This is a genomic window from Blastopirellula marina (genome assembly GCF_002967715.1).
Classification (GTDB): Bacteria; Planctomycetota; Planctomycetia; order Pirellulales; family Pirellulaceae; genus Bremerella; species Bremerella marina_B.
Genome location: NZ_PUIA01000016.1, coordinates 865,071 through 967,684, shown reverse-complemented (window position 1 = coordinate 967,684; position 102,614 = coordinate 865,071). Strand labels below are relative to the sequence as shown.

At 57.0% G+C, this 102,614-nt stretch carries 114 protein-coding genes, 2 tRNA genes and 1 pseudogene; 76 read left to right on the top strand and 41 right to left on the bottom strand.

All coding sequences use genetic code 11. From position 1 onward, the window contains the following. The coding region (locus C5Y96_RS27735; RefSeq protein ID WP_214609072.1) for a hypothetical protein at positions 1-311 on the top strand (311 nt) is incomplete at its 5' end. Between the two features lie 723 nt (positions 312-1,034). Here C5Y96_RS27735 and C5Y96_RS05970 read toward each other — a convergent pair. The 12 genes from C5Y96_RS05970 to C5Y96_RS05915 form a co-directional block, all read right to left on the bottom strand. Beyond that, positions 1,035-3,782, bottom strand: coding sequence for a BatD family protein (locus C5Y96_RS05970; protein WP_158261112.1), 2,748 nt, complete (start codon positions 3,780-3,782; stop codon positions 1,035-1,037). 62 nt (positions 3,783-3,844) lie between these two features. Continuing rightward, a complete protein-coding gene (locus C5Y96_RS05965) occupies positions 3,845-5,770 on the bottom strand; it encodes a VWA domain-containing protein (RefSeq protein WP_105350862.1) in 1,926 nt (641 codons plus the stop codon). 8 nt (positions 5,771-5,778) lie between these two features. After that, entirely contained in the window at positions 5,779-6,858 is a 1,080-nt protein-coding gene (locus C5Y96_RS05960) for a vWA domain-containing protein (protein ID WP_105350859.1), read from the bottom strand. Further along, positions 6,858-7,910, bottom strand: coding sequence for a hypothetical protein (locus C5Y96_RS05955; protein ID WP_146115533.1), 1,053 nt, complete (start codon positions 7,908-7,910; stop codon positions 6,858-6,860). Before C5Y96_RS05955 ends, C5Y96_RS05960 begins: the two co-directional genes overlap by 1 nt. Then, positions 7,907-8,782, bottom strand: a complete 876-nt coding sequence (locus C5Y96_RS05950; protein ID WP_105350853.1) for a DUF58 domain-containing protein — start codon at positions 8,780-8,782, stop codon at positions 7,907-7,909. Before C5Y96_RS05950 ends, C5Y96_RS05955 begins: the two co-directional genes overlap by 4 nt. 125 nt (positions 8,783-8,907) lie before the next feature. Then, a complete protein-coding gene (locus tag C5Y96_RS05945; protein WP_105350955.1) occupies positions 8,908-9,924 on the bottom strand; it encodes an AAA family ATPase in 1,017 nt (338 codons plus the stop codon). 302 nt (positions 9,925-10,226) lie between these two features. Next, positions 10,227-11,600: a sigma-54-dependent transcriptional regulator gene (locus C5Y96_RS05940; protein WP_105350851.1), complete on the bottom strand. Its 1,374-nt coding sequence runs from the start codon at positions 11,598-11,600 to the stop codon at positions 10,227-10,229. Further along, the gene (locus tag C5Y96_RS05935; RefSeq protein ID WP_105350849.1) at positions 11,601-13,055 is read right to left on the bottom strand and encodes a sensor histidine kinase; all 1,455 of its coding nucleotides are present in this window, start codon (positions 13,053-13,055) and stop codon (positions 11,601-11,603) included. Between the two features lie 331 nt (positions 13,056-13,386). Then, complete coding sequence (locus tag C5Y96_RS28110; RefSeq protein ID WP_409994411.1) at positions 13,387-13,590, bottom strand: chloride channel protein; 204 nt, start codon at positions 13,588-13,590, stop codon at positions 13,387-13,389. 333 nt (positions 13,591-13,923) lie between these two features. After that, a complete protein-coding gene (locus C5Y96_RS05925; protein ID WP_105350845.1) occupies positions 13,924-14,682 on the bottom strand; it encodes an AAA family ATPase in 759 nt (252 codons plus the stop codon). A gap of 363 nt (positions 14,683-15,045) precedes the next feature. Then, positions 15,046-15,120: transfer RNA gene (locus C5Y96_RS05920), tRNA-Pro, on the bottom strand. Between the two features lie 186 nt (positions 15,121-15,306). Further along, entirely contained in the window at positions 15,307-16,065 is a 759-nt protein-coding gene (locus C5Y96_RS05915; RefSeq protein WP_233198798.1) for a 2-phosphosulfolactate phosphatase, read from the bottom strand. Positions 16,066-16,172: 107 nt separating this feature from the next. Here C5Y96_RS05915 and C5Y96_RS05910 point away from each other — a divergent pair, with 107 nt between their 5' ends. Beyond that, on the top strand, positions 16,173-16,580 hold the full coding sequence (locus C5Y96_RS05910) for an NINE protein (protein WP_105350842.1): 408 nt from the start codon (positions 16,173-16,175) through the stop codon (positions 16,578-16,580). A 45-nt stretch (positions 16,581-16,625) separates the two neighbouring features. Here C5Y96_RS05910 and C5Y96_RS05905 read toward each other — a convergent pair whose 3' ends face one another. Beyond that, a complete protein-coding gene (locus tag C5Y96_RS05905) occupies positions 16,626-17,558 on the bottom strand; it encodes a cupin-like domain-containing protein (protein WP_105350840.1) in 933 nt (310 codons plus the stop codon). Between the two features lie 315 nt (positions 17,559-17,873). Between C5Y96_RS05905 and C5Y96_RS05900 the strand changes: the two genes are divergently transcribed. The 3 genes from C5Y96_RS05900 (at position 17,874) to C5Y96_RS05885 (ending at position 21,308) form a co-directional block, all read left to right on the top strand. Next, the gene (locus C5Y96_RS05900; RefSeq protein WP_105350837.1) at positions 17,874-18,479 is read left to right on the top strand and encodes a superoxide dismutase; all 606 of its coding nucleotides are present in this window, start codon (positions 17,874-17,876) and stop codon (positions 18,477-18,479) included. A gap of 477 nt (positions 18,480-18,956) precedes the next feature. Beyond that, positions 18,957-19,961, top strand: coding sequence for a hypothetical protein (locus C5Y96_RS05890; protein ID WP_146115532.1), 1,005 nt, complete (start codon positions 18,957-18,959; stop codon positions 19,959-19,961). Positions 19,962-20,336: 375 nt separating this feature from the next. Beyond that, positions 20,337-21,308: a hypothetical protein gene (locus C5Y96_RS05885; RefSeq protein ID WP_105350830.1), complete on the top strand. Its 972-nt coding sequence runs from the start codon at positions 20,337-20,339 to the stop codon at positions 21,306-21,308. A 479-nt stretch (positions 21,309-21,787) separates the two neighbouring features. On the opposite strand, the gene C5Y96_RS27020 is transcribed toward C5Y96_RS05885, so the two are convergent. Both C5Y96_RS27020 and C5Y96_RS05880 read right to left on the bottom strand, forming a co-directional pair. Next, the gene (locus C5Y96_RS27020) at positions 21,788-22,015 is read right to left on the bottom strand and encodes a hypothetical protein (RefSeq protein ID WP_146115531.1); all 228 of its coding nucleotides are present in this window, start codon (positions 22,013-22,015) and stop codon (positions 21,788-21,790) included. Between the two features lie 272 nt (positions 22,016-22,287). Then, complete coding sequence (locus C5Y96_RS05880; RefSeq protein ID WP_105350828.1) at positions 22,288-22,614, bottom strand: DUF6793 family protein; 327 nt, start codon at positions 22,612-22,614, stop codon at positions 22,288-22,290. A gap of 407 nt (positions 22,615-23,021) precedes the next feature. On the opposite strand from C5Y96_RS05880, the gene C5Y96_RS05875 reads away from it, so the two are divergent. Then, positions 23,022-23,948, top strand: coding sequence for a tetratricopeptide repeat protein (locus C5Y96_RS05875; protein ID WP_158261111.1), 927 nt, complete (start codon positions 23,022-23,024; stop codon positions 23,946-23,948). A 16-nt stretch (positions 23,949-23,964) separates the two neighbouring features. Here the strand turns inward: C5Y96_RS05875 and C5Y96_RS05870 are convergent, their stop codons facing one another. Next, positions 23,965-24,990: a GGDEF domain-containing protein gene (locus C5Y96_RS05870; RefSeq protein WP_105350824.1), complete on the bottom strand. Its 1,026-nt coding sequence runs from the start codon at positions 24,988-24,990 to the stop codon at positions 23,965-23,967. Positions 24,991-25,064: 74 nt separating this feature from the next. After that, a complete protein-coding gene (locus C5Y96_RS27255) occupies positions 25,065-25,211 on the bottom strand; it encodes a hypothetical protein (protein WP_158261110.1) in 147 nt (48 codons plus the stop codon). Between the two features lie 262 nt (positions 25,212-25,473). Here C5Y96_RS27255 and C5Y96_RS05865 point away from each other — a divergent pair. From C5Y96_RS05865 to C5Y96_RS05620, 52 genes are all read left to right on the top strand, one after another. After that, positions 25,474-25,547: transfer RNA gene (locus C5Y96_RS05865), tRNA-Asp, on the top strand. 99 nt (positions 25,548-25,646) lie between these two features. After that, entirely contained in the window at positions 25,647-26,339 is a 693-nt protein-coding gene (locus tag C5Y96_RS05860; protein ID WP_146115530.1) for a hypothetical protein, read from the top strand. Positions 26,340-26,376: 37 nt separating this feature from the next. Beyond that, on the top strand, positions 26,377-26,595 hold the full coding sequence (locus tag C5Y96_RS05855; protein WP_158261109.1) for a helix-turn-helix domain-containing protein: 219 nt from the start codon (positions 26,377-26,379) through the stop codon (positions 26,593-26,595). Between the two features lie 349 nt (positions 26,596-26,944). Next, positions 26,945-28,075: a site-specific integrase gene (locus tag C5Y96_RS05850; RefSeq protein WP_158261108.1), complete on the top strand. Its 1,131-nt coding sequence runs from the start codon at positions 26,945-26,947 to the stop codon at positions 28,073-28,075. Between the two features lie 95 nt (positions 28,076-28,170). Then, positions 28,171-28,488, top strand: coding sequence for a hypothetical protein (locus tag C5Y96_RS05845; protein ID WP_105350820.1), 318 nt, complete (start codon positions 28,171-28,173; stop codon positions 28,486-28,488). Next, complete coding sequence (locus C5Y96_RS05840; protein WP_105350817.1) at positions 28,485-29,018, top strand: hypothetical protein; 534 nt, start codon at positions 28,485-28,487, stop codon at positions 29,016-29,018. Before C5Y96_RS05845 ends, C5Y96_RS05840 begins: the two co-directional genes overlap by 4 nt. Continuing rightward, positions 29,015-29,446: a hypothetical protein gene (locus C5Y96_RS05835; protein ID WP_105350815.1), complete on the top strand. Its 432-nt coding sequence runs from the start codon at positions 29,015-29,017 to the stop codon at positions 29,444-29,446. The genes C5Y96_RS05840 and C5Y96_RS05835 overlap by 4 nt, the downstream gene beginning before the upstream one ends. Next, entirely contained in the window at positions 29,443-29,757 is a 315-nt protein-coding gene (locus C5Y96_RS05830; protein WP_105350812.1) for a hypothetical protein, read from the top strand. Before C5Y96_RS05835 ends, C5Y96_RS05830 begins: the two co-directional genes overlap by 4 nt. 33 nt (positions 29,758-29,790) lie before the next feature. Next, positions 29,791-30,570, top strand: coding sequence for a hypothetical protein (locus C5Y96_RS05825; protein ID WP_105350809.1), 780 nt, complete (start codon positions 29,791-29,793; stop codon positions 30,568-30,570). After that, the gene (locus C5Y96_RS05820) at positions 30,570-30,833 is read left to right on the top strand and encodes a hypothetical protein (protein ID WP_105350806.1); all 264 of its coding nucleotides are present in this window, start codon (positions 30,570-30,572) and stop codon (positions 30,831-30,833) included. The genes C5Y96_RS05825 and C5Y96_RS05820 overlap by 1 nt, the downstream gene beginning before the upstream one ends. Then, positions 30,808-31,107, top strand: a complete 300-nt coding sequence (locus C5Y96_RS05815) for a hypothetical protein (RefSeq protein WP_105350804.1) — start codon at positions 30,808-30,810, stop codon at positions 31,105-31,107. The genes C5Y96_RS05820 and C5Y96_RS05815 overlap by 26 nt, the downstream gene beginning before the upstream one ends. A 138-nt stretch (positions 31,108-31,245) precedes the next feature. Next, on the top strand, positions 31,246-31,449 hold the full coding sequence (locus C5Y96_RS05810; RefSeq protein ID WP_105350801.1) for a carbon storage regulator: 204 nt from the start codon (positions 31,246-31,248) through the stop codon (positions 31,447-31,449). Then, positions 31,446-32,420, top strand: coding sequence for a hypothetical protein (locus C5Y96_RS05805; RefSeq protein ID WP_105350799.1), 975 nt, complete (start codon positions 31,446-31,448; stop codon positions 32,418-32,420). The genes C5Y96_RS05810 and C5Y96_RS05805 overlap by 4 nt, the downstream gene beginning before the upstream one ends. 11 nt (positions 32,421-32,431) lie before the next feature. Further along, positions 32,432-32,746: a hypothetical protein gene (locus C5Y96_RS05800; RefSeq protein WP_105350796.1), complete on the top strand. Its 315-nt coding sequence runs from the start codon at positions 32,432-32,434 to the stop codon at positions 32,744-32,746. Continuing rightward, positions 32,743-33,111, top strand: a complete 369-nt coding sequence (locus C5Y96_RS05795) for a hypothetical protein (RefSeq protein WP_105350794.1) — start codon at positions 32,743-32,745, stop codon at positions 33,109-33,111. Before C5Y96_RS05800 ends, C5Y96_RS05795 begins: the two co-directional genes overlap by 4 nt. Next, positions 33,099-33,335 carry a hypothetical protein gene (locus C5Y96_RS05790; protein WP_105350792.1) on the top strand — a complete coding sequence of 79 codons (237 nt, stop codon included), beginning with the start codon at positions 33,099-33,101 and terminating at the stop codon, positions 33,333-33,335. The genes C5Y96_RS05795 and C5Y96_RS05790 overlap by 13 nt, the downstream gene beginning before the upstream one ends. Continuing rightward, positions 33,335-33,625: a hypothetical protein gene (locus tag C5Y96_RS05785; protein ID WP_105350791.1), complete on the top strand. Its 291-nt coding sequence runs from the start codon at positions 33,335-33,337 to the stop codon at positions 33,623-33,625. Before C5Y96_RS05790 ends, C5Y96_RS05785 begins: the two co-directional genes overlap by 1 nt. Beyond that, positions 33,622-34,419 carry a DNA adenine methylase gene (locus C5Y96_RS05780; RefSeq protein WP_105350790.1) on the top strand — a complete coding sequence of 266 codons (798 nt, stop codon included), beginning with the start codon at positions 33,622-33,624 and terminating at the stop codon, positions 34,417-34,419. The genes C5Y96_RS05785 and C5Y96_RS05780 overlap by 4 nt, the downstream gene beginning before the upstream one ends. After that, a complete protein-coding gene (locus C5Y96_RS05775) occupies positions 34,416-34,715 on the top strand; it encodes a hypothetical protein (protein ID WP_105350789.1) in 300 nt (99 codons plus the stop codon). Before C5Y96_RS05780 ends, C5Y96_RS05775 begins: the two co-directional genes overlap by 4 nt. Before the next feature lie 24 nt (positions 34,716-34,739). Further along, positions 34,740-35,213, top strand: coding sequence for a hypothetical protein (locus C5Y96_RS05770; protein WP_199188632.1), 474 nt, complete (start codon positions 34,740-34,742; stop codon positions 35,211-35,213). Between the two features lie 34 nt (positions 35,214-35,247). Next, positions 35,248-35,850 carry a hypothetical protein gene (locus tag C5Y96_RS05765; RefSeq protein ID WP_105350788.1) on the top strand — a complete coding sequence of 201 codons (603 nt, stop codon included), beginning with the start codon at positions 35,248-35,250 and terminating at the stop codon, positions 35,848-35,850. Then, the gene (locus tag C5Y96_RS05760) at positions 35,847-36,224 is read left to right on the top strand and encodes a hypothetical protein (protein WP_105350786.1); all 378 of its coding nucleotides are present in this window, start codon (positions 35,847-35,849) and stop codon (positions 36,222-36,224) included. Before C5Y96_RS05765 ends, C5Y96_RS05760 begins: the two co-directional genes overlap by 4 nt. 221 nt (positions 36,225-36,445) lie before the next feature. Beyond that, positions 36,446-36,748, top strand: coding sequence for a hypothetical protein (locus C5Y96_RS05755; protein WP_105350784.1), 303 nt, complete (start codon positions 36,446-36,448; stop codon positions 36,746-36,748). A 133-nt stretch (positions 36,749-36,881) separates the two neighbouring features. After that, entirely contained in the window at positions 36,882-37,337 is a 456-nt protein-coding gene (locus C5Y96_RS05750; RefSeq protein ID WP_105350782.1) for a hypothetical protein, read from the top strand. Between the two features lie 75 nt (positions 37,338-37,412). Beyond that, positions 37,413-38,636, top strand: a complete 1,224-nt coding sequence (locus tag C5Y96_RS05745; protein ID WP_105350779.1) for a hypothetical protein — start codon at positions 37,413-37,415, stop codon at positions 38,634-38,636. 11 nt (positions 38,637-38,647) lie between these two features. Continuing rightward, entirely contained in the window at positions 38,648-40,252 is a 1,605-nt protein-coding gene (locus C5Y96_RS05740; protein ID WP_105350777.1) for a serine protease, read from the top strand. Further along, positions 40,252-41,130 carry a hypothetical protein gene (locus C5Y96_RS05735; protein WP_105350775.1) on the top strand — a complete coding sequence of 293 codons (879 nt, stop codon included), beginning with the start codon at positions 40,252-40,254 and terminating at the stop codon, positions 41,128-41,130. The genes C5Y96_RS05740 and C5Y96_RS05735 overlap by 1 nt, the downstream gene beginning before the upstream one ends. A gap of 228 nt (positions 41,131-41,358) precedes the next feature. Next, positions 41,359-43,770: a terminase gpA endonuclease subunit gene (locus C5Y96_RS05730; protein WP_105350773.1), complete on the top strand. Its 2,412-nt coding sequence runs from the start codon at positions 41,359-41,361 to the stop codon at positions 43,768-43,770. A 20-nt stretch (positions 43,771-43,790) separates the two neighbouring features. Next, positions 43,791-44,207, top strand: a complete 417-nt coding sequence (locus C5Y96_RS05725; protein ID WP_105350771.1) for a hypothetical protein — start codon at positions 43,791-43,793, stop codon at positions 44,205-44,207. 206 nt (positions 44,208-44,413) lie between these two features. Continuing rightward, complete coding sequence (locus tag C5Y96_RS05720; RefSeq protein ID WP_105350769.1) at positions 44,414-44,611, top strand: hypothetical protein; 198 nt, start codon at positions 44,414-44,416, stop codon at positions 44,609-44,611. Beyond that, entirely contained in the window at positions 44,612-46,135 is a 1,524-nt protein-coding gene (locus tag C5Y96_RS05715; RefSeq protein WP_105350766.1) for a phage portal protein, read from the top strand. A 3-nt stretch (positions 46,136-46,138) separates the two neighbouring features. Continuing rightward, a complete protein-coding gene (locus C5Y96_RS05710) occupies positions 46,139-47,440 on the top strand; it encodes a hypothetical protein (protein WP_105350764.1) in 1,302 nt (433 codons plus the stop codon). A 101-nt stretch (positions 47,441-47,541) separates the two neighbouring features. Further along, positions 47,542-48,507 carry a major capsid protein gene (locus C5Y96_RS05705; protein WP_105350762.1) on the top strand — a complete coding sequence of 322 codons (966 nt, stop codon included), beginning with the start codon at positions 47,542-47,544 and terminating at the stop codon, positions 48,505-48,507. A 109-nt stretch (positions 48,508-48,616) separates the two neighbouring features. Further along, a complete protein-coding gene (locus tag C5Y96_RS05700) occupies positions 48,617-49,216 on the top strand; it encodes a hypothetical protein (RefSeq protein ID WP_105350760.1) in 600 nt (199 codons plus the stop codon). Between the two features lie 82 nt (positions 49,217-49,298). Beyond that, entirely contained in the window at positions 49,299-49,691 is a 393-nt protein-coding gene (locus C5Y96_RS05695; RefSeq protein ID WP_105350758.1) for a hypothetical protein, read from the top strand. 3 nt (positions 49,692-49,694) lie between these two features. Next, positions 49,695-50,363, top strand: a complete 669-nt coding sequence (locus C5Y96_RS05690; RefSeq protein ID WP_105350756.1) for a hypothetical protein — start codon at positions 49,695-49,697, stop codon at positions 50,361-50,363. Next, a complete protein-coding gene (locus C5Y96_RS05685) occupies positions 50,363-51,610 on the top strand; it encodes a hypothetical protein (RefSeq protein WP_105350754.1) in 1,248 nt (415 codons plus the stop codon). The genes C5Y96_RS05690 and C5Y96_RS05685 overlap by 1 nt, the downstream gene beginning before the upstream one ends. Next, a complete protein-coding gene (locus C5Y96_RS05680; protein ID WP_105350753.1) occupies positions 51,611-52,639 on the top strand; it encodes a hypothetical protein in 1,029 nt (342 codons plus the stop codon). Between the two features lie 75 nt (positions 52,640-52,714). After that, complete coding sequence (locus C5Y96_RS05675; protein ID WP_105350751.1) at positions 52,715-53,182, top strand: hypothetical protein; 468 nt, start codon at positions 52,715-52,717, stop codon at positions 53,180-53,182. A 50-nt stretch (positions 53,183-53,232) separates the two neighbouring features. Continuing rightward, on the top strand, positions 53,233-53,622 hold the full coding sequence (locus C5Y96_RS05670) for a hypothetical protein (RefSeq protein WP_105350749.1): 390 nt from the start codon (positions 53,233-53,235) through the stop codon (positions 53,620-53,622). Positions 53,623-53,786: 164 nt separating this feature from the next. Beyond that, entirely contained in the window at positions 53,787-54,392 is a 606-nt protein-coding gene (locus tag C5Y96_RS05665) for a hypothetical protein (RefSeq protein WP_105350747.1), read from the top strand. A 352-nt stretch (positions 54,393-54,744) separates the two neighbouring features. Then, positions 54,745-55,188 (top strand): hypothetical protein, encoded by a 444-nt coding sequence (locus tag C5Y96_RS05660; RefSeq protein WP_105350745.1) that lies wholly within the window; start codon positions 54,745-54,747, stop codon positions 55,186-55,188. Then, positions 55,188-56,948, top strand: a complete 1,761-nt coding sequence (locus C5Y96_RS05655; RefSeq protein WP_105350742.1) for a hypothetical protein — start codon at positions 55,188-55,190, stop codon at positions 56,946-56,948. The genes C5Y96_RS05660 and C5Y96_RS05655 overlap by 1 nt, the downstream gene beginning before the upstream one ends. A gap of 74 nt (positions 56,949-57,022) precedes the next feature. Continuing rightward, entirely contained in the window at positions 57,023-57,853 is an 831-nt protein-coding gene (locus tag C5Y96_RS05650) for a hypothetical protein (RefSeq protein ID WP_105350739.1), read from the top strand. Between the two features lie 3 nt (positions 57,854-57,856). Then, positions 57,857-58,609: a hypothetical protein gene (locus C5Y96_RS05645; protein WP_105350736.1), complete on the top strand. Its 753-nt coding sequence runs from the start codon at positions 57,857-57,859 to the stop codon at positions 58,607-58,609. 8 nt (positions 58,610-58,617) lie between these two features. After that, entirely contained in the window at positions 58,618-59,778 is a 1,161-nt protein-coding gene (locus tag C5Y96_RS05640) for a hypothetical protein (RefSeq protein WP_146115529.1), read from the top strand. After that, the gene (locus C5Y96_RS27015) at positions 59,775-60,194 is read left to right on the top strand and encodes a hypothetical protein (protein WP_146115528.1); all 420 of its coding nucleotides are present in this window, start codon (positions 59,775-59,777) and stop codon (positions 60,192-60,194) included. The genes C5Y96_RS05640 and C5Y96_RS27015 overlap by 4 nt, the downstream gene beginning before the upstream one ends. Next, positions 60,191-60,634, top strand: a complete 444-nt coding sequence (locus C5Y96_RS05635) for a response regulator (protein ID WP_158261107.1) — start codon at positions 60,191-60,193, stop codon at positions 60,632-60,634. Before C5Y96_RS27015 ends, C5Y96_RS05635 begins: the two co-directional genes overlap by 4 nt. Then, a complete protein-coding gene (locus C5Y96_RS05630) occupies positions 60,631-61,236 on the top strand; it encodes a hypothetical protein (protein ID WP_105350728.1) in 606 nt (201 codons plus the stop codon). The genes C5Y96_RS05635 and C5Y96_RS05630 overlap by 4 nt, the downstream gene beginning before the upstream one ends. 169 nt (positions 61,237-61,405) lie before the next feature. After that, complete coding sequence (locus tag C5Y96_RS05625; protein ID WP_105350726.1) at positions 61,406-62,014, top strand: hypothetical protein; 609 nt, start codon at positions 61,406-61,408, stop codon at positions 62,012-62,014. 2 nt (positions 62,015-62,016) lie between these two features. Beyond that, a complete protein-coding gene (locus C5Y96_RS27250) occupies positions 62,017-62,229 on the top strand; it encodes a hypothetical protein (protein WP_158261106.1) in 213 nt (70 codons plus the stop codon). Beyond that, positions 62,226-63,002 carry a DNA-methyltransferase gene (locus tag C5Y96_RS05620; RefSeq protein WP_158261105.1) on the top strand — a complete coding sequence of 259 codons (777 nt, stop codon included), beginning with the start codon at positions 62,226-62,228 and terminating at the stop codon, positions 63,000-63,002. Before C5Y96_RS27250 ends, C5Y96_RS05620 begins: the two co-directional genes overlap by 4 nt. Positions 63,003-63,072: 70 nt before the next feature. Here C5Y96_RS05620 and C5Y96_RS05615 read toward each other — a convergent pair whose 3' ends face one another. Continuing rightward, on the bottom strand, positions 63,073-63,447 hold the full coding sequence (locus tag C5Y96_RS05615) for a hypothetical protein (protein WP_105350721.1): 375 nt from the start codon (positions 63,445-63,447) through the stop codon (positions 63,073-63,075). A 1,176-nt stretch (positions 63,448-64,623) separates the two neighbouring features. Between C5Y96_RS05615 and C5Y96_RS05605 the strand changes: the two genes are divergently transcribed. The 6 genes from C5Y96_RS05605 to C5Y96_RS05580 all read left to right on the top strand — a co-directional run bounded on the left by C5Y96_RS05605 (position 64,624) and on the right by C5Y96_RS05580 (position 69,189). Next, on the top strand, positions 64,624-64,920 hold the full coding sequence (locus C5Y96_RS05605; RefSeq protein ID WP_105350717.1) for a hypothetical protein: 297 nt from the start codon (positions 64,624-64,626) through the stop codon (positions 64,918-64,920). 161 nt (positions 64,921-65,081) lie between these two features. Then, a complete protein-coding gene (locus C5Y96_RS05600) occupies positions 65,082-65,657 on the top strand; it encodes a tRNA-(ms[2]io[6]A)-hydroxylase (protein WP_105350715.1) in 576 nt (191 codons plus the stop codon). A 136-nt stretch (positions 65,658-65,793) separates the two neighbouring features. Continuing rightward, positions 65,794-66,504, top strand: coding sequence for a methylthioribulose 1-phosphate dehydratase (mtnB, locus tag C5Y96_RS05595; protein WP_105350713.1), 711 nt, complete (start codon positions 65,794-65,796; stop codon positions 66,502-66,504). Positions 66,505-66,585: 81 nt separating this feature from the next. Then, a complete protein-coding gene (locus C5Y96_RS05590) occupies positions 66,586-67,167 on the top strand; it encodes a 1,2-dihydroxy-3-keto-5-methylthiopentene dioxygenase (protein ID WP_105350711.1) in 582 nt (193 codons plus the stop codon). Then, positions 67,167-67,898, top strand: coding sequence for an acireductone synthase (gene mtnC, locus C5Y96_RS05585; protein ID WP_105350708.1), 732 nt, complete (start codon positions 67,167-67,169; stop codon positions 67,896-67,898). Before C5Y96_RS05590 ends, mtnC begins: the two co-directional genes overlap by 1 nt. Before the next feature lie 217 nt (positions 67,899-68,115). Beyond that, positions 68,116-69,189 (top strand): hypothetical protein, encoded by a 1,074-nt coding sequence (locus C5Y96_RS05580; protein WP_105350705.1) that lies wholly within the window; start codon positions 68,116-68,118, stop codon positions 69,187-69,189. A 68-nt stretch (positions 69,190-69,257) separates the two neighbouring features. Here the strand turns inward: C5Y96_RS05580 and C5Y96_RS05575 are convergent, their stop codons facing one another. The 5 genes from C5Y96_RS05575 to C5Y96_RS05555 form a co-directional block, all read right to left on the bottom strand. Continuing rightward, positions 69,258-70,502 (bottom strand): GspE/PulE family protein, encoded by a 1,245-nt coding sequence (locus tag C5Y96_RS05575; RefSeq protein ID WP_233198797.1) that lies wholly within the window; start codon positions 70,500-70,502, stop codon positions 69,258-69,260. Next, a complete protein-coding gene (locus tag C5Y96_RS05570) occupies positions 70,483-70,842 on the bottom strand; it encodes an STAS domain-containing protein (RefSeq protein WP_105350704.1) in 360 nt (119 codons plus the stop codon). Before C5Y96_RS05570 ends, C5Y96_RS05575 begins: the two co-directional genes overlap by 20 nt. A 141-nt stretch (positions 70,843-70,983) precedes the next feature. Continuing rightward, positions 70,984-71,760, bottom strand: a complete 777-nt coding sequence (locus tag C5Y96_RS05565) for an SDR family NAD(P)-dependent oxidoreductase (protein ID WP_105350703.1) — start codon at positions 71,758-71,760, stop codon at positions 70,984-70,986. A 122-nt stretch (positions 71,761-71,882) separates the two neighbouring features. Further along, positions 71,883-72,947, bottom strand: coding sequence for a 3-isopropylmalate dehydrogenase (locus C5Y96_RS05560; RefSeq protein WP_233198795.1), 1,065 nt, complete (start codon positions 72,945-72,947; stop codon positions 71,883-71,885). Positions 72,948-73,184: 237 nt separating this feature from the next. Next, complete coding sequence (locus tag C5Y96_RS05555) at positions 73,185-74,042, bottom strand: peptidoglycan-binding domain-containing protein (protein WP_105350701.1); 858 nt, start codon at positions 74,040-74,042, stop codon at positions 73,185-73,187. Between the two features lie 372 nt (positions 74,043-74,414). Between C5Y96_RS05555 and C5Y96_RS05550 the strand changes: the two genes are divergently transcribed. Beyond that, on the top strand, positions 74,415-75,410 hold the full coding sequence (locus tag C5Y96_RS05550; RefSeq protein WP_105350700.1) for a DUF1559 domain-containing protein: 996 nt from the start codon (positions 74,415-74,417) through the stop codon (positions 75,408-75,410). 103 nt (positions 75,411-75,513) lie between these two features. After that, on the top strand, positions 75,514-75,951 hold the full coding sequence (locus tag C5Y96_RS05545; RefSeq protein ID WP_146115527.1) for a hypothetical protein: 438 nt from the start codon (positions 75,514-75,516) through the stop codon (positions 75,949-75,951). A gap of 104 nt (positions 75,952-76,055) precedes the next feature. Here C5Y96_RS05545 and C5Y96_RS05540 read toward each other — a convergent pair whose 3' ends face one another. Together C5Y96_RS05540 and C5Y96_RS05535 are read right to left on the bottom strand one after the other, a co-directional pair. Next, on the bottom strand, positions 76,056-76,370 hold the full coding sequence (locus C5Y96_RS05540; protein WP_105350695.1) for a hypothetical protein: 315 nt from the start codon (positions 76,368-76,370) through the stop codon (positions 76,056-76,058). Between the two features lie 305 nt (positions 76,371-76,675). Then, positions 76,676-76,954 carry a ferredoxin family protein gene (locus C5Y96_RS05535; RefSeq protein ID WP_105350693.1) on the bottom strand — a complete coding sequence of 93 codons (279 nt, stop codon included), beginning with the start codon at positions 76,952-76,954 and terminating at the stop codon, positions 76,676-76,678. 278 nt (positions 76,955-77,232) lie between these two features. Between C5Y96_RS05535 and C5Y96_RS05530 the strand changes: the two genes are divergently transcribed. Beyond that, positions 77,233-77,610, top strand: coding sequence for a hypothetical protein (locus tag C5Y96_RS05530; protein WP_105350691.1), 378 nt, complete (start codon positions 77,233-77,235; stop codon positions 77,608-77,610). A gap of 166 nt (positions 77,611-77,776) precedes the next feature. Here the strand turns inward: C5Y96_RS05530 and C5Y96_RS05525 are convergent, their stop codons facing one another. The 3 genes from C5Y96_RS05525 to C5Y96_RS05515 all read right to left on the bottom strand — a co-directional run bounded on the left by C5Y96_RS05525 (position 77,777) and on the right by C5Y96_RS05515 (position 79,841). Beyond that, on the bottom strand, positions 77,777-78,940 hold the full coding sequence (locus C5Y96_RS05525; protein ID WP_105350689.1) for a hypothetical protein: 1,164 nt from the start codon (positions 78,938-78,940) through the stop codon (positions 77,777-77,779). Between the two features lie 23 nt (positions 78,941-78,963). Then, positions 78,964-79,464 carry a hypothetical protein gene (locus tag C5Y96_RS05520; protein ID WP_146115526.1) on the bottom strand — a complete coding sequence of 167 codons (501 nt, stop codon included), beginning with the start codon at positions 79,462-79,464 and terminating at the stop codon, positions 78,964-78,966. A gap of 134 nt (positions 79,465-79,598) precedes the next feature. Then, positions 79,599-79,841 (bottom strand): hypothetical protein, encoded by a 243-nt coding sequence (locus tag C5Y96_RS05515; protein ID WP_105350684.1) that lies wholly within the window; start codon positions 79,839-79,841, stop codon positions 79,599-79,601. 500 nt (positions 79,842-80,341) lie between these two features. Here C5Y96_RS05515 and C5Y96_RS05510 point away from each other — a divergent pair, with 500 nt between their 5' ends. Further along, positions 80,342-81,853: a 2-isopropylmalate synthase gene (locus tag C5Y96_RS05510; protein ID WP_105350682.1), complete on the top strand. Its 1,512-nt coding sequence runs from the start codon at positions 80,342-80,344 to the stop codon at positions 81,851-81,853. 95 nt (positions 81,854-81,948) lie between these two features. Here C5Y96_RS05510 and C5Y96_RS05505 read toward each other — a convergent pair whose 3' ends face one another. From C5Y96_RS05505 to C5Y96_RS05470, 8 genes and pseudogenes are all read right to left on the bottom strand, one after another. Next, entirely contained in the window at positions 81,949-82,743 is a 795-nt protein-coding gene (locus tag C5Y96_RS05505; RefSeq protein ID WP_105350680.1) for a hypothetical protein, read from the bottom strand. Next, positions 82,721-83,059: a hypothetical protein gene (locus C5Y96_RS05500; protein WP_146115525.1), complete on the bottom strand. Its 339-nt coding sequence runs from the start codon at positions 83,057-83,059 to the stop codon at positions 82,721-82,723. Before C5Y96_RS05500 ends, C5Y96_RS05505 begins: the two co-directional genes overlap by 23 nt. A 142-nt stretch (positions 83,060-83,201) precedes the next feature. Next, entirely contained in the window at positions 83,202-84,155 is a 954-nt protein-coding gene (locus C5Y96_RS05495; protein WP_158261104.1) for a PolC-type DNA polymerase III, read from the bottom strand. Between the two features lie 166 nt (positions 84,156-84,321). Then, entirely contained in the window at positions 84,322-84,759 is a 438-nt protein-coding gene (locus tag C5Y96_RS05490) for a hypothetical protein (RefSeq protein ID WP_105350677.1), read from the bottom strand. A 173-nt stretch (positions 84,760-84,932) separates the two neighbouring features. Beyond that, positions 84,933-85,519 (bottom strand): annotated as a pseudogene (locus C5Y96_RS05485) (transposase). Between the two features lie 488 nt (positions 85,520-86,007). Then, positions 86,008-86,814: a class I SAM-dependent methyltransferase gene (locus tag C5Y96_RS05480; protein ID WP_233198792.1), complete on the bottom strand. Its 807-nt coding sequence runs from the start codon at positions 86,812-86,814 to the stop codon at positions 86,008-86,010. A 285-nt stretch (positions 86,815-87,099) separates the two neighbouring features. Continuing rightward, on the bottom strand, positions 87,100-88,452 hold the full coding sequence (locus tag C5Y96_RS05475) for a glucoamylase family protein (RefSeq protein ID WP_233198791.1): 1,353 nt from the start codon (positions 88,450-88,452) through the stop codon (positions 87,100-87,102). A 321-nt stretch (positions 88,453-88,773) separates the two neighbouring features. Then, positions 88,774-89,322 (bottom strand): imm11 family protein, encoded by a 549-nt coding sequence (locus C5Y96_RS05470; RefSeq protein WP_105350673.1) that lies wholly within the window; start codon positions 89,320-89,322, stop codon positions 88,774-88,776. A 186-nt stretch (positions 89,323-89,508) separates the two neighbouring features. Between C5Y96_RS05470 and C5Y96_RS05465 the strand changes: the two genes are divergently transcribed. Together C5Y96_RS05465 and C5Y96_RS05460 are read left to right on the top strand one after the other, a co-directional pair. Further along, complete coding sequence (locus C5Y96_RS05465) at positions 89,509-89,946, top strand: hypothetical protein (RefSeq protein ID WP_105350671.1); 438 nt, start codon at positions 89,509-89,511, stop codon at positions 89,944-89,946. Positions 89,947-89,953: 7 nt separating this feature from the next. Further along, complete coding sequence (locus C5Y96_RS05460; protein WP_105350669.1) at positions 89,954-90,892, top strand: hypothetical protein; 939 nt, start codon at positions 89,954-89,956, stop codon at positions 90,890-90,892. On the opposite strand, the gene C5Y96_RS05455 is transcribed toward C5Y96_RS05460, so the two are convergent. Then, on the bottom strand, positions 90,866-91,813 hold the full coding sequence (locus C5Y96_RS05455) for a PIG-L deacetylase family protein (RefSeq protein ID WP_105350667.1): 948 nt from the start codon (positions 91,811-91,813) through the stop codon (positions 90,866-90,868). The two genes, C5Y96_RS05460 and C5Y96_RS05455, sit on opposite strands and share 27 nt — an antisense overlap. A 280-nt stretch (positions 91,814-92,093) precedes the next feature. Between C5Y96_RS05455 and C5Y96_RS05450 the strand changes: the two genes are divergently transcribed. The 3 genes from C5Y96_RS05450 to C5Y96_RS05440 all read left to right on the top strand — a co-directional run bounded on the left by C5Y96_RS05450 (position 92,094) and on the right by C5Y96_RS05440 (position 94,991). Further along, positions 92,094-92,555 carry a cupin domain-containing protein gene (locus tag C5Y96_RS05450; protein WP_105350665.1) on the top strand — a complete coding sequence of 154 codons (462 nt, stop codon included), beginning with the start codon at positions 92,094-92,096 and terminating at the stop codon, positions 92,553-92,555. 231 nt (positions 92,556-92,786) lie between these two features. Further along, positions 92,787-93,242, top strand: a complete 456-nt coding sequence (locus C5Y96_RS05445) for a hypothetical protein (RefSeq protein WP_146115524.1) — start codon at positions 92,787-92,789, stop codon at positions 93,240-93,242. 258 nt (positions 93,243-93,500) lie between these two features. After that, entirely contained in the window at positions 93,501-94,991 is a 1,491-nt protein-coding gene (locus C5Y96_RS05440) for a DcaP family trimeric outer membrane transporter (protein ID WP_105350661.1), read from the top strand. Here C5Y96_RS05440 and C5Y96_RS05435 read toward each other — a convergent pair. The 3 genes from C5Y96_RS05435 to C5Y96_RS05425 form a co-directional block, all read right to left on the bottom strand. After that, on the bottom strand, positions 94,972-95,898 hold the full coding sequence (locus C5Y96_RS05435) for a lactate/malate dehydrogenase family protein (protein ID WP_105350659.1): 927 nt from the start codon (positions 95,896-95,898) through the stop codon (positions 94,972-94,974). The two genes, C5Y96_RS05440 and C5Y96_RS05435, sit on opposite strands and share 20 nt — an antisense overlap. A gap of 9 nt (positions 95,899-95,907) precedes the next feature. Continuing rightward, positions 95,908-97,362, bottom strand: coding sequence for a sulfatase (locus C5Y96_RS05430; RefSeq protein WP_105350657.1), 1,455 nt, complete (start codon positions 97,360-97,362; stop codon positions 95,908-95,910). Between the two features lie 119 nt (positions 97,363-97,481). Next, complete coding sequence (locus tag C5Y96_RS05425; protein ID WP_105350655.1) at positions 97,482-97,976, bottom strand: DUF420 domain-containing protein; 495 nt, start codon at positions 97,974-97,976, stop codon at positions 97,482-97,484. 265 nt (positions 97,977-98,241) lie between these two features. Here C5Y96_RS05425 and C5Y96_RS05420 point away from each other — a divergent pair, with 265 nt between their 5' ends. Both C5Y96_RS05420 and lpxB read left to right on the top strand, forming a co-directional pair. Continuing rightward, on the top strand, positions 98,242-98,991 hold the full coding sequence (locus tag C5Y96_RS05420) for a hypothetical protein (protein WP_105350653.1): 750 nt from the start codon (positions 98,242-98,244) through the stop codon (positions 98,989-98,991). Positions 98,992-99,008: 17 nt separating this feature from the next. Further along, a complete protein-coding gene (gene lpxB, locus C5Y96_RS05415; RefSeq protein WP_158261103.1) occupies positions 99,009-100,229 on the top strand; it encodes a lipid-A-disaccharide synthase in 1,221 nt (406 codons plus the stop codon). 185 nt (positions 100,230-100,414) lie between these two features. Here the strand turns inward: lpxB and C5Y96_RS05410 are convergent, their stop codons facing one another. Then, positions 100,415-101,122, bottom strand: coding sequence for a metal-dependent hydrolase (locus C5Y96_RS05410; RefSeq protein WP_105350651.1), 708 nt, complete (start codon positions 101,120-101,122; stop codon positions 100,415-100,417). A 253-nt stretch (positions 101,123-101,375) separates the two neighbouring features. Between C5Y96_RS05410 and C5Y96_RS05405 the strand changes: the two genes are divergently transcribed. After that, complete coding sequence (locus C5Y96_RS05405; RefSeq protein ID WP_105350650.1) at positions 101,376-102,584, top strand: 2,3-bisphosphoglycerate-independent phosphoglycerate mutase; 1,209 nt, start codon at positions 101,376-101,378, stop codon at positions 102,582-102,584. Positions 102,585-102,614 lie beyond the last annotated feature (30 nt).

Genomic DNA, 102,614 nt, shown 5'->3' with positions numbered 1-102,614 from the left:
GGACGCTGCTGGCCATTTGGGCTTCGCTGTTTGTAGCCAAGCGAAGCCTGCACGAAGCGAAAGTCCCGCTCAACAAGCTCAGCCCAACTCGCGTGATCGACCTGCTGCAGGCAGCAATGCGTGACCTACTGTCCGGCAACACCAGAACCAGACTCGACTTTACAATCTGCCTGAAGGTTGATGAATCCCATCGAATCACAAGTAAACAAAGCCGAAACTATCCAAGAAAGAAACAACCCCCTAGCTGCGGCCCACCCAACGTGAAGACTGCCACTGCAAAGCAAATCGCCCGAGCTAGAGAGTTCTTGTAGAATCGTTACCAGCGTTGAGTGGCACTGCCAGGATACCAATCCGTTCATTATCCTGAAACAGCGGGCTTGCTACGAATACAGCATCCTTGGAATGCAGCGGATCAAGTCGATCTGCGTTTGATCCGAGGTGGTCAGCAGCGAGGGCGGCGTCAGTACCGATACCATCCTCGTTGTGCGAATTTGCAACGCTCGGGCGGGTAGTCTTTATTACTTCGAGAAGTGGGAGGATCTATGGAGACTATTGTGCAGGCTGTATTCTGGGCCGTCGTTGCCTGGGCTTGCTACAGGACCGATAAGCAATTAGGAAGTCGAAAGGGATTTCACGCCGGTCGCCGCTGCGGTCATTCGTCGTGACGGTAGAATTTTGATCCGCAGTTAAGTCTCGCAGGTTGAAGGGGGCAGGTCAGGTTTTCAGTTCAACTTGGTTTGCTCCGACATCTCTAGCAGTCGGTTCGTCATCTTGCTCGTCTGCTTCTGAACTCCAGGCCATTGGCTTCCCACACGATCACAACAACCAGAGTTCATAACACGCGTTGCAACAAGATAACAGGAAATTGCCTCCGCTACAGCAACATCCCCTGGAAGAATCCTGGAAGAATCCTGGAAGGCTATCACTTTAAGACTGGTTTCATTCGTGGAGTTAGGTCTCTCTCGGAAAGTTTTTGCTTGGATATCAATACTTTATGGCAGATTACACGTGCCAGGAGGAAGAAGTGGCGATGCTCAGAGGATTTCGAGGTTTGTACCTGCGATCCATCCTGATGTCCCATCATTCTTCTCAATCCTGATCCACGGTCCGTCGGCCCTTAGCACTCGAAGTGATTCGCCTTCTACAACCGTCGTACTGGCGATTTCGGGAAACTCATTCCCAGGGGCTTCGCGTAGGATGACTTTGTCCGTGGCGACGATGGCACGAGGGACGCTGGAGCGTTCAAAACCGCTAAAGTAAATAACAACGAGACCTGCGAGTAACAAGCAACACAACGAAAACGACGCTAATCCACTATGAAGCCGATTGAGAAGCAATGAGCTGAGGACAGCCATCCATGCAATCGCCCATGCTGCCACGAGCAAAATGGCAATGGTATATGTCGAGACAAAACGTTCGACACTCCCAAGACCAAACAGGCTTCCCAACGATGTCGTCGCATCATGAGTGTCCGTTGAGAGGGACTTGCGTGCAACTACTAAGTTGTTGCGTGCTTGTGCATGGAATGCGTCGACCGCAAGGGAACGCTCGTAGTTGGCGATTGCCTTTCCACGCGATCCTAACTGAAGTTGGACATTGCCAAGATTGGTATAGAGGTTAGCATTGCAAATGCCTGCCTGGATCAGTTGGTCATACTTGGTTGCGGCTCGGGAGAAACATTCCTTCGCAACGGCCGTATCCGTTGCGGAGACCTTCTTTCCATCCAGGTAGGCTCGGTTCGCCTCGTCGAAAATGATTTCCATCTGCGATTTAGAAAGTGAGTTCAAAGGCGATGATTTCGAGTTGGATAATTCGATCTGCCGCGAAGCTGACTCTTGTTTCCCCGTTTTGTCGACTTTCCCCATGGAGTACATCGCAACCGGGACCATGAGGGCGATTCCGGCGAACGTCCAGCATGCCATCGCTGTCATCCGACGGCGTCCGATCTTTGGTATTTGTGTACCGTTGTTATGCTTTGGAGCCATTTTCGATCGTTGATCAATTATCGCGATCGCTTGACTTTTCAGCGTGGAAAGTTGCTGGTCAGGTGAGCCTCCGTAGGAGGCGTGATCGCAGTCGTTCAGCAATTGGCGCAGTTCCAGGTCTTCCGATTGCGTAATGTTGTCCGATTCTGACGAAGCAAAGCGGTTCAATACCGCTGCAATCGCCGACGGAGAGCTTGCCGTTTCGATCGACCGACGAGCCGCTCGAAAGCTTTCCCTGTCTTCGCCGAAAAACCACTGGGAAATTGATTTTCGATTCCTTGCGGCCCATGAGATGCAAACGATTGTCGGCGGGAGTACCACGGCAACAATCCAGGGCAAGTTGGAGTTGTGGCCGGCCGAGACAATTGCATCGTTGCCCGTGTAGTTCGTCAAATCAAAGACAGGTTGCGAACCGCCCTTTGCTGACAGCGAATTGTCGCCATCGACACTGCTGACAATGGCATCGAGTTGCAGGCGTTCCGCCTCCGTTACTTCAATGGCAATGGGCTTGCTTTCTACAGTGACGAAGGTTTCGGCTTTCGGATCGAAATAGGAGAGCGGAATAGCGGGGATATGGGTAATTCCAGCACGTCTGGGACGGATGGTTGTCGTAAATAACTTAGTGTCGTCTTGAACGATGCCGGCCAGTGGCTCTTTGGTCACCTTGAAGTCGGCCGTCAGTTGCGGAAGCGTCTCGAGCGGTGGAGCTTGAACCAATTCCATCGGGCCATCACCGCGAATTCCTATGTGCAAAGTGATCGGATCACCCGCTTTCACGGTTGTTGGTGAGGCTTGAGTGACAATCTGATACTGGCCAACGGTGCCACGGTAGTCGGCTGGTCGGCCTGCGGTAGGAACAGGCTTTACGTCGATCGAGTCAATCGTGACCTCTGCCACAATGGGGCGACTATCGGTAATGGCCAAAGAACTGCGGCGAAACGGGGAGTGCCCCATGGTACCAAATGGGGACCGACCTCCAAAGTAGTCATTGTCAAACATCGAAGCGAATGGATCTCGCGACTTACCAAGCTGCGTGGGATAGTCGACGACGATGTTCAGGTCGTCGACCGTGATCTTACCGGGACGCGTGGGATAGATTAAGGTCTCGACCTGGTAATGGTAATAGGCGTGTTCTTCCCCCAGAGAATCTTCGCGTAACACCTCGTCGCCGCCAGGGCGTTGCCGGTTTTCCGCGAGTTCGTTCATACGCTCGGTGAACGCACCCCAGTTGGTTGCCTCCGATATTAACTGCCACATATTCTCTTCACTTAATGTGATGTCGTACTGAGCATCATGGTATGGTTTGACCCACAAGTTAAGGGTGAGCGAGAGAGGCTGGCCAACGTAGATTTCTTTCTGCTGTCCCGTGACTTCTGCAAAAAGTAAATCACCTGTTTCGTTTTTGGTCGCGACGAATCGAATGGGACGCGTCGATTGCCATTGACCGTCGACATCTACCTGGATCGGTGGGATTACGAAGGTGCCTTCCCGCCGTGGAGTAATTTGCCAAGAGTATGTTGTTGAAACATGGTCGGAACGTCGACCATTGACGATCGTCGTCTGCGTGCTGCGGCTCGGTGTACCAGAAGAACGGATGGCAAGGCCGTCAACTTCAGGAAGACTGGGTTCCCCGTGCGACGGTGCGTCGGAGATCTTCAGGTACAACGAAATCGGTGCGCCGACGTAGGCTTCCCGGGCCGAAAGCTCTGCACGGACATCCGCCGCCTGTGCAGCCGCCGAGCAAACGGCGATTGTGGCAGCGGCTAACAATGCTTGGGAGATGGTTCGAAGATTCATCTTTTGACTCATGCTCGGGCAAATAGTGATGTTGTGGTCCTGTGGAATAATCTTGTGACGAATTACCAGTCGCGATCGACCGGAACGTAGCTGCGAGTCGCCTTCTGTTGGTTCTCAAGTCGACGCAGCAGTTCGCGATCTCGGACAGCTTGCAGCAGCTTTTGGGCTTCCTCCTTCGTAATCGACTGTGCCTCGTCCTCAGAGGCAGGGGAGGTGTTGCCGAACTCTGGTACGCCTGAAGGTTGATCTTCCTGAGATTGCTCTTGCGACATCTCTCCAGGTTTGCCTGACGCGGGTTGCTTTTGATCCTGTTGCTGGTCCTGTTGCTGGTCCTGCTGCTGGTCCTGCTGTTGATCCTGCTGTTGATCCTGCTGTTGGTCCTGTTGTTGGTCCTGTTGTTGGTCCTGCTGTTGGTCCTGCTGTTGGTCCTGCTGTTGGTCCTGCTGTTGGTCCTGCTGTTGGTCCTGCTGTTGGTCCTGCTGCAATTGGTCAATCAACATCTGGGCCAATTGTGCGTTGGCGCGGGCATCGGTGTCGTTGTTATTTTCGGTAAGGCTGCCGCGATAGTGGTTGATCGCGGACTGGAGCCGCTCGATGGCTGCCTGCTTATCTTGTTGGGCAATCTGAACGGCCTCGGCATAGTCGCAATTGCCCAGGTTGTAGCGGGCCTTGGCACTCAATGCCTTGTCCCCGGTGGCGATGGTCTGCGTGAAGAGGTTCCTCGCTGCTTCGTTCTGTCCCATCCGGTACTGGGCGACAGCCTGGTTGTAAAGGAGTTCTGGTGAATCGGGACTAACCTCTGCTGCTGCCTGATAAGCATCGAGGGCATTCTGGACGTTCCCTGAACGCATCGCCTCATTTCCCTTCCGAACGAGAGTCTCCGGTGCTTCGGCCCAGGCTATTTGCGGTCCCAGGACCAGAATTGCCACGCACGCTGAAGCGACTGTCTTACTCAGGAAACGCGAAGCCCCTCGTGAGGAGACCGGCGATCCGATCTTGGTAGGAAGCAACGTATCGATCAGCAGGACAAGCAGCCCCAAAGCCACGAACCACTGGAAACGGGGGACATAGCTGTTGATCCGAGCGGTTTCAAACTCCTCGGCCTGAACCTGTTCCATATAGCGGTGATAGACCTGATCCATCGCAACTTGCTTGGTACCTGCCGGAATATACGCACCACCCCCTTTCAAAGCGACTTGTTCTAACGTGGTGCCGTTTAGCTTTGACCAGACCTGCTCACCGTGGTATTCGACAAACGAGCGGGCCGAATGCTGGTCAGGGATACGGGCCCCTTGATCCATGTCGCCAAGACCAATAGTGAACACGCGAATATCACGTTGGTCATGCAACAGTTTGGCGATCTTGACCGGTTCGCTCTCTTGATCCTCGCCGTCAGTGAAGACGACGATTGCCTGGTGCTCCCCCGTCTGATCAAGAAACGCGTTGCCGGCGACTTCCAGGGCATCTCCTAAGCGAGAACCTCCCACCGTGATGTTGTGCGGGCCAACCTCGGCAAGGGTTTTCTTGAAATCATGATGATGACTGGTTAACGGAACCATTTGCCGAGCGTCCCCCGCGAACGCTACCAGGCCCACGCGATCGCCGGCCATGGCGTCAACCATGTCGGTAATCTGCTGCTTCGCTCGGGACAGACGATTAGGCGTAGCATCCTCAGCCAGCATCGACCGAGAAACATCCAGCACAAACACCACTTCGATTCCCCGCTGGGGAACCTCTCGCCAAACTTTGCCCCATCGCAAGTCGACCAGCGCGAGCACCAAAGCGACTAGTGCTATGCTGGCCAGAACGCTTTTGATGAGATGTCTTCGCGAGCCGTTCTTGGCCACGATCCGATGAATCAGGTTTCCGGTCGCAAAACGGGTCAAAGCTCGCTTTCGCGCGACCACCGAGATGGCGAGCACACCGATTGTCGCAACGACAATCCAAAGCCAGTTCAAGCTTGCCACGTTGCCGATTTGAATATCCATTGATTCGCTTACTCCGTAATCTTGCGGTAGACGGTGTTGCTGAGCACGACCTGGGTAACCAAGAGCCAGAATGCGATTAAGACCAGGGGCGGAATGCTCCAAACACCAGCGTGAATGGGTTCGATCGCCAATTCACGGTAGTCGACGAAGTGCTGGGCCTCGACGCGGCTCTTCTCCAGTTGGTCAATCTCGTTGTAAATCTTTTCGAGCGACTCGGTATCCGTCGCCCGGTAGTACTGACCACCCGTTGCATCGGCGATGGTCTTCAAGGTTTGTTCATCAATATTGACCTGAGCCATCTGGAAAGTCCGACGGCCAGTGAACGGGTCGACGACGGGTACCGGGGCACGCCCTTTCGTTCCGACGCCAATCGTGTAGACCTTGACGCCCATCGCCGCTGCGAGTTCCGCCGCGACGACCGGATCGAGATCCCCCGAGTTGTTCTCGCCATCGGTGAGCAAGATGACGACTTTGCTCTTAAGCTTGCGTTGATCCTCTTCGCCAAGAGCCGAGAGTTTTTCAACCGCCAGCCCGAGGGCATCTCCAATCGCGGTACCATCCTCGTTTCGATTCAACGCGATTTGTGTGTTGTCCAACTGCTTGATCATGAAGGGATGGTCGAGCGTGGGGGGAGCAATGCCATCGGCATGACGGGCAAACGTGACCAAGCCAACCAGGTCGCTCGTTCTTCCAGAAAGAGTGTCGTCGCCGGAAATGAATTTGCCGACAACATCTTTGACGGCGGTCAAGCGATCGACCGGTTGTCCGTCGAGCTCGAAGTCCATTGCCTGCATACTGCCGGAACGGTCGACCACCATTTCGATCGCGATCCCCTCGCTGTCGACGACGGTGTGCTTGCGGCCTTCTTGCGGACGCGCCAACGCAACGATCAATAGGATGATCGCGGCAACACGCAGCGCCGACGGCAACCATTGCAAACGCTGCTTCCAAGTGGGCGTCAGCCCTGAAAGCCAGCTGGTTGAACTAAACGAAATGGCCGTTTCCCGTTTTCTCCTGACCATCCACCACACCAGGGGAGGAATGATAAGCAGCAGCAACAGAAACCAGGCTGAAGGTCCATGAAACATCAATCGTTCTCCTTGGTAGCTGCCGGCAAAGTGTCACTTATTGGGAGCTTGGCAGACTGCCGAACAAACTGTTCTGCTCGCTCGAGTGCTCGATCGGCGTCCTCGCATCCAGGCTCGAACTGCGCGAACTTCACGAGATCCGCCAGGGTTAGAAATGCCCGCAATTGCCCGCGTTGCTGGTCGTTAACCTGGCTGCTTGTGACAGCTTTGGCCAGGAATTCATCCGTTGTCAGTTTGGGGGCGGCGATCTCGTATTGATCTTCAATGAAATGCCGCACGATGTTTGTCAGGCGGAGATAATAAAGCTGGATGTAGCCTGCCTCCAAAAGACCACTGTGTTTGAGATCGGCCAATTGCGTCAGCGCCCGCTCCTTAGGAGTCGCCAGCGAATTGCGATTGGGCCACGCCCAAACGGCAAGGCCTACCAGCGCGAAGCAAGCGGCCGTTCCCACTGAGCAATAAAACTGCCAATGGTTGGGAGCTTGCACAGCCGGAAGATCGACAACATCCTTGATGTCGCGAAACTTCAGCGGGTCAGGAGTTCCCTCCAAGACGCTTGAAATCGTCACACTCATTGCGGGTGAACGCACAATATCGCTCGTCGAAGGGGCAGTTCGTCGGTCAGCGTAAGCGATGTCGATTGCCGGGATGGAATGCTCGCCGGGAATCAGGCTTTCCAGGCGGTAACGCCGCACCCACTGTCTTCCATTGGGCGTGGGAATATCCGTGGCATCGGTAACCTCCAGGACATTGAACGTTCCAAGCGTTGTTTGGTTCTGAGGCAATGTAACCAGTATGTCCTTTGGCACATCGATGGTTAGTTGAAGGGAAAACGGCTCGGCGATCTGAGCCGTTGACGTATCGATGGTCGCGGTCACTTTGGCTGGCCCCTGGGACTCGCTTTTAGTGATCGACGGCGGAGAGGGCGTTGGCTGGTCGGCTGCAGATGCTGGCATGGTTAACGCAGTAACCAAGAGAGCTGTAGACGCTATCCAACGTATCGCCGGCGCTACCGTGGATTGAATCAAGAGAACCGTGGAACTCAATTTCATCGTCGGCACTCCCTTTGGCTAAAGAACTTTCGCAGGGGATCCACAAAATCTTCTCCTGTGCGAACATGGATGGGATCCATACGCAAACGCTTGAATAGCTGGTCTCGTTGATTTGCCAACGCCTCGGCTCGTTGTGCGTATCGCTGGCGTTGATGACGACTCGAGGTGTCGACCACCACCACTTGTCCTGTCTCTGAGTCGACCAGGTCGAGCAAACCTACATTCGGTAGTTCGTATTCGCGTCGATCGGACACCACGATCGGAATGATGTCATGCTTTCGCCGGGCAACTTTCAACGCTTGCTCGTAGTTGGCATCTTGGAAATCGCTGATGACGAACGCGATCGATCGCCGTTTGGCCGTGCGATTCAGGTGCTCGAGGGCACGCGACAAATTCGTGCCGTGACCGATCGGCTCGCAATACAACAATTCGCGAATGACACGCAAGACGTGACGCGAGCCACTGCGCGGAGGAATCGCCTTCTCGATGTCGTCCGTGAACAAGGTCAGTGCGACTTTGTCGTTGTTGCTAATGGCCGAGAAAGCCAGCGTAGCTCCGATTTCCGCTACCAACTCTCGTTTCGACTGCCAGTGGGTACCCAAGCTTTGTGACGCACTCAAGTCGACCAAGAACGTTGCGGTAAGCTGACGCTCTTCCCGAAACAGCTTGACGAACGGTTCACCGGTTCGGGCCGTTACGTTCCAGTCGATTGCTCGAACGTCGTCGCCGATGCGGTAGGGTCGCACCTCTTCAAACTCGACGCCGCGTCCCTTGAAGGCCGAGTGGTATTGGCCGGCCAACATGTTGTCGGCCAGGTGAGAGGTCCGAATCTGTATGCGGCGAATTTTCTGTAGTACTTCGCGGGGGATCATGAAACATTTCTCGTAATACAGCATGCGGCTGAAAGATGTGAGAACTTACTGAGAGCCAACGAAAGAGTCGTCGAGGAGTGGCCTGGGGGAATGTTTGCGGCCACCCCTCGAACGACGTCTTCGTGTTAGGGAACCGGAACGTGATCGAGAATCGCTCGGATCACGTCGTCGGAAGTCTTCTCTTCCGCCTCGGCTTCGTAAGTGACGATCAAGCGATGCCGTAACACGTCTGGAGCAACTTCCTTGACATCGCCCGGCACCACGTAGCCTCGTCCACCGAGGAATGCGTTTGCCTTCGCGGCCAATGTCAGGCTAATCGTTGCTCGCGGCGAAACTCCATACTGGATCAGGTCTTCGATCGGCAGGTTGAAGGAACCAGGATCGCGTGTGGCGATCACCAGGTCGACGATGTAGTCCCTTACCTTGGTGTCGATGTAGATCTCATCCACCAGGCTGCGTGCCTGAATGATTTCCGCAGGCGACAACGTGGGATTCACTTCGAGCGAAGTCTTGGTGCGTGACATCCGTTCCAATATCTCGATTTCCTCGTCGCGTGTGGGATGACCAACGAGAACCTTGAGCATGAACCGGTCCATCTGAGCTTCCGGAAGTGGATAGGTGCCTTCCTGCTCGATGGGGTTTTGCGTTGCCATCACCAGGAATGGATCGTCCAGCGGATAGGTATGATGGCCGATGGTGACCTGGCGTTCCTGCATTGCTTCCAAGAGAGCACTCTGCACCTTGGCGGGTGCTCGGTTGATTTCGTCGGCCAGAATCAGATTCGAGAAAATGGGGCCCTTCTGAATCGCGAACTTCTGTTCGTGCGGACGATAAATCTGCGTGCCGATCAGGTCGGCAGGCAGCAGGTCGGGAGTGAACTGGATTCGCTGGAAGCCGGTACTGATACCTTTGGCCAGGCAAGACACGGCGGTCGTCTTCGCCAGCCCAGGAACGCCTTCGATGAGCAGATGGCCATTGGTGAGTAGGCCCACTTGCATCCGGTGTATCAACTGCCGCTGTCCGACGATGACCCGGCCGATCTCATCTAACAGACGCCGGAAGGGAGTGCTGCGAATCTTGATTTCTTCAGTGAGCTCGTTAATCTGGCGATGATCTGTCTGTTGGGTATTTGTGGTCACCATCAGTTGTCCTTGAAAACAATGCGCAGTTTGGAAGTGCCGCTGGTTCTGTTGCTCAGAGTGTCGTTTGAAGTCGACAGGCATGAGTTGCACCATGTCGTTGCCCAGAAAGGCAACTCGTGTGCCAATGCGATTTGAAGCCTAAAAACAGGGTGTTTTTGCTTGGGGAGCCCAATGCCGTGGGGCATTTTGCCCCGCGAGCCCAGAATGCCCCACGGATCTGTCCAGAAGTGGACGCGAAAGAGAAGATCACGCGATGGCCAAGAGAGAGCAACCCCACGGCCAAAGAAGGAGTGCCCCAGAGGCTAGTCGCTCACACCATATTGCTTCAGCTTGCGATAAAGCGTCTTGCGGTCGAGTCCCAGGATTTGGGCGGCGAGTGTTTTGTTGTTTTCAACGGTGCCCAGAACATGGAGGATATATCGCCGTTCGACTTCTTGCAACGGAACCAACTCACTTGGGTCGTCACCGCCAATAAAGACTTGGGAGCTTCGATAGTCGCGAATCTTTTCCGGCAGGTCATCCACAGCCACCTTGTCAAAGGGAGTCAAGGCGACGGCTCTTTCCATGATGTTTCTCAGTTCACGGACATTGCCAGGCCAAGAGTAATTCAGCAATCGTTCCGCGGCAGGATCGGAAATGCCGACCACTTCTCTGTGCGAACGCTTGGCAGCTTGATCGACAAATCGCTGAGCGAGCAACAGCGTATCGGTTCCCCGGGCGCGCAGCGGTGGAATGTCCAACTGAATGACATTGATCCGATAGAAGAGGTCTTCGCGAAATCGTCCTTCCTCCACTTCCGTCAAAAGATCTCGATTGGTCGCCGTGACTAAGCGGACATCGAACGGAACTTCCTGATCGCCACCAACCGGTCGAACTCGGCTTTCCTCGAGTGCCCGGAGGAGTTTCGGTTGCATGGCAAGTGGCAGTTCACCAATCTCATCCAGGAAAAGAGTACCTGACTCGGCCTGTAAGAATAGACCTCGACGTTCGGCCTTGGCATCCGTGAACGCTCCCTTGGCATGCCCAAAAAGTTCGCTTTCCAGCAAAGCTTCCGGCAGCGCCGCGCAGTTCACCGGAACGAAGGGGCCATTTCGCCGATTGCTGAGGCGATGAATGGATTGGGCAACAAGCTCTTTTCCCGTTCCGCTTTCGCCACAGACAAGCACGGCCGCTTCCGTGGTAGAGATGCGACTTATCTGGTCGTAAAGCTTCGTCATCACAGGGCTACGGCCGATCATCTCTTGGAATTGATCGTCCTGAGTTGTCCCTTCACTCAGGAGTTTAACTTTCTCCTGTAGTTGTCGATGCCTGACTGCCCGGGCCAGGGTAATTGCCAGCAGTTCCATTTCGATGGGCTTGGTAACGAAGTCGTACGCCCCCGCACGGATCGCGGCCACGGCCGTTTCCAAACTGCCAAATGCAGTCATGACAATGACTGGAATATCAGGCCGATTGGCGCAAATCCGTTCGCACAGTTCCGTTCCGCTCATTCCCCGCATTCGCAGGTCGGTGAGCACGACGTCAAAGTCTTCGGTCTTAACCAATTCGATAGCATCGCCGGCGGATGTGCGCCACGCAGATCGAAAGCCCCGCAGCCGGAGGTCCGTCTCCAGGAGTTGGCACATGTTGGCTTCGTCGTCGACGATCAGAATACGGCCGTTGCTGTTGGGTTCCATTTAGGCATCCTGTTCCGGGAGATAGATGGTAAATCGGCTTCCTTCTCCCAACTTACTTTGTACGTCGATCCAACCCCCATGATCCTCGACAATCCCATACGAAACGGACAACCCCAACCCGGTTCCTTCCCCCACTTCCTTCGTGGTAAAGAAAGGGTCGAACAGGTGAGGCATTGCGTCCTCGGAGATGCCGATGCCGTGGTCTTCAACGCAAATGGAGATGTAATTCCGCTCTGGGAAGTTGGGCTCAGTCGGGGGACTCGTCTTGGTGCTGATGATGGAAACTCGAATTGTCCCGCCGGGCGAACTCGCGTGAATGGCGTTCACGATCAAGTTGGTCACTACTTGCTGAATCTGCATGGGATCGAGCGACGTTGGCATAGCCGAACTTTCCGACAGTTCCAGTAGGACATCGCGTTGATGAGCCAGCGGTTGTAGAAGGTTGATCACCGTTGATACCAGTTCGCGTGGCTGGACAATCGATCGCTGCGGTGGACGTCTTCGGGCAAAGTCGAGCAATTGACGAATAATCGCTGCCATCCTATCCGACTCGGACTTGATGACAATCGCGCTCTCTTTTACTTCCTCTTCTGTCAGGCGATTCGAGGCGATTAACCCTGCACGCCCTGAGACGACATTCAAAGGGGTTCCCAGTTCGTGGGCAATTCCTGAAGCCAGGCGACCGACGGTCTTCAGTCGATCGACATGTCGCAATTGTTCCATCGCGGATAACCTGGCGGAGGATGCTTCCTGAAGTTCCCTTTGTTGTGTCTCCAGGGTTTCACTCATTTGATTAAGGGCCGTGCCTAGTTCCGATATTTCGTCATTCCCCTTGATTTGAACAGGCTGTGAAAAATCGCCTTGGGCAATGCGTTTTGTCTTTTCAACAAGCTTGTCGAGTCGTCGACCAACGATACTTACCCCAGCGACCACGACCGCGACCCCACACAACAACATTCCGATCAGGATCGATATGGTGCGATACGTTGTCATTCGTATGTACTGAGCAACGTCTTCCAGAGGGACTTTAAACTCAACGTATCCCGCTCGATCATGTTCGATGTCGATCGGGTAGTAGAGCATGTAATGTTCATTGCCTTGCGAATCGCGTATTTGGACGGTTGCCATTGCCTCCGTGGTTGCGATTTCGAGCTCTTCTTTGGGAACCTCTGCCGAAGGAGTCTGATGGCGGTCGCCTGAGGGCACCCAGCGGATGATCATTTCCTGATGCCGGTTTGCGAAGTCGCGAACCAGTTTAATCGCCCCTAATTGCCCCTCTGTTTTCCAGGCAACCACAATGGTCTCACGAACTTCATTCCCAAGGGCAGCGACATTCTCAGACTTAATTTGTTTGAACTGTTCATACTCACTTTGAACCGTCCAATAGCCAAGCAGACCCGTCAGCAAAATGATTCCGAGAAGAAATATACCGACGAGTTTTGCGGTTAGTTTCATTATCAAGCTAAGTCATGAGTTGAGCGGTTTAGGTGACTTAATCATGATCCGTGTGGAGCTTTCTTTTATGCATGCTCCGTCACCTATCGGGTGACTATAAGTCTAGCAAGAATACCGTGCTAATCCCTTAGGACCTAAGGCTGAACCGTTTTGTTTTTTCAAGAGTCACTCACGTCGCACGGTTTAACCGTACTCGGTTGACGACTGATTGAAGTAGCCAATTCTGATAAATCGCCTTTGTAGTCTCATTCACCCCAAGGCACCCCACGACGAACGAAACTCCGAATTGATCAATCCTTCGTGGCGTTTGTGCGGCGGAAGGAGAGTTCGGTTAACTCGGCATGTAGAGAGTGCGTTCCAAGAGAGATTCGTAGATTGGTTTACTTCCCAACACTTGGGCAGTAAAGCTGGCGACGATACAAGTGATGATCAAAGGTCCGAGGAATCCAAAGCGAGATGTAAGTTCTGCGACCAAAACAATGCCTGTCAAAGGTGCCCTTACCGTTGCCGCGAATAGCCCCCCGATCGAGGACAGTGCCAGGCCCTGTCAGAAAACCCTTCGCGGCGAAGCAGGATGTGCAGCCGTCGATAGAGGTACTTTTTTGCCGACGGTCGTTCCCCCCTCTCATCAGAAAAACAGACGCCGCCAGGCGTTCCGCTGTTTACAGGCAGAATGTAGATCGCCCTCGGCTTGCTGGTTGGTGCTTTTCCGCGTTCGGCGTCCCCTCACACCTGCCGGGGATGTTGAACGCGGAAAAGCACCAACTCATTGCGGGTTTCGGACGTGCCACGTCAAGCTTTTGAACGATTGGGAAGGGACCTACCCGTTTTTACACCGAACGTTAAATATCACGTTTTCGCCGCCCATCTAGTACTCGGAATCCGATGCAGCAAGATGACGCCAATACATTTCCGGATTGGTGAGCAAATCTCGGGTAATTTGAAAGTGAGTTGTATCTTCGAGGGCAATCCGTTCAAGTCGTCCATCGTCAAATGAAATGATCGTTGCGCCAGGAAATGTGAGCAAGATTGGCGAGTGCGTTGCAACGAAGAACTGTGATTTCCCGGTTCTTACCAAGCTGTGCATCAATGCGAGAAGGGTCAACTGCCGCTGCGGAGAAAGTGCGGACTCTGGTTCGTCCATCAAGAAAAGGCCGTGGTCAAATCGATTCTGCATTACGGATAGGAACGCTTCGCCGTGAGACATTTCGTGCAGCGACCGACCGCCATAGCACATATACGGGTTACCATAAAAATTTGGATCATTTCGTCGTTGATCAAGGAGGGATGCGAAGTGCGCCTGGGTCTCCGCGCGAAAGAAATATCGGTCTTTCGGTTGTTTGATGAATGCAAGCCGGATCGAATTAGCAAGTTGACTGCGTTCGGCGAAAGCGTGATTGGCACCAGATTCATTCATGCTGCCACCGGAAATTGGCAGGCAAGCCAATACGGCCATGGCCTCAAGCAACGTAGATTTTCCAGAACCATTTTCGCCCACAAAAAAAGTGACGGGCCCGTCAAATTCCAGATGTAGGTTCCGGGTGAACGGAAGGCTTCCTGGAAATGAATCAGCGTCGAGCAGAGATTCGTCTTTGAGCGTCACGTATGCGACGTATGGAACAGTCATTCAATATCTCAGTGTCAGAGTTGAAGGCGTTGGCCCGAGAATTCATTCTTGGACCGAGTATTTCCACGTAAGCTTGCTTACACAGAAATATTCCGCGTGACTCATGCGGTACCTCACCTCTAGGGGAGCTCACAAACACACTCCGAGTGCCCTTATTTTATGGTACGACTATGCAGGTAAGTTACCCAACTCCTGAAACTCCGCCTATCTGAAACGCAATTGGTTTCTTGACAAGCATTAAAGCCAAGCTTTGTTGACCCGTGTGACGGAATTTGTGACACTGCGGCATTCAGAGAAAGCGGCCTTCTTCACCGCCGGCACGTAACTGCCGCTAGAATCGACAGTTACGTGGTTTAGAAAAAGTCGGGGTAACAGGATTCGAACCTGCGACCTTTTGACCCCCAGTCAAACGCGCTAACCAGGCTGCGCTATACCCCGAGTTTTGTCCCTGGGAGGGTGCCTCTTGAGACACGCTCACTTGGCTTCGGTTCACACTAGCGGTGGCTGAGGCCTTCAAGGGAAACTACCAATATGCCAACTCTCGCCGCGGGAAACAAGGCCTGATACGGCCCTTCGGCTGGGGCTTATGGCTACTTCTGCCGATAAATGGGCCGGAATGTGGCTTTACGGGGCCAGATTCCGAGAATCGCGAATTTCCCAGTGCTGCGTGTCCAGCTTCGGTACAACCGTGAACTTGTCGAGCGTGGCGGCGATCTCTATGTCGTTTTCCTGGCCTAGTCGCAGCACGTTGCGGCCGCCGCGGCTTTGTTTCAGGCGGTCGGCCAGGCTGACGGTGGTCAGGTCGTGCTTGGCTTCCAGCCAGGCATCGGCGGCGATCTGGGCCTGGTCGTTCAGCTGCAGCGGCTCGGCCGCGTCGGTGGCAAGCTGATCGACAATTGCTCCGGCCAGCAGAACGTCTTCGCGGGTAATCTCCCCTTCGGTGCCGGCGCACACAACGGTGATGTGCGGATGATCGGCCAACTGATTGCAGACGGCGGTCAGGTTCACGAACGCGGCGATATAGATCTCGCTGGCCGCGCGGCAGGCCTGCATGGCCTTGGTGCCGTTGGTGGTGGTGAACAAAATTTTCTTGCCGCCGACCACGCTGGCAGGGTACTCTGCCGGAGAGTTCCCCAGGTCGAAGCCGTCGATCTTCTGGCCACCCCGTTCGCCTCCCAGTAACGCGGAAGGATTTTTGGCCCCCTGCTCTTTCGTCTCATCGACACTTAACAAAGGGATGACACAATCGGCCCCATGGGCAATGGCATGGGTAATGGTGGTGGTCGCCCGCAGAACGTCGATGACGACGGCCACGCCCCCGGAAAGATCCGTTTCCCCCAGCAGTGCTGGCAGCAGGAAGACGTCGATTCGCTTGGTTTTCAAAACTTACTCCTGAGGACTCGCCAATTTTCCTTCTGCCGCGGCGAATCATACTATTAGAACAACGACACACCACCCCTGAATTATGACCTGAAAGGGTTTTCTGAGGAATGACGGAGAACAACAACACCCACTCGATCGTCGTCGGTTACATTGCCTGGGCGTTCGGCGTGTTCGGTGCCCATCGCTTCTACTACGGCAAGCCCGTGACTGGTGTGATCTGGCTGCTGACGCTGGGCCTGCTATTTATCGGCTGGATCGTCGACCTGTTTCTGATCCCCTCGATGGATGCCGAATGCAACCGGCGTTTCAAAGCAGGTCCCATCGATTACACCGTCGCCTGGCTACTGACGGTCTTTCTCGGTTACCTGGGCATCAACCGGTTTTACATGGGCAAATGGATCAGCGGCATCATCTGGCTACTGACGGCCGGCGTATTTGGAATCGGCTGGATCTACGACTGCCTGACGATCAACCAGCAGGTCGACGAGATCAACCGAGAGCTGACCGGGGCGTAGTCACTTTGCCCAACAGATATAACAAACAGGGTGCCCTAGCGAAAACTACTTGGCCAACTCTTGAATCTTGGCCGGGCTGCTCGGGTCGAGTTCGAACGTCACCGGGTAGTGGTAACCGGTGGCCTTTTCCGGGAAGAGCTTCTGCCAGGCACGCACCACCGAATAGGCAGCCACCTTCGCGCGGTAGCCGAGCCCTTCGGTGTTCTGCGAAAGCGTTTGATAGCCGAACTTGTGCCGCAGAAAACGATTCGCGCGGAACAGCTTGATCCGGCGGCGAGCCTTCGGCGTGAGGTGCTCGGTGGTCAGCGAAACGTTTAGCCCTTCGATGTTACTCACCCGATGCGGCGTGTTCTGCGGCCAGGTAATCATCTGCCCTGGTTGCAGATCGACGACCATCGCTTCCGCGTCGAACTCTGGCTGGTAGTCGAGCTCTTCATTGCAGACGCCGCAGATGACATCTTCAACCTTCGTCTGCGTGACGTAGCGCTCGTTGCGCGGTGGATAGGCGAACACCCGCTTCACCCCACGCAAGTGCCACAGCATGTTGCAGGGAATGTCGAGGTGATAATAAACCAACGCACTGGGCGAACTGATTAGCAGGTTGGCCGAACGCTCGAGCGCGTGAAAGCCAGGGGCCTTGGCTTCAACTTCGTTGTAGATCTCGTTGATCAGTTTGTGGAAGTCTTCATGATGCTGGGCCATGTTGCGGACGTTCAGCCACAGGCGGCCCGCCTTGGTGGCTTCCAATAGCTGTTCGCCAGAAAGCTTCGAGGCATCCCCTTCGCGCCACTGGTTCGACTTCTCGTCGGTCCCCATCGTGTGGACATTCAAATAGCCGCGCGGATGAGTGTCCAGAATGCGGACAAGTTGTTCGTCGGTGAACAGACCAGTATCCAACAGGTGATGCGGGACGGTCAGTGGCTTGTCTTCCAACTGCTGATTGGTGAACGTGCAGTCGACCAGGTTCGTTGCGACCATATTCGGGGGCTCTCGCGCAATATGTTTGAAAATGGCGTGATATCCGCTTGTTCAGCAAGTCTAGGTGCTGCCCAGGCTGCAAGTTCCCCACGCCGGTCTTCTTTCCCCATTCCCCCACAAACAAAGGGAGGCCCGATTGATTTATTCCCTTCTACCGTTACCAATGGAATAAGCCCCCGGCCCCGCGGCTGATTGTCACCGGGTGGGGGATGCGTTATTCTGTCGGCAAGTCAGACGGTTCCCCATGCGCGGACTATCTGGCCGTTGCTTTCGCCCGTAACGACACCAAATGAAATAAGTTGAGGATCCCAGCCCATGGCTTACACACTTCCCGAGCTGCCGTACGCTTACGATGCCCTGGAACCCCACATCGACGCCCGCACGATGGAAATCCATCACACCAAGCATCACGCCGCTTACATTGCCAAGGTGAACGATGCGATCGCTGGTACCGATCTGGAAGCGAAGTCGATTGAGGACCTCGTGACCGACATCAACTCGGTTCCAGAAAACATCCGCGGTGCCGTCCGCAACAATGGTGGTGGTCATGCCAACCACTCGTTGTTCTGGACCATCATGAAGCCAGGCGGAAGCTCGCTATCGGGCGACCTGGCTGCTGCCATCGAAAGCGAACTGGGCGGCTTCGACAAGTTCAAGACCGACTTCAGCAATGCCGCCGCTACCCGCTTCGGTTCCGGTTGGGCCTGGCTGGTTGTCTCCGGCGGTAAGCTCGAAGTGATGAGCACCCCGAACCAGGACTCGCCGCTGATGGAAGGCAAGACCCCAATCCTGGGTCTCGATGTCTGGGAACACGCTTACTACCTGAACTACCAGAACAAGCGTCCCGACTACATCGCCGCGTTCTTCAACGTGATCAACTGGGACGAAGTCGCTTCCCGCTACGCTGCCGCCAAGGGTTAATCGCCCCCGGCAGCGCACCGATCGCATCGGCCAGCAATGCAGGATGGCTACCGACGTACTCGACGGATAGCGATCCTACGATCTCCCCTGAGGGGGAACGGCTGCTGATAGCATCGCATTCAATGAAGGCCTGATCCCGTAAGGAATCAGGCCTTTTTTCGTTCCGCGACCTGTTTCTTCCGGCGAATGACATTGACCCCGCCCCAATGCACAACTACCATCCGCCACCGAATTTCCGGAACCCAAGTCAAAATGGGTTGGGTTTTCTGAAAATTCGTATCGGAATGGTTGAAGGCCGCCTGAGCAACTTCCGATCTCAAACTAATGGTAGGGTATTCGGGATCGACGTCGACGCGTTCCGTAGGAATGCGGTCCGTCACCGAACTCCAAAATTGAAACATAACCGAATGAGTTGACCCGCGAAAAAGGATTTTCGCAGACCAGCTCGTGCACATCCGAAGGCAGGACGCCATGCGAATGCACACCAAACATTGGTCGCTACTGTTCGCCGTAGCCGTTTCTATCACTTCCGTCGCCGCGACGGGGTGCAAGTCGATGCCCGGCTATAACTACATGGCCAAATGGGGTGCTCCCGACAAGACATCGGCCGGTGCATCGGAAGCTCCGAAGTACGCTGCGGCTCCTTCTTCGACTTCGACTCCGGTACCATCCACTTCGCAGTTGGCCGGTCGTCAGTCGGTCACACCAAACTATCTGGCCGGTGCTACCCCAGCTGGGGCCGCTCCTTCGGCCAGCCCTTATGCTTACCAACAGCAGCACGCTGCTCAAACCGCTCAGGCTTCGATGACGCCACAACGCGGTTTCTATGCTTCGTCGCCAACGGGATCGGCTCCAACTGCCGGTACCACACCACAATCGGGCTACGGTGCGTACAATCCAAGTGCTACCGGTGGCGCTTACGGCACTTCGCCGGCAGCCTACACCGCCAATGCCAACACCACTTCCACCTACAGTGGCACGGCTCCTGCCGGTTACTCGGCTCCACCAGCTTCGTACACGCAGCCACAACCAAGCTCGCAGTACAGCGGCGGCTCGTCGTATAGCGGTTCGTCCTACACCGGCGGTCAGACCTCCACCTACGGTGGTTCTTCCACACCAAGCCCAAGTGCTTACCCAAGCACGACCAGCCCAAGCGGAACGGCCTATCCGTCGACCAGCGGTTACCCATCGACCTCGACGCCACAGTCGACCTACCCGTCGACCAGCAACTATCAGTCGAGCACCGCGTATCCTTCGACCAGCAGCTACTCGAGCACCTCGGCTCCGAACCCGAATAATTACCAGGCCATGAGCAGCCCGGCGTATCAAACGGCTTCAGCCACCTCAGCTGCCGGTACCGATTCGCACTACCGCCCAGGCGGCACCGCCGACTACAGCGGCAGCACGACCACCAGCGGAACCACTTCCCGCTACGGTAGCACCGAATCGAGCTACCCAACCACGTCGACCTACACTCGCTAGGCGATCGCGGCACAACCTAACAACAACCACAGGGGGAGCATGCTGGTTTGCTCCCCTTTTTTATGCGCGCACCCATTCCCGTCCTCTCACCCCGCCGGAGAGAAGGCCAGCATGAGGGACAAACCAAGTACCAGCTCTCAAGTTCTCAAAGAGAAAGACAACCACGGATCACGCAGACTTACGCGGATAAGACCGGCAAAAAACTCTTCCAAAAAATCTCCCCCAAACATTTGACATGTATACGCATGTTCACATATCTTAGGGGAACCCCTACGATTCCCCCTCGAATCCAGGACCGGGAAACAGATCCCCCGGGTACCACGCCCAAGTCTGCTTGGGCGTGCGAACACCGTTTTCACTCAACCCAAAAGAAAAATGTCCCATTCCGACCCCCAACCTGAAACACACGGAGCTGGCCATCACAGCCAGACTCCGCAGGTTGCCGTGCGCGATGGGAACCGCATCATCTGCCCCTGCTGTGGCGAAGTCCTGATGGTCATCCCCGATCGACCGATCGAAGAGATGACCATCTTCCAGCAGGCCAACCAGGTCCGCGTCTCCCCCAAAGGGGACCCGCGGCGAACGTGCGCGGCCCTGGAAGAAATGATTGCCCGGCAAGAGGCCGAAGAACGGGGCGATCACAAACCTCCGCAAGAGGAAGAACCGCCGCCGGAACCGTTCGTCTACGTGCCAGACCCCAACCGGCTAACGTACCGGGCAGACCCGCTCGTCGAACCGATTGATCCCGAAGTCGCGGCCCATCAGTTCCCCGACATGCGACCTCCCTGGATCGTTCCCCAGGCCAAGAAACCGCGGAAACCGCCTGCGTACCGAGCACCGCGCGAACGCGACGACAACACGCGCGAACGGGAATGGCAACTACGACGCATGAAACGCCCGCCCGAAGAGGCGTGGACGTACGAGCTGGCGCGGCTCTATGCGTGGACGTACTACCGCCTGCAGAAGCTGGACCGGCAATTACAGGGAGAGATCTGCGCGAAGCAGGCCGAATTGGATCGGCTGGAACAAGAGTTGTTCGAGTTGAACCCGGAGCTCCAGCCCTTCAAATCGCAACCACGACAACCAGCGCTAACGGCAACACGTTTGCTAAGTGAAGCGAATGCGAACGTCCCGACATTGGATACGCATGAACTGCCAACCGGCGCTCCGCACGCCCAAGCAGACTTGGGTGTGGCACCCGGGGAGTCGTCTGGTGTGTCGTCCGAAACGTTGAGCAACGTTTCATCTGGCGAGTTGGTTCACGCGTCATCTGCCAAGCCGATCGACGAGCCGACCGACGAGTTTAAACACGAAACGCCTCACGCCAACGAACGCGGTCCGCCGTGACATGTCAGCTCCAACGGAGCGACCGTTCATAGCCAGGGGCGGCAGCCCCTGGTACCCGTGCCACCAACATCGAGTCCTAAGCCCCAAGGGGGCGGCCGAGTGTGCGCGCACCGGTTCGGCCGCCCTTTCAGGGCTTAAGATGTGTTTAATGAGATCGCTTTCCAGGGGTTTCCACCCCTGGCTATGAACGGTCGCCCCTTTGGGGCTGGCGAGAAGAAGATTGCGCGCGAACATGGCGTTGCCATAATGGACCGCAGCAAATGCGATCTTCATCTCAAAGGCCGCGGGTTAGCGTTGTATCTGGTGCGACTGGCTGCGCTACTTGCGTCCGACGTTTTCTATTGGAATGCCTGCTGGCGAAACACACCCTCACTCTCTCCCCGCCGGGGCGAGGGGATCGGATTTGTGCGCGCGTCGAGTATTGCAGGGCTACGAGAATTACCGTGCGCCCAATATTGACCAGCACCAAGAATCGGGGACTAGCGTCCCGTGGGACAGAAGTTTTGACTAACGATGCGGGAAAGGAGACCTTGGACCTTCAGTTTGGTCATCTTCTTTTCGGCCGACGTACGATCGGCGAATGTGCCAACGCGTTTCCAGGCATGTTCGGTCGCGTCGAACACATCGACGAAAACCTGCCGCGCCATCCCCCCCGGGGCGCTCACGGAAATCCATTTCCCCGCCGAGCTTTGTGTGGATTGATTCATAGCTCAATCTCCCAAGAAATTAGAAGCGATTCCTATTCCATCGAACCGTTTCGAGCCAATTGATCAGCCAATTTCCCTGTTTTCGGCGGCAAGAGAGGAAATTGAGGCCAGATAGTGAATTTCACCATCTTCGCTCGGCCCCAGATGCCGAGCGAACGCGAGATGTTCAAGTGAGGGATTCGAGGGCGTTTTGGGCAATAAAACGCCCTCCGGAAGCGCGATAATCAGCAGAGCCTTGATGCAATCACTCCGCCGGAAAGGTCAGTAGACGATTACCAACCCATGACCATATTCGATTCGATGGCCTTACGAGCCTGGTTCAGATCGTTGCCGGTCTCGTGCATGTACAAGCGAATCGCATGGACTTTATCCCCTTCCGCTTTTGAGAGGCAATCGCGCGCTACAATACAAGGATCCAGCGGACCGGTCGTTAAACCAAGAGCGGCTTTAGATATCACCCACGACGTTCGTGGCCTTTTAGAAATACGAATCACGTCGTCGCCGGGATAGTTGTCGTAGACCTGTCCTTTGGCCTCGTTCTCGTCATCCGCCCAGGTGATGACGATATGAGCGTTTGTTTCCACCTCGAAAAGCGCCATGGAGAATCTCCTTCTAACGAAGACTTAGAGAAAGCGAGTGAGATAAGAACCGGCCTCATCCTCTTCTGGCCTGTCCTCGCTTTCTTTCCAACGCGCTGGAGTCACTACCACACAATTCGCAACACGTGCGGTGTTAAAGCCAAACGGCGCAGCGTCGTAGGAGTAAGAAACATCGCGAGAAGACCCAGGAGATAAAAATGAGGTAGTTTCCGGCGAATTTAAATCGTCTTCATGCCACCGTCAATAAAATTTCCCATACCGATTTACACCCGTTTCCTCGCTCAAATTCCGTAGTGGTTGCCTGTCTGCCGTTGTTCTCGGAAGCGGCATGTTTCTGGTAGAATGCAAGCAATCGTTGAGGAAGAAACGAATACCTATTTTCTTTCCGCAAAATCCTTTGGATGCCCATGTCTGAGTCGAACTCGACCGAAACACCTTCGCAGCCCGCCCCTTCGTCGAGCCCTACCCAAGTGCCACCACCGGGGCGTCCTCCCTTTGTCGGTGTGCTTATCGCGGTCTTCGTGCTCTCGGTGGTTTACGTGGGTTACTCATTTTTCAATCCCAAGTCGATGGCCCAGTGGAAGTGGGCTGCGGCTGTCGATGCGATGGAAAAGGACGACATCGATCAGGCCAAGTTGCTGGCCGAAGAAGCACTGGCATGGGACCCCGAAAATGCCGAACTGCGATTGCATATCGCTGAAATGCATTATCGTCAGGAGGAAACGACCGAGGCCCGCAAGCAGATCGAAGAAGCGATCGCATTGGGTAAAAACGATCCGGCGGTGATCACGCAGGCCGGGTTCCTGCTATCGCGAATGGGTCAGCACGACGGCGCGATGCTGCTTTCCAAACGCCTGGTTGATATCGCCGAAAAAGAAAAGACGATCCACCTGCACCAGGCTCTCAACCAGCGTGCTTACTCGATTGCCATGGCCGCCGCCGACGAAGCCGCCACGCCAGAGCAAATCGCCGAAGGGATGAAGGACATCGAACTGGCGATTGAATACTACGGCGACGACGCTTCCTACATCGACACGCGTGGCTACCTGAAGGTATTCGCCGGCGATCTGAAAGGAGCCGTCAAAGACCTGGACGCCGCGATCAAGTTTTACGAAGACCAACGCAGCGAGTTACTGGCCAAACTCAAACCGGAAGAAGTCGAAAACATGCCCAGCGGTGTCGCGTTCATCGACAATCGGCTCAAGCAGGTTCTCTCGGTGCTTTACTCGCACCGAGCTCTCGCCCACGAGAAGCTTGGCAACGAGAAGGAAGCCAAGCAAGATCATGACCTGGCCGAGTCCTACGGGCTCGATCGCAAACGAGGCATCTGGTAGCCCCGTTCCAAGCGGGCTACACGGTTTCGGCCTGTTTTTGCTGGTGCGAAGCGGCTTTGTCGCTTTCGCGTTGACCGAGCATCTTTTCGAGCGAGCGAACCTCTTCGAGCAACTCTTCGGCGTTCTCGTGTGCGAGGGTCGCCGCGGACGAATCGCTGGCAGGGTGTTCCTGCACGCAGTCGCCGGTATGGCAGAAGATGCAATTACGGCCGCGTGACTTGGCACGGTAGAGTGCCGAGTCGGCACGAGCCAACAAGGTTTGGGGTTCGTCGGTATTGCTGGCCTGGGCCACACCACCACTGACGGTCACTTTCAGCCGCTGCTCGACCGCTTCGCGAACGCGTTCGGCAAAGATCAACCCACCGGCCAGGTCGGTCGACGGCATGAGGATGACGAACTCTTCGCCACCGTAACGCGTGACGACGTCGGTCTCGCGAACGCAATTGTCGATCAGGCTGGCCACTTCCTGCAGAACACGGTCCCCTTCCAGGTGACCATATTCGTCGTTGATCTTTTTGAAGTGATCGACGTCGAGGATGCACAGCGAGAAGGTCAACTCGTAGCGATCCTTCATCGCAAACAGGCTTTCCAGGCTGTCGTCGAGTGCGCGGCGATTGCTGAGCCCTGTCAAAGGATCGGTGCGCGACTCGGTAAAGGTCATCAGCAAATTGGCTTGCTGGCGTACTTCATCGTAGGCATTGGCAATCTGAGCCGACAGCCGCATGGTGGGGCTGAGCATTCGCTCGGCCTCTTCACACAGCGTTTGCCACGACTCGCCGGTTTCGTTTTCGTGGGAACTCATCAGGACGATGCGTTCCTTGAAGTGAGCGATGCTCGATTGGTGGGAAGCCAGGTTGCGACGGACTTCGCGCGAGATCTCTTCGAGTTGTTTTACGATGGCCTTGGCGCGTTTCAGTTCGCGACGAGCATAGGCCTGCTCGGCCGAAACGGGTCGGTGATTGCGTTTCCCGAGGAAGTATCCGATCAAGGCGATCAACGCCATCGCTACCGGAGTCGGAATTCCCAAAATCCAGTCTTCCATCCTGGCTCTTTCCTAACGCACGCTAAAAGGGATCGATTGACTACTTATCTCTGTGCCGAAGGTTGCCGGCTGGTTTAGCCGCGGGTTTTGCTTCCGACGCCTTGCATACAGAAGATGCCGAAGCCCACCACCACTGCAAACGCGATCGTCCACTCCAGGGTTCCCATGTTGACGACGAAGTCTTCCGTCTCACGTACCACATGAAAAATGAAGTCACGCATGGCAGGATTTCCGAAACTTGGACACGAGAGAAATAAGGTTCCACTTTCAAACGCTAGGTCACAAAACTGTGATCTGACGGGAATTCACGAGGAAATGCAGGCTTCGCGCGAACCAACGCCCTGGCTGCGGGTCGAAAAGAAGTGACATAACTGGCATTTGTTGCGAAATCGGCCCGTGAAAAGAAATTGCGATCAAATTATCGCCAGGGGGGCCTTGAGTTTCAGAGCGATGGGCCTATATTAACGTATCTCAACAGCAGTTGGGGCCGTAGCTCAATTGGTTAGAGTACCGGACTGTCGATCCGGTGGTTGCGGGTTCGACCCCCGTCGGCCTCGCTTTAAAGCGGGGCCAGATAACACGTTAGCGTTATCTGGCCCTCTTTTTTTGCGAATTTGCTGCATTCTCGTTCTGCAGCTGACTTTCAAGGGCAACAGATGGCCAGGTTTTTCCTGGGGGTGATGCTTTTCACCCTTCTAGCACTGTGCATCGCTTGCGGTGGCGTGCCCGCCACTGGGACAACGTCGTCCGGCATGCCAGGGCCGCAAAATTCTACGGCGGTCGATCGAGGCAACCAAACCACCCCGGCCGATGATAGCCAGCTCGAGCACGACGCCACGGCCGCCAACCAGGCCGCCGAGGATGACCGACAAGATTCTCTGCCGTTCGATCCCAATACCGAAGCAATCAAGCAATGGATCCGAGACGGTGAACTTGGCATGGGAAACCCGCATGTCGGGAAGATCGGCAAAATCGGGTCGATGGAAATCATCCAAGTCGTCGACGCCAACACCGGCTTGGTGCAGCTCGGCGCGGATGGCCTGATCGTGATGATTCACGGCTGGAACCTGGCCAACGCCGTCGACGGTCAGTACATCACGCTTGGACTCTGCCAGGTTGTCGGCACTCAGCAATACGTGAACGGACTGGGCACCACGAGCACCGTTTTCGTTATGCGGCCCTTGGACGACGGCTTGAGCGCCGCGACGGAACCACCGTCGAAGTTCCCGAGGAGAAACTCTGCGACGACGACCAGCTTTATATCGAAGAGGAATTCCAGCGGCGGGCCAAAGCAGCTCGGCAACTGCGCCGCATGGAACAGTAGAAACCCGCAACGCGTGAACTCTTGACCACCTACTGAGACACACTAAAATCGGGAGCATGATCGTGCCCTTAGCAACAGACGAAGCTCAGTTAATCGGCGAACGCATTCGCGAGGCGCGAAAGTCGGCAGGTCTCACTCAGGCCGATCTGGCGAAATCTTTAGGCATCGCCCACGTGCAAATTTCTTACTATGAACGCGGCGAACAATGGCCGAACATTCAGCGGCTAATGCAAATCTGCAAGGTGCTTGGCACAAGCCCCGATAGAATTCTTGGATTCTAAGACTTGCATTGATTTAACCCATGCATTAAATTCGTGACCCGGCACTCGGATAGTGTCGACGGTCGCGAGTTTCTGTACCACCCAACAAGAAACCCGCGGACGGATTTCCCCGCGGGTTTTTTCGTGGCTTGCTTCTGGCTGCCTCTTGGCCACGAGCTAACCCGCACAAGGAAAACGAGGCCCCCGCTTTTTGCCGGTCTTATTTGTTAAGACCAGCTTAACGGTGGCCTATCATTTCAGGTGTGAGTTATGGCAAACGGGATTTTGCCGAAGTTCAGGGATGGTAGAGCGGGCCGCGGGGATGCGCGGACGGCAACGGATGACCCCGGCCCGGCAAGAGGAGCCACCTGTGATACAGCAACCCAACGCATCCATTATCCAATTTCGCCGTCCGGAGCTGGACCCGACCCAAACGGGGGCCTGTCTTTCGGTCTTCGACTTCTACCAGCGGTACGCAAAACCTCAATTGAAGGAGCGGAACCGCTCAGCCGACACCATCGGCGAGTACGAACGACACCTGCGAAGGTGGCAAGATTGGCAAGCCGAGGACCGGATGCACTATCCGGTCCTAGCAATATCGGACGTTCGCCATACCGACCTGGAAGCCTGGCGAAAATGGCTAATCCGTTCGGGAATCTCACAATCGAATCGATCGTGCAACAAGCATCTCGGTTCGCTTCATGCGGTTCTAAAGATCGCCGGCCAGCGGGAGGCCCACGCTTCACCGCCGCACTTGTCGCCGCTGGAATGTTCGACCTCCCCCAAGAAGCCCTACCTGACTTACGACCAGGTTGGGGCGTTGTACCTGGCCTGCAAAGAAGCCCAGTGGCCCGTAGCCACACAGGAAGGCTACCCACTGCCCTACTCGCCTGCGGTTTACTGGCGGGCGTTTATTGTCTTGCAGTTCAACTACGGCCAACGCACGCAAGAGCTGGCCAGCTACGAACGCAAGAACGACTCGCTCACCTGGCGGCAAATCTGCTGGGAGCCGGAGACCCCGGCCGAGGAAGGCTCGGCCATCAATCCGCACGGGTGGTTCTTCTACGTGCCGCAAAAGCAAAAGCGGTTCAAAGAAGACCCGCTAGTGCTACCGCTCAACGAGACCTCCGCCCGGCACTTGCGGTCGATAATGCCGCCCGGCCGCGTCGATCCGAACGCGCGGGTGTTTCCCTTCCCGTACTCGAACGAATCGTACTACGAGACCTGGGATGCGATCGTGAAGGCATCGGGGGTGAAACGCAAGAAGAACCTCAAGACGGGCGAGCGACCGCCGGTACATATCAAGCTGTTTCGCAAAACGTGCGAGACCTGGCACGACACGCACGCGCCCGGCATGGGGGAAATCATCACCGGCCACGCCGAGCGAACCGTCTCGGGCAAGCACTACGCCAACCGCGAACGGCGACTCGTCGAAACGTTGAACGCGTTCCCGCAGCCGGCCGCGTTCCTCAACAGCGACCAACAGCAGCTGCTGTTCTAGCCGTCGCCAACTACTCGAACCAATTCAAACGCCGAGACTGCCGCGCGGGCCTCGGCGTTTTTTCATGCGCCTGCGCGGATACGGAGACCGACCAAATGCAACACACGAAACGAGCCCGCAAAGGGAGAACGCTGCTTACCGCGGAACAGCAAGCCGAGCACGACGCCAAGATTCTGGAAAACTTCAACGAGCGGCACCCCGTCGGCTCAGTTGTCTGGTACTGGCACACGCTGAAACCTGGCTCGGAAGTTACCGAGACCACGGTTACCAGGCCGGCGGCCCTGATGCCTTCCGGCGAACCGGTCACATTCGTAGAAGGCGTGCGAGGGTGCGTTTCCATCTGGAACATCACCGAGCCGAAGGAAGCACAGCGGGCCCACGTGCAGTTCAAGCAGTCGAGGGCCGCCCAGTGAACTACACCATCGGAAGCGAAGTTGACAAACTTCAAAAGCTGGTACAGCGGCGGCAACCAAAGCCACGGCTGCGAGATGAGGATCTACCGCCAGGCGAAACGGTAAGGCTCTGGTCTTCTGCCCTGTGGACGCAAGGCCAGGTAACCAGTTCCGAATTCAGCCGCCTGTCTGCCACTCAGATTAGCACGGCGTTTTACTTCCTCACTCGCGCCGAGGCGGTAAACGACGTAGTGGACCGGCTCGACCAAGTTGTCGAACTTGCCAAGTGTTCCGCCCTAGATGGCTCGCCGAAGTCTTCGCCTGGTGAGTCTCCGGAGCTGTTGAAGATGTATCTCAAAGACACCGTCAATAAGCTTTGCCGCGTGGCTGCATTCAACGAAGCCGCAATCGTAAACGATGCACGCGAACGAATCGAATTGCTAGAAGACGAGGTTGCCGAGCTGCGGTTTCAAATTGCCAACGGCAAGCCAGGCGACGAAAGCAGCAACGCGGCCGTGGCCTGGGGAATGACGGAAGGGGGTAACCAATGAACGCGAGTTACCAAGAAGTGCCCGTGCAGGCCGCTAAAGAGATCGGTTTGCACTTCTCGAAGAACGCCGTGGTTATCATCGCCGTCGATGCGATGCACGACAAGCTTCACGTGACGAGCTGGGGCAATGAGCCCAGCGACAAGGTTTACGCGGCTCGAATTGGCGATTGCTGCCACCACTACCTTTATTCGCAGGCCGGCATTCGCGACTTGTCGAAAGAGGTTTTCGAGGATTTCCGATTAGTGCCTGCCGCCAAATCGCGGAAGCATATCGAAGTGCTGACCGATGCAGCACGCGAGGCCATCGCATCTCTCGAAGCGATGAACGCCACACCGGTAGGGACCGTGTTGTCCGGCTACATCTGCAACGCACTTTCAAAGCTTAAACAGGCGATCGAATGGAAGCCTGCGGAAGGGGGTAAGTCGTGAACGTGCAGCAAATCGAAACCGGGCTGCCATGCGAGCAATGGGCCGCCGAAAAGTTTCTATCGCATCAAGCCGAACGAGACGTGCGGCAATTCGATTACAGCTTTGCGCCCGGCGTTATCACGATTCGTAGCGAGGGCTCCGAAGCTTTGGAAGTCGCCGTTCAGCTCGGCCGCTACCTGGAGGGCTTTCTCGATGGTATGGCCGCGGCGATGCGAAACGAAGCCAACGGCACGTACCGCGTTGAAAGCCGGCCAGGTGACGAAAGCTACAACGCGGCGGTGGCATGGAAAGTGACCGAGGGGGCCATTTGATGCCATGGCCAGGTACGACCCACCACACCGAACGTGCGATCGCTGCCAAGCCCCGAGCTACGGCCCCGTCTGCCTGGCGTGCTGGCCGGCGCATATGGCGGAGCGAACAGGCTCTGCAGGGCCGACGCTTTCGACGCCACCGAAAACAGCGACATCGGCCGACCAGGAAGATCCGGCAACGCTGGATTCCGCGGCCCCGACGTCGGCCTGTATTGCCTGCGGTGGCACGCAGCGAAACAGCAAGGGCGGCCCGTGTTTCCCTTGCTCGACCAAACCAAGCACGACCAAACCAAGCACGACCACGCCGAGTACTCCGCCGCCGATTGTGGCGGCTACCGCGTGGGCCTCCGAATCGTTCGACCCGGTACCGAAGCCGCGGCGAACCAAGCCGGCACGAGCTGGCCAGCTTTCCCTTTTCTAATTCAGGAACCCAAGATCATGTGTGCAATGCGAAGGACGCTCAACGTAGACCACCTGGTTTCGCTGGTAAGTGGCGGCGTGGTCGACCTGGACGGCGTGCTTATCAACCTGGCCGATATCGGACACGGCCTCATTCGTCGCGCCGTGATGGCGGCTACCAGGCCGGACAAGCCGCCAGTCGAAGCTCTGGCGGTTTCGTCGATTGACGGCCGGCACTTTCTGCCAGGTGCTAAGGTGCTTGGCTATATCAACCGACACCCATTCGACCAATTCGACGCCATACACGCCGTTGTTCAGGTAACCGACGGCGTGACGCTCGCCTGGAACGGCACGGCGTATCGCAAGCTTCCGGACAACTGGCACGACTTTGTCGAACTACGAAAGGCGGCCTAATGGCAAGCGTTGTCGAACTCAACCGGCCCATTCGTCGACGGGTCGGTAATTTGATCATCGAAATTCACGAGAAGGGCATCACCCTTCGCGGCTCCGGTCGACGCAAGCGGCGAACGTTCACCTGGGAACAAATCGCCGCACTCGACCAGGCCGGAACCGTGCAGGCCGCCAGCGATGAAGCACTTGGCCGCCGCGTTTTGAAATCGCTACACGCGTTGCCCAAGGGAGGCATACCCCATGCAAACCGCCGCGTTAAATCTTGAGACCTTGGCACAGCTCGACCCAGAACTCGCCGAGCTTTACGCCGAGCTGCTCACGGAAGCCGTGCAGGACTGCAAAGCACGACCGCACTTGCAGAAGGCCCGCACGGTGGTGCTCTCGCTTTCGATGGTGCCCGTGGAAGATGACCCCGAGGACGTCTGCCTCGAATGGAACGTGGGCCTTAAAACGCCCAGCTCCGTGAAAACCAGGAATCCGAAGCGCGGCCCCGTTCGCGCTCGGCGATCCAAAACCGACCAGCTTCAATTCGACTTCTAAGGAAACCACACCAACGCGCAGCCGATCGGCGACACGCGGTGCCCACCGCACACCGCCGGCCGGAATGAATAACGGGCCTCTGGGGAGCGCACGGCGATTCGTTCGGCAAGCTACGCGGCAATCGAAGGAACGTTTGCAATGCTTGTTCTCACTCGCAAAAAAGGCCAGACCATCAAGGTAGACGGCCCATGCACCATCACGGTGCTGAAGACCACCGGGGCGACCGTTCGTATCGGCATTGAAGCCGACAAGGACACGAAGGTGCTACGCGGTGAAATCACCATTTACGAGGAACCCCAAGACGGCGAGATGACAGCCGAGCAAGGGGGCGAGGCCGCATGACGGAGCAAGGAAGCTTTCAACCGCTTTGGAAGGCGGCCGACGATGAACAGCAAGCGAAAGACCGGCTCCACGCTCGGCAGCTTGCGTGCCTGGAAAAAGCCCTCGATCTTTCCGGCATCCACCGTAGCAGCTCGGCTTACCGCCTGGCACGGCTTGTGTTCCATGTCACCAAGAATACCGGTGGCGTGCTCTCGTGGACTGCCGAGCGAATCGCGGCCGACCAGGCTATGCGGCTTGCTAATGGCAGCGAGATCAGCCCACGCAGCGTTCAGCGAGCTGCAGCACAGCTTCGCCGAGCCGGCATCATTCAGCAAGCGACCAACAGCGAAGCGGGCCGCGGCGTCAGCTTCGCGGCTCGGTCGATCGATTGGCGACACGTGGCGGCCATCGCCGAGGGTGAACAAGCGGTCACCGCTCGCGCAACCGATAGCGCGACCGCCCGCGCAATCGACCGCGCAATCGACCGCGCAACCGCTAGCGCGACCGACCGCGCAACCGCCTACGCAAATGGCGGCTCTCTATTACTTCCCTTAAACCAAGAACCTAAGACTCCCATCACCACCTGGAAGACGGCGAGGGGGAAGGTTTGTAAGTGGGTTTCGGATTGGGTGCCACCGCTGAAACACTGCCAGGTCGTCGGCGTGTCGCCTGACTACGTGTGCCAGGTGGTCGACCTATTCGAGCAAGCCGGCGGTCTCTGGCCACCTGGCGGCCTTCGCTGGCGGCTCTTACGGGCGGCTCCGGAGATTGAACCCGATCGGCTCGACGCCTGGCCACCGATCGCCGAGCCGACCGGCGAGGAACGCCGCGCGTGTGAAATGCTGGCTAACGTTCGCCAGTGGTGCCAAGACAAACCCAACGCCGACCCGCCGGAGGTAATCTTCCGCCGTGCGGCCAACGACAAAGGGCTCGGCGAACTGGTCGACCGTGCCTTATTCCGCGAACGCCTGGCCGACATGGCCCAAGTTTAGAAGGTGCCCCGATGCCCGATTCCGTTTTGAAACCCTTTAAGGTGCCGGCCTATATCCTGGCCTACAAATCGCCACACCGCAGCGAGGCCTCGGTAGTCGATCACTCGAAGATCGAGCGGCCAGGGGGCGACCTGGTACTCACGGGCAATCTTAGCCTCTACGTGATGCGTTGCGATTGCCCAACCGAGCCGGGACTGTGGCTGCTGAAGGCTACGGTTTATATCCCCCAAGGCCGCGGCACCGTTACCGTTTACGTTCACGAGGCCACCACGCTTCACGATCGGCCCGCCGCTTTGAATCTTCCACCATTGGACGTGCGACCGTGAAAAACATTAGCTTCGCGATGACAACCGAGCAAATCAAAACGCGGCAGAAGACTGTCACGCGGCGGGATGGCTGGCTGAAGGCCAAGCCGGGTGACCTGGCACGGCCCGTCGATAAGGTGATGGGCTTCAAGCAAGGCGAACGACCGCAGCCACTGTTTGAGGATGGCACGCTTATTCGCTTTATCAGCGTGCGGCGTGAACCGCTGGAAGCCATCACACCAGAAGACGTTGCCGCCGAGGGTTTCCCCAGCATGACGCCGGCCGAATTCGTGGCCATGTATCGCAAGCACGGCGACAAGGCGAAAGACGGCCAGGTAACCCGACTGGAATTCGAGTACGTGGAGCCGATCGAATGCCCCGCATAACCTGGCGAGACCGTTACCGGCCGCTCATTGGCGACATTATCGGCAAACTTGGCACCGAGGACATGCGAAGCGTGCGGCGTGCACTTCGCTTGGCGTTCCCAGGTCCTCGGGCGTACTTCTGCCTCCGGATATGGCGGGACGAATGCCGCGTGCAGCTCGGTCTCAAAGTGAAGAAGCCACCGCGAAACCTTCGCCCTGATCCCAACCAAAAGGACCTTTTCTAATGCCCTTTGATTTTGTCGACGAAATAGAGACTCAGCTCGACCCAGCCGCACGCCAAGAGTTTGGCCCGATCGAACGCCAGATGCTACGCCGAACTATGGAGCACGTCGGTATGACCGAATACCCGCCAGCCCCCATGGAAAGCCACGGCTTTCAACGAGCTGCTTTTGATTGCATCTGCCAGAAGTGCGGAAAGGCTTACGGTGCGCATCCGATGGACTGGCGAGTGATTGGCTACGGCGACGTGCCTTTCTTGAACGTGCTCTGTGATGGCCAAAGGGTAAAACTTTGAACGCAACCACGTACCCCGGCGGCAAGGCCGGTGCCGGGGTAGTTCAAACGCTGATAAACGAGATACCGCCGCATTCGGTTTATATCGCCGCGTGTGCCGGGTTCGATGCGATCGCACGCACCAAGCGGCCGGCCGATCTTTCCGTTTTGATCGACCTAGACGAGATGACCCTTGCAGCTCTGGCCGAGCTGCTCGACACGGCCTGGGGGGACCAGGTCGGAAGCCTTGCGCTACGCCGTCGGTTTGAGTTGCTGCACACCGACGGCGTGGCCTGGCTTCGCCATCGCTTCGCCCTCGACCGCGTGTTCCATGGACCGCCCAAGCCGCGGATTCCATCACGGCCGATCGGTCCGGAAGACGAGGCGGGGGCATTCGTTTACCTGGACCCGCCCTATCCGGAGTCGACACGGTCCGGACGTGAGCTGTACCGCTACGAAATGACCGACGAGCAACACGCCGAGCTGCTCAAGACGGCAACCGCCCTGCCCTGCCCCGTGATGGTTTCGAGCTACGCCAACCCCATGTATGACGAGGCCCTGGCCGATTGGCGAAAGATCGAATTCCAAGCGATGACACGCGGCGGACCTCGGACGGAATCGTTGTGGATGAACTACCCTCCGCCGGCCAGGCTTCACGACCACCGATTCGTGGGCCAAGAGAAACGCGAGCGCGAACGCATACGCCGCCGGGTTCGCAATTGGGTAGGAGGGCTTGAACGGGCCGAGCCACGCGAACGCGAGGCGATGCTGGAAGCAATACGCGAACAATTTCCAAGGGGAGAAGCCGAGCCATGAGTACGGCCGTCAAAGAGCGAACCTGGGATGATTGGTCGCAAGATTCGCACCGACTGCGAACGCTCAAGCAAAGCCTGCTGGTGGCATCCGCGGCCGAAGGGATGCCGCGGCATTGGTTCACGGTTCGCGAATTCGCCGAGCACTTCCGCGAAACGGTCGGCATCATCCACGAGCGAACCGCGTTGCGTTACCTGGTGACCCTGGAACAATCCGGCGTGCTGGAAGTGAAACGCCAACGCATAGGCAAAAGCACTGTCCGTTTTCGGTGGGCCGGATGGCCGCCGCCGATTCGTTAACCCTTTTTTTCGGATTACTTGAGCATGAATATTTACGTTGCGTCGTCATGGCGAAATCAATTGCAACAGGACATTGTCAAATTCCTCCGTGGTGCGTCGCACGAAGTCTATGACTTTCGAAACCCGGCACCTGGCAACCATGGCTTTGGATGGTCGGCTATTGATCCTGAGTGGAAAAGCTGGACACCGAAGCAATACCGATCGGCATTAAATCATCCAATCGCGCAACGCGGCTATTCGTTTGACAAGGAAGCCCTAGACGCTTGCGATGCGTGCGTTTTGGTTCTTCCCTCGGGCAGGTCGGCATCCTGGGAATTCGGTTACGCAGTCGGAGCAAATAAGCTAGGGGCGGTGGTTATGTTCGAGCCCTGCGAACCGGAGCTAATGTACCTGGGCAATCCGATCCTCACCAACCTTGAGGAATTGGACGAATGGGCAAGGACATTTCCGCCGAGCCACGAAGCCGCCGAAATGGATTGTCGAAGTTATCCCCACTAAATCTATTCGTTTCACCTAACGGAGACCTTTCAAAATGAACGTGCCAACCATCACCATGGACCCGGAACAAGCGAAAGCGAAGCTCAAGGCGTACCGGGACGAGCTGCACCACAAGGCCGACGCCGAGTACCAGGCAGCCGCGGAAGGCTACGCCGCACTGGCCGAGGGGCTCAAGCTGATAGACATTGGCGAGGCCATCCACTGCGGCGGCTACTTTGAAAGCGGCTTGCCATGCCTAGCCGTGGCTCGGGCCGATCGGCCGGCCGTCTATTGCCAGCGGCGATTCAGCACGTTTGATTTCGACGCTTCCCGACGTACCAACGGAAGGCCGGGGCCAACGCTATTGGTCTCGGTCCCTAATCAAACCGGGAATACTCGGCACGTTTCGGGATGGACTCGCGTTCCGATGATCCCCGCCGACATCAAACAAGAGCTGCGAGCCCAAGGGCGAAGCGTGATACGTCGCCAATACCACATTCTTTGGGAAGTGGAAAAGTGGTACGACCGAAACCCGACCGAGCCACCACGCGACCCGTTTCTCTTGAAGCATATCGGTGGCACGCTCTACGCCGTGCTGGCCGAATGGGACCTTACCGACCTGGAAATTTCGGTCATTCGGAGACTAGGACCGCAATGATTGAATTTATCGAAGGCCCGGCCGCTGGCACGCACTTATGCTTGCGAAGAACGCCGCTGTTGCTTCGCGTGGTAATCGACCGGGCAAGCGGCCAGGTCGACGCACTCGACCAGCTCGAAGACGTGCCGCGGCTCGGGGAATCGATTCACGTTTACCGCCGCGAAGGGGAACCACTACGCGGCATGATCGATAGCGGCAAAGGGGGCTACACCGGGCCGTTCGTGGCTGCCACCTACTTGTACTTCCCCTGGCAACCGGCCGATGAAGTGGCCCGCGATAACCAGCGGTGGCAGAAATGGGCCATTACGGCCGACGAAGTTTCCGCCAAAGCCGAAAAGCCCGCTAGCGGGCCTCAGAATACGCCGTCCGGGTAACCGGCCTCAGAGGCCGCGAAGAGGGCCGAACGTGCACGAGACGGCCTCTCTGGGGTTCGGTTTGCGGTGAAATGAGTTGACGCCCCCCCGAAAAGTACCTATTATGCCCGCGAACGAGCCACGATTAGGCGTCTACCGGTAAGCTAGGCACCGACAACCGCCCGCGGCTCTCTTTCGGCCGACCTAGCCCGCGGGCCTTCACACGCACGGAAGGCGTTTACGTGGGCAAGCGTTCCTATCTCAAAGTCGGCGGCATCATCAAAGCGGGGCCAGTGCTGTTTAACGCGATCGCGATTAAGCGTATTGGCACAGCAAGCGAAGTGGAGGTTATCGGCACGGCCGATGGACAACCATTCGGCTACATGATCCAACCTGGCCAGCGAGTCGAACCCCTGCCTGGTTACGCGTTGCGGATTGATCGCATAACGGAGAACGGCCGCATTGAATTTGAGGCCTTCGCCCCGTTCGAGCATATCCACGTGCAAACCAAACAAAAGCAAGCCCGAACGGCGGGCGTGCAATAGAGCCTACGGGCACAGCTTCGCTAGGGATGCGGGGCCGGGGTCGCATTTTTGAATCTGTCTCAGATCAATTACAAGATGCCGAACGGCCGGGCCATGGATGGCCAAGCAGTGCTTTTCATGTTGAGGGGACCTGATGACCAGTGCCACGAAGGCCGCGCCAACCGGGCCGGCAAGAACGAAGTCTGACCCGCAAGCCGTGCTCTATGCCGTTCTGGAAAAGCACGGCAAGAGCAATGGCAATCGCGAGAACCTGGTTGCCGGTAGCACGGCCGTCTCGCTTGTCGTTAGCGGCAAGATCGGCCGCAAGACGGTACACGAGGAAATCAAAGGTAACCTGGTGATCGGTGCCGACGGAACGATGGCCGATAACCAGAAACCCGACACCGTCGAACTCACGGCCCTTCTGCTTTCGCAGCTCGGAAAGAAGAAGCGAGCCGAGTTTATCGCGGAGCTATCCGAAGCAAAGAAGCTGCCCAAGGTAGACGATGCCGACAAGGAAGCCGCAGAGGGTCTAGTCAAAGCCCTAACCGTCAAAGGCTCGAAGCCAAAGAACGGTGCCGTACAGATCGAAGCGAATTCAAACTCCTAACCATTCCCGCGACTGCCGGCGCGGGGCGGCCATGCCGACGGCCGCCCCGCTGGCCGAAGTTTCCGAGACCGACCAATGGCCAACGCGACCAACGAAGCCACGCAGGCGTTTTTCGATGCGCTGCACTTGACCACATTCGACGCAAGCCGCGTGCGAGCGATTCTCACGCCGCAGGATTGGGAGCTAATCAACCAGGTGCACGGCCTGCCGTTCGCCTACGAGATTTACAGCCGGCTTTGGCATCTGCGGCAATTGGAATCGGCAATCAACACCATGGCGGCCGTTAGCGAGGACATCGAACGGCACCTCCGCACGCTCGAACTCGGCGTGGGCAGGGAGGGCGAACTGATGGCCGATCAGTTCTCGACTGAAGTTCAATATCGAGATTCACGACCGCCGCGAACCGTCAAGATTTATCGGCCGCCGTGCGAGTGCGAGGAAGACGAGCCGCCGAAAGATGAGGCGAAGGCCTCGAACCCACACGAACTCGGCGAGCTGCCACCGATCGCCGACCCGGAAGGCCGATCCAGCGCGGCCAATAGCTTCAAGCGATTCTGCCAGCGATATTTCCCTGAGCGGTGTAACACCTGGCAGGCCGCACAAATCAACACCGCTGTTGGCGTCGATGAAGCTAAGGGCCATATAAAACGCCTGGTGTTTCAGCTCGGGCGGAGAGGCCGCGGGGTAACGACTCAATGTGCCATCGCAGCAATTGACGAAGCTCTTTATGGGCGATCGAAATATATCGTTATCGTGGCGCGATCAAACGAAGCGGCAGAGGAAATTCTAAACGAAATCAAGTACGGACTAACCAGCAACGATCGACTCGCAAGAGACTTTCCGGAGGTATGCAAGCCACTTCGTAGGGCGATCGGCAACAATGCGAGAAATCTACAAACGTACCGTGGAAAGTCGACTCGCATTAGGTGGCAGAGGAACCGAATACAGCTTCCGACGATCGACGGGAGCCAATCTAGCGGCATCGTGATCGAGGCCAAGTCGATTCACGATCAATTCGTGGGCATGGTTCACACGGACAACGGCGGCGAACGTACCCGCCCAGATTTCGTTCTGGTCGATCATCCCGTTACCGACGCCGACGCCCCCGAAGAACTGGCGAAGCTCGAGCAGAAATTGGAAACGATCATCCAAAAACTGCCAGGTGCCAGCGCGAAGCTTAGCGGCGTGATGTTCTTCACGCCTGACGACACGCCACTAGGCGAGCGAATCAGGAACCGCGAAAGCGCAGCCGCGGTGCGAAAGATGGCCTATCGACTCAAACGCCGCTTCGGAAGCTAAGGACACGAGCCATGCGACCCATTGCACGAATTGCCGCTGCCCTGACGATCGCCGCCGTTTGCCTGGTCGCCAGCTCGACCCAAGCGGCCAGCCAGGAAGACGCACAAGCCGTCGTGCAAATGCAGGTAGGCAACTCGCGGGGTTCGGGCGTACTGGTGTGGACTGATGGCCGGCAAGGCGTGGTGCTCACGTGCCATCACGTGATTGAGGGCGGCGGGCAATGCCTGGTGATTTTCCCCGACGGCTCGACCAGCTCGGCACGCGTGATGGCCACCAATGCGGCCCGGGATGCCGCCAGCCTGCTTTGCCAGGTGCCACCGTCGGCCGTGGCGATGCCTCTTGCCGCCCAATCGCCCGCAGCGGGTGAAATCGTCAGCGTGTACGGGCACCGGGGCGGTAGCCGCCAGGTGGTGGCGTGGGACGTTCCGCTTGTCGGTTATGACAACGGGGGCGATGGCCTGGCCGATATCATCGCCGAGCCGGGAACGGGCAACGGCGACTCAGGCGGGCCGATGGTCTGGCGTGGCCAGTTGGTAGGACTTGTGAAGGGGGCCAGGCTTCACGACACGGTGGCAGGATACCAGCCGAGCGACTGCCGAGGGCCGGCCGCCGTGACTCTTGCCGAACTGCTACGCCGGGCCACCCCGTTTGCCTTGCAGCAGACGTGCGGGCCCGAAGGGTGCTTTCCTTCCGGCGGTGGCTATCAGCAAATTAGGCCGAGCCAACCAGGCCAGCCCTGGCAAACGATCCAAGCACCCGGCACGCAGGCGAGACCGAACACGCCGTCCAACAATCCGGCCGCCGCTCGCGTGGTCGGACTGCCCGCAGCTCAGGGCACCGACTACGCGGCCCTGCTCGACCTGATGGCAAAGGATGAGCGATTCCGTGGCCCCCAAGGGGCACCTGGCGAGCGTGGGCCGGTCGGCCCGCCTGGCGAATCAACGCCGCCGCAGATGGTCGACTATCCAGCGTTGTTGGAGCTGATCGCCCGGGACGAGCGATTCAAGCCGGCACGCATCGACTACGAACGCGTGTGCCAGATGGTAGCCGAGGACCCGCGTTTTGCCTTTCGTCCTCCCTTCGGTAAGGAAGCACCTGGCAACCAGGCACCGCAGGGGACGCCCGATTCGGCGGCGAGCTCCTACAGCTCGGGCGGCATTGATTGGTGGGGCGTGGCGATCGGGGCCGGAAGCCTGGCAGCCGCAGCGGCCGGCATCGGCATTCCCTGGTGGGCCTTTGCTGCACTGCGAACGGCCCGAGCCATCAAACGGCAATATGAAGACAACCAGGCCACGCCGAGGTATTACCCGCCACGCGTACCCATGCCAGACATGGTCGACAATTCGGCCGAAGACGCCGAACCTATCGGCCCTGCAGCACCAACTCCAATAAGACGACGCCCGGCACAAACGCACGTGGTGACGATGGAAAACCCACCGCCCGAACAAATCACGCGAACGCACACGGAATATGTACCGGTCGAAACCGACCGCTACGCCGAGGCCCACGCTTGGGCCCGTGAACAGATCGTTCGCAAGTACCCTAAAACGGTCGATGCGGTCGAAACCCTTCAAAGCTTGATCGACCAATACCTTAACGCCCAGGAGAAAAAGTAGTGTCAATCACGAACACCGATTCCGTGCTGTGGTACAACGTTGGCGTTTTCGGCCAGGCCGGCTACGCCGTGCCGAACTGCTCGAATGACCCCGGCACCCTGAACCCAAATATCGCCGACCTGGTTAGCCTGATGGGCCGCAATCTCTTTTCCATCATGCACCACGAAGACGCCGACCTCCGCACGCCGCCGAGCATTAACACGCTTCGCCGCGTGCATAAGCTCTACGTACGTTCTGGCCAAATCTTGCAAGGCCGCAGCGTGCCACCTGGCGAGCTAAACTTCGAACCCCAGCACGTGCAGCCGGCACCGGAAATCTTTACCGTGTTCCCGTGCCCGTACTTCAAAGTGCGAAACCCGATGATGAAGCGGTGGGCCGGCCTGACCTTCGGGGCGATCGCCGAGGCCATGCAGCACACCGAGAACCGGCGAACGGCCGAAATCTCTACCAACTTCGGTGGCCTGATCGGTGCCTATCTACAACGGCTCTATTCCAACATGGCGATCGAGTGCTTCGGCAAGACACGCACCGAAGCGAACGCCCCTAACTTTCTTCTGACCGACGCCGACTTCACGACGTATGACCCGTCGAAGTTCTTCACCTCTACGGAAATGAGCGACACGGTACCGCGGCTCGACCGCATGTTCACCGAGGACCAACTCGCGCCATTGGCTGAGGGCATCCCCGTTACGAGTCTGCCAACGCTCCAACCATGGCCAACGAACGTAGGCCTGCTCTATCAAGAGATCCGGAAGGACGACATCAACGCGGAAGACGACGCGTTTGTTTCGCAAGGCACCGCCGAATCGAAAGCCGCAACCGGCGGCACAACTGAAGGCCGCGAACAACCAATCGTTCCCCCGGCCCCCGCGCCGTAGTGCGTAACTCTTGAATACTTTCCGTGGATGGCCGCCGCGCTGATCGGCTCGACCGATCGCCGCGGCGGCCAGTGGAAAGGCAAGCCAAGCCCCTGCCAAGTCGACGGGTCCTTTTTCGCGAAAAGGACGTCGACCCCAAAGGGAACAGCCGCAAACATTGACACAGTTTACATGACCACCCGGGCGCGGTTATTGCCGACCGACAGCGCCCCGCGGTGATGGCCGACCATGCCGAAAAAGAAACCGACAACAACGCCGAAAGACGGCGGCACGCCTAAGAAACGCGCCACCACTAAGCGGACGTCCAGCTCGGCAAAAGCTCCGGCCACAAAGAAGACGACGAAAAAGAAGACGGCCAAGAAACCAGCCACCAAAAAGGCCCCGCCGCAATCGGCAAAACGGAAGACGCCGGCGAAGCCGCGGAAACCGGCGGCCGTCGACCGCAAGCCGGCAAAGAAAACGCCCACGAAAACAACGGCGAAGAAGAAAGCCCCCACGGCACGTTCGAGTACTCCGCCGCAGAAACGAGCGACCCCGGCAGCCGGAGTTACCGCCGACAACACCGATGCCAAGAAAAAGCGTGCCGAGTACCGGCGGCAACATTCGGCCAAGTCGAGCCGCGAAGATTCCTCGGCCGTTCGCGACATTGGCGAGATACCCAAGGTCGCCGACCCCGAACGCCGAGCTGCTGCGCTCGCCGATTTCCTCACCTTCTGCCTGACCTACTTCGCACACCGTTTCCCGCTCGAATTCTCCGAAGACCACAAGCGAGTGGCCGGCAAGATTCAGGCGGCCATCTTGGAAGGTGCCCTCTCGGCCGTGGCCATGCCCCGCGGTTCCGGCAAGACCACGCTAACCGAGGTGGGCTGTCTTTTCGCCCTGGTCTGCGGGAAACACGACTTCCTGGTTTTGATTGGTTCGGACAAAGAATCCGCCACCGACATGCTGGAAAGTATCAAGGGCGAAATCGAAACGAACGACCTTCTGGCCGAAGACTTCCCCGAGGTGTGCTTCCCCGTCCGCGCGCTCGAAGGCATCTCGAACCGATGCAAGGGGCAAACGTACCACGGCGTGCGAACGCGAATAACCTGGTCTTCGACGCGTGTTACGCTGCCAACAATCAAAGGCAGCCAATCGAGCGGCGTTACGATTCGATGCACCGGGATAACCGGCCGCATTCGCGGGATGAAGCACGCCATGTCGGACGGCCGGAACGTGCGGCCAACCCTGGTGATCATCGACGACCCCCAAACCGACGAAGCCGCCGATAGCGATACGCAGGTCGCCAAGCTCGAGCGGACTTTGAACGGTGCCATTCTCGGGCTAGCCGGCCCTGGCGTGAAAATCTCCGGCATCATGCCGTGCACGGTCATTCGAGCCGGTGACCTGGCCGACCGCATTCTCGACATGAAGCTTTCCCCGGAATGGAACGGGGAAAAGTGCCGCATGCTCTACGCCTGGCCGGACAATCTCACCCACTGGGAAACCTACAACGAGATACGCGTCGAAGACCTGCAAGCCGGGCGGCTCAACTTCCCGAACGCAACGAAGTATTACCTGAAGAATCAGCGGGCAATGAAGAAGAACGCCCGCGTTGCCTGGCCAGCTCGGCACAATAAGGACGAAGTCGACGCACTACAGCACGCCATGAACTTGTGGTTCAAGAACCCCTATTCCTTCATGGCCGAATACCAGAACGACCCACCCGACGAACTAGCCGTCGATGACGAGGATATCTGCACCGCCGACCACATCGCCGCGAAAACGAGCGGCTATCAATGCGGCCTGGTTCCCAATTGGGCCACCCGAATTACGATCGGCGTCGACGTTCATAAAGAGCTGCTCTACTGGCTTGCGTTGGCCACCGACGACCAATTCACCGGCCAGGTTATCAGCTACGGCACCTGGCCAGAACAGCCGATGCGGCACTTTCAGATGCGAAAGGCCCGCCCCAAAATCTCCGACATTACCCGCCAGAATGGGCTCAAGGGTGCGGGCCTCGAAGGCCGGCTAACCTTCGCCATGCAAAAGCTGGTCGAAGAACAACTGGCCGTTCGCCGATGGGAAGTCGACGGCGGCGGCGAAATGGTCGCCGTGCGAATCGTGATCGACATGGGGTACCAGGCCAACACCGTCCGCAACTTCATTCGCAATAGTCCAATGGCCGGGATTCTCTGGCCGAGCAAAGGTTTGCCCATCAAAGCCACCGGGAAACCCATGGACGAATGGAGCGTGCCCAAGGGAACGCACACCGGGCCGAGCTGGCGTATCTCACCACCGCCACGCGGCCAGGCCGTGCGGCACATTGATTACGACGCCAACTTCTGGAAGACGTTCATTCACGCACGCCTGGCGATGGCCAAGGGCGACCCGGCAAGCCACGCCCTTTACAAGCAATCGCCAACGCACCACCGACTACTGGCCGAGCATGTCGCCAACGCCGAAAAGCCTAAGAAGCTGAAAGAGAACGGCCGCGAAGTGATCGAATGGAAGCTCAAGTCGAATAAGCCAGACAACCATTTACTCGACTGTTACCAATTGGCGTGCCTGGGGGCATCTCATTGCGGAGCACGATTGCCGGAACAACAGCCGGCCATCCCGCAAGCCTCGGCACAAGATGAGTACGAAGTGAACTTTTAACCCTTGGAGAAACGCCGACCATGGCCAAGAAGAAAACCACGCCGACCAACAAGCCAGCTGCCGCCGCCGAAAAGACCGCCGGTCGATCGACTCGCGCAGCCAAAGCGAAGAAGCCCGCCAAACCGGCACCATCACCGGCCGCCGAAACCATCGACCCGGTACCGGAAGAACCCGGCAAGCCTGGTCGCCCGTCCGGTAGTAAGAACCTCGACCGTGTAATCGTGCAGCGGCACCCGGCCACCTGCCCACAATGCGGGTCGACCGATCGGAAGGTACAGCGCATCGCGAAGGAGCAAGACCGCGGCGGCATCATTCAGCGTGGCCCCAACACCGGTGCGTTATACACGCACATCGTTTGGCGGGACACGGTTTGCGTTTGCGGTCAGCACCTGCGCGAGCTGTCACACGAGAACCGCAACGGAGGCGACCAGGTCTAGAGCTGCTCCGGCCGCCGGATCGGTCGCCGCAAGATCTCGCCTGGGAAATAGGAAAGTTACTTTCCCACTATCCAACCGGAAAACGCCCTTCGCGCGTGAAGGGCGGCCCGGTATCGTTCACAAGCCGACCAAGTTATTGCCGACATTGCGAGCACGCCGACCACTCGCGCCACGGCCCTTTGACCGACCAACGAAGGGACAACGCCGTGGCCGATAACGCCGAGCAAATCGCGGAACTCGAAGCACTCCAAAACCTGGGTGCTACTTCTGTATCCGTAGACGGCATGTCTGCCAGCGTTAGCCAGGAATGGATCGCCCGCCGCTTGCGTGAACTGCGAGCTGCGGACGACAACCAGGCCGACCAACGCCCCATCGCTTCCACCATTGATCTTTCCGGCGCGTAAATGAGCAAGCAACCCACCCCGGGCGGTTTGTTCAGCTCGGCAAAAAACGCGATTCTCCGCAAGTTTGGTTTCAATGCCGCCGAAAGCAGCACGAAACGCAAGTCTGCACCTGGTGGCACTCGCGACGAGGACGACGAACTGACGCCGGCGGCACGCACGCGGCTTGTCGCCAACGGCCGCGACGCGCTGCAAAACTGGTCGATCGCCGGGTTTATGGTGCGCAAGCACCTGGATTTCGTCACGGGGCATACCTTCCAAGCTAAGACGCCCGACAAGGGGTTTAATCGAGCGTTGGAAGAATGGGTCGAAGAAGTCTCCAAAGCCGAGCACTTCGACCAAAGCGAGGAACACGACCGCGAACAATACACCCGCATGGCCGAGGCCCGCCGTATTGTCGACGGCGATATCGGCAATCTGAAGCTTTCCAGCGGCCACATTCAGGCCATCGAAAACGACCGCATCAAAGACCCCGGCCGCGGTGCCCCAGTGCCCTACGATCAAGTGCCGGAGTGGCGACATGGCGTGCGGAAGGTGAACAACAAGGCGGTTGCCTATGCAATTCACCGACGAACCGGCAACGGCGGTCTCACATTCGAGCGAATCGTGCCGGCCAATCGCATGTACCTGTACGCCTACCGAGACGGCACGATGCGGTTCGATTCGAGCCGCGGCGTTTCCGCATTGGCCCCCGCGCTTAACGACCTTCGCGACGTTGCCGAAAACCAGGGGCACGCCCTGGCGAAAATGAAGGTCGCTCAGTTGTTCGGTTTGAAGATGACCCGCAACGGCGAGGGCTCGCCAGCTCCAACCACGAGCACCGATGCGACCGACAGACAAGGTAACACGAAGCGGAAACACAAAATCGACTTCGGCAACGGGCCGGTCTTTCTCGACCTGAACCCTGGCGAAGATGCCGAGTTTTTGGAAAACAAAACGCCGTCGATGGAATTCCAGGCCTTCATGCAGGCCACGATCAGCGTGGCGTTGAAGTGCATCGACATTCCATTCAGCTTCTACGACGAAGCTTACACCAATTTCTTCGGCAGCCGCGCAGCCTTGCTGCTCTATCTGAAGTCTTGCAACCAGAAACGCCGCAGTGTTCAGGCGTGGAATTCTCACTGGTTCGAGTGGCGGTTTGCGATGGGGCACGCCCGCCGCGAAATCATCCCGCCGCGTAGCTTGGTCGACGGCTTCAAATACGCCTGGGTGCCGGACGGTTTGCCATGGTGGCGACCAAGCGAAGAAATCGCCGCCGATATCCGAGCGATCGGTGCCGGCGTGAAGACACGCGGCGACGTCACGATGGCCCACTTCGGCCGCACGTTCGAGGACACGGCCGAGCTGCTCGAAGCGGAAGAAAACATTATCCGCGGAAAGCAAATCAACATTTACGAATCGCCCGCCCTCGATACGGCCGCCGCCGGCCAGGTGGCCAGCTCGACCGGGTTCGGCAGTCTCAACCCAGCCACGATTGAAGCCTTGGCCGCGGCCGTGGTCAACCGCCTCGAAATGGAGAAGCGTTAAGCCATGCCACGCACGTTAGAACCTGATTTCAGCCGACCCGTTGAAAAGTTCCGTTCGTCGATCGCCCGCGGCCTGGCAGCCGGCCAGCCCAAGGAAAACGGCAAGGGGGAAACACCGGTCGACCGCGAAGGCGGCCACTACGGTGCCGGCATTATCCGCGGCTTCGCGGTAGTGACGCGTGGCGAGGCACTCGGGCACGGCTATTGGCTCGACCAAGACTTTGTCGAGCAAACGCAAAAGGCAATGCAGGCCCTAGCATCGGGCACTAAATCCCGCTTCACGCATCCGGGGCTTTCTTCCGATGGTCTCGGCAAGCTACTCGGCCGGGCCTTCGACTCGTACACCGACGGCGACATTGTCCGCGCGGACCTGCACTTCCAAGAATCGGCCCACGATACGCCAGGTGGCAACCTGGCGAAATACGTAATGGACATGGCCGAGGAAGACCCCGAGGCCTTCGGCACGTCGATTGTCTACATGCCGGACTGGGGAGCCGAGGAAAAGTTCAACGCGATGCACAAGGACGAGGAAGGGACCTTTAAGAGCCCCGACCCCGACAACCTGAAGAACTTACCGCACGCCCGGCTCGGGCGTCTCTATGCCGTCGACGTTGTCGACGAACCGGCGGCCAATCCGGCCGGGATGTTCTCGGCCGACCCCATCCACGCGGACCTCGAAGCCCTGGCCATGTACGCCTTCGGCTTGTCAGAGGATGAGCCCGAGCTAGGCAAGCTCTCTGCCGATCCGGACCGCGTGCGGGGATTCATCACTCGATTTTTCGCCAATCACGAACTGGAACTATCGATGCCCAAAACCAACACGAAGCGAAGCCAAACCACCGAAGAGACCAAGCCCAAGGAAACGGAAACCGGCACGCCGGAAACCAAGCCCGAAGGCGAGAACGCGGAAACGACCGAGACGAGCGAAACCAGCTCCGACGACTCGAAAGACTCCGACGACGAAGCGGAAGCCAGCACCGAGACCTCGGAAGACTCGGCGGAAACCGCCGAGCCGGTCGCCAATTCCAGCGGACGCAGCGAAGCCGTGGCCGAGCTGCAAAAGTTCACCAAGGCCTTTGGTGCCGAGAACGGATTGGCTTGGTTCAACAAGGGGTTCACCTACGAACAATCCGAGGAACTCCACGCCGAGCACAAACGCTTGCAGGCCTCGGCTGATACCGAAGCCAACTCCGAAAAGGGCGGCGTGTCCTCGAACGATGAACAGTCGGGCAAGGGCAGCGGCTTTTCCAATTCGCTTGGCAAGAACCTGGGAGCCTTCGCGGCCAGCCTCAAGAAAGCGAAATAGCCGACCTTCGCTTTTGATCCACTGAAATCAACGCGGCGGAATGCCGACTCCGCCGCACAATCCCAACCAACAGACCGACCAACTTTCTAGGAGTACGACACGTGCCCAACCTTCTACAAATCGCCAAGCTCAACATGGGCGATGGCGGAGCCGGAATTATCGAAGAAGCTTCGCAGATGCACCCGGAAATCTCCGGCATGCACCCTTGGAGCGGTGAAACCATCCCCGGTGTCGCCGATTCCCGGACCGTAACCGGACTAACCTTCAGCACGTTGGTGCGAACCAGTGTGCCGAAAGGTGGTAGCTTCCGCGGAATCAACCAGGGTGTGGCCGCCGTGTCATCTGGTTTTGAGAACCGCATCTACAGCACCAAGACGTTCGACAAGCGTTTCGAGTGCGACAAAGCCGCGGCCGACCGCTACGAAGACGGATGGCAAGCCTACCTGGCGATCGAGGCCTCCGGCATCATGGAAGGCGGTATCCAAGACCTCGGAAAGCAATTCTACTACGGCACCCACGCCACGCTCGGCGATGCAGAAGGTTTTCCAGGCCTCTTGCAATCGGTCGACGCCAACATGGTGATCGATGCCGGAGGCACCACGGCCGATACCGGTAGCAGCGTGTGGTTCGTCCGCTGGGGCGTGCAAGACGTTCGCCATGCGATCGGCCGTGACGGCGAGTTTGACATGGGCGAAGTTCGCGAGGAAACGCTGACGGACAAGGATGACCCGACGAAGAAGTACACCGGGTACGTGCAGAACCTGCTGTTCTACCCTGGCTTGCAGGTCGCCCACCGCTATAGCTGCTTGCGAATCAAGAAGCTGACCGCAGACACCGGAAAAGGCCTGACCGACGCTCTGCTCGGCAAGGGGCTTTCCACGTTCATTAGCAATCGCAAACGTCGACCGACGTGTATCTTTGCCACGCCGCGAAGTATCGAGCAGCTCCGAGCTTCGCGAACCGCAACCAACGCAACCGGTGCGGAAGCTCCGACGCCGACCAGCTACGAAGGCATCCCGATTATTCCGACCGACGGTATCACCAACACCGAACCGCTAAGCGTCTAATCGGCCGACCTTCGCCCGATTGAATGACCTGGCCGCGGCGACGAATGCCGCGGCCCCCTTTTGTCTCTGCCAATCTCGAACAAACCCGCTCTCAAACTGGAAGTGAACCATGTCTCCAAACAACTATATTTTCGCTCTCGGCCTGGCACTGGTTGCCATCGCCCTCTGCCTGATGCCTACCTGCCTGGTTGCCGCTACCGTGGCCGACTCGAACGTTTCGCACGTGGAAGCTTTGAACCAACCCGTTAACGTGGCCGCCGAGCTGGTCGCGTTGGTTTCGCTGCTCGGCCTTGGCATCGGAATGGCCCTCAGCACGAAGGATAAGAGCCTCGAAAACACCAAGGCCTTGCCGGCCAGTGCCACGACCGTTGCGGGCGATGGTTTCAACCTCGGCCACGGGTCGCGTGGCGACTTCACCGCCCAGTGCGAGTTGGAAATCGAGGCCCCGGTCCTGACTACCGGAGAGTTGCCCGACTCGCAGACGATGATCTACCACGTTTACCACGCGACGGCCTCGGACTACTCGAACGAAGCCCTGCTCTATGGAAACGTAATCACGCAAACCGGTGCTGGTGGTGCCGGGGCCGCCGCGCAGACAAAGCAGGTGCGTCTACCTCTTGACGTTAACCCGTACGTTCGCGTGAAGGCCGTTAAGAGCGGGGCCGGAAGTGCCGCCGCTAAAAGCATGACGACTCGCTTAGTTTTCTAAGCCAGTCGATTCCTTGGGCACTTCGCGCCCCGCGGCTCCGGCCGCCGGGCGCAAGTGCACACCTTTTCAAGTGAGGCGGCCAATGCAGAACTTACTAGCCAACATGGCTCGGCAAGCCGTTCGCCTGGCGATCGCCGCAACGTCCACCACCGTTACCATTTCGCGAGGTGGGACGACTTCGGACCCAATCAAGGTAGGACGAGGCCGCAGCGTTACGCAGTTTGTTTCCGCTGGCGATGCCTTCACGGATGACGAGGCACGGGAAGACTTCATTGTTTGGCCCGCAGATTACGACCTCGGAAGCGGCCCCGTGGAACCGGCCGAGGGCGATCGAATCACGATAGACGACGGCGTTAACACCGTAGTCTACGAAGTTACACCATTGCCACCGGAACGTGGCTACCGCTACACCGACCGTTTCCGCACCGCCTGGCGAATTCATACCCTAATAGTTGACGAACAAGCGAGTGAGTAACGGATGGCATCACCCGTACCAGAATCCGCCACAATCGCCGAAGTGGCTACCAATGACGCAACAACCATCGTTGTTCCTGCGCCTTCTGGAATTCAGGTGGGCGACTTACTGCTTGGGATTCTGTCTGCTCGATTGTTTAGTAGTGTGGCACCGCCGGCCGGATGGTTGACCGTCATATACTCCGGTCCAAATGACTTCCACTGTATCTGGTACAAGTTTGCCGACGCTTCAGACACGGTCGCAAGCGACTTTACCTTCACGCTTGGCAATCCGTTCATGTATGGCGTTGCTTCCGTGCACCGAATCAGCGGAGCCGCTAATCCTTTGTCGATCTCGCACACCTGGGACAAAGATTCAGCGGCACCTTATGACTGCCTTACCATCACGCCACCCGCACCCGACAGCCTCTTTATATGGGGCTGTGCGTGTGCTCAGCATAGCCAAGGGCCGACAACGTCTAACAAGGGGGTCGAGCAAACCGATTTAAGCGGAGGGTTTGCCAGCATGTCCACCTACGCTCTGCCCGTTGCTTCTGGAAGCGCTCAGACGGGGGCAATTATCACGGGCGGTTTTCTAACGAAGACCAAGTTTTCCATTGCAATTGCACCGGCACCAAGTGCTCCGGCCGCAAGCCTCTATCGTTCCCCTCAAATCATCGGAGCCGGCGTCTAATGAGTGAAATCAAGAAGAACACCGATGGCCAAGGCGTGCTGGTGACCGTGGCAGGAACCGACGGAGCCGCGAAAACCAGCGGCGTTAGTTTCTACGTTTCGAAAGACAATGGAAGCCAGGCCGCCGCGGGCGGCACGGCCGCACATCGCGGCAATGGCCAGTGGTACTACCCATTCACTCAGGCGGAGACGAACGCGGACCTAATCGGCCTTTCATGGGCTGGCACCGACGTTGTCCCGGGGGGCGTCTCGCTTTATACCACCACGAAACGCGTTCAGGAATTGAACGATCTAAGCCAGGCCAACGCGCAAACGGCCGCCGCCGATGCTCTGACCGCCGCGGCACTGGCGACGGCCGACCAGCTCAACACGGCCGTCGCCGCTCTGCAAGCCTTTATTGAAGACCTCCAATTCAACACACGGGTCGATATCGTCCTGCCACGCGTGATGGAAAGGCCAGACACCGGAGAAGGTGCACTGGCGTATAAGGTGTGGGTGAACCTCTACGATTCCACAGGCGACATGGAAGCCCCCGATTCGACACCAACGGTTGCGGCGGCCAATCAGACAGGGACAAGCCGAGACGCAAACCTTGGCGTGGTCACCCTTGAAGGCACTGGCAGGTATAGCTTTACCTATACCGTCGACGATAGCCACGCCATGGAGCAAATCACGTTAACTGTAACCGTGGTCGAAGGGGGACAAACGCGAGTTTACAACCGGGCAACCATCGTGATGGATACAACGGCCGTCGACTTCACGACCGCGGATCGCACGAAGCTTAACGCGATTCACAACAAGTTGCCAACGGCCGACTACCTTCTTGGCACTAGCCAGGATGACGGCTCGGGCTACAGCTCATTCAACCCGGCAACCGATACCGTGGCACGTGTAACCCTGGTCGACCAGTGCACGGCCAACGATGACATGCGAGGCACAGACAACGCTTACGCCGGCACTCCGCCAACGGCCGTAGAGATACGCCAAGAAATCGACCTAAACAGCACCAAAACCGGTTACCAGCTCGCTATCACCGGTCTGGACCTTATCCCACTACAACGGCCGACTGGGAAAGCGACCACGTTTGTGGGTGCCTTTGGCCAGTTCTTCTATCGATTCTTTGGCAAGTCGACGCTCAATAGCGAAACGGGAGAACTCATTACCTACCAGGGAGACGGCGTGACAGTTGCCACCACGCAATTGACCACGGAAGCCGGCGGCGTGCAGACCCAAGGGGAGGCAACCTAAATGCGTCTCTTTGGTGTAGTCGACGGGTTTATCGACCGAAAGGACCGGGCCGCCTGGTTAACCGGCATTTTCGACGGTTCGTTTCGCGTGCTGCCAACTCTGCCACGCGAACACGTGCTGGCCGCGGCGATCGCCGACGCGTTAAACGGTGCCACTGCAGGAACGTTCCCGCTTGAATTCGAAGCCAAACGCGGCCACCTGGTGCGCTATACGACCCCCGAGCTTTCGACGCTGCGGGTATCGGTAGCCCCGATCGCCAAGCCATCGCGGCCGGTTGCCCGTGGCGTATGGAATGAAGAACACACCATCGGCGTAGAAGTGCTAAAGAAGCTCGAAGGCAACGACCACACCGCCCAACTAGACGAGCTGGCCGAGCTTTCCGAACGCATCGAAACGTTCCTGCAGCGTGACGAGCTGCGGGAGCTGGCCGGCGGCGTGATGGTTGACGTAGACCGAAACCCGGTAGCCGAATCCGAGGACCTGATGAAGGGTAAGTACCGAGCACTTATCCGAGCAACTTACCACCGCGAACTCGAGACCGAATTTGCCGAGCTTGTGCCGCCAGCTGCGGACGCCACTTTGAGCGGCGAGCACGCGATTGCAGAAGCAATCAAGGACGCCCTCAACAGCGCAGCCGGCGGCACGTTCGGCGAATCGTTCGACGCGACCAGGCACCACCTGGTGCGCTTCGACGTTCCCGGCCTACAGACACTGCGGGTATCGGTGGCACCACTGGCCAAGCCATCGCGGCCGGCGGCACGTTGGGTCTGGAATGAACAGCACACCATCGGCGTTGCCATTCAGCAGAAAATCACCTCGAGCGCGGGCAACCTCGACCAGCTCGACAACCTGGCTTTGTTGTCCCAACAAATCGAGGACTACCTGCGGTACGACGACCTTCAATACCTGGCCGGTGGCCAGCTTACCGAAATTGCACGCGACCCTGTTCTCAGCTTTGAAGCCTTAGCCGAGCGGGAGTACCGCGCCGTTTTGCGATTGTCCTACCTGCGAGACATCGACACCAACTAGCCGCCCAAGGGCCACCGCCGACCGGCCCGAAGGCTTTACCAATCGACCGACCACGCAAAAAGAGGAACCGCCGATATGTCCGGAACCGGAAACCAGGGAAAGCTGTACCGCAACTCAGGCACCAACGACACGCCCATTTGGGCGGAAGTGAAACGGGTAATCGATCTCAGCACGCCCCTTACCAAGGGTGAGGCCGACGTGTCACGCCGAGAAAGCAACTGGAAGCTTTTGAAAGGGACACTGAAGGAGGGCTCGATTGAATTCGGGTACCGCGTGAAGCGCGGTGCCAATGGTGCGGACGCCGAGTACGCGGCGTTCCTCGATTCGTTCGCCGCTGGTACGGCCGTGCAATACGCGGCCATGGACGGCGACATCACCGAAGACGGAGCACGCGGCTTCAAGGCCTACTGCGAGTGCTTCGACTGCTCGCGAGACGAGCCGTTAACCGACGGCATGGTGGCCAATATCGTGCTCAAGCCGACCGACTACGAAGACAGCGGAACGCTAGTCGAGCCCGAGCTGGTCGAAATTTCCGTGCCGTAACACCAGCTCATTTAATTCACCTCAAACCCTACTTGTAGGAAATCGACGCGATGACAACAGAAAACACGCAACCCACGCCGCCGGTTGTGGCGGCTTCGGCCCAAGCCGCCAAATCAAGCGGCTCGGGATCTCGACCGTTCTTGCAACCGCTCGCCAATGCGAACCAAGGCAAGGTCGATGCCCTCGACTTCCATATCGAGCAAGCCAACGCGGCCGGGCAACTGACCTCGGACAAGCACGTACGCGTGCCTAAGTACGCCGAATTGGTCGGATATCTCGACCCGGAGAAGCTCGACCAGCTCGGCGAGGAAGACGCCAAATTCGCCACGGTTCATCTGGCCGCGGCGAAGCACTTTGCCAAAGGTGCCCCGGCGTACCTATCGGCGGCTCACTACCACAAGCTGGTGAGCCTGGCCGTGCAGATGGATGCCGCCAAGTAGCAGAATGCCCGTAGGGCCAAAAGAGAATGCCGCCGGCTAAGTTTTGCCGACCGCCGGCGGCATTCGTGGCCTATCAGAAAACCGACAGACCGACCACTCATTAGGTTACCAGATTCGGCGGCGATGGCAAACGCTCCGACGCCTGGCAACCAGGGAAAAGAAAGATGCAACCAGCCAATAGTATGCTACAGCCCGAACCGCCGCAGCCGAACGACCGGTCGTTCAAGGACAACAACGACCGTAGCTACGAAATCAAGATTACCATCCACACGGTAACGCGGCTCAAGCGGGAAATCGGATTGGACCTTTTCGCATCGGCAGATGGCGACCTTTTCAACCGTTTAGCCGCGGATACGGCGGAATTCTGCGATCTGATATGGGCACTCATTCGAGACCAGGCCGCCGAGTACTTCAAAGCTGACCACGAAGAACACGCAGCCAAGGGCAACGACCATCCGGAAGTGCTCGAAGGGGCCGCCAAGTCGTTCTGGGAATCCATGGACGACACGACTTTGGACGCTGCCACGTGGGCATTTTTCGAGAGCCTGATTGCTTTTTTCCGCGAGGACAAGCGGGGGCCGCTGCGGCTAGTCCTCCAGAAGATGAAGAAGGCGGAGAAGGCGAGACTAGCGAATGCTCAGGCGCTGGCGGAATCGCCGAAGATGGACCAACTACTGGAAGCGACCTTCCAGAAGGAATTCCAGACTCTGGAGAACTCGCTCGACAAAGCAATAGCCCTGAACAGCGTGCCGCCGCCTGGTGGGGACTGATCCAAGATGCGGCCGGCGTTCTGGGAGTAAAGCCAAGCGAGCTAGGCCAGTACACGGTTGCCGAGCTGTGGTACGGCTACCTGGCACGTGCTCGCCTTAGCTGGGGACAAATTGCAACCCTTTGCTGCTTAATCGCCAACGCGAACCGAGACCCGAAGCGGCGGCCGACACCGTTCAAACCTTCCGACTTTAACCCGCTGGCCGACCGCACAGCTTATGCCGGAGGGTCCGGTGGCATTCCGGTGAACCGAGACACCATCGGCTCGGTTGCCTACGCCTGGACTGGCAAGCGGTTTGGCGAAGGGCCCAAACCGCAACCGCTCGAACTTCCTGCAATTACAAGACGGAAACCATGACGAAAATCCAGAACTCTATCGGCTACAAGCTGATGAACCGGTTTTTCGACAAGGCCGCTGTCATTGGTGCCATCAGCAAGAAGAAGCGGCGGGCCATGTCAAAGATTGGTGCCTATATTCGCCGAACAGGCCGCCGCAACACGAGACCAGCCAAGCGGACTAGCCAACCAGGCGAGCCGCCGAAAACGAAGACGAAAGCAGAACCGAACCTTCGCACGATTCTGTTTGCACTCGACCATGACGACAAGACGCTGGTTGTGGGCTCTATACGGATGCGAACTCCCTATTCGGTTCCCGAGCTGATGGAACACGGCGGCGACATTGTCGACCGCTTAACGGGTGAGGTGAAGCACTACGAAGAACGAAAGTACATGGGGCCAGCACTCAACGAAGAAACGCACAACCCCAAACTTATGAAAGCCTGGGAGGACGCGAGCTAATGAGCGGTCGTAATATTCGAGCTGGCGGCGCATACATCGAACTATTCGTTCGCGACATGCTCCAGAAAGGGCTCAACACAGGCGCGGCTAGGTTGAAGGCTTTCGGGGCCGGGGTTCAAGCTGTCGGCCGCCAGGTGCTTAACGTGGGGGCAGGCATGACGGCCGCGGGGGCAGCGATCGTGACGCCGTTTGTGGCCGCTGCTAAGCATATGGCCGACGTTGGCGACAAGCTCGACAAAATGTCTCTGCGAACCGGCATCGGTGCCGAGACGCTTTCGGAACTCGGCTTTGCGGCTGAGCAATCGGGTTCGAATCTAGATGAACTCGAAAAGGGGGTCGCCCGTATGCAGCGAGCGATTACCGACACGGCAGGAGGTTCGACAACGCTTAGCGATACGTTCGCTTCTCTCGGGGTGAATTTTGACCGACTAGCGGCTATGTCTCCGGAAGAACAATTCCTGGAACTCTCCAAGCGAATCGGGGCCATTGAAGATCCAACGCGGCGGGCCGGTGTTGCGATGGAAATATTCGGCAAAAGCGGGACCAAGCTGTTACCGCTAATGCAAGGTGACATAGAAGCCCTGCGGCAAGAGGCTAGGGATCTAGGTTTCACAATGACCCGTGAAGATGCTACCGCAGCCGCGGATCTTACTGATGCGATGAACCGATTAAAGCGTGTCATGGAAGGAACCTGGCAGCAAATAGGCGCGGCGGTAGCCGGTCCTCTGACGATGTTTTTAGATATCGCGGCGAAGATCGGCTCCCAAGTTGTGAAATGGGTTAAAGAGAATCGGGGCCTTCTGCAGACAATCTTCCTAGTTGCCGCCGGGGTAATGGGACTTGGCTTTATCGTGTCTGCTCTTGGTATCGCTCTAATTACCACCGGTGCCATCATTTCGTCAACTGGTGTCGTGGTCGGTGCCCTTGGGGGCGTTCTGGCCGCCATCATTTCGCCAATCGGCCTGGTGATCGCTCTTGTTATTGCAGGTGGGGCGGCGATGCTCTACTTCTCCGGCATCGGCGGCAAGGTGGTTTCGTTTCTATCCGACAGATTCGGTTTTCTTTGGACGATGGCGAATGCCGTATTTCAAGGAATCGCCAACTCTCTTAGGGCTGGCGATATCGCAGGGGCCGCAAACATTCTCTGGTTGTCGCTAAAGGTAGCGTGGGCCGCCGGCATTGGTCAGCTTTCCAAACTGTGGGACGGTTTCAAGAACTTGAGCCTACGCGTTTGTGACGAGCTGCGGTTTGGCGTGGTGAAAATCTTCTCCGCGATGCTTAGCAAGATTGGCGGCCTGATGAAATCGGCCGGCGACTTCCTCGGGATTGAGTCACTGCAAAATGCGGCAAAGTCTATCGACCAATTTAGCCTAGAGGCAGGTGACGGAGCACAGCTTGCAATTAACGCTAATGCGGAATCACGCCAACAAGCAAGCGACCGCAAGTCGGCAGAGATGCAGGCAAAACTACAAGAGGCACTGGGTGAGCTAGACAGTGCCCTAGCAGTTGCGGCGGCGAATGCTCTTATAGCTGACCAGGAAAGCAAGAAGATTTCGACTCAACTCGACAACAACAACCCAGACCTCGAACAGGCGCAAAGTAGCATCGTAGGCACATTCAGCGGAGCCGCCGCAGCTCGATTCTCGGCGGTAGCTTCACCTCTTGATAAACGCACGGCCGAGGCCAGCGAGAAAACGGCCGAGAACACCAAGACGATGTCCGAACGCCTGGCAAGACTTCAGATGCCGCAGTTCACCTAACCACGACCGCGGGCCCAATGCCGACCGGGCCTGCCGTCGCCTAGAAGGACCGACCAACCGACCGAGGCCCAATCATGGGCACCGTTAACAGCTTTAAAGAAATCTGGCACTCTCGCAAAGTGCATAGCGCCACGAAAGCGAAGGACAGCACGTCGCAAATTGTCTACCTGGCAATCGGCACGACTGACCTTACGCACCTGGAAGCCGAGACGTACGCCAAAACCAACGGACCTGGCAACGACGCAAACCTATTGCGTGAGACGATCGACCTGGACGAAATATGCCCGGGCTACTTTCGTTGCACGTTCAATTTCGTGCATCCGGACGCGCCCGAATCGAAGGACGACCAGCAGCCAGGCGACCCTACCGAATTCTCGTTTGATACCAGCGGCGGTCAGACGCACATCACCACGAGCTTAGGCACGACCAGGTACGGCACCAACCCGCCCGACTGCAAAGGGGCCATCGGTGTTACCGAGCCCGACAAAGTCGAAGGGGTCGATATCATCGTGCCGCAGTTTCGCTTCTCCGTGAAGACTACGGTGGCCGCGGCTGCGGTAACGCTCGCTTTCGTGAAGACGCTTAGCGAACGCACCGGCACCGTGAATGACGCACCATTCAAAGGGTGGGCCGCGGGGGAGGTGCTATTCCTGGGGGTTTCCGGTCAACAGCGAGGCGGCGGCGATTGGGACCTGTCCTTCAGCTTTGCCATGGAGAAGAACAAAACCGGCCTGCAAATCGGCGACATAACCGGCATCGACAAGAAGGGGCACCAATACCTCTGGGTGCGTTTCGCGGCACAGAAGGACGCCGCCAACTACGCATTAGTGCGGCGGCCGACCGCTGTGTACGTCGAAGACGTGTACGAATCCACCGACTTTGGCGACCTTGGAATCGGAACCTAAGCCATGCCATTAGAACGTAAACGGCGCGGCGATCGGGCCGACATCAAGCTGCGAGACTGGAACACGATTGGCGAAGCCGTCGATGTGGTCCAAGGCGGGCGAGCGTACCTTGGCGGCGAAGAACTTGCATACAGCCGACAATCCACAATCGTTCACATCTACAACGGCAGTGGTGGCAACGTCGATCGGCACGGCGTTCTTGGAATCGACGGCATCCTGGTAACGGAATCCGACAACGCCAACGAGTTTGCCGACCGCCCATCCTTTGAAGGTACGACTCCAACCACAGCAGACCACCTCGGCCGGTTTGTCGTATTGCTTGAACCAATTGCCGACGGAGCTATCGGGCGGGCCTGCCTAGTCGGCCTGGTGATTGCAAACGTTCAGATAAACGACGCTAACGACACGCACGCCGAAGTTCTTAACAGCAGTTCCGTGAAGCTTACCAGTAGTAGGCATGGGACGGCCCGAATTCTTTACAAACCGGCCGGCACCGGTGACAAGCTATGTGCGGTGAAGATAGGGCATGATCCCGGAGACGTAATTCGCAACGTTTCACTAACCGAGGCCATGGGTGACACGACCGCACAGCAGGCCAGCTTTACTTTTTCCAACTACAGCGGCGGCGGAATAGGGCATGACCCGTACAACCTGTGGGGCAATGCCGCTACGTCAATGACAGGCAAAGTCTTCTGGAATGCGTCAACGTTCCGCTGGGAGTTTCTAGACATTCACAGCTGCGATGCGGTGACATAAGGACACAAGTGATGTATCGAGATTGTTGTTGCGGTGAAGCTACCCAATGCCTTCTGGCAAGTGCCAGTGGCCTAGATATTTTTCAATCGAATTACCAGCGTTTTAAAGTCGGCGATGATATTGCAGACGTCTTGGAAGTCGTTTCTGGTAGCTGGTCCTTCTTTGATTTCGGTGGATTCGACTACGGCGTATTCTGCAACAATTACGGAAATAGCGAGCCCGCCATCGCACTTTTCAAAGATGGCTATGGGGTAAATAGTTCGCAACATGGCAGCAATTCCTTTACACCTGAAGCCACCTATACGCCTGGCACTTCAAGCGCAGGCACACCCAAATTTGCTGGACTGGTATTCGACTATCTAGACGCAGACAACTACCACTGGCAAGGGCAAGCCTACTATTCGGGTGCCCTCCGAAACCAGCGGCTCACGAGAGTTGCCAGCGGCTCGCCTACATATCTTGTCGACGGCCCGAATTATCCAACAACCTTTGGCGATCCGGAGCCAGGTTATGATACAGCGTGGGCTCGCCGTCGCCATGGCTCCAATCTGATCTATTACGGCCACAAGGAAAGCCGAACTGTCCCCAACTCTCGCGTTCACGAGAAAGCTATATCAACAACCTTTCATGGTGGACGACGGCACGGCTTTTATGTCGATCCGGACATGGAAGCGAGTTTCTATACCTATCGAATGATGCTAGGTGAAACGGCCAAGTTTCCTTGCTATTCACCTCGGCTAAGCCTGGATTCGATCGCTGGCGACATGTACCTAACGCTTGGCAGCGCATTAACCAACAACAATTGTTCGCTTTGTTCAAGCCTCACGGGCACTAAGACGCTAACGGTATCTGGCGGATTTCACAGCTATTCATTTGGGAACTGTGATTGCAGTCCCACCGATGCCACGAGCAAAGAGTTGCGGATTATTGCAAGGCCTTTCTATAGCAACGTAACGACCTACTATCGCTGGCTGGTAATTATCTCGAACACGGTTTTGGATTCTTGGCCGTCTTCGCCATTTGGCGAATATCAAAACGAATGCGACCAAATCACCGCCATCTACGAATCAGACGGCGGCCCATACCCGCAAACGCTCAACAAGCTAGACGAATTTATCGGCGATGCTTGTGTTGGTTCGTTTCCTGTCACCATGAGCATTTCCAATTGAGCGACAACTGCGACTACCGAGAAGTGGAACAAGGCATTTTCGAGTGCCAGCGGCCAGGTTGTGGCCGGCGTAACCAAACGCCGTTGCCGGCAATGCCTGATGGAATCTGCCGCGTATTTGCGTCCGTCTCGGAGACCGATTTCAACTCGCATTCGATCAAGAAAAAAGGGGCCAGCCGCACCGATGCCGAAGTGCTCACCATTCTGGCGAACTTTTGTGCGTTCTGTCCTGGCTATCGACCAGACGCACCGAAACGCAAATGCCTATACGGTGGTTGCCCGTCGACCGATACCACCGCGGCCGTGCTCCGCCGTCGGGTTCGCAATTGCCCCTGGCGGCGAAACCATCCGGCTAAATGGACCGAAGATACCCTGCACAAATATTTACACACCCACGAACCGACGAGCGAACTATGAACAGCGAAAACCAGCCGCCGGCCGCCCTTCGCGTGCTGCTTGTCGAAGACAATGCTTTCGACGTCCTGATGGCCGAGCGGATTCTACGGCGTGCCGAAATCCCGTGCATCATCACGCACGTTGATAGGCTCACGGCCGGCGTGGAAAAAGCACTCGAGGGTACCGACCTCGTGTTGCTCGACCTTCATTTACCAGACGCCGAAAGGCACGAAGCACTGGCTGCCGTCGGACGCTTCCGTGTCCCGGTGATAGTCTTCACCGGCGATCCAAGCCCGCTACGCACGTATGAAGCCGGCCGAGCCGGTGCCATTGCGGCATTGTCGAAGTTTGCCGCCCATACCGAACTGTTACCCACGATTTTGTTTGCTTGTGGCGTGTGCCATGCCTCGGGCACGCTACCGACCAACGTTGCCGAGGCGATCGAAAAGGCGTACCGATGATGTTTCACTTTGTTTGTATCTCCGGATTCCGCCAAACCGAGGCCCGCGTGCCTGGCACCTGGCTGCTAAGCGAGAAGCTACGCACGGCCGGATACTCCAACGGTGCCCGCTTGCGGTTGTCTCACTTCCAATGGAATGCCGACTGGAAAGAGAAGGCCGACGAAATCGCGAATATCACCAAGTACTACGGCGAAACACCACGCGTGGCCATCTTCGGCTATAGCTGGGGAGCTGGTTACGGCGCGATGCAGCTTGCCAGCGAGCTGTACGGCCGCGGCTTTGAAGTGGAGAAGTGCGTTCTATCGGACCCGGTGTACCGGCATCCGTGGCCGTTGTTCCGCTGGCTGGCAATGCTCGGTGGCTCGGAATTCTCGCGGCTTCATATCCTGGCACCGCCCGTCATTCGCTTACCGCCCAACATTAAAGAGACCTGGGTGTTCCACCAACGCATGAACGCACCTCGAGGCCATCGCATCGCGGCCGGTGGAAACACGATCGTTCACCCGTCGGTGGAGCTGCACCGCATCCACGGCGAAATGGATGACGCCCCGGAGTTTCACGCCTGCGCGATGGAAGCCGCCCGCCAGATGGTCGGTAGCTGATCCGCGATCGCAGGCCGGAGTTTTCGGCGGCCGGGGCCCGGGCCGATAGCACGCCGCCGAATAACTCGCCTTCCAACAGCGGGGCACGCCCGCTACCCTTACCCCCTCGAACTATGCACGCCGCGGCAAACGGCGACGAAGGCCTCCCAACCGAACCCAAGTGAAGCCCATGTTTTCCAAGCCGCGCCGTCTTTCCGTTTGGCCGTCTTTCTGGCTCTATTTCATCACCGGGGCTGCCCTTTGTTTCTTGCTGCACTCTTGCCACGCGGCCATGGGGGACGAACTCGGCCAATGCCGACGCCTGGCACCGAAGTACAACGCCACGCTTGAAGCTCGGCAATGGGACGGAACACGGGTCGACCTGCTGACCGATACCCACGCAATCGAAGCCGACTGGGCTTACAAGTGGGCCGAGGCGATCGGCCAGGCGGCGTACTATGCCGAGCTGACCGGCAAGAAGCCAGGCGTGCTAATCCTGGTGAAGGATGCCAAGGAAGAAGCCCGCTATATCTACCGCGCTCAAACGGTTTGTGCTCGACTCGGCTTTACGCTGTTTGTTGAGATCGTCCAGCCGCTACCCGATGAGACCGACCACGCGGCGGCCGCCGATCGCCGCCGCGACGAACAACCGGCCATCGTGCCGGCCAACCCGGCTTTGCAAGCCAGGCTACCCCATCCACGCCACGGCCTCGACCCGGATTACGACCGGATGATGGACGAAGCCGCCCGCGCGTTCTGGCCGTCAGTGATAGCCAGGCCCGACAAGAAGGGCTTCTAGGCGTGCGGCTAGACGGCACCAACTCGAAACTCTACCGTGGCCGACACACGGCCGACGGGGGCATGGAGTGGCAAGAGATCGAGCAATGCACCGACGCACCGCCCAACGTATGGGAAGTGCGTTCTTTGCTTGCGTTCGTTTGCTTCTTGCTGTTTGGTGGCGGTTGTGCCTGGGGCTACCTGGCTGCAGAGCTGCTTTTGAATCTTCACCGATGACGAAACGAACCCAAGCAATCAAGCGTATCTACTCCGGCCGCGGCATCGAACTCTATCGTGGCGACTGTTTGCAGGCCATGGAGCAAATGAAGCGGCGCGGCGTTGAATTCGACGCCGTGATGACCGACCCGCCCTATTCCAGCGGCGGTTTGCATCTCAGCTCTCGGCAGAAATGCACCAACGAGAAGTACCGCCAGACGGGCCACAAAATCGAGATGAAGGCATTTCTCGGCGATAACATGGACCAACGTTCCTATCGCTTGTGGGCCATGACCTGGCTAGGCACGGCCGCCGAGCTGCTCAAGCCTGGCGGGCTCGTTTGTTTGTTCACCGACTGGCGACAATTGCCAACCATGACCGACATTCTCCAAGGAGCCGGCCTGAATTGGTGTGGCATCGTGCCGTGGGACAAGAAGAACACGCGGCCACGCATCGGCGGCTTCAACCAGCGTTGTGAATTCATCGTATGGGGCACCAAGGGCACACGCCCGCGCGTGGGGCCTTCGCTGCCAGGTGCTTACCAGATGTCGCCTGTGTCGACGCAAAGGCGTGTGCATTTCGCAGAGAAGCCGGTCGAGCTTATGAAACAACTTCTCCGCGCCGTCTCGGAAAGTGGGGGCGAATCAGTTCTCGATCCCTTCGCCGGTGGTGCCACGACCCTGGTTGCCGCTCGCGAGTTGGGGCTCCGCGCCGTGGGAATCGAGAAAAGCGAAGCAATCGCCGAGGATGCCCGCCAGCGGTTGAAGGCGAAGCCGGAGAAGATATCGGCATGACACCCAGCGCTTTCGCGTATGCGCCGAGCTTGCGTTTCTCCGGTGTCCAATCGTCTGCCATGGATGCCCCTTAAAACGGGATTTCGTCGTCCGAGTAGTCGATCTCGCCACCGTCTGGCAGATGCACAATTACGTCTATCAGGTCGAGTCGATCGACTTCAATTCCGCGACGGGCTCGAATCCTGGTACCAGGTGGCAGCAGTTTTAAGGACTCGGCCTGCGAAAGATCAATCATAACGGGCATCGTCTCGACAGGCTGGGAAACCGAATAGCACTTGGGCACCGCGCCTTCTACGGTGGTGAATCCATGGCGGAAGATGGAAAACCACCGCACGTAATCCATAGGCACCCACCACCGAAACCCGACCGGCCGGCAATACACGCCAACCGCCCGCAGTTCGCCGCAGCTTTCTCTCACGAAACAGTAGTCTACTTGCCAGTGCATCGGGCAACCTTCCAGCCTTCCGGCCTACTTGTTTGGCTGCCATCGGTTTAGGCAGCGTTCTCGAGCGGCGCAGAATTCGGCGGCTTCCGCGTGGGTGAAAAAAGTCGAAATAATCTAGCGGCCTGCAAAACGAGCGGCCGGCCCGACGGAGAACGAACCGGCCGCCGTCTCTGCCGTGGCATCGCGATAGCGAAACGATCGCCACCCGAAGCCGTGAAGCGGAAACCATAGCCCGCCAGGCCGAAGGCTCGCAAGAGCAAGCGGCGGAGCTTCTGGCGGCCAGTTCCTGGAACGGCCGACCGATTCGGCGGCGAGCTCCAACACGAAACGAGGCGCAGCCGCGTTATCCTTCGGCGGCTCGATTTAGGATCCGGCCGCAGCTTTTCGCGGCTTGCGATCGCAAAGAAACGTACCTCGGGGCAAAGCCGCCGAACCTGGCGGCGGAGTACTCCGGCCGATCGCCGCCGGGAATTTCATCTCGAGGTAGAGCCCCGCGATTCGTGGGCGCGGTACCGGTGGTAGCAATTGTCCGGGCTATAACCTCACCACGCAGACCTGGTGGGGCCGCGTTTTTTGGGGCCGCCGCATTGCATTGCCTCGGTTCATGCCCTAGACTTCGGGGAATCTTTGCTCTTTGACAATTCCTGGCTATCGCCAGCTCAAGCTTGAGGCCCCAAGAATCCCAACACATCCGGACTGTCGATCCGGTGGTTGCGGGTTCGACCCCCGTCGGCCTCGCTTTTTGCGAGAAGGCAGCGTTGGAAGTCCAATAGCTGCCTTATTTTATGCGCTGACCGAACCCAGCGGCCGGCTGCTGATTTCTACGCGAGATGGCCTCGAAAACGGCTCTCATTTCTGACCTCACTACTCGCGGACCTTCCCCCCTTCTTTGGCTGGTTGCCTCTCAACGCGGATGAACGAGCGGTGAACGACCGGGCTGGGGTCTTTCGACCCTGGTTTGAGACACACGTTATCACGCTGATAACAAAACCCCCCCTCTTTCCCTGTCAGCAGATTCGCTGCAAGCACTTATAGCGTCATCACTTAGGCGATTGCTCGGCGAATTGGCATAGTCCCTGCATTAATTCAAAGGCAGATCACACTGGGGGTCGCAGCCGGAAAGCATGGGTTTTCCGCTGTGAAAGTAACACTGCTAAGTCCAGGAGAAGATGAATTATGAAGTCGCTATTGATTGCTGCCGTTGTTGCTGTTGGTTTGATGGTGGGTGGTGCTGCTTCCACGGCGGAAGCTGGCGGTCCGCATGGTGGTCATCACGGTCATAACGGCGGCCATGGCCACTATGGTCATAGCTACCACGGTCATGGCTATCACCACAATTACCACCGTCACTACTACCCGAGCCCTTACCAGTACCGTTCGTACAACAGCTACTACTACGGACGTCCGAGCTACTACGGTGGCAGCGGGTTCTACTACGGCAGCCCAGGTTTCTCCGTCGGTATCCGCTTCTAAGCGGTAGCCGAGCCGGTCCCATACTTGGATAGCAAAGCCCCTTGGCTCGTTTGGGTCAGGGGGCTTCTGCTGCGCTAGCCAGGCTGCGTTGCCCCCTCGTTCTTCCGCTAAAAGGGCACTAAATTAGGAGTCCAAACGCACTCGATGGAAGACTGACCGATATGTTGCACCTGAAATCTGAGACAGGCCCGCGTTGGCTCGAACAGGTCGAGAATCACACAGACCTGGTCCTGATCGATCATGCCCACTGCGAAAAGAAAGCGGCCGGTACGGCTCTGAATCTGCTTTTCGCCTACGTGGAAGACGAAGAACTGTGCCGCGAGATGACCTCGATCGTCAACGAGGAACTCGAGCATTTTCATATGGTGCTTCAACTGCTCAAGAAACGAGGCATCCCGTTTCGCCGCTTGAAACCGAGTAACTACGGGGCCCAACTGCACGAGCTGATCCGCAACCAGGAACCGCAACGGGCCGTCGATCGGCTGCTGGTTGCCGGCTTGATTGAAGCCCGCAGCTGCGAACGTTTCGGCCAACTTCGCAAGCACCTACCGGATGCCGAGCTGCGCGATTTCTACGACAGCTTATTTGAATCGGAAGCGCGGCATCACGCCGTTTATGTGCGTCTAGCGAAGCACTTCGCCCCCGAAAGCGAAGTGATGGCGCGACTGGAAGAGCTCTCAGCGGCGGAAGCGGCCATCATTGCCGCCGGAGACGAGAACGCTAGGATGCATAGTTAGAGGGGGCCGATCCGCCGCGGCGAGTTGATGACCGACCCCGATTTGCTACACTCAGACTTTTTGCGTTTCTTCTTTAGCGAGGATAGACGGCTCTCCCCCAACGAACGTGCCGCCTACGAAAGAAATCAGACTCCCCATGAGCACCGATATCCAGACGAAGAGTTCTCCTTCCCACCCTGCCCTGTCCGGCCTCGATAAGGCGGTCCAGGGGCTGCGGGAAACGGGCCAGTATTTCTTCGATCGCGGCTGGTCCGTAGGCACGAGCAGCAACTACAGCGTCGTCGTCAATCGCAGCCCACTGCAATTGGTGGTTACCGCCAGCGGCATGGATAAGGGTCGCCTGGCTCCCAACGATTTCGTTCGCTGCAACTACGACGGCAACCAGGTCGACTCGGACAACATGCCAACGACCGATCAGCCTCGCTCTTCGGCCGAGACCCAACTGCACGTGGTTCTCGCTCGGATGGAAGACGTTGGCTCGGTGCTGCACACGCACTCGGTCTGGGGTACGCTATTGTCCGATACGTTCGGCGATGCTGGCGGCTTCGAGATCGAAGGGTACGAAATGCTCAAAGGCCTGGCCGGCGTGAAGACCCACCAGCACACCGAGTTCGTGCCGGTCTTCGAGAACACCCAAGACATCCCCCGGCTTGCCGAGAAGGTCGAGAAGCGCGTCCACGACGAATCGCTGCCACCGATCCACGGCTTCCTGATTCGCAACCACGGCTTGTATACCTGGGGCGAGGACCTCGCCGAAGCTCGACGACATATCGAGATTTATGAGTTCCTATTCGAGGTCGTAGGCCGTAAACTAGCCGCACAAGGCAAGCTTTGTCCTGCCAAGTAAGCCCGCACAAAAAATCACTTTTCGCACACGTCATCTCGCATTCGATTCGCCGCACTTAAGGCGAAAGGAGAAATCGGCACCATGGCCAGCATTTCCGTACCAGACGAAAACCGAACCATCACCGACATTCAAGAGATCGTCGACTTCCTGAAGCCGTTTGGCATCTGGTATGAAAAGTGGGACGTCGCCGGTCGCATCGGCGAAAAGGCCACCAACGAAGAGATCCTGGAAGCTTACAAGCCTGAGATCGATCGCCTGAAAGAACAAGGTGGATTCGTCACGGCCGACGTCATCAACGTTTCGCCGGAAACCCCCAACCTGGATGCACTGCTCGAGAAGTTCAACAAAGAGCATACCCACAGCGAAGACGAAGTTCGCTTCACCGTCGAAGGGGCAGGCGTCTTTCATATCCATCCCGAGAACGGCCCGGTCTTCGCCGTGCTGGTCGAATCTGGCGACCTGATCAACGTGCCGCGTGATACGCAGCACTGGTTCAATCTGTGCAGCGATCGCCACATCCGTTGCATTCGCCTGTTCGAGGACCCTTCCGGCTGGACGCCTCACTACATGGAAGATGGCGTGCACGTGAAGTACTCGCCACTATGCTGGGGTCCAGACTACCTGGCGAAAGCCGACGATATCGATCCCGTGGTGAAGCTCTAATGCCGTCTCCCTGGAATGTCATCCTGCTGGACATCGAGGGAACGACTTCAAGCGTTTCCTACGTGTTTGATGTCATGTTCCCGTATGTCCTGCGCGAGCTCGACGCCTACCTGGTGTCGGCGTGGAACGAGCCTGCGCTGGCACCGGTGCTCGATCAGATCGCCAAGGATGCCGGTAGCGAAGACTTCGCGACCTGGACTGCCGATTGTGCCAACGAAGCCGAGCGGCGTGAAAAGGTCGCCGCCGAGATTCGCCGACTGATGGATGGCGACGTCAAAGCGACCGGGCTCAAAGCACTGCAGGGAATGATCTGGAAGGATGGCTTCGAGCGCGGCGAGATGACCGCCCAGGTTTATGCCGACGTACCGGAAGCCCTCGAAGCCTGGACCACGGCAGGGCTTCGCGTTTTCATCTACTCGTCGGGCAGCATCGGGGCCCAGAAGTTGTTCTTCGGACACAGCGAGGCTGGCAACCTTTTGAAGTACTTCTCTGGGCACTTCGATACGACAACCGGCCCCAAGAAGGAAGCCGCAAGCTACAACACGATCGCGGCCGAAGTTGCCGAGCCTGCCGAGAAGATCTTGTTCATCAGTGATATCGTGGCCGAACTCGACGCGGCGAAAGAAGCAGGCATGTGCACCTTGCTGAGCATTCGCCCTGGCAACAAGCCGGTCGAAGATGGCCACATACACGAAGCGATTTCCAGCTTCGCCCAGGTTTCTCTGGGCTAGCGGTGCATCGCCAGCAGGCGGAGAAATCCGCAAATCTTGCCATGTTTTCGCCCTTCTCCGGCCAACACTTGCCGACTTCGATGCGTACCGTACGATAACGACAATCGAAATGGATTCGGCAAGCACGGACGGATAGGACTTTCTTTTTCGCACGGAATGCGACCTGCTTTGAAGCCGCGAAGACCACTACGGACTCGCAATCATAAGGCCAGCAAACATGGTTCGCATCCTCTGCACTCTGACGCTCGTCAGCATTCTTGGCATCAGCCCAGCCGTGACCTGGGGCGGATCGCCGGTTCAGTTTGATGTCGGTTACCTTACGCCGGCAGCCGACGTGACAACGCCTGAGTTTCAAAACGCTCGGCCAGGCTATCGCCTGCTGCACATGGACTTGATGATCTCGACGATGGTCGACTCGCGGATCGCGGATGACCTGATCGAGACAACCTTCTTCGTCGAACTGCACAACCCGAGAATTCAGATCGAAGACTTCTCACCGCAGACCACACTACAAAGCCCCTACGCCGGGAACATCTCGAAAGAGAATCGAACGGAACTCGATATCAACGGCAAGCTGTCGGCGAACGAACGTTTCGATAAGAGCCTGGGTGCCGATGCGTCCCTCGGCTTCAACCGCAAACATGCGACGGTCGAGAAGGTCGATATCCTGCCGGAACTGAAACTGGCCGCTGCCAGCGGTACGATTCATCGCGGACGCGGTGTCTACTTCCGCTTCAACCGCACATCGCAAACGAGCCTGGAAGGGACGACGATGCTAGGCATTGTGCTGGCCGTGCCGGAAGGTTGGTCGGCCGATACGATGAGCATCCGCTGCCTGGCGAAAATTCGCCAGTCGCTCGTGCCTGGGGCACCGTCGAAGGAAACCGATCTGCCAGAGACGCAGTACACCGTAGCCATCTACCAGGCCGGCAACCGCTACGCCGCCGAGGTAGCCGAGCGTTACATCCAGGAAGAGTCGCGCTGGATTCAGACGAAACGAAAGTACGCCGACGAGATTCACGATCGCCGTAAGGATTCGCCGCTGGATTACCTGACGTCGATCGTTCGTCCGAGCAAACCCATCGGCAACATCGACCAACGCCTGGCCCGTTCCCCCAAAGAAGCTGCCCGCCAGTTACCGCCGCCAGTGGTCGATGCGTACTACCGGTTTCAAGAAGCAAAGTCGCTACTGGACGGTTGCAGCGGTATCCGGCCCTTGGCCAAGACACAAACGCAGGAGGAGGCAGCCATCGCGAACTCACCGATCCGAATTGAGCTGACCGACGAGTAGACATGTCCTCTCGCCCCTACAAGGAGAGGGGGCAAGAGTCGCGATGCGAGCAAGCTTCCTTTGCGTCGTTAGTTCGTCGTTTCCAGATCGAGGTATTCGACGGGGACGCTTTTGAAGACTTCTTCCATGCTCGTTTCTCCGCGGGCAACTTTAAGCATGGCCGCTTTGCGGAAGGTGATCATGCCTAGTTCTTCGGCCAGCCTTTCCAGTTCGTGGGTCGGCTTGCGATTGATGATGGCGTCGCGAAGCGCTTTGTTCATGGTCACCATCTCGAAGATCGCCGTGCGGCCCTTGTAGCCTTCGTTGCCGGCGGATGGGTCGGGGCCGTAGAAGTAACCTCCCTGGCCATCTTCCAGAAGCGACTCGATATCGGCGAACGTGGTATGGTTACCACCCAGGTCGTACTTCACGCGCGTCTCGGTATCGAGCACGCGAACCAGTCGCTGGGCAATCACACCCCGCAAACAACTGGCCAGGAAGTAAGGGTGAATGTCGAAGGACAACATGCTTTGCACCGCGCCGGTGGCGACAGGGGCATGCAGCGTGGCGAGCACCAGGTGCCCACTGTTGGCGGCTCGCACGGCAGTGATGGCCGTTTCCTTATCGCGAATCTCACCCACCATGATCACGTCCGGCTGCTGACGAATCACACCACGCAGCAGATCCGAGAAGTCGAGTCCGACCTTCAAGTTCACTTGCGATTGGCGAATACCAGGCAGCGAGAACTCGATCGGATCTTCCAGCGTGTTGATCTTGCGACTGCCGTCGTTGAGATACTGCAGGCAGGCATACATCGTGGTTGTCTTGCCGGTGCCAGTCGGGCCGGTAACCAGGATGAGGCCAGACGACGATTGAAGCATCTCCATCAACGCGTTTCGATCGTGACGACCAAGGCCGATCTGGTCGATCGAAAGCAAGTTGGTATCGCGGTCGAGCAGGCGAATGGTGAGGTCTTCCCCTTCGCGCGTCGGGATCAGGTTCAACCGGAGGTCGATCACCTTTTCGTCGTCGCGATAAATCCAGCGACCATCCTGGGGTCGGCGACGCTCGGTGATATCGATCCCGGCGAGGGCCTTCACGTAGTTGAGCAGTTGACGCCCCTCGGCCGACGACACATGGGTGATGGGACGCATGCGTCCCCACAACCGCATCGCGATCTGGCACTCAGGCTCGCCAGCAAAGATAAACAGATCGCTCGCGCCGGTCATCGAGCAGTGTTCGATCAGAAGCCGCATCTGGGCTTCCGGTTCGAGGTTGCTCATGTTGACGTGCGAGAAGTCGATTCCAGTCGAATTATGATTCTGCGTTGACACCAGCTAGTTTCTCCGCTTCCACGGCGTTGGCCGCGCTATCAAAGACAAGATCCATGCGCATCAATTTGAAGACATTGGCGACTGTCGGAGGGGCTGAATAACAAACCATGCGTCCTCCCTTTTCCGCGAATCGCTTATGACAAACCAGCAGCCAACCGATCCCGCTCGAGTCGATCACCTCGGCATCTTTGAGGTCTAACAGGACCGTCAAGGTGTAAGCATCGGGGCCCAACAAGCTGGCGATTGGCTCTTTATCGCGGGGAATGCCGTCCTGGCTTACTCTGCCAGAAACGGCGATATGAACGTGGCTATCTTTGGTCGAGAGGATCTGTAGATTCATGAGCAAGCCAAGTTGTCGGGCTTCGCATTGGCGAAGCCGCTAATCCATGAAGTGGTCACATCAAATTTTCGTTCGCCAGGCTCTGCCCAAGGAAAAGACTTGCCGGGCAACCAATGGCCCCAGGGCAAGCAAGCGAAGAGCTCAGTCAAACGTTCGGCAAATAAGTCCACCATCGGCAAGGATGGTTGTTCCTGTAATGTAAGCACCGGCGTCACTGCCCAGCAACAAGGCCGGCCCCACCATGTCGATGGTTTCGCCCCACCTTTTCACGGCGGTTCGATCAGCGAAACGCTGTTTCTGCTCGTCGTTCAACAAGCTCATGGGGAGGTCGGTCGCAATGGGGCCCGGACAAATGCAGTTGACAGTAATCCCGTGTGGCCCCAATTCTAACGCATGCGCCCTGGCCATCCCAATAAGTGCTGCCTTCGTTCCCGAATACAGCCCGCGACCCGCATTAGAGGCCAACGCCATGACACTGGAAAGGTGAATGATTCTCCCCCAGCGTTTTTCCTTCATGCTTGGAACGACATGACGCGCTAAACGCATGCACGCGGTGAAGTTCAGTTCTAACACGTCATCCCAAACTTCGTCGGTAGTTTCCGTTAAGATTTGAGGTTTGTTGGTACCTGCATTATTTACCAGTACGTCGATCCCGCCAAACGTTTTCAGCATGTCGATCGCCATTAGATCGACCGCGGCTCGGTCGCTCATGTCGCACACGCGGTACTCGACCTGCACGCTAAGCCCCTGGGCAATCTCGACGGCGGCAGCTTCCAGTTCGTCTTGATGGCGGGCCGTGATGCCGACGTTCGCTCCGCATTCAGCGAAGGCTCGGGCGATGGTCTTGCCGATTCCCTTGCTTCCCCCGGTTACGAGAACCGAGCGGCCGGTCAGGTCAAAAAGGCTTTTTACGGACATGGCAGTATTCCCAGGTGAGTAGTCGAATTGGGGAGGGCATTGAAAAAAGGGGCCGCGACCGAGCAGTTCGGTCGTGACCCCTTATCTGTTCAAATTGTGGGTGGGTGTCGATCGCTCGGCAATTAGCCGCCGAGTGCTTCAACGACCAGATCACCGACTTCGGACGTTCCGTAGCCCATCTTGCCGGCACTCTGGCTCTTCATCTTGGTGCCGGTGACGGTTTGAATGGCCTTCAGAACGCGGGCCCCGGCAGCTGGCTGACCGGTGTGTTCCAGCAGCATCGCACCAGCACTGATGGCCGCGATCGGGTTGATCACGTTCTGGCCGGTGTACTTCGGAGCACTACCACCCATTGGTTCGTACATGCTGGTACCGCCGGCATCGGGGTTGATGTTGCCGCCGGCAGCCACACCCATGCCGCCCTGCAGAATGCCTGCCAGGTCGGTGATGATGTCGCCGAACATGTTGGTGGTGGCGATCACGTCGTAGTACTCAGGATTCTTTACCATCCACATGCAGCACGCATCGACGTGGTTGTAATCAGGCTCGACGTCGGGGTAATCTTTGGCCACTTCCTGGAACGTACGCCACACCAGGTCGTGCCCGTAGGTCAGCACGTTGGTCTTGGCGACCAGAGTCAGCTTCTTACCTTTGGGGTTGTTTCGCTTCTGGGTGTATTCAAAGGCCCAACGCAGCCAACGTTCGCAGCCCTTGCGGGTGTACATAGCCGTTTGCGTGGCGACTTCGTCTGCGGTTCCCTTCTTCAGGAAACCACCGATGCCGGCGTAAAGGTCTTCGGTGTTTTCACGCACGACGACGAAATCGATCTCTTCCGGACCTTTATCCTTCAGCGGCGTTTCGACACCGGGGTATAGCTTCACCGGACGCAGGTTGATGTATTGATCGAGCTGGAAACGCAGCTGCAACAGCAGACCCTTTTCCAGAATGCCGGGGGCAACGTCGGGGTGTCCGATCGCACCGAGGAAGATCGCGTCGAACTTTCGCAGTTCGGCGACCGCACCTTCAGGCAGAATTTCGCCTGTCTTCAGGTAGTGCTCCCCACCAAAACCGAACTCGGTCTTTTCGATGGTGAAACCTTCCAACTTGGCAGCCGCGTCCATGACCTTGAGGGCTTCTGCGGTAACTTCAGGTCCGGTTCCATCTCCACCAATAACGGCAATCTTCATGTTCGACATCTTTTCGGAAGGAAGGGGTGCTACTTGTTGACAACCAAGACCGCCGGCCCCCTTTCGCCTGCTAAGTGACGATGCCGGACCCACAGTCAAACCTTCAGTTTATCCGTCATTTGGAGGAGGAACAACGGCCCCATAGACATCCCCAGGCAGCAAACGCAGGCCCCCCGAAGTGCCTCGTAACCAACGCCACCGACATGACTTAGACCGACAGCACAGTCGCATCGAACGTTACGCCGAGAAATTCGAGATCGCCCCCGGAGGCAACGTCCCCAACCACAGGGCATTCGTCTGGCCGCTGTAGTGCTTGATGAACTGGGCCGGCGTCTGCGTGACGACCTTGTTTCGCGAGTTGCTGTAGTGCCAGACAGTCCCGTTGAGAAAGATCCCAATGTGCTTCTTGGGGACGTTCCGGATGGTTGTCTTTCCGCCGGTCGTGACAAAGTTGCTCGGCGCGCTGACGAACATCAGGCCCCGTTTGCCGACCATCGTGTCATCGTACTCGGCCACCGACGGACAGGCCGCGAAGATCTCTTGCACCCGCAGGCTGGCCGCTTCTCCCTTTCGCTTTTTACCGGAGGTCATTCCGTGGCATGTCAGCCCGACGGTGATATCCAGCGCGTGGCCGACAAAATGAGCACAGTGATTGTTGCTTGTATCGGCGTACCCGCTCGGACAGATCTCGGCCATCGATTTGCCGAGAAACGAATTGAGCGAGAGCTTACCGAGTGCCGCCGGCGCTGGTGCCTTCGACGGCACGGCCACCGGCGTCTTCGTTGCTGCGCCGCTTGAAGCGGGGGCGGAACCGGCCGCTTCGTTCAGCTTTTTGAGTGTCGTCCTGTCGGGATCGACCTGCCCGTCGGGACTGCGCATGAATCGCTTTTGAAACGCGTTAATCGCGGCGACGGTCTCTGAGAACTTCGGTGGCGTCGCGATCTTGCCATCGTCGTCGCCGGGATCGTAGTCGCTGTTACCCAGGTTCTTGGCGGCGGCCTGAAGTAACTGCTGAACCGTTTTGACGTCGTCGGGAAGATTCCTGGCGTTGTGCCCCTGCTTTCTTCCTACGCTTGAACTGATCTTCTTTGCCATGGCACGTTCCCCCTTTCGCCTGGCGTGATCTGAACCGCACGAATACCCGTCAGTCTACCAGTTGGCCACCAGCATCGACACCAAAAACAGCCCATTGGGGTGGCCGTCAGCCAACGACCAAAGATTGCCCAGCCCACCCACTTACCCATGAAGAGCAAGTGAAGAAACCATGATTCTTGTGTTTCCTGTCAGTCAACTTTGTTTCACTGTCTATCTAATTCGGTATAGACTAGACCGTGTCGCTGCGAGCCATTTCCCGGAATGGCCAGACGACGAGCAGGTCGCGAGTCTCCCTGAGTGACCTACGCACAAAACACTTGAATTCTTCGTATGTTTCTAACTTTTGCACTTCGCTTCCGTTTGGAGAATCTCATGAGCGTTCGGTCTCACAAATCTGGATTTACGCTAGTCGAGCTCCTGGTCGTCATTGCGATCATTGGCATGCTAATTGCCCTTTTGTTGCCTGCGGTTCAACAAGCACGCGAAGCGGCTCGGCGGATGCAATGCACCAATCACCTCAAGCAGATTGGCCTGGCATTGCACAACTACCACGATACGCATGGTAATTTCCCGTATGGTTTTCGCCTGGGGAACATCGGCAATCGCGATTGCTGGTTTCAGCGGATCTTGCCGTTTGTCGAGCAAGCGGCCCTGCAAGATGTTTACGAAGAATGCATCCGCACCCCGACCGCCAGCGGTGGCAACCTGAGCGGTGGCTACTCGTACGTTTACACCGTTCCATCGACGTTTAAGGGAAGCTTGCTGGGAGGGGCCGTCATCAATATCTTCAATTGCCCATCGGAACCGAACAGCCCCGGCTTCTGCCGCGACAACCAGGTAGGCAACTACCTGCTGTGCAACGGCGCGGACTTCTTCAAACGGACAGCCAATCCCTCGCAAAGCACCAAGGGGATGTTCTACTTTGAATCGAGTACCGGCTTTAACAACCTGACCGACGGTAGCTCGAATACCGTCATGGGAAGTGAAGCGATCATTCGCGGTGCGAATCGTCCGGGGCACATCTACGATGCCGGCGGTTACTGGCAAGGCTCGAACCACGGCGAGGCATTCTTCTCGACGCAGCAAGCACCCAACACTTCGTTACCGGACCTGATCGTCCGTAGCGATACCAACAACAACGAATGCACCAGCGGCGACTGGGACCGAGTGGCCCCATGTGAAGACGTGGGTTACGACGACAACAACTCGAGCGGCGGCTACCGCAACTCGGCTCGCAGCTACCACCCCGGCGGCGTGAACACGGTGATGGGGGACGCCTCGGTGCGGTTCGTTCCCGAGACGATCGACCTGGGTACCTGGCGAGCATTGGGCACGACTGGCAACGGTGAAGTGGTCGGCCAGTTCTAAGCTCACCCAGTAGAAAGCCATGCCAGGCAGTCCCCACTCTGACCAGGGGACTGCTTGTGGTTGATTCGCTTCACTCTCTCATTCCTATCCAGGTCAAAATGCGATGAATCCTTCACGAACACTACGGACAAGCAGCTTGCTACTTGGCTGTCTCTTGCTGGCCGCCGGTGGCTGCTCGGCCGGTCATAACGACGGCACGACGCTCGTATCAGGCACCGTAACCTTTAACGGCAGCCCTTTGGAAACCGGCAAGGTGATTCTAGAGTCGGTACAAGCTGGCGAGCGTTCTTTTGCTGGCTCGATCCACGACGGCAAGTTCCAAATGCGAGTGACGCCAGGCGAAAAGATCGTGCGAATCACGGCGACGCGACTGGAAAACCCCAAAAAGCTTTCTTCCGAAATGAAGCGAAGCATGGAAGTCGGCGGCGCTGGCACCGTGCCGGTTCAGTACATACCTGCCCAGTACAATCGCGATTCCGAACTGAAGGTCGAGATCGATACGACCGGCAACAACCAACTGAAATGGGATCTGACGAAATAGGAACGCGCCGGGAGATCGTCCCTCGGATAAGCATCGCTTGACACTTCCGTTATTGCGCAAGAACGCTACGGGCACTGCTGTGGCATGCCGACGACACGGCGATGCTAGTTATCGCTGAACGAGATCTGCGCGGCCTGATTCTCTCGCCCGACAGGGTCTCGCATGTATTGCTGGTAGCAATCACGGCAGAGGCGAAAATCCCGAGGGGTTTGATCTTCGTGCAGCGTGGGGTCTTCGATCGGATAAACCTGTTCGAGAGTATCAGCAAGCACCGAGAGATTGTCTCGGTCGGTATCGTCGTAGTCTGCTTCGTCGAAGTAAGGCTCAATCTCCAGAAACGCAGTGACACGAATCACAAAGCACGGATCACTGCTTTTGTCAAAAACTTGCTGGCAACACTGGCAAGTAAATTGACTCATCAGATAGGTCCTTCCTTTTGGCACTTGATAAGGCCGCTTGAGTCGCGGCAGGTAAGCAGTTTTTCATCCTAACCTTGTTAAACAATGCGAAGCAATACGAGTCTTTCGAATAAACTGCGAGACGCGTGTTACCGCGAAAATAAGAATGAAATCGACTTGACTTCCTTGCAGGAAGTAGCTTTTGCAGATTGGGGCAAGGTCGATCGATCGCGTCCTCTTATTGGCATCAGCGCATGAAAAAAGCCACAACGTTTCGGTTGTGGCTTTTTTTATTTTCACGATCAAGCAAGTGGCCCGGCTGGCGACTATTGGTCGGCCAGTGGCTCCTTCTTTTCGGTGATCACTTCGCACTGAGGTGCCATCTCGGCGTTCAATTCAATGAAGCCGTTCCATTCTTCTGGCACGTTGTCTTCGTGGAAGATGGCTTCGACAGGACACTCAGGCACACACGCTTCGCAGTCGATGCATTCTTCTGGGTGGATGTAGAGGATCTTGTCCCCTTCGTAGAAACATTCGACGGGGCACACAACAACGCAATCCGTGTACTTGCAGTTAAAGCACGGTTCGCAGACTACGTGAGTCATCCTAGGTATCTCCTGACCACTAAAGCGGTGTTGAAAACAAGGTTCTCGTAAGTGGGGCAACCACAGTTGATCTTGCCCCCAAACGCACGTCGCGTCTATGAAAGATATTCATCGGCGACTTTCTCTTCGTTTTTTATGCCTGTCTCAATAAGGTGTCAAGGCAACCATGCCTCATTTGGCACTATATCCCAAGTGAAAACCTGTATTGAGCTTAAGTCTCAAGTTATTTACTTTCCTTCAGTCTCAATTCACGTCCTTTTTAGGCCCCGAGTGTATCCATGAAAGCCAGTTCCGCCGATCTTCAACTGCTGGACGACCTTTTCGCATCCCCCAGTACGAATTGGCGGCGTTTTATCGATCGGTATGCCAGCACCGTCATTCAGGTGGTACAGCATGCCCGGCATAGCCAGAAATGGACCCTCACCCAGAAAGATGCCGACGCCGTCGTGGTCGCCACGCTCGAGCGATTGGCCGAGAACGACCTTGAAATTCTGCGCCGCTACGATCGCAGCGGCAGCTTCAACACCTTTCTGACGGTCGCCTCGCGGCGGATTGTCATCCAGGAACTTCAAGACCGAGGTGCCGAGCAGCGGATTCAAACGGCCCTGAAGGATGATTCGGCCCGCCGGCTACAGATCCCAGGCTCGGCAGGGTAGCGGGCTGGCGAGACCATCTTAAGGCCTGAAAGGCCGGCCCTTGGGATGTTATGCGACGCGGCGGTTGAACGTTGCAGTGCTCTCGCTGGCGATGCGATGCAATCATCGCTCTGGAATCCCTCACCCTAGCCCTCTTCCTGCGAGCGAGAGGGGACCGGAATAGTCTCTAGTGCAAGCCGCGGATCGGTGGGGACTGGTAATCTTGCTGGGCGGCGGTTTCGTAGACGGGGCGTACCGCGTTGACGGCATTACCTGGCATGTTGCTTCCCAGGGGGAACCCGCTTCCAGATGGGTACGGCTGTGGGTTCGTTGGCGCGTAGCCGGCTGGGGCCTGCGATGGCGGAGCGTAGTTGCCGGCCGGCAATGGCTGCCCTGAGGGGAGCATCTGTCCGTTGACTGGGTACGGCTGACTGACTGGTGCCATGGGTGCCCCCGGCAGTGGTTGGCCGCTGGAGTAAACCGGAGCCCCCGGTAGTGGCTGGCCGGCGTTGCCTACCAGGTTGATCTCCGGCACATCAGGCCGGCGCGGACGCGTGAACGTGCCGGTTCCTTCGGTCAGTTGATTGATACGGTAACCGATCACCGAGATCGAGAAGTCCATGCCCGACTTCGGCAGGCGAATGTCGACCATATACGGCAACGATACCTGGTAGCTCGGGTCGTAGCGGAAATTGGACGCCAGCGCCGAAGCGATCGGCTGCCCTGCCCCGTCGTACATGTGCTGTTCGAGCACGTAGCCATACTGCTTGTCGATGACGGTGACTTTGGTGATCTGTCCGGCCGAGGAGTTCATCGTCGTGCGGATTTCGTAGTTGCCCGTTGCGGTCGGGAATGGCCCCTGGTGGAAGTCGCTGGGGTCGAAGTGTGCCAAACCCATGGCTTGGGCAACCCAGCCAGGTTCGACCGGCAGCATCGTCTTGGCCATCGTGCGGTTGAATTCGTCGTGGCGGGCATACATCAGTCCCGGCGAGTTGAACCCGCGGCCCCACACCCAGAACTCTTCCGCGTTGCTCCCCAGGTCCAACAGTTGACCGGTGAGGGCCGTTTCGCCAATCATGCGAAACTTCGTCGGGGGCATCATGTAGATCTGTGCCCTGATCGAGGGAAAGCCTGCCAGGCCCAATGTCGCTCCGGTCGATTCAAGCGACTGCACGCGCTGCGTGTTCAGGTTGACCTGGGCCATCAACTGTTCCATCGTCGGCGGAGCATTGAAGACAACCGGTGCCTGATACATCGGGTCGACCGGCTGCGTGAACTGCGGGCACCCGGCACCGCAAGCGAAACCAACCAGCAAGATCGCAACGATCCCCTGCAGCTTGAATTGTGTCACTGGCGCATCCTTGCGTTGGTGGTTTACTGTTCGGTTGGTTCGTCGCCGGTTTGCAGCAGCGACGTTAGTTCGTTTTGAATCTCGGCAATGCGCTGGGCGGTTGGTTCGACGACAGGAATCTTGTAGTTCCCTTCGCGTTTGAGTCCTACCAGTACCAGGCGTTCGATGCCGTCGTCCCCTTTTTCCGTTTCATCCATCCGCACGATCTTGCGGCGGACCATCAATAGCGCCACGACGTAAGCGGCGTCTTGCTGCTTAGGATCTTGGAGCAGGCGTTCAAAGTGATCGAGCATGATGTCGTGCGGAGCCCAGCTGACCTTGGTCGACTGCGGATCGGCAATGGTCGCCTTCCACCAACAAATCGCATTCTCAGGCGGGCCTTCCCAGGCCTCTTTGCTGAAGTCTTGCCGGGCGACCTCGGCTCCGTCGGGAACGAGGACCGAGAAGTACTCGTCACCGGGGCGCAGCTCGCGCTCGGTCTGGTGGCACTTCTTCGTGCAGCGTTGAATGTCGAAGTCGATCATGGCAGCCATCTTCCAAAAAGTGGGGGCGGCAGATCGTACGGAAATTGATGCGTCGACTCAAGATGGACGCGGCGCGGGGTGCTATCACTTCACGATAGCACCTGGGAGAGGCACTTTCTAATTCGCTACCGGGCCTAATAAGCCGTAAAGAAGCGATTGCTGCTGCCCCCGTGGCCGATGCGAATGCGGATCTGCTTGGCACACTTGGGGCAGTTGCCGACGTAGTGCGTGCGGTCTTTGTTCTGATAGATCCGCGAGTAGATACTGCAGCAATCGAACTTCACCCCAAGAAACGGGCGAGGCTTACGCTCGGCCTCGGTATCTTGCCGGGGCGGACCGTATTCTGGTTCGTTGGTGATGTCCAAACGCTCGGTCATGGACTGGTGCCCTTCCCTTCACCGCCTAAGGTGGTTAGAAGTCTGACTGCTTGAAATATCGGTCGGATGCCCCGCCAATTTTGCCCAAATTGCCGTTAAGGTCCGAGGAAATCGCGGTTTACGAAAAAACGCCCGGTTGACCGAACCTGCAAGCGGAAGTAGAGTCATTCATAGCAAATCCACTCAATCGCGAGCAAGATTTAACCATGAATCAAAACCTCCTGCTGCTGCAACTGCTGCTGATCACCCCCGGGTGTTAGGGAAGGTTTCACGTTCGCACAAAACGAGATCACCAAAAGCCCTAAGGCCCAACACCTTAGGGCTTTTTTTGTTGACGTAAGTTCCCCTGATAAAATCATGGCGATCCCCCATCACAACCAGTTCGACGGAGTGGCCAGTGTGTCGATCCTCCTCCTAGCCGGGCCGGCTTGCGGCCGGCTGTGAGATATTTGGCTACCCACACACCACAAAATCACTTCTGAACGACTTACGAAACAATTATGAGTACCCCGACTGTAAAAATCTTCGATACGACGCTCCGCGACGGCGAGCAATCGCCTGGGGCCAGCATGAACCGCGCCGAGAAGATGGAGATCGCCCAAGCCCTGGTCGACTTGGGCGTCGATATCATCGAAGCCGGTTTCCCGATCGCTTCGCCTGGCGACTTTGAATCGGTCCGCGAGATCGCCATGAACATTAAAGGCGCATCGATCTGCGGCCTGGCTCGCTGCAACCCAAAGGACATCGAACGCGCCTGGGAAGCCTTAAAGCATTCCGAGTTGCCGCGAATTCACGTCTTTCTCGCCACTAGTGCGATCCATCGCGAGTTCAAGTTGCGGATGACGCCAGACGAGATCATCAGCCGCGGTGTCGACGGCGTGAAGCTGGCCGCCAGCTTCTGCGACGACGTCGAGTTCTCGCCGGAAGATGCTTCCCGCACCGAGCCGGACTTCCTGTGCCGCGTGGTGGAAGCCGCGATCAACGCCGGGGCGACCACCGTCAACATTCCCGACACCGTCGGCTACGCGACCCCCAACCACATGTACAAGGTCATCAGCGACCTGAAGAACCGTGTGCCCAACATCGACAAGGCGGTCATCAGCGTCCACTGCCACGACGACCTCGGCATGGCGGTCGCCAACAGCCTGGCCGGCGTTGAAGCAGGTGCCGGGCAGATCGAGTGCACGATCAACGGCATCGGCGAACGTGCCGGGAACGCATCGCTGGAAGAAGTGGTGATGGCCCTTCGCACGCGGCACGACTATTACAACATCGGCACCAACATCAACACCAAACGCCTGGTGCCGACCAGCCGCCTGCTTTCCAACATCACCGGACTTCAGGTGCAGCGAAACAAAGCGATCGTCGGCCGCAACGCGTTTGCGCACGAGTCGGGCATCCACCAGGACGGCATGCTGAAAGAGCCGACCACTTACGAAATCATGCGGCCGGAAGACGTCGGGCTCGAAAAGACCGACCTGGTTCTCGGCAAGCACAGCGGCCGGGCAGCATTGTCCGATCGCGCGAAGGCCTTGGGGTATCATCTTTCCGCCGAGCAGCTGCAAGAGGTGTTCGACGAGTTCAAGAAGCTGGCCGACAAGAAGAAGGACATCTACGACGGCGACATCGCTTCCCTCTGCGATCAGCAGATCCGCGGTGAAGTTCGCCAAGGCTGGACCCTCGAAAGCCTGGACGTCACCCACGGCACCGGCAAGCCGCCGCACGTGAAGATGACCCTGCGTCGCGGCAACGAAACCGAGACCGCCGAAATCTCGGAAGGAGACGGCCCCATCGACGCCGCCTTCTGGGCCATCGAACGCATCACCAGCGTGCCGATCACCTGCAAAGATTTTCAAGTGCACAGCGCGACCTTAGGCCGAGACGCCCTAGGGGAAGTGACCGTCGAAATCGAGTCCGGCAAGCAAACCGCCCGCGGCCGTGGGAGCTCGACCGATACAGTGGAAGCAACCGTTCATGCGATTTTAGATGCGGTGAACCGGATTAGCAGCTAGGTGACTGGCCGCGACAATTTAAAAAACGAAAGAGCCCCAGGCGATGTTGCCTGGGGCTTTTTTTTATCTCAGTTCACTTAGAAAGCCTATCAGCATTAAAACGGAAGCGTCTCAAGGTCGATTTGATTTGCTTTAATACGATTTTCAGACTTTCGCTTTCTATTTGCAGGCATTCGGCCAGGCAGATTAACAGATTTAGCTAATGCCTCCGTACGAGAATAGATTTGAATGTCATATCCTCGCGCGTCCAAACTCTCATTTATGCCCTGGGCAGTTCTGAATAAAAATCCACTGACGTAGAGGAAGGGAGGCATAGCTCTGGACACCACCTTCTTCTTGCGACGAAGGCGACCAGGCTGCATTTCGTGAACCAAGCCAACGAAATTTGCTACTAATTCAGCAAACGCAGACATATGCTTCGCTTCACCAAAGGTGACGAGATGCCGGTTCTCGACGAAGTCTTCACTCGAATAACTGCATAAGTCGACCGGCTTGATAACCGCAACGTCCAGGCACACATTTGCCGGATATTGAAGCTTGCTAGTATGGTAACGCGTTGCTACTCGTAATTGATGACGGATGTGGACTTCTTCCTCGCCCTTTGTACACACTACATACGAATAGTTACCTGGTCGCCCCTTTGTGCTGAACTTAAGCCTTACACCTAACGACTTCTTCTTATCCAATTTCGATGAATTCTGCCTTGGATGCCTAAACTCTATTTTCCAATCTCTTTCACGATACCATGCAGTGACAGCTGCAAAGACAAATGCTTCAAAAGTTTGATTGACCGTCCTTCCAAACGTTTCCAAATCACCGCGATTGTCATCAAAAAATTCCGATAGGCTCTCTCGAATCTTTTCTTGATCAATCCATGCCTCTTTCGCCACGACGCAAGACTCCCCAAAGATGAATCGTCAATTCGGTAATGCCGCGATCAGATCCAACCGCTTCAAATCCACGTAGTGATCGGATTGCGTTACTCAATCTTTCTGCAAGATTCGCCCCACGCATAACATTTTCATTCTCGCCTGAGAAGTAAGTAGCCCCTACTACGAACCCTTCTACACCAAGCTCTTCGAACCCCGCTGTTGCTGATTTCGCAGCAGCGGTACCTTCTCTGAAAAAGAACTCTAAACTATGCACAAAGACAGCTAACTGGATCAGACCAAGTTGCTCCGCAGTGATGCGATTACGACGTTGCATCGTCGATTCTCTTTCATCTATGACCGCCTTGACAAATCCACTTAACGAATTGAACCGATTTCGCATCGAGTATGGCAGCTTGTTGATCACATCTCGGTAAGTAGTCATAACAGAACCAACTATTAACGCAAAACCGATTTCTCTACTCCCCAGGTGCCCACCCCAATTTCGACAGACATTGATGCAGCTTTCTTAGTTTCAACGTTTCTCGATCATCCAACCACTGATCGTCGATAAACTGAGCGATAACTCCGGAGAATGCCTTCGCGTGCAACATGCGAATCTGCTCTTTCTTAAGTCCGGCTTCTTTTCGCACCGAAATCGCCTGAACAAACTCTTCCTCAGAGACTTCCAAATCAGCCAAGATCGATTTCAGTGTATCCCAGTAGGCAGAGAGTGCTTGGCGTGTTGGGTCGACTTCGATGCTGTAGCCAGCTCGTGAAAGAGCGCCGTTGAAACGACGAAGCCCAAATTTTTCAGGGCTCGGAAATGGAGTGTATTGAAAGCTATCGTTGAACTTATACTTTTTCAGCCGGGCTAAATCACCGAACGTGTTGATGCCACGCTTTTCGATTTCATTGCGATAAACGGCAAACAATTGCCCTGCAGCCAATGCGTCATCCGCGGCTTTATGGGTCGCAGAATACTCAATCAGATGCTCGCGGCACGCGACGTCTAATTTGCAGCGTGCCCCTAGACCGAGCATCGTGCGGAGATACATCAGGCAGAGATGTGGTGGAACGTGGGCAACGCCAGCATTGGTGAGTTCAAAGTTAAGAAACTTGATATCGAAGTAAACGTTATACGCAGCAATAACGCAGTCCTTGGTGGCGGCAAGTAATTCTCCAGCGACATCATCAAAGAAGGGTGCATTCTCGACGTCTTCATCCGTGATACCATGAATTTCCGTCGCCCCCATCGCTCGACCAGGGTTGATCAGCGTGTCATAGACGACAACCGGATCTTTACCGGGGTCAACTCGTACTACTGACATTTCCACTACTCGATCGAAGCCAGGCACTAGCCCCGTCGTTTCGAAATCGATGATAGCAAGTGGTGTATCCGCGATACGATGAGAAGATATACCGATACTCATAGAGCGCCCCCGCAGATGAGTCATGCATGATGAAATGATTCCGTGTTGACAAATAGAATGCCTAGCATTTCTTGTCTAGTCAAATATTCTCCACACTACCATTCATCATTTTCGCAAAAACACTAACATCGGCCGAGTCTCGCCCCAGCCTACCTTACGGCCCCAATTACCGAAACGCATCCCGCATCTCAGGCTTCGACAGCACCACTAGGGCCCAGATGCCGAACGGAATTCCCAGGAAGCAGCAGGGGCCTAGGCAGGGGATCACGCTGATCATCGCGGCGGTTCTGGCGGCGGTGTAGTTGGTGAGCTGTTTCATCTGCATCGCGCCGTAGAAGATATAGGCCGAGGCCAGGATTAGGGCGATGCCCCAGATGATGCGGACGGTGATGCTTTGGTATTTGGAGACGGGGCCGTCATTCATTTCTTCCAACTGTTCGACCGCGCCGGACAATAGCAGGAAGGCATCGCCCATCAGACCGAGGATGCCGACCACCACGGCCAGGGCCGAGATCACCATCAAGGCAATCGCCGGCGCAGTGACCGCGGATTGAGCTGCCGAGGATTGCGGCGAGTTACTGGGGCTTTCGTAGGGATTCGACATGGGTCAGCTCACTTGTTCGTCGTGGTGAAGGTTTTCTCAGTTGCGAAAACAATGTCCATCGTAACGTGTTCCTTTTCACTTCGCACGATTACGAATTGGGTCGCCGCACATTCACACTTGAGCAATGCCTGGCCCAGAGGAAACAAAGAGTCCTGACAGGCTCTGTAGAAAACTCAAGCCCACCAGAGAATCATAACATTGTGAGTCAGCACCATCAGGTGTAATTCTCTGTGTCGGCTTCCTTCTGATTTGCCTCGGACGAAGTTGCCTTGCCTACGTTTGATCATGCTCATCACGGTTTCGACTTGGCTTCGTTGGCGGTAGGTGTCTGCATCGAAGCGGAGTTGCATCAGTCTGCGATATCGGCCGCTGGCTGGCTTGTCGGTTGGTCGGCCGTGCTTGGCTTGGCTGGGATGATCGTTCGCAGGCGTAACTTCTCGCGTGCGAACTGGTGATTCGGTTCGCTGTCGTAGCCTGCATCGGCCAGAATGCGATGCAGGCGAACGCGTTTCGCGGCCTGACCGATGAGCCCCTGAAACTCGTCCACATCAGGCCGCGGCCCTTTGCCAACTCGATACGCAAGAATGAAGTGCGTGCGGATATCGCTCACCAGGCTGAGCTTGGGATACCGTTGATAAACAACTGTTTTCCACGGGCTATCCTTCGTGTTTCGGCGTCGCTCGAAGTAGGCACTCGCACAAGTTGCTTCGCGCCCGGTCGAATCGATCGCCGCATCGGGCACGCGTTTGCGACGCCCCATTTGCATCGCCACGGTCTCGTCCAACAGCGACTGAACGGCTTCACAGGCAAGCAATCGCTGAGCCGCTTTTTGCAGTGTCGTATAGTGGGGAATATAGTCCAGCTCAATCGCTTCAGTCAGCGACGGACAGTCGAGAAGTTGCTCGACCACGCCACGATAATCAAGCCGTAAAAAATTCTTCAACACCAGGCAGGCAAACAGTTGATGCTACGTGAACTTCTTCGGACTGTTCACATGTCGATGCGCTGGCAGAGCCTGCTTAGCAACCGCCCAGGCCGTGACCAAAACATCTAACGGAGATTTACTCGTAACGCTCATTGAGAGCTGCTACGTTAGAAACTCCGCTAGCGGGTCAAACTATTTCTGGTGTTTTCTACAGAGCCGTCCTGACACTTTTTCTTCTTCAACAAGGCAAAGTGTCTTAAAGAAGGTCTAGAGATTCACTCGGGGACCATCGCCGTATTTAGTCACCTTACGACTATGTATCACTACGTGCGAACAAATACGTAATTTATGTACTCACCATCTTGAACCTGATCCTGGACCTTAAATCCGGTCCGCTCTGCCAGGACATGTGGAGATTTTCCAAGCAGAAACAAAGTGTGAAAACGAGTGAACGCATAGCTCCACTCATAACACGGTGATGAGTGTGCCATGACTCCATCGGGCTTGAGGATGGAATGGAAATACCGGAACTGTTCAATTGGCTCACGAAAATGCTCAATAACGTTGTTTGAAAATATCCCGTTAAATTGAGTGGAGATTAGACTTTGGTCATTAACAATAAAATCACCAGAAGTCTGTGCGCTTGGTTCGAACCCCCAAATGTCATAGCCTTCGGATCTGAGCGTTGAGACGGTCTTGCTCCAAAGACCACCGCATCCCCAGTCTAAATACAATCCTTCACTTGTGGGATTCAGCGACCGGAAAGTCTTGATTTCATTGCTCGTAGAGTCACCTTCGGCGTACCTGGAATAGAGCACTCGATAGTCGAGATCGACAAACGCTTCTTCCAAGTCAAGGTATTTCTGGGCACCAAAAACGCATTCACATTTTGGACATTCGTACCTCTCGAGTTCACCGCCTCCGAATTGGCAGGTGTCTAACCGTTTCTTCCAGGCTCCCCATTCTTGAGTAAAGTCACAGATGATGCACCTAATCATCCTGCCCGGTAAGCTCAGTCGGTAAATGCGGTCAAGGTTCGACCAATAGGCCCTGCTGAAGTAACTTTCAGTCAACTCGACTTGTTTCTCTAGGTTGGCCAACCTTGCGGAAAACTCGTTCTGACCCGTCATTATCTGTACCACAACTTTTCGAAGTGTACTTCCGCTATTTCAACCAAGCGGTGGTTATTTGGCGTTTTGAGTGGACTGTCTTGATCGTTGAAAAAATCAACTGAACCAAAGTAGACGTCCGCACTTTCCGTTAGCTACCACTCAAAATAACGACAATGACAATATAGTATTGTTGCTCTGTTGAACACCCATCTCAGTCTACCTTTTCAGGCAACGCTTCAGCACATGGGCCAGGGCCGGATGCCATGCCGTCGTCTTCGTCGGCATCGCACCCAAGTATAGACGCTACGGGCTACTGGTGAGAACCGTCGTCCCGGTCGGCGTAAACCCAGCCAGTTTCAAACCGCGCTGGGCAGCCGGGTGCTGCATGAAGAGGTTCCACAGGCCGCCGGTCAGCATGTTCTCGGCCATCACCAAACTGATGCCGGTGTCGATACCGATCACATCCGAATTGACCCAGCCACTAGCCGGATTGTAGGCGTTGACGAAGCCGTAGTGGCCGTAGATCTTTTCGCCAAAGCGTGCCTTCTGGAACTCGAGCGTGTGCAGGGCTTCGCGCGGCATCACGGCCAGTGCGCCGGCTGCGGCACTGGGGACGATCGTGCCGTCGATTTCTCGATCGGGCTCGATGCGGTCGTTCTTGTAGGGGCCGCCCCAATCGCGGTAACCGTACTGGCTGTCGCTGCTGGTGATGCCCCACAGGTCGGTGCCGTAGTGCCCCATGCGTTGAGGATACTTCTCGCCCAGTTTCGTCAGGAAGTCGACGTGGGCGTGATGGGCGATCTGCGCGTTGTTCCAGAAACTACGACCACTGGGGGCGCGGTAATGCTGGAAATCGAAGAACGCCATCGGGTACTGATGCACGAACAGCGGCGGGTAGCTGAGGAACTCCTGGCCGTTGAAGTTCAATACCGGCTCGCGTCGCCAGGCATCCCAACTCGACGGAGGGACTGCGTTGGCAGGAGCACCGATGGCCAACAGCGACAGAATCAGATGCTCGCTGAATTGATCCCACTGATGCGGCAAGATGCCGATCTCGGGCAGGTAGCCCATGTGTAGACAACCGTTTTCTCCCAATAGCCACGACCACTCGACACGGTTGTAAAGCTCGTCGGCAAGCGATCCGATTTCGGAGTCGTTCTGGAACGCGACCGAAGCGGTCATCGCTCCGGCCAGCATCAAGGCCGTATCGACCGACGATGCTTCGCTGCGCAGCATCCGCTCGCCGGTTTTGATATCGAAGAAGTGGTAGAGGAATCCCCTTTCGTGCGCGGCGATCTCTTTAAGCGAACGCAGCATGGTCCGCACGCGGTTCTGGATCTCTTCGCGAGGTGCCCACTCGTACTGCGCAGCGATCGCGTGCGAGGCCAGTCCGAAACCGCAAGCCGCACTACTGGCATGCCGGCTGTAATCGCTTCCGTCGGCCGCCGCACGGTCGGCAACCAACTGCGTCTTGGGATCGACCGCTTCAAGAAAGTACCGGTAACAGCGCCGCTGCATATCGCGGACGAAAGCTTCTCCCCGCAGATCGTAACCAGGCGAATCGGCGATAGGTTCGGAGTATGCCCTGCGCGGCAGGGCTCCACTGATCACCCAAGGAAGCGAGAGGCCGGCCGCGAGGAAAGTACGACGCTTCACGTGCGAACTCCTCGTTATGGGAAGGATAGGTTAAGGAAGGCTAGAGCTCGAAGTTGCCCGACGGAACTCACCGCCGAGCTTAGTTCCGCCCCGACGAGCAGTGCTATCACCTCGGCAAGCAGTGAATAATATACAAGAATGGTCGGCTTTTAAAGGGTGAGAACACTCTACAAAACGCCAATTAAGGTGCGACTTACCGCAATGCACCCATTCAGAGGGGATCGCCGAAGGTGATTGCGTAGATTTTAACGGTTTTTCCTTGGCAATTTCCGGCATAGCCCCGGTAAGCCTGACCGGTGCCCATCGGCATCGAGGGCTGAGTTACTCCGACCAGCGGATCTTTTCAAAGAAGAAGCCGGTGAATCCTGCGGCCTGAACGATGTCTTTCACTTGCTGAGATGCGAATGACTCGAGCTTGTACGTTTCCGGGATTCGGAACAGGTTGCTTCCCTGAATCGCTTCGTCGTGAAACTTGTATTGTTTCACGTACCCGATCCTGGTTTGCTCTTCGTCCGCATAGGCAAATTTACATTGGGTGTGATCCAAGCAATCGATTTCGCGCGTGACATGAAACAGCAGGTAAGGCCCCCGGCTGGTCTCGGCCTGGAAGGTTTCGCCGGCAGCATGCCAAAGGGGCTGAAGTGCTTCGTAGACTTGCGGCTTCAACAAGTACATGCCGGGACTCACACTGGCGAAGTCTGGGGGACCTAGCTTCAGCATTTTTTTCGGCAGGCCATTTTGCCCGACGATTGCAGGCGGCTTCCATTTGGCCCCCAACGGTTCGGATGAGATGGTCGCCATATAGTTGGACTTATCTTCCCAGAAGAATCCTCCGTACGTGTCGACGTCGTCTTCGAGTTTGTACAACATTCGGCCCCCTTTAGCGCTTGCCAGAGTTTCCTCTCTCCGGCTGCCTGGTTTCCCTTAGTTTTGGGTGAGAAAAGCTGGCATCGGCCAGCGTGTGCTCGTTAAAATGCCGGCACGAAAATATCCCCTGACGTGCCCAGGTATCCTGCTTACGAGCGAGGATATCACCCTGAGGAAACGACTGCAAACATGAAATACGACGACGCCTCGTGGCATTACGGTGCCGATAACTTCCCCAAAGATCTACCCGACGAAGCAGGCGCAACGCATATTGGCATGTATGTCGCTTGGGCGCTGTTATCAGGGTTGGGCAGTTCCCAGATTGAGGAGGACTCGCCAGAGCTTTTAGAAAAGCTGAAAGCTCGCACGATCACGCCGGGGGCATTCTTCATGGCGGCCTGCGACGGGAAGTTCACCGACGAAGAACTCAACGAGACAGGTCAGGCATTCACCGAAGACTACTTCGACATGGAAGCGGGCGAATACATCGAAGACTACGAAGAGCTTTTCGCCGAGGATGTCGACAGTATCTACGAGATCGAGGACAGTTGGGCCCACTACGACCAATTGAAACCCGTCATAGATGAACGGCTGGCCAATTGGAAAGAGTACGCCCGGGATTCATAGGCTGGCCATGAAACGAATTGCACTGGCGTGCGTCATCACTGCCTTTTGGCTGCTGAGTCTGGCAGCCCATTTAAATGCAGCGGAGCGAGATGCCCACTCGACAGCGACGTTGACGCTTCCCGCAGTGGTCGAAGGCTCGCCAACCGCTGGCATCCGCGTGCGTCAGCAAGCACAAGAGTATGTCGGCACCGACGTACACCACACGATCTATTTGCCCAAGGATTGGACCACGAATGGGGAGCGGTTGCCGATCGTTTTTGAGTACACGGGCAACTACTACCCTGCCGCGGGATCGACCGGCAGAGTCGATGACGCGGGTCTTGGTTATGGGCTTTCTGGTGGGCAGTTCATTTGGGTTGTCCTACCGATGATCGCGGCCGATGGTAAGTCGAACGAGATTACCTGGTGGGGCGATATCGACGCGACAGTTCACTACGCCAAGACCAATGTGCCCCGCATCATCGAGCAACTGCACGCCAATCCCGATGCCGTCTACCTGTGCGGCTTCTCACGCGGGGCGATCGGCGTGAACTTCCTGGGACTGCACGACGACGAAGTCGCCAAGTTGTGGACGGCGTTCATCACGCACGATCACTTCGACGGTGTTCGTGCTTGGCGCGGGACCGATTGGGGAAGCCCGCTGGAAACTTATCGCGAGCAAGCCAGTCGGCGGCTCCGGCGAGTCGCTGGCCGCCCATACCTGGTTTGCGAGAGTGGCAACATGCAACCCACACGAACGTTCGTCGAGTCGGTGCTGGGTGACCAGCACACATTCACGTTTCTACCGGTTGATACGCATGCTATCTTCGGAGAATTCCCTAACGACTACGCCAAGCATCCTCATAACGATCGCTGGCTGATGGTGCCCAGCGAGTCTCGCTCGAATGCCTGGCGTTGGATGAACGCGTCGGCTGGTCGTTTACTTCTCAGGGAAGAACGGGAATAGCTCGCGCAGTTCTTCTGGGGTTGGCTGGCGGCCGTATTCGCAAACTTCAAACGTCTCGGCGAACTGAATCTTGTTGCCGAGTTCTTCTCCGTACCACTGCTGCAGCAGACCGCGATACTGCTTGGCTTCGCCCCCTTGGCGATTCACCCAGCGATCGTGCAGGTACTTGCGGCGCAGTTCCGGTTGAGATGCCGGTGGAACGCTCGCGACGAACTCGGGGCTGCCCAGTGCGCCCCCTTCAAAGATTTGCGATTCCAAGGCCATCAACGCATCGACTTTCTGCTCGAACACGTCGTCCAACGAGACTGCCACGTCAGGGCGGAAGGGGTACGGTTTCTGAAAGCGATCACTTGAATAAAGAAAGACCGGGTTCGCTTTCAACGCCGGCGTATCAGGGCAAAAGTACGGTACCATCACCATGAAGGCCGCGTCCTGCACGAGCACGCCCACATTGCGGTGATCGGGATGATAGTCCCACGGGCGATGGCTGATCACGATATCGGCTTTCCAGTCGCGAATCAGACGCGTGATCTTACGGCGGTTTTCCAGCGTCGGCATGAGTTCGCCATCGTGAATGTCGAGCACTTCAGAGACGACACCTATTCGCCGGGCAACTTCTGCGGACTCAGCCGCCCGGCGCTGGGCCAGTTCTCCGCCAGACATCTGCCAGTGGCCGATATCACCGTTGGTTACCGAAACCAATTTCACAAGATGCCCTTGCTGGGCCCACTTGATCGCGCACCCGCCACTTTTGTATTCGGCATCATCCGGATGGGCACCAAAGCAAATGATGCGGAGCTTCTTGCCGGTGTCGGCCTCGGTATCGGAAGTTGTCTGAGCATGCACCAAGGCAGGGTTCAGGCCAAACAACAGCAACAGAATAGCCCCCAGGACGAGAGCGTTTCGGTGGGAGATGAGCATCGTGGTGATCGCAGGTGGAGGGATGATTGAGGGGAAGAACTTCCTTCAGCATAGTCGAGCCCAAACCCGGAAGTCGAGTCTGGAAACGACGATTACGGTAAGTTTCGTCGGTCGCATGCACCGCAAATAGATCGAGACATCTTGAGCCAAACGTGCTTTCGGGTCATACGCTGCATACCGGTAACGTTTTTTGCAGGCATGTCTTCCAAAAAATGCTACACTCGCAGCGTATCTGGCTATCGGTCTAATTCCCTCGCTCCAGCACATGAAAAGGTCTCCGATGAACTGGTTCGCACGCCCCTGGATGATTTCTCTTGGACTGGTCGTGATGGGTGGACTGAGCCTGGTTTGGGCACACGATCCGGGTGGGCCATTAAAAGTGACCGTTCTAGCCAAGTCGGTCGATGCCTGGGATGGCAAGCCGCTGCCGGCCTATCCCAAGGGGCAACCAGAGATCACTATTCTGCGGATCGTCATTCCCGCGGGATCGAAAACACCGCTGCACTTGCACACTGTGATCAACGCTGGCGTTCTGCTAAAGGGAGAACTCGACGTTCACATGGAGAACGGCCAGACGAAGAAGCTCAAGGCCGGCGACTCGCTGATTGAAGTGGTCGAGAAGCCGCACTGGGGAGAGAACAACGGCGAGAGCGATGCCGAGATCATCGTCTTTTACGCCGGCGTGCAAGGCGAGAAGGTTACCCGTGAATTGGAAGACCACGATCACCCGTCGGGGCTCTAATCTTCGATCGGTCGTACCGGCACATCTGGCAGTGCCGACAGCTCGTCGATTTTGTCAGCGGGTATCTCGTCCACGACTATTCTCAGCGTAATTATGAATAACCCATACCAGTCGCCGCAGCAGTCACGACAAGAGAGTTCGCCTTCTCCTTGGTGGTATCTTCTATTCTACCGACTTCACGGACCAATCTGGTATTTGGGGCTCGTTCTCCTGATATTCAGTTGGTTTGAAATGGTGGCACATGCAGCCGGCGGTGTCGGCATTGGCATGCTGGCATTTGCTTACGGTGGAAATTACCTGATACCACGTCTGGCCGGCAAACGGCCGGAAGAGTTTGTCATTCTCCATTCGCGTCAGGTCAAGTCGAAAGACGGAGACTACCTGCAATCGATGCGGCACTTTCTGGATGGGGCAACGTTGATGTATGACGGTGCCGCATTTCGGATGCAGCCGGTCAACGAGCTTGCCTGTGGTATTTACACCTACAACGCCGAGCTTTCCGACAGCCAAGCGGAAGAGATTGCTGAACACGCCCAGTCAGTCTTCGACTTATTGGTGCAGGAGTGCCCCGAGTTTGAATCGGCCGTGTGTGGGAAGACGTTCCGCATTTCCATTCTGTTACGCACGATCGACAACGAGGCAATCATGTGTCGCATGTTCGACGGCGAGAACCCCTTATCTTCCTAGTGCGATAGCAATACTGAAGCCCAGGCCGTCATGCTTGCCACCAAGCACACCTTCGGGGCCAAGCGGCACCCCGGGTAAGACCTTCGCCGAATATCTTTCGTAGTCCGCAAAGTCGTTAAAGTTTAACAGGCGGATGTAGCGATATCGAAATGGACGAGTTCTGAAGTCCCAGGGGGTACCATGCTATCAATGCCAGCAAGTGTCCTTAAACGGCTGGGCCTCCGAGATCCGACACGCTCCTACTGTTTGAACAGGTCCATGCTTCACCAATTCCAAACCGCGCATCCTGCCACGGCAGGCAGAAGCTGGGTCCTGTGCCTGGTTATGGGAGTGGTTTGGATATCCGCCAGTTACCTTCGCGCCGATGACTGGTTCCGTGATGCGGACGAGGCGTATCCCAGCGTTACAGCCAACTTCGGGTATCAGCTAGCCTATCCGGTTTCGGGCCATTCTCCACCGGGCGAGGTGACGTTGGCTTCGCACTTTCAGCCGGTTGTGACGTCGGCTTCCGCGAATTTACAGCCTACGGAATTGATACCTCCCCAGCCTCCGAAGTTGCTGCCAGTTTCTGCGAAGTTCTTCCAGGAAGAACCGGAGACTGTCGATCCCGTACTGCAGAACTTTACAGACCAAGCGTTCATGAGTGAGTCACGCCATCTTGATGTTGGCTTCGACTTTTACTCGGCCCCCTCCTTCGATGATGGATTGATCATCTACGGAGACAACGTTGCCATGAAGATTGGCGGGTACGTGAAAGCTGACTTCATCTACGACTTCGATCCGATCGACTCGACCGACTCTTTCGACACGACAACGATCCCGGTTGGTGCACCGCCGCGGACAAACTCGCGATTCCATGCCCGGCAAACGCGTTTGAGTTTCGACACGCGCTGGCGGGCGATGAACGATCAAACGGTGCGAATCTACGTAGAAGGGGACTTCTTCAGCCAAAACGACCAGTTTCGCTTGCGTCATGCCTATGGCGAGTCTGGCCATTTGCTGGTTGGGCGAACGTTCACCACGTTTACTGATACATCGGCAGCCCCAGCGACGCTCGACTTCGAAGGTTCGGTCTCGTCGGTCAATCGCCGCCAGGCCCAGGCCCGCTGGACCACGTTCTTCCTGCGAGAAGATATCGAGTTGGCAGTTGCGGTCGAAGACACACGTTTCATTATCGACGCTCCGATGGGAGTCATGGGGGAATCGCGATCTCCTTCTCCCGACTTCGTCGGGCACTTGCGGTGGGACAAAGAGTGGGGGCAATTCCAAGTCGCGTCACTCCACCGTATCGGAGGCTTTCAGCCTGACGGCCGAGAGATGATCAAGCGTTATGCCTGGGGCTTCAATTTCACCGGGGCCATGCTCGTACAACCCAGCACCAAAGCTTACTACCAGATTGTTTTCGGTGACGGTATCGGAAGCTATCGCGGCCTGCCAGATGCGGCCCCCCTTTCAGCAACCCAAAGCGATCTGCTGGGCATGCTCGGCTGGATGGTAGGGGTAACGCACGACTGGAATGATGAGTGGAGCTCGAACTTCACCTATGCGGAAAACACCCTGGACAATCTACCAGGACAAGTAAGCACCGATGTTCATGAAACGACCTACCTGGCCGTTAACCTGATCTGGCAGCCATCTGATCGTATTCGGATCGGTACAGAGTACCTGTACGGTATTCGCGAGAATATCAACGGCGAGATTGGTGCCGCCAATCGCTTGCAGACGTCGTTTATTTTCGATCTTCCATGATTGTGCCCATACTGCGGATGCACTGGCCAACCGCTTCCCCGCTGCGCTGAAACGCGGCTTGCTCCTCTTCCGAAAGGGGTGGCCTCAGCACGCGAGTCACCCCTCGCCGACCGATCACCGCCGGCAGGCTCAAGCAAACGTCGTTGACGCCGAAGGTCTCTTCAATCAACACGCTAACAGGCATCGTGTGACGCAGGTCGTAGACGATACTGTCCAGGATCATCATCGTCCCGAGGGCAATACCGTAGCTAGTGTGCCCTTTGAGCCGCGACACTTCGTAGCCGATCTTCACGGTCTTCTCGAATAAGCGGCGTGACATATCGCTCGGGTAGAAACGCTCGCCACCCGTTACCGATAGCGAATGCGCGGCGAACTGCGTGTCGCCATGTTCCCCCAAGATATACGCCCGGATGTCGTCGGCATGGATTTCGAGCTCGGTCGAAAGCATGGCCCGGTAGCGAACGCTATCCAGCAGCGTTCCGGTACCAAGCACGCGATGAGGCGGAAAGCCAGAGAGCTTCAGCGCCGCGTAGGTCATCGCATCGACCGGGTTGCTGACCATGATGATGATCGCCCCGGGGCTGGCCTCGGCCAGTGGAGGAATCCAGTGCTTGAGAATCGCCAGGTTATCGCTGGCCAGTTCCAAACGTTTGCGATTGGGATCGCCGTAGGGAACCGACGCGGTAAAGATGATCACATCGGAACCGGCGGAATCAGCGATATCGCCTGCCCGAATTCGCATGCTGCTGTTTTGCGTGGCCGTGGCATGCGAAAGATCGATCGCTTCCCCTTCGGCCGTGTCCCGTGTGCGGTTCAACAGCAGCAGTTCGCTGGCCATTGGATTTATGGTGGCCGCGAAGGCGATCGCTGCTCCGACACGACCAGTACCGACGATGGTGATTTTCATCGCAGCCTTTTACTTTTTGGGTTTCTTTCCCTTAGCTTTCCAATTGCCGTAAGTCGCGGTCAGCACCTTATCGACCGTGGCGCGATCATCGCGGCTGACAAACGCGGCCAGCATGGGATCTTCGGTCGCTTTCATCTGCGCGACCAGTTGCTGTTGTAGCTCTTTGATCTTATCGGCGTAGTCAGGGTTGTCGATCAAATTATTGAGACAGTTGGGGTCATTCTTCAAATCATAAAACTCTTCCGGCACACGATAGCGGAACAAGTCGACGCGGGCCTGGATGGCAGGGTCGTTCTTGGCGGCCTGGTTCATGGCCACCATCGTCATTCCTTCGTTGTTGTTGCGATAGTAATACTCACCGTCGCTGAAGGGATTGTAGATGTAGCCGTAGTTATCGCTCTGCACGCAACGCATCGGCACGGCTGCTCCCCCTGCTTTCGAGTCGATCTGCGTGAAGACATACTCGCGTCCCTCCTGCCCTTCCCCCTTGAGTAGCGGCAGGAACGAACGCCCGTCGAGCCCTTCCGGCGCGGCGACTTTCGTCACGTCGACAAACGTTGGGAAGAAGTCGACCACCGAAACAAAGTGTTGATCGTCGATCGAGCCTGGCTTGATATGCTTGGGCCACCGCACCAATAGCGGGCTGTGCGTGCTGTGGAACCAGGTGTTGCACTTGGCGAAAGGAACGGCGATGCCGTTATCGGTGATGAACAGCACCAGCGTGTTGTCGGCTTCGCCGGACTCTTCGAGGGCCTGCATCACTTTGCCGAACGTGTCGTCCAGACGACGAGTCGAGTTCATGTAGGTTGCCAGCTCGGCACGTACGCCTGGCAAGTCCGGTAGGAAACCTGGCACGTCGACATCTTTGGCCCGGTAAACCTTCGAAGGCATCGCGGCCCCTGGGGTAAGCTTATCGGGATTACAGTAAGGGCGATGCGGATCGTGCGAGTTGACCATGAAGTAGAACGGTTTGCCGGCGTCCTGACACTCTTTCAAAAAGGTCTTGGCTCGCTCGTAATAGATCTGAGGATTGCGGCCGTTGCCCAGATCTTTCTGATCGAAGCTGTAGTCCCACTTCATCGACTTCTTCGGCGTCGAGTGCCCGACCTTGCCGAGAATCCCGGCACGATAGCCGGCGGCCTGCAGTGTGTTGACGATATCCGGTACGTCTTCCCTCGCCGGCATGAAGCCCATCGCCCCCGAGCGATGGCTATACCGACCTGTGGCGATGATCGCCCGACAGGGAGCACAGATAGCGGCGTTCACATGAGCCCGGTTGAACTTCATACTCTCGGCCGCGAACTTATCGAGATTCGGCGTCAGCCCTTCCGGCTTTCCCCCGTACACACCCAGCGACTCGGCATGCAGGTCGTCGGCAGTGAACAGCAGGATGTTGGGACGATCAGCAGCGAAGAGGGTGCTGGCCAGAAGCGTGAAGAATATTGCAAAGAATGGACATCTCATGGGAAGGCTCTCAAGAAAGGAAGAATCCTATCGGTGACGAGAGCCTTATTCTAAACCGGAGAACGTCCGACAGCCAATGTTTCAAACCAGTCGGGTGTAACGTTCGCTTTGCGATCTATCTACGCCACGAACGCCGCGTAGTAGAATACCCACCCAGTGACCGCCGTCAGCAGCATGCCGATCGCGGCCAGGCGTGCCCAAAAGATATGAGTCTGGCTGTAGGGACTTGGTTCGGCTGGATTCGGAAACTTCGTGAGTCCATGCCAGATGACGTAAATCCACAGTAGCGGCGTCGGGATAGCAAACAACAAGTGGAAGTAAAGCAAGCCGTGGACGGTCGCCGAGCTGAAGCTGGAGGGTGCCGCTAGAGCTTCCCAGTCGGTAAAGAATCGCACGTCGACTTCAAACGCCGTAACGGCGACCAGCAGCACCACGCCGGTGACAATCTGAATCCACTTGTGCAGCTGATACATTCGGCGATAACGCACCAGGTAAATGCTCACCCCCAGCACCAGGATAATGCCGAACATCGCCGCGGCGACGAAGTCGATCATGATCGAGCCGCGGGTCGGGAGAAATCCGGCGTTCTGTGCAATCAGCGATATCGTGTTCATCAATTGGCCCCATAGCGAGCTATCAGAAGGAGATTCAACAAAGGTGCTCGCTCCGTTTTACTATCGTCACGTCCCGATGATATCACCGATAGAAATCTTTCCCAGATGGCTTGAAGTGGGTGATTCTTGCGGAGTTACGGCGTTTGCCGGGGGTGCTGCTAGCAGTGGGATCCTCTCTTTTGAAACTGGCCTGTCGGTGATTGGCTTGTTTTGACATACTCTCGCCCGATTATTTCCCTGGATTCGCTTCGTAGTGAGCCCTTGTATGCGCGAGTTGTCTCTGTTTATTCCCTACGCCGATTGGAACGAATCGATCCGTCAGCAGGTGGAAACGATGACGGAGATTCTGCGCGCAAGTGAACTTACTAGCGAAGTGATTCTGCTCTCTCTTGCCGCCGATAGCCAGGACACCCCGAAGGTCTTCGACCAACGGGAGGGCATTCGCCGGGTAGAGATACATCGGCCTCGGACATATTCATCGGCCCTGTTTTGCGGGACTCAGGTAGCCGAAGGAGAAATGATTGTCCACTTGCCGGCCGAGACCAGCATTCCGCGTGGCATGCTACACGGATTGTTGCAGCAGTTGATCCAGCAGGATTTAGTGCTTGTTTCGGCAAGCAAAGAACATGTGCCAGGGTTGCGAATCGTTCCCGGTTGGCTATCGCGGCGCATGGGAGGTAACACACGATGGGACGTTTCGCGGCTGGTGTGGGGAGCACGCCGTGAAGCCTTGGTCCGCTTGCCACAGATACAAGGGCTCAGCCGCGGCTTGCCCTTACTGGTTGGCATGCAAGGGTACCGAGTCGCTGTTTGTCCGTCTCATACGATCGGTGGCCAGCCGACAGATTCCTCTCCACTTCCCGATTGTTGGTCCTGGAAAGACTGGGCCGGGCACCGCTGGTTACAGCAGCGATGGACCCAAGTCGATTTCAGCGAAGCAAACGGACCTGCAGATATCCATCCGAATCTGCGTGTCGCGTTCTTCGAAGACGAATCAAGACGCAAGGCGGGCTAAAAAGGTTGACGGAACCGATGGAGATATTTTTCAGCGTCGGCGAACCGAGCGGCGACCTGCACGGTGCGAATTTAATTCGTGCCCTCAAGTCGCGCCGACCAGACATAAAATGCGTTGGTTACGGCGGGCCCAAGATGGCCGAAGCCGGTTGCCAACTTCACGAGGACCTGACGCGTTGGGCCATCATGTGGTTTCTGCGCGCCATCCTCAATCTGCACAACTTCATTGGCCTGATGCTGCGGGCCAATCGCTACTTTCGCGAACACAAGCCGGACGCAGTTGTTTTAATCGACTACCCAGGCTTCAACTGGTGGATTGCCGGCCGCGCTAAGGCGCACGGAATTCCGGTCTTCTACTATGGTACACCTCAGCTGTGGGCCTGGGCCGAGTGGCGCGTGAACAAGATGCGCCGCCTGGTCGATCACGCGCTGTGCAAGCTTCCGTTTGAAGAAGCCTGGTACCGCGAGCGAGACTGTAACGCGACCTACGTCGGACACCCTTACTTCGACGAACTGGAAAACCAGGTCCTCGATACCGACTTTGTCCGCCAGCAAAACGAGAACAGCACCCCTCTGGTCACGCTGCTGCCTGGCTCGCGTAGCCAGGAAGTCAGTTCGAATCTGCCGGTCTTTTTAGAGACGGCCAAGAAGATCAAAGCGGAAGTACCCAATGTTCGTTTCGCTATTGCGGCGTTTAACGACAAATACGCCGCAGCGGCCTTCGAACACGTTTTGGCTTCCGGCGTGGAAGCCGAGGTCCATGTGGACCTGACTCCGGAACTGATCCACAGCGCGACCTGCTGCCTGGCTTGCAGTGGCTCGGTTTCGCTGGAACTGCTGTACCATGAAAAGCCCTCGGTGGTGCACTACAAGATCAGCGCATTTGGTCATTGGGTGCAAAGCCATTTTCGCAAAGTCAAGTACATCACGCTGGTGAACCTGCTTTCGCAAAACAAATTGTTTTACGAGAACGGATATTACACGTACGACCCCGATGCCCCGGGAGCCGACGAGGTGGTCTTTCCTGAGTACCTGACCTACCGCAATCGCAGCGACGATATGGCTCGTCGCATTGCGGCCTGGCTGAAAGAGCCGAGCTCAACCCGCAAGACGGTCGAGCAGTTGCGTGCGTTGAAGCAGCGCGTCGTAGGCCAAGGAGCTTCGAGCCGAGGTGCAGAGTACATCCTGTCGCATCTGGCCCAAGAGAAGAGAGACGGACAAAGCTCGAAAGCAGCGTAAGGTCGCATCTTAAGTCCCAAAGGGACGGCAGATAATAGCCAGGGGCGCGAGCCCCTGGTACGGTGATATCAAAACAGGCAAGCCCCAACGGGGCTCGCTTCGTTTCTTGATGCTTACCCAGGGCCAACGCCCTGGGCAATTATCTTTTCGCCCCGCTGGGGCTCGGGAAACCAGAGTCCCGATGATTAGTGAATATCCAACGTCTGCCCCGGCTCTAACACGTGCGGGGTCGCGTTGGTTTCGTGGCGGACTTTGCTGGCCCAGGCAGCGGCATCCTGGGCGATCGGGGGCCACGTGTTGTAGTGCCCCGGGATGACATGCTTCGGCTGAAGAAGCTTTACCGCGCGGATCGAATCTTCAACACCCATCGTGTACAGGTCACCAATGGGAATCACCGCCGCATCCAGGACCAGGTCGCCAATCAACTTCATATCGCTGTACAAAGCCGTATCGCCAGCGAAGTAAACCTTGCGGCCTGCTACCTCGACCACAAACCCCGCCGGCATGCCGCCGTACGTTCCATCTGGCAATCCGTTGCTATGCAGGGCCAACGTCATTTGAACCGAGCCGAACGGCAGCTTGAGTGTTCCCCCCAAGTTCATGCCGGTGACTTCTTCCACGCCCTGAGCACCTAGCCAGTTGGCTACTTCATAGATTGCCACAACGTGGGCTTTGGTTCGCTTGGCGATATCGACAATGTCGTACGTTCCGTCCCCCTTCGCCCCCACGTGATCGCCATGACCGTGCGTCAGCAGGATGGTGTCGGCCTCGACGGCATCGGCTGCGATATCAGCCGCCGGATTGCCAGAGAAGAATGGGTCGACCAGGATCTTGTGGTCCGCCGTATGTAGCGACCAGGTACCGTGTCCGTGCCAAATGAGCTTGAGCGTCATGGAAGTGATTCTCCCTGGGAGGTTTGCGGCAGAGCTGTGTGCTGGCCGGTTGATCATTGTCGCAAATTCACTTCCACCACCATAACGGACGTCGACAATCGCTGCCAAGTACCGCCTAGATGAAGGTTTAGGGTGTATTCCCTGCCAATCAGCTATGGTTGTGATTAGGGCAAAAAAACCGATAATTGACGGCTGTGCCCCTGATGCAAATTACCCACCCATCCACTTGTTAGATCGCAAAGAGAGCAACGCCATGGACCAAATCGACCTGGTGCGCAGCCTAAAGACCAAGAACAACACAAAGATCGTCATGTTTGTCGGAGACGGCCTGGGTGGGCTGCCACACGAACCAGGCGGTAAGACTGAACTGGAAGCAGCCAAGACACCCAACCTGGATGCCCTGGCCGCCAAGAGCGTGCAAGGGGGAAGCATCCCCGTGAAGCCAGGCATCAGCCCTGGTAGCGGTCCGGGTCACCTTGGTCTGTTCGGCTACGATCCGCTGAAGTTCCTGATCGGTCGTGGTGCGTTGGAAGCAACGGGTATCGGCCTTCCTTTGCAGGAAGGTGATGTCGCCGTTCGCTGCAACTTCTGCACGATCGATGCCGACGGCAAGATCACCGATCGCCGTGCCGGCCGTATCCCAACCGAAGAAAGCGCCCCGCTGGCCGAGAGCCTGAACGCGATCAAGATTCCCGGCGTGGAAGTGATCGTGAAGCCGGTAAAAGAACACCGCTTCGTGGTGGTCTTCCGTGGTGGTGATGGCCTGGGCGGCCATGTTGCCGATACCGACCCGCAAGCCACCGGCGTTCTGCCGCTTGATCCGGTTGGTGCCGACGAAGCGAGCCAAAAGACGGCTGTCATCGCCAAGCAGTTCTTTGAAGCGGCCAAAGAGATGCTTAAGGACGAGAAGAAGGCCAACTGCCTGACGATGCGTGGTTTCTCGGCCAAGCCATCGATTCCTACCTACGACGAAGTGTACGGCCTGAAAGCGGGTGCGATCGCCGTCTACCCGATGTACAAAGGGCTGGCGAGCCTGGTCGGTATGGACATCCTGGGTGATGCTCATTCGCTGGATGAAGAACTGGAAGTCCTGAAGCAACACTGGGAAGAGTACGACTTCTTCTTCATCCACTTCAAGTACACCGACTCGAGCGGCGAAGATGGCGATTTCGATGCCAAGGTGAAGCGAACCGAAGAGTTCGACGCTCAGATCCCCAAGATCCTGGCGCTGAACCCAGACGTGTTGATCGTTACCGGCGACCACAGCACTCCGTCGTTTCTGGCCAGCCACAGCTGGCACCCGGTTCCTACCTTGCTGTACTCGAACTGCTGCCGACCGGACGGTCACACGACCTTCGGCGAAGCAACTGCCTGCCGCGGCGGCTTGGGGTTGTTTGAAGCTCAGTACCTGATGAGCCTGGCCATGGCCAATGCCGGTCGTCTGCAAAAGTACGGTGCGTAAGCGCACGCTGTTCAGATAGTCATATCAGGC

Bases quoted from the DNA above. Each gene is read 5' to 3' on its own strand.
- C5Y96_RS05900 (WP_105350837.1), top strand. From the start codon at position 17,874: ATGGCTTACACACTTCCCGAGCTGCCGTACGCTTACGATGCCCTGGAA.
- C5Y96_RS05615 (WP_105350721.1), bottom strand. From the start codon at position 63,447: ATGCACTGGCAAGTAGACTACTGTTTCGTGAGAGAAAGCTGCGGCGAA.
- C5Y96_RS05465 (WP_105350671.1), top strand. From the start codon at position 89,509: ATGAAATACGACGACGCCTCGTGGCATTACGGTGCCGATAACTTCCCC.
- C5Y96_RS05885 (WP_105350830.1), top strand. From the start codon at position 20,337: ATGTCCCATTCCGACCCCCAACCTGAAACACACGGAGCTGGCCATCAC.
- C5Y96_RS05430 (WP_105350657.1), bottom strand. From the start codon at position 97,362: ATGAGATGTCCATTCTTTGCAATATTCTTCACGCTTCTGGCCAGCACC.
- C5Y96_RS05790 (WP_105350792.1), top strand. From the start codon at position 33,099: ATGCCCCGCATAACCTGGCGAGACCGTTACCGGCCGCTCATTGGCGAC.
- C5Y96_RS05910 (WP_105350842.1), top strand. From the start codon at position 16,173: ATGACGGAGAACAACAACACCCACTCGATCGTCGTCGGTTACATTGCC.
- C5Y96_RS05660 (WP_105350745.1), top strand. From the start codon at position 54,745: ATGACGAAAATCCAGAACTCTATCGGCTACAAGCTGATGAACCGGTTT.
- C5Y96_RS05550 (WP_105350700.1), top strand. From the start codon at position 74,415: ATGAGCGTTCGGTCTCACAAATCTGGATTTACGCTAGTCGAGCTCCTG.
- C5Y96_RS05410 (WP_105350651.1), bottom strand. From the start codon at position 101,122: ATGACGCTCAAGCTCATTTGGCACGGACACGGTACCTGGTCGCTACAT.
- C5Y96_RS05520 (WP_146115526.1), bottom strand. From the start codon at position 79,464: ATGATCGACTTCGACATTCAACGCTGCACGAAGAAGTGCCACCAGACC.
- C5Y96_RS05800 (WP_105350796.1), top strand. From the start codon at position 32,432: ATGCCCGATTCCGTTTTGAAACCCTTTAAGGTGCCGGCCTATATCCTG.
- C5Y96_RS05645 (WP_105350736.1), top strand. From the start codon at position 57,857: ATGCCATTAGAACGTAAACGGCGCGGCGATCGGGCCGACATCAAGCTG.
- C5Y96_RS05460 (WP_105350669.1), top strand. From the start codon at position 89,954: ATGAAACGAATTGCACTGGCGTGCGTCATCACTGCCTTTTGGCTGCTG.
- C5Y96_RS05955 (WP_146115533.1), bottom strand. From the start codon at position 7,910: ATGAAATTGAGTTCCACGGTTCTCTTGATTCAATCCACGGTAGCGCCG.
- C5Y96_RS05775 (WP_105350789.1), top strand. From the start codon at position 34,416: ATGAGTACGGCCGTCAAAGAGCGAACCTGGGATGATTGGTCGCAAGAT.
- mtnB (WP_105350713.1), top strand. From the start codon at position 65,794: ATGAGCACCGATATCCAGACGAAGAGTTCTCCTTCCCACCCTGCCCTG.
- C5Y96_RS05540 (WP_105350695.1), bottom strand. From the start codon at position 76,370: ATGAGTCAATTTACTTGCCAGTGTTGCCAGCAAGTTTTTGACAAAAGC.
- C5Y96_RS05820 (WP_105350806.1), top strand. From the start codon at position 30,570: ATGGCAAGCGTTGTCGAACTCAACCGGCCCATTCGTCGACGGGTCGGT.
- C5Y96_RS05580 (WP_105350705.1), top strand. From the start codon at position 68,116: ATGGTTCGCATCCTCTGCACTCTGACGCTCGTCAGCATTCTTGGCATC.
- C5Y96_RS05945 (WP_105350955.1), bottom strand. From the start codon at position 9,924: ATGGTGACCACAAATACCCAACAGACAGATCATCGCCAGATTAACGAG.
- C5Y96_RS05805 (WP_105350799.1), top strand. From the start codon at position 31,446: ATGACGGAGCAAGGAAGCTTTCAACCGCTTTGGAAGGCGGCCGACGAT.
- C5Y96_RS05630 (WP_105350728.1), top strand. From the start codon at position 60,631: ATGATGTTTCACTTTGTTTGTATCTCCGGATTCCGCCAAACCGAGGCC.
- C5Y96_RS05445 (WP_146115524.1), top strand. From the start codon at position 92,787: ATGGTGGCACATGCAGCCGGCGGTGTCGGCATTGGCATGCTGGCATTT.
- lpxB (WP_158261103.1), top strand. From the start codon at position 99,009: ATGGAGATATTTTTCAGCGTCGGCGAACCGAGCGGCGACCTGCACGGT.
- mtnC (WP_105350708.1), top strand. From the start codon at position 67,167: ATGCCGTCTCCCTGGAATGTCATCCTGCTGGACATCGAGGGAACGACT.
- C5Y96_RS05495 (WP_158261104.1), bottom strand. From the start codon at position 84,155: ATGAGTATCGGTATATCTTCTCATCGTATCGCGGATACACCACTTGCT.
- C5Y96_RS05555 (WP_105350701.1), bottom strand. From the start codon at position 74,042: ATGGCAAAGAAGATCAGTTCAAGCGTAGGAAGAAAGCAGGGGCACAAC.
- C5Y96_RS05785 (WP_105350791.1), top strand. From the start codon at position 33,335: ATGCCCTTTGATTTTGTCGACGAAATAGAGACTCAGCTCGACCCAGCC.
- C5Y96_RS05570 (WP_105350704.1), bottom strand. From the start codon at position 70,842: ATGAATCTACAGATCCTCTCGACCAAAGATAGCCACGTTCATATCGCC.
- C5Y96_RS05635 (WP_158261107.1), top strand. From the start codon at position 60,191: ATGAACAGCGAAAACCAGCCGCCGGCCGCCCTTCGCGTGCTGCTTGTC.
- C5Y96_RS05970 (WP_158261112.1), bottom strand. From the start codon at position 3,782: ATGAATCTTCGAACCATCTCCCAAGCATTGTTAGCCGCTGCCACAATC.
- C5Y96_RS05700 (WP_105350760.1), top strand. From the start codon at position 48,617: ATGTCTCCAAACAACTATATTTTCGCTCTCGGCCTGGCACTGGTTGCC.
- C5Y96_RS05950 (WP_105350853.1), bottom strand. From the start codon at position 8,782: ATGATCCCCCGCGAAGTACTACAGAAAATTCGCCGCATACAGATTCGG.
- C5Y96_RS05435 (WP_105350659.1), bottom strand. From the start codon at position 95,898: ATGAAAATCACCATCGTCGGTACTGGTCGTGTCGGAGCAGCGATCGCC.
- C5Y96_RS05745 (WP_105350779.1), top strand. From the start codon at position 37,413: ATGGCCAACGCGACCAACGAAGCCACGCAGGCGTTTTTCGATGCGCTG.
- C5Y96_RS05490 (WP_105350677.1), bottom strand. From the start codon at position 84,759: ATGTCGAATCCCTACGAAAGCCCCAGTAACTCGCCGCAATCCTCGGCA.
- C5Y96_RS05500 (WP_146115525.1), bottom strand. From the start codon at position 83,059: ATGCAACGTCGTAATCGCATCACTGCGGAGCAACTTGGTCTGATCCAG.
- C5Y96_RS05675 (WP_105350751.1), top strand. From the start codon at position 52,715: ATGTCCGGAACCGGAAACCAGGGAAAGCTGTACCGCAACTCAGGCACC.
- C5Y96_RS05725 (WP_105350771.1), top strand. From the start codon at position 43,791: ATGGCCAAGAAGAAAACCACGCCGACCAACAAGCCAGCTGCCGCCGCC.
- C5Y96_RS05750 (WP_105350782.1), top strand. From the start codon at position 36,882: ATGACCAGTGCCACGAAGGCCGCGCCAACCGGGCCGGCAAGAACGAAG.
- C5Y96_RS05730 (WP_105350773.1), top strand. From the start codon at position 41,359: ATGCCGAAAAAGAAACCGACAACAACGCCGAAAGACGGCGGCACGCCT.
- C5Y96_RS05620 (WP_158261105.1), top strand. From the start codon at position 62,226: ATGACGAAACGAACCCAAGCAATCAAGCGTATCTACTCCGGCCGCGGC.
- C5Y96_RS05835 (WP_105350815.1), top strand. From the start codon at position 29,015: ATGAACGCGAGTTACCAAGAAGTGCCCGTGCAGGCCGCTAAAGAGATC.
- C5Y96_RS27255 (WP_158261110.1), bottom strand. From the start codon at position 25,211: ATGCGTGACTTCATTTTTCATGTGGTACGTGAGACGGAAGACTTCGTC.
- C5Y96_RS05510 (WP_105350682.1), top strand. From the start codon at position 80,342: ATGAGTACCCCGACTGTAAAAATCTTCGATACGACGCTCCGCGACGGC.
- C5Y96_RS05870 (WP_105350824.1), bottom strand. From the start codon at position 24,990: ATGGAAGACTGGATTTTGGGAATTCCGACTCCGGTAGCGATGGCGTTG.
- C5Y96_RS05515 (WP_105350684.1), bottom strand. From the start codon at position 79,841: ATGACCGAGCGTTTGGACATCACCAACGAACCAGAATACGGTCCGCCC.
- C5Y96_RS05965 (WP_105350862.1), bottom strand. From the start codon at position 5,770: ATGGATATTCAAATCGGCAACGTGGCAAGCTTGAACTGGCTTTGGATT.
- C5Y96_RS05650 (WP_105350739.1), top strand. From the start codon at position 57,023: ATGGGCACCGTTAACAGCTTTAAAGAAATCTGGCACTCTCGCAAAGTG.
- C5Y96_RS05845 (WP_105350820.1), top strand. From the start codon at position 28,171: ATGCAACACACGAAACGAGCCCGCAAAGGGAGAACGCTGCTTACCGCG.
- C5Y96_RS05625 (WP_105350726.1), top strand. From the start codon at position 61,406: ATGTTTTCCAAGCCGCGCCGTCTTTCCGTTTGGCCGTCTTTCTGGCTC.
- C5Y96_RS05960 (WP_105350859.1), bottom strand. From the start codon at position 6,858: ATGTTTCATGGACCTTCAGCCTGGTTTCTGTTGCTGCTGCTTATCATT.
- C5Y96_RS05480 (WP_233198792.1), bottom strand. From the start codon at position 86,814: ATGACGGGTCAGAACGAGTTTTCCGCAAGGTTGGCCAACCTAGAGAAA.
- C5Y96_RS05765 (WP_105350788.1), top strand. From the start codon at position 35,248: ATGAACGTGCCAACCATCACCATGGACCCGGAACAAGCGAAAGCGAAG.
- C5Y96_RS05740 (WP_105350777.1), top strand. From the start codon at position 38,648: ATGCGACCCATTGCACGAATTGCCGCTGCCCTGACGATCGCCGCCGTT.
- C5Y96_RS05455 (WP_105350667.1), bottom strand. From the start codon at position 91,813: ATGCTCATCTCCCACCGAAACGCTCTCGTCCTGGGGGCTATTCTGTTG.
- C5Y96_RS05655 (WP_105350742.1), top strand. From the start codon at position 55,188: ATGAGCGGTCGTAATATTCGAGCTGGCGGCGCATACATCGAACTATTC.
- C5Y96_RS05560 (WP_233198795.1), bottom strand. From the start codon at position 72,947: ATGAAGATTGCCGTTATTGGTGGAGATGGAACCGGACCTGAAGTTACC.
- C5Y96_RS05685 (WP_105350754.1), top strand. From the start codon at position 50,363: ATGAGTGAAATCAAGAAGAACACCGATGGCCAAGGCGTGCTGGTGACC.
- C5Y96_RS05695 (WP_105350758.1), top strand. From the start codon at position 49,299: ATGCAGAACTTACTAGCCAACATGGCTCGGCAAGCCGTTCGCCTGGCG.
- C5Y96_RS05450 (WP_105350665.1), top strand. From the start codon at position 92,094: ATGAACTGGTTCGCACGCCCCTGGATGATTTCTCTTGGACTGGTCGTG.
- C5Y96_RS05690 (WP_105350756.1), top strand. From the start codon at position 49,695: ATGGCATCACCCGTACCAGAATCCGCCACAATCGCCGAAGTGGCTACC.
- C5Y96_RS05935 (WP_105350849.1), bottom strand. From the start codon at position 13,055: ATGAAACTAACCGCAAAACTCGTCGGTATATTTCTTCTCGGAATCATT.
- C5Y96_RS05600 (WP_105350715.1), top strand. From the start codon at position 65,082: ATGTTGCACCTGAAATCTGAGACAGGCCCGCGTTGGCTCGAACAGGTC.
- C5Y96_RS05770 (WP_199188632.1), top strand. From the start codon at position 34,740: ATGAATATTTACGTTGCGTCGTCATGGCGAAATCAATTGCAACAGGAC.
- C5Y96_RS05565 (WP_105350703.1), bottom strand. From the start codon at position 71,760: ATGTCCGTAAAAAGCCTTTTTGACCTGACCGGCCGCTCGGTTCTCGTA.
- C5Y96_RS05710 (WP_105350764.1), top strand. From the start codon at position 46,139: ATGCCACGCACGTTAGAACCTGATTTCAGCCGACCCGTTGAAAAGTTC.
- C5Y96_RS05605 (WP_105350717.1), top strand. From the start codon at position 64,624: ATGAAGTCGCTATTGATTGCTGCCGTTGTTGCTGTTGGTTTGATGGTG.
- C5Y96_RS05880 (WP_105350828.1), bottom strand. From the start codon at position 22,614: ATGGCGCTTTTCGAGGTGGAAACAAACGCTCATATCGTCATCACCTGG.
- C5Y96_RS05545 (WP_146115527.1), top strand. From the start codon at position 75,514: ATGAATCCTTCACGAACACTACGGACAAGCAGCTTGCTACTTGGCTGT.
- C5Y96_RS05905 (WP_105350840.1), bottom strand. From the start codon at position 17,558: ATGGTCGCAACGAACCTGGTCGACTGCACGTTCACCAATCAGCAGTTG.
- C5Y96_RS05815 (WP_105350804.1), top strand. From the start codon at position 30,808: ATGCAAACCGCCGCGTTAAATCTTGAGACCTTGGCACAGCTCGACCCA.
- C5Y96_RS05670 (WP_105350749.1), top strand. From the start codon at position 53,233: ATGACAACAGAAAACACGCAACCCACGCCGCCGGTTGTGGCGGCTTCG.
- C5Y96_RS05890 (WP_146115532.1), top strand. From the start codon at position 18,957: ATGCACACCAAACATTGGTCGCTACTGTTCGCCGTAGCCGTTTCTATC.
- C5Y96_RS05420 (WP_105350653.1), top strand. From the start codon at position 98,242: ATGCGCGAGTTGTCTCTGTTTATTCCCTACGCCGATTGGAACGAATCG.
- C5Y96_RS05405 (WP_105350650.1), top strand. From the start codon at position 101,376: ATGGACCAAATCGACCTGGTGCGCAGCCTAAAGACCAAGAACAACACA.
- C5Y96_RS05715 (WP_105350766.1), top strand. From the start codon at position 44,612: ATGAGCAAGCAACCCACCCCGGGCGGTTTGTTCAGCTCGGCAAAAAAC.
- C5Y96_RS05760 (WP_105350786.1), top strand. From the start codon at position 35,847: ATGATTGAATTTATCGAAGGCCCGGCCGCTGGCACGCACTTATGCTTG.
- C5Y96_RS05875 (WP_158261111.1), top strand. From the start codon at position 23,022: ATGTCTGAGTCGAACTCGACCGAAACACCTTCGCAGCCCGCCCCTTCG.
- C5Y96_RS05665 (WP_105350747.1), top strand. From the start codon at position 53,787: ATGCAACCAGCCAATAGTATGCTACAGCCCGAACCGCCGCAGCCGAAC.
- C5Y96_RS05590 (WP_105350711.1), top strand. From the start codon at position 66,586: ATGGCCAGCATTTCCGTACCAGACGAAAACCGAACCATCACCGACATT.
- C5Y96_RS05535 (WP_105350693.1), bottom strand. From the start codon at position 76,954: ATGACTCACGTAGTCTGCGAACCGTGCTTTAACTGCAAGTACACGGAT.
- C5Y96_RS05440 (WP_105350661.1), top strand. From the start codon at position 93,501: ATGCTTCACCAATTCCAAACCGCGCATCCTGCCACGGCAGGCAGAAGC.
- C5Y96_RS05940 (WP_105350851.1), bottom strand. From the start codon at position 11,600: ATGGAACCCAACAGCAACGGCCGTATTCTGATCGTCGACGACGAAGCC.
- C5Y96_RS05860 (WP_146115530.1), top strand. From the start codon at position 25,647: ATGGCCAGGTTTTTCCTGGGGGTGATGCTTTTCACCCTTCTAGCACTG.
- C5Y96_RS05470 (WP_105350673.1), bottom strand. From the start codon at position 89,322: ATGTTGTACAAACTCGAAGACGACGTCGACACGTACGGAGGATTCTTC.
- C5Y96_RS05680 (WP_105350753.1), top strand. From the start codon at position 51,611: ATGCGTCTCTTTGGTGTAGTCGACGGGTTTATCGACCGAAAGGACCGG.
- C5Y96_RS27020 (WP_146115531.1), bottom strand. From the start codon at position 22,015: ATGAATCAATCCACACAAAGCTCGGCGGGGAAATGGATTTCCGTGAGC.
- C5Y96_RS05425 (WP_105350655.1), bottom strand. From the start codon at position 97,976: ATGAACACGATATCGCTGATTGCACAGAACGCCGGATTTCTCCCGACC.
- C5Y96_RS05925 (WP_105350845.1), bottom strand. From the start codon at position 14,682: ATGACTGTTCCATACGTCGCATACGTGACGCTCAAAGACGAATCTCTG.
- C5Y96_RS05530 (WP_105350691.1), top strand. From the start codon at position 77,233: ATGAAAGCCAGTTCCGCCGATCTTCAACTGCTGGACGACCTTTTCGCA.
- C5Y96_RS05810 (WP_105350801.1), top strand. From the start codon at position 31,246: ATGCTTGTTCTCACTCGCAAAAAAGGCCAGACCATCAAGGTAGACGGC.